General features: G+C 53.7%; 98 protein-coding genes and 1 pseudogene (2 of these 99 only partly in view). 53 read left to right on the top strand and 46 right to left on the bottom strand.

The features are described from left to right. Window positions 1–570, top strand: the end of a protein-coding gene (locus tag FE845_RS12940) for a hypothetical protein (protein WP_227714313.1). Its footprint begins 723 nt before the window's first position; only the last 570 of its 1,293 coding nucleotides appear in the window; the start codon falls outside the window, past its left edge; its stop codon occupies window positions 568–570. Between the two features lie 8 nt (window positions 571–578). Next, window positions 579–1,382: a mechanosensitive ion channel family protein gene (locus FE845_RS12935; RefSeq protein WP_200365273.1), complete on the top strand. Its 804-nt coding sequence runs from the start codon at window positions 579–581 to the stop codon at window positions 1,380–1,382. A gap of 91 nt (window positions 1,383–1,473) precedes the next feature. On the opposite strand, the gene FE845_RS12930 is transcribed toward FE845_RS12935, so the two are convergent. Then, on the bottom strand, window positions 1,474–1,878 hold the full coding sequence (locus FE845_RS12930; RefSeq protein ID WP_227714312.1) for a DUF4168 domain-containing protein: 405 nt from the start codon (window positions 1,876–1,878) through the stop codon (window positions 1,474–1,476). Between the two features lie 201 nt (window positions 1,879–2,079). Here FE845_RS12930 and FE845_RS12925 point away from each other — a divergent pair, with 201 nt between their 5' ends. Genes FE845_RS12925 through FE845_RS12910 form a run of 4 tightly spaced genes read left to right on the top strand, consistent with a single transcriptional unit; the run spans window position 2,080 to window position 6,167 of the window. Then, window positions 2,080–3,552 (top strand): ATP-binding protein, encoded by a 1,473-nt coding sequence (locus FE845_RS12925; RefSeq protein ID WP_200365271.1) that lies wholly within the window; start codon window positions 2,080–2,082, stop codon window positions 3,550–3,552. Then, window positions 3,549–4,991, top strand: a complete 1,443-nt coding sequence (locus FE845_RS12920) for a sigma-54-dependent transcriptional regulator (protein WP_200365269.1) — start codon at window positions 3,549–3,551, stop codon at window positions 4,989–4,991. Before FE845_RS12925 ends, FE845_RS12920 begins: the two co-directional genes overlap by 4 nt. Next, window positions 4,991–5,899, top strand: a complete 909-nt coding sequence (locus FE845_RS12915; protein ID WP_200365267.1) for a DMT family transporter — start codon at window positions 4,991–4,993, stop codon at window positions 5,897–5,899. Before FE845_RS12920 ends, FE845_RS12915 begins: the two co-directional genes overlap by 1 nt. Further along, window positions 5,889–6,167 (top strand): GIY-YIG nuclease family protein, encoded by a 279-nt coding sequence (locus FE845_RS12910; protein ID WP_200365265.1) that lies wholly within the window; start codon window positions 5,889–5,891, stop codon window positions 6,165–6,167. Before FE845_RS12915 ends, FE845_RS12910 begins: the two co-directional genes overlap by 11 nt. Here the strand turns inward: FE845_RS12910 and FE845_RS12905 are convergent. After that, window positions 6,145–7,038 (bottom strand): alpha/beta hydrolase, encoded by an 894-nt coding sequence (locus FE845_RS12905; RefSeq protein ID WP_200365263.1) that lies wholly within the window; start codon window positions 7,036–7,038, stop codon window positions 6,145–6,147. The genes FE845_RS12910 and FE845_RS12905 overlap by 23 nt on opposite strands. 79 nt (window positions 7,039–7,117) lie before the next feature. Here FE845_RS12905 and FE845_RS12900 point away from each other — a divergent pair, with 79 nt between their 5' ends. After that, window positions 7,118–8,134: an alpha/beta hydrolase gene (locus FE845_RS12900; protein WP_200365261.1), complete on the top strand. Its 1,017-nt coding sequence runs from the start codon at window positions 7,118–7,120 to the stop codon at window positions 8,132–8,134. A 78-nt stretch (window positions 8,135–8,212) separates the two neighbouring features. Further along, window positions 8,213–8,869, top strand: coding sequence for an OmpA family protein (locus FE845_RS12895; protein WP_200365259.1), 657 nt, complete (start codon window positions 8,213–8,215; stop codon window positions 8,867–8,869). Window positions 8,870–8,954: 85 nt separating this feature from the next. On the opposite strand, the gene serA is transcribed toward FE845_RS12895, so the two are convergent. Further along, complete coding sequence (gene serA / locus FE845_RS12890; protein WP_200365257.1) at window positions 8,955–10,184, bottom strand: phosphoglycerate dehydrogenase; 1,230 nt, start codon at window positions 10,182–10,184, stop codon at window positions 8,955–8,957. 192 nt (window positions 10,185–10,376) lie between these two features. Between serA and FE845_RS12885 the strand changes: the two genes are divergently transcribed. Both FE845_RS12885 and FE845_RS12880 read left to right on the top strand, forming a co-directional pair. Beyond that, entirely contained in the window at window positions 10,377–11,780 is a 1,404-nt protein-coding gene (locus tag FE845_RS12885) for an FAD-binding oxidoreductase (protein ID WP_200365255.1), read from the top strand. Continuing rightward, a complete protein-coding gene (locus FE845_RS12880; protein ID WP_200365252.1) occupies window positions 11,780–12,463 on the top strand; it encodes an SIR2 family NAD-dependent protein deacylase in 684 nt (227 codons plus the stop codon). Before FE845_RS12885 ends, FE845_RS12880 begins: the two co-directional genes overlap by 1 nt. Window positions 12,464–12,657: 194 nt before the next feature. Here the strand turns inward: FE845_RS12880 and FE845_RS12875 are convergent, their stop codons facing one another. From FE845_RS12875 to FE845_RS12855, 5 genes are all read right to left on the bottom strand, one after another. After that, window positions 12,658–13,968, bottom strand: coding sequence for an ABC1 kinase family protein (locus FE845_RS12875; protein WP_200365250.1), 1,311 nt, complete (start codon window positions 13,966–13,968; stop codon window positions 12,658–12,660). A gap of 47 nt (window positions 13,969–14,015) precedes the next feature. Next, window positions 14,016–14,678, bottom strand: a complete 663-nt coding sequence (locus tag FE845_RS12870) for a fumarylacetoacetate hydrolase family protein (protein WP_200365248.1) — start codon at window positions 14,676–14,678, stop codon at window positions 14,016–14,018. 69 nt (window positions 14,679–14,747) lie between these two features. After that, entirely contained in the window at window positions 14,748–15,290 is a 543-nt protein-coding gene (locus tag FE845_RS12865) for an adenine phosphoribosyltransferase (RefSeq protein ID WP_200365246.1), read from the bottom strand. Between the two features lie 30 nt (window positions 15,291–15,320). Further along, window positions 15,321–16,619, bottom strand: coding sequence for an NCS2 family permease (locus tag FE845_RS12860; RefSeq protein WP_200365244.1), 1,299 nt, complete (start codon window positions 16,617–16,619; stop codon window positions 15,321–15,323). A gap of 173 nt (window positions 16,620–16,792) precedes the next feature. Next, window positions 16,793–17,404: a trimeric intracellular cation channel family protein gene (locus FE845_RS12855; protein ID WP_200365242.1), complete on the bottom strand. Its 612-nt coding sequence runs from the start codon at window positions 17,402–17,404 to the stop codon at window positions 16,793–16,795. Between the two features lie 224 nt (window positions 17,405–17,628). On the opposite strand from FE845_RS12855, the gene FE845_RS12850 reads away from it, so the two are divergent. After that, window positions 17,629–18,609 (top strand): NADPH:quinone oxidoreductase family protein, encoded by a 981-nt coding sequence (locus FE845_RS12850; protein ID WP_200365240.1) that lies wholly within the window; start codon window positions 17,629–17,631, stop codon window positions 18,607–18,609. A 389-nt stretch (window positions 18,610–18,998) separates the two neighbouring features. Here FE845_RS12850 and FE845_RS12845 read toward each other — a convergent pair whose 3' ends face one another. The 8 genes from FE845_RS12845 to FE845_RS12810 all read right to left on the bottom strand — a co-directional run bounded on the left by FE845_RS12845 (window position 18,999) and on the right by FE845_RS12810 (window position 30,472). Continuing rightward, window positions 18,999–20,822, bottom strand: coding sequence for a long-chain-acyl-CoA synthetase (locus FE845_RS12845; RefSeq protein ID WP_200365238.1), 1,824 nt, complete (start codon window positions 20,820–20,822; stop codon window positions 18,999–19,001). Window positions 20,823–20,854: 32 nt separating this feature from the next. Continuing rightward, window positions 20,855–21,682 (bottom strand): SDR family oxidoreductase, encoded by an 828-nt coding sequence (locus FE845_RS12840; RefSeq protein WP_200365236.1) that lies wholly within the window; start codon window positions 21,680–21,682, stop codon window positions 20,855–20,857. After that, window positions 21,679–23,649 carry an acetyl/propionyl/methylcrotonyl-CoA carboxylase subunit alpha gene (locus tag FE845_RS12835; RefSeq protein ID WP_200365234.1) on the bottom strand — a complete coding sequence of 657 codons (1,971 nt, stop codon included), beginning with the start codon at window positions 23,647–23,649 and terminating at the stop codon, window positions 21,679–21,681. Before FE845_RS12835 ends, FE845_RS12840 begins: the two co-directional genes overlap by 4 nt. 154 nt (window positions 23,650–23,803) lie before the next feature. Next, window positions 23,804–24,622, bottom strand: a complete 819-nt coding sequence (locus FE845_RS12830; RefSeq protein WP_200365232.1) for an enoyl-CoA hydratase/isomerase family protein — start codon at window positions 24,620–24,622, stop codon at window positions 23,804–23,806. A 152-nt stretch (window positions 24,623–24,774) separates the two neighbouring features. Beyond that, complete coding sequence (gene atuD / locus FE845_RS12825) at window positions 24,775–25,929, bottom strand: citronellyl-CoA dehydrogenase (RefSeq protein ID WP_200365230.1); 1,155 nt, start codon at window positions 25,927–25,929, stop codon at window positions 24,775–24,777. A gap of 102 nt (window positions 25,930–26,031) precedes the next feature. Next, window positions 26,032–27,648, bottom strand: coding sequence for an acyl-CoA carboxylase subunit beta (locus FE845_RS12820; RefSeq protein ID WP_200365228.1), 1,617 nt, complete (start codon window positions 27,646–27,648; stop codon window positions 26,032–26,034). A gap of 10 nt (window positions 27,649–27,658) precedes the next feature. Continuing rightward, window positions 27,659–28,525, bottom strand: a complete 867-nt coding sequence (locus FE845_RS12815) for an SDR family oxidoreductase (RefSeq protein WP_200365226.1) — start codon at window positions 28,523–28,525, stop codon at window positions 27,659–27,661. 150 nt (window positions 28,526–28,675) lie between these two features. Further along, complete coding sequence (locus tag FE845_RS12810; protein ID WP_200365224.1) at window positions 28,676–30,472, bottom strand: acyclic terpene utilization AtuA family protein; 1,797 nt, start codon at window positions 30,470–30,472, stop codon at window positions 28,676–28,678. A gap of 123 nt (window positions 30,473–30,595) precedes the next feature. On the opposite strand from FE845_RS12810, the gene FE845_RS12805 reads away from it, so the two are divergent. The 10 genes from FE845_RS12805 (at window position 30,596) to FE845_RS12760 (ending at window position 44,578) form a co-directional block, all read left to right on the top strand. Next, window positions 30,596–31,243, top strand: coding sequence for a TetR/AcrR family transcriptional regulator (locus tag FE845_RS12805; protein ID WP_200365222.1), 648 nt, complete (start codon window positions 30,596–30,598; stop codon window positions 31,241–31,243). A 282-nt stretch (window positions 31,244–31,525) separates the two neighbouring features. After that, the gene (locus FE845_RS12800; protein ID WP_200365220.1) at window positions 31,526–32,587 is read left to right on the top strand and encodes a hypothetical protein; all 1,062 of its coding nucleotides are present in this window, start codon (window positions 31,526–31,528) and stop codon (window positions 32,585–32,587) included. Window positions 32,588–32,661: 74 nt separating this feature from the next. Beyond that, entirely contained in the window at window positions 32,662–33,672 is a 1,011-nt protein-coding gene (locus FE845_RS12795) for a putative solute-binding protein (protein ID WP_200365218.1), read from the top strand. A 15-nt stretch (window positions 33,673–33,687) separates the two neighbouring features. Beyond that, window positions 33,688–35,739: a TRAP transporter large permease subunit gene (locus tag FE845_RS12790; RefSeq protein ID WP_200365215.1), complete on the top strand. Its 2,052-nt coding sequence runs from the start codon at window positions 33,688–33,690 to the stop codon at window positions 35,737–35,739. Window positions 35,740–35,896: 157 nt separating this feature from the next. After that, on the top strand, window positions 35,897–38,602 hold the full coding sequence (locus FE845_RS12785) for a S8 family serine peptidase (protein WP_200365213.1): 2,706 nt from the start codon (window positions 35,897–35,899) through the stop codon (window positions 38,600–38,602). A 29-nt stretch (window positions 38,603–38,631) separates the two neighbouring features. Next, window positions 38,632–39,111: a protease complex subunit PrcB family protein gene (locus tag FE845_RS18920; RefSeq protein ID WP_200365211.1), complete on the top strand. Its 480-nt coding sequence runs from the start codon at window positions 38,632–38,634 to the stop codon at window positions 39,109–39,111. A gap of 82 nt (window positions 39,112–39,193) precedes the next feature. Continuing rightward, entirely contained in the window at window positions 39,194–41,089 is a 1,896-nt protein-coding gene (gene parE / locus FE845_RS12775) for a DNA topoisomerase IV subunit B (RefSeq protein ID WP_200365209.1), read from the top strand. A 115-nt stretch (window positions 41,090–41,204) separates the two neighbouring features. Then, entirely contained in the window at window positions 41,205–42,980 is a 1,776-nt protein-coding gene (locus FE845_RS12770) for an SLC13 family permease (protein ID WP_200365207.1), read from the top strand. A gap of 400 nt (window positions 42,981–43,380) precedes the next feature. After that, window positions 43,381–43,941, top strand: a complete 561-nt coding sequence (locus FE845_RS12765; RefSeq protein WP_200365205.1) for a cytochrome b — start codon at window positions 43,381–43,383, stop codon at window positions 43,939–43,941. Window positions 43,942–43,996: 55 nt separating this feature from the next. Further along, window positions 43,997–44,578, top strand: coding sequence for a YceI family protein (locus FE845_RS12760; RefSeq protein WP_200365203.1), 582 nt, complete (start codon window positions 43,997–43,999; stop codon window positions 44,576–44,578). 34 nt (window positions 44,579–44,612) lie between these two features. On the opposite strand, the gene FE845_RS12755 is transcribed toward FE845_RS12760, so the two are convergent. Together FE845_RS12755 and FE845_RS12750 are read right to left on the bottom strand one after the other, a co-directional pair. Further along, window positions 44,613–46,250: a methyl-accepting chemotaxis protein gene (locus tag FE845_RS12755; RefSeq protein ID WP_200365201.1), complete on the bottom strand. Its 1,638-nt coding sequence runs from the start codon at window positions 46,248–46,250 to the stop codon at window positions 44,613–44,615. A 94-nt stretch (window positions 46,251–46,344) separates the two neighbouring features. Beyond that, window positions 46,345–46,608, bottom strand: coding sequence for a hypothetical protein (locus FE845_RS12750; RefSeq protein ID WP_200365199.1), 264 nt, complete (start codon window positions 46,606–46,608; stop codon window positions 46,345–46,347). 288 nt (window positions 46,609–46,896) lie between these two features. Between FE845_RS12750 and parC the strand changes: the two genes are divergently transcribed. Next, complete coding sequence (gene parC, locus FE845_RS12745; RefSeq protein WP_200365197.1) at window positions 46,897–49,206, top strand: DNA topoisomerase IV subunit A; 2,310 nt, start codon at window positions 46,897–46,899, stop codon at window positions 49,204–49,206. Next, window positions 49,199–50,431, top strand: a complete 1,233-nt coding sequence (gene serB / locus FE845_RS12740) for a phosphoserine phosphatase SerB (protein WP_200365194.1) — start codon at window positions 49,199–49,201, stop codon at window positions 50,429–50,431. Before parC ends, serB begins: the two co-directional genes overlap by 8 nt. Before the next feature lie 17 nt (window positions 50,432–50,448). On the opposite strand, the gene FE845_RS12735 is transcribed toward serB, so the two are convergent. From FE845_RS12735 to epmB, 3 genes are all read right to left on the bottom strand, one after another. Then, a complete protein-coding gene (locus FE845_RS12735; protein WP_200365192.1) occupies window positions 50,449–52,533 on the bottom strand; it encodes an EAL domain-containing protein in 2,085 nt (694 codons plus the stop codon). A 191-nt stretch (window positions 52,534–52,724) separates the two neighbouring features. Then, entirely contained in the window at window positions 52,725–54,533 is a 1,809-nt protein-coding gene (locus FE845_RS12730) for a GTPase (protein WP_200365190.1), read from the bottom strand. Window positions 54,534–54,758: 225 nt separating this feature from the next. Next, the gene (gene epmB / locus FE845_RS12725; RefSeq protein ID WP_200365188.1) at window positions 54,759–55,808 is read right to left on the bottom strand and encodes an EF-P beta-lysylation protein EpmB; all 1,050 of its coding nucleotides are present in this window, start codon (window positions 55,806–55,808) and stop codon (window positions 54,759–54,761) included. A gap of 45 nt (window positions 55,809–55,853) precedes the next feature. Between epmB and efp the strand changes: the two genes are divergently transcribed. After that, window positions 55,854–56,426, top strand: a complete 573-nt coding sequence (gene efp / locus FE845_RS12720) for an elongation factor P (protein ID WP_200365186.1) — start codon at window positions 55,854–55,856, stop codon at window positions 56,424–56,426. Between the two features lie 7 nt (window positions 56,427–56,433). After that, entirely contained in the window at window positions 56,434–57,402 is a 969-nt protein-coding gene (epmA, locus tag FE845_RS12715; protein WP_200365184.1) for an EF-P lysine aminoacylase EpmA, read from the top strand. Window positions 57,403–57,580: 178 nt separating this feature from the next. On the opposite strand, the gene asd is transcribed toward epmA, so the two are convergent. Then, window positions 57,581–58,441 (bottom strand): archaetidylserine decarboxylase, encoded by an 861-nt coding sequence (gene asd / locus FE845_RS12710; RefSeq protein ID WP_200365182.1) that lies wholly within the window; start codon window positions 58,439–58,441, stop codon window positions 57,581–57,583. 198 nt (window positions 58,442–58,639) lie between these two features. Here asd and motA point away from each other — a divergent pair, with 198 nt between their 5' ends. Next, window positions 58,640–59,491: a flagellar motor stator protein MotA gene (gene motA, locus FE845_RS12705; RefSeq protein WP_200365180.1), complete on the top strand. Its 852-nt coding sequence runs from the start codon at window positions 58,640–58,642 to the stop codon at window positions 59,489–59,491. Window positions 59,492–59,516: 25 nt separating this feature from the next. Next, entirely contained in the window at window positions 59,517–60,476 is a 960-nt protein-coding gene (gene motB / locus FE845_RS12700) for a flagellar motor protein MotB (protein ID WP_200365178.1), read from the top strand. 16 nt (window positions 60,477–60,492) lie between these two features. Here the strand turns inward: motB and rsgA are convergent, their stop codons facing one another. Next, the gene (gene rsgA / locus FE845_RS12695) at window positions 60,493–61,551 is read right to left on the bottom strand and encodes a small ribosomal subunit biogenesis GTPase RsgA (protein ID WP_200365176.1); all 1,059 of its coding nucleotides are present in this window, start codon (window positions 61,549–61,551) and stop codon (window positions 60,493–60,495) included. 321 nt (window positions 61,552–61,872) lie between these two features. On the opposite strand from rsgA, the gene orn reads away from it, so the two are divergent. After that, the gene (gene orn, locus FE845_RS12690; protein WP_200365174.1) at window positions 61,873–62,415 is read left to right on the top strand and encodes an oligoribonuclease; all 543 of its coding nucleotides are present in this window, start codon (window positions 61,873–61,875) and stop codon (window positions 62,413–62,415) included. 8 nt (window positions 62,416–62,423) lie between these two features. On the opposite strand, the gene queG is transcribed toward orn, so the two are convergent. Further along, window positions 62,424–63,503 (bottom strand): tRNA epoxyqueuosine(34) reductase QueG, encoded by a 1,080-nt coding sequence (queG, locus tag FE845_RS12685; RefSeq protein WP_200365172.1) that lies wholly within the window; start codon window positions 63,501–63,503, stop codon window positions 62,424–62,426. Between the two features lie 147 nt (window positions 63,504–63,650). On the opposite strand from queG, the gene FE845_RS12680 reads away from it, so the two are divergent. From FE845_RS12680 to FE845_RS12630, 11 genes are all read left to right on the top strand, one after another. Further along, window positions 63,651–65,231 (top strand): NAD(P)H-hydrate dehydratase, encoded by a 1,581-nt coding sequence (locus FE845_RS12680; protein ID WP_200365170.1) that lies wholly within the window; start codon window positions 63,651–63,653, stop codon window positions 65,229–65,231. Beyond that, complete coding sequence (gene tsaE, locus FE845_RS12675) at window positions 65,228–65,725, top strand: tRNA (adenosine(37)-N6)-threonylcarbamoyltransferase complex ATPase subunit type 1 TsaE (RefSeq protein ID WP_200365167.1); 498 nt, start codon at window positions 65,228–65,230, stop codon at window positions 65,723–65,725. The genes FE845_RS12680 and tsaE overlap by 4 nt, the downstream gene beginning before the upstream one ends. 52 nt (window positions 65,726–65,777) lie before the next feature. Further along, window positions 65,778–67,118 carry an N-acetylmuramoyl-L-alanine amidase gene (locus tag FE845_RS12670; protein ID WP_265092039.1) on the top strand — a complete coding sequence of 447 codons (1,341 nt, stop codon included), beginning with the start codon at window positions 65,778–65,780 and terminating at the stop codon, window positions 67,116–67,118. Window positions 67,119–67,138: 20 nt separating this feature from the next. After that, complete coding sequence (gene mutL, locus FE845_RS12665; RefSeq protein ID WP_200365163.1) at window positions 67,139–69,055, top strand: DNA mismatch repair endonuclease MutL; 1,917 nt, start codon at window positions 67,139–67,141, stop codon at window positions 69,053–69,055. A gap of 25 nt (window positions 69,056–69,080) precedes the next feature. Continuing rightward, window positions 69,081–70,124: a tRNA (adenosine(37)-N6)-dimethylallyltransferase MiaA gene (gene miaA, locus FE845_RS12660; protein ID WP_200365161.1), complete on the top strand. Its 1,044-nt coding sequence runs from the start codon at window positions 69,081–69,083 to the stop codon at window positions 70,122–70,124. Between the two features lie 36 nt (window positions 70,125–70,160). After that, window positions 70,161–70,412 (top strand): RNA chaperone Hfq, encoded by a 252-nt coding sequence (gene hfq / locus FE845_RS12655; RefSeq protein ID WP_071264098.1) that lies wholly within the window; start codon window positions 70,161–70,163, stop codon window positions 70,410–70,412. 117 nt (window positions 70,413–70,529) lie between these two features. Then, window positions 70,530–71,828 (top strand): ribosome rescue GTPase HflX, encoded by a 1,299-nt coding sequence (gene hflX, locus FE845_RS12650; RefSeq protein ID WP_200365159.1) that lies wholly within the window; start codon window positions 70,530–70,532, stop codon window positions 71,826–71,828. Between the two features lie 79 nt (window positions 71,829–71,907). Beyond that, the gene (gene hflK / locus FE845_RS12645; protein WP_200365157.1) at window positions 71,908–73,095 is read left to right on the top strand and encodes an FtsH protease activity modulator HflK; all 1,188 of its coding nucleotides are present in this window, start codon (window positions 71,908–71,910) and stop codon (window positions 73,093–73,095) included. 2 nt (window positions 73,096–73,097) lie between these two features. Then, window positions 73,098–73,973, top strand: a complete 876-nt coding sequence (gene hflC / locus FE845_RS12640) for a protease modulator HflC (RefSeq protein WP_200365155.1) — start codon at window positions 73,098–73,100, stop codon at window positions 73,971–73,973. A 180-nt stretch (window positions 73,974–74,153) separates the two neighbouring features. Continuing rightward, window positions 74,154–75,335, top strand: coding sequence for an ATP phosphoribosyltransferase regulatory subunit (locus FE845_RS12635; RefSeq protein WP_200365153.1), 1,182 nt, complete (start codon window positions 74,154–74,156; stop codon window positions 75,333–75,335). A gap of 98 nt (window positions 75,336–75,433) precedes the next feature. Then, a complete protein-coding gene (locus tag FE845_RS12630) occupies window positions 75,434–76,729 on the top strand; it encodes an adenylosuccinate synthase (RefSeq protein WP_200365151.1) in 1,296 nt (431 codons plus the stop codon). Between the two features lie 57 nt (window positions 76,730–76,786). Here the strand turns inward: FE845_RS12630 and cmoB are convergent, their stop codons facing one another. From cmoB to FE845_RS12610, 4 genes are read right to left on the bottom strand one after another with little or no spacing between them, the layout of a single operon-like run. Further along, the gene (cmoB, locus tag FE845_RS12625) at window positions 76,787–77,779 is read right to left on the bottom strand and encodes a tRNA 5-methoxyuridine(34)/uridine 5-oxyacetic acid(34) synthase CmoB (RefSeq protein ID WP_200365149.1); all 993 of its coding nucleotides are present in this window, start codon (window positions 77,777–77,779) and stop codon (window positions 76,787–76,789) included. 24 nt (window positions 77,780–77,803) lie between these two features. Further along, window positions 77,804–78,559 carry a carboxy-S-adenosyl-L-methionine synthase CmoA gene (gene cmoA, locus FE845_RS12620; protein WP_200365147.1) on the bottom strand — a complete coding sequence of 252 codons (756 nt, stop codon included), beginning with the start codon at window positions 78,557–78,559 and terminating at the stop codon, window positions 77,804–77,806. Beyond that, window positions 78,552–78,938, bottom strand: coding sequence for a kinase (locus FE845_RS12615; RefSeq protein ID WP_200365145.1), 387 nt, complete (start codon window positions 78,936–78,938; stop codon window positions 78,552–78,554). Before FE845_RS12615 ends, cmoA begins: the two co-directional genes overlap by 8 nt. 30 nt (window positions 78,939–78,968) lie before the next feature. Continuing rightward, window positions 78,969–79,970 (bottom strand): serine/threonine protein kinase, encoded by a 1,002-nt coding sequence (locus FE845_RS12610; RefSeq protein ID WP_200365143.1) that lies wholly within the window; start codon window positions 79,968–79,970, stop codon window positions 78,969–78,971. A 148-nt stretch (window positions 79,971–80,118) separates the two neighbouring features. Here FE845_RS12610 and FE845_RS12605 point away from each other — a divergent pair, with 148 nt between their 5' ends. Next, window positions 80,119–81,228, top strand: a complete 1,110-nt coding sequence (locus FE845_RS12605) for an NAD(P)/FAD-dependent oxidoreductase (RefSeq protein WP_200365141.1) — start codon at window positions 80,119–80,121, stop codon at window positions 81,226–81,228. A 15-nt stretch (window positions 81,229–81,243) separates the two neighbouring features. Here the strand turns inward: FE845_RS12605 and FE845_RS12600 are convergent, their stop codons facing one another. After that, entirely contained in the window at window positions 81,244–81,765 is a 522-nt protein-coding gene (locus FE845_RS12600) for a ComF family protein (protein WP_227714311.1), read from the bottom strand. Window positions 81,766–81,774: 9 nt separating this feature from the next. Then, a pseudogene (locus tag FE845_RS19010) lies at window positions 81,775–81,978 on the bottom strand (ComF family protein); the annotation flags it as partial. A gap of 51 nt (window positions 81,979–82,029) precedes the next feature. Here FE845_RS19010 and bioB point away from each other — a divergent pair. The 9 genes from bioB to FE845_RS12555 all read left to right on the top strand — a co-directional run bounded on the left by bioB (window position 82,030) and on the right by FE845_RS12555 (window position 92,123). Then, window positions 82,030–83,088 (top strand): biotin synthase BioB, encoded by a 1,059-nt coding sequence (gene bioB, locus FE845_RS12595; RefSeq protein ID WP_200365137.1) that lies wholly within the window; start codon window positions 82,030–82,032, stop codon window positions 83,086–83,088. Between the two features lie 283 nt (window positions 83,089–83,371). Beyond that, window positions 83,372–84,547: an 8-amino-7-oxononanoate synthase gene (bioF, locus tag FE845_RS12590; protein WP_200365134.1), complete on the top strand. Its 1,176-nt coding sequence runs from the start codon at window positions 83,372–83,374 to the stop codon at window positions 84,545–84,547. Then, window positions 84,544–85,296: a hypothetical protein gene (locus tag FE845_RS12585; protein WP_227714310.1), complete on the top strand. Its 753-nt coding sequence runs from the start codon at window positions 84,544–84,546 to the stop codon at window positions 85,294–85,296. Before bioF ends, FE845_RS12585 begins: the two co-directional genes overlap by 4 nt. Further along, entirely contained in the window at window positions 85,293–86,132 is an 840-nt protein-coding gene (bioC, locus tag FE845_RS12580; protein WP_200365132.1) for a malonyl-ACP O-methyltransferase BioC, read from the top strand. The genes FE845_RS12585 and bioC overlap by 4 nt, the downstream gene beginning before the upstream one ends. 19 nt (window positions 86,133–86,151) lie before the next feature. Then, complete coding sequence (gene bioD, locus FE845_RS12575; RefSeq protein WP_200365130.1) at window positions 86,152–86,844, top strand: dethiobiotin synthase; 693 nt, start codon at window positions 86,152–86,154, stop codon at window positions 86,842–86,844. Window positions 86,845–86,895: 51 nt separating this feature from the next. Further along, window positions 86,896–87,141, top strand: a complete 246-nt coding sequence (locus FE845_RS12570) for a flagellar biosynthesis protein FlgE (protein WP_200365128.1) — start codon at window positions 86,896–86,898, stop codon at window positions 87,139–87,141. Between the two features lie 12 nt (window positions 87,142–87,153). After that, window positions 87,154–87,975, top strand: coding sequence for a putative metalloprotease CJM1_0395 family protein (locus tag FE845_RS12565; RefSeq protein ID WP_320159692.1), 822 nt, complete (start codon window positions 87,154–87,156; stop codon window positions 87,973–87,975). 317 nt (window positions 87,976–88,292) lie between these two features. Then, on the top strand, window positions 88,293–90,092 hold the full coding sequence (locus FE845_RS12560) for an acyl-CoA dehydrogenase C-terminal domain-containing protein (RefSeq protein ID WP_200365126.1): 1,800 nt from the start codon (window positions 88,293–88,295) through the stop codon (window positions 90,090–90,092). 234 nt (window positions 90,093–90,326) lie between these two features. Next, complete coding sequence (locus FE845_RS12555) at window positions 90,327–92,123, top strand: acyl-CoA dehydrogenase C-terminal domain-containing protein (RefSeq protein ID WP_200365124.1); 1,797 nt, start codon at window positions 90,327–90,329, stop codon at window positions 92,121–92,123. 126 nt (window positions 92,124–92,249) lie between these two features. On the opposite strand, the gene FE845_RS12550 is transcribed toward FE845_RS12555, so the two are convergent. The 5 genes from FE845_RS12550 to leuS all read right to left on the bottom strand — a co-directional run bounded on the left by FE845_RS12550 (window position 92,250) and on the right by leuS (window position 97,640). Further along, window positions 92,250–92,885, bottom strand: a complete 636-nt coding sequence (locus FE845_RS12550) for an endonuclease (RefSeq protein WP_200365122.1) — start codon at window positions 92,883–92,885, stop codon at window positions 92,250–92,252. 199 nt (window positions 92,886–93,084) lie between these two features. Then, on the bottom strand, window positions 93,085–93,348 hold the full coding sequence (locus FE845_RS12545; protein ID WP_200365120.1) for a hypothetical protein: 264 nt from the start codon (window positions 93,346–93,348) through the stop codon (window positions 93,085–93,087). Window positions 93,349–93,458: 110 nt separating this feature from the next. Then, window positions 93,459–94,466: a DNA polymerase III subunit delta gene (holA, locus tag FE845_RS12540; RefSeq protein WP_200365118.1), complete on the bottom strand. Its 1,008-nt coding sequence runs from the start codon at window positions 94,464–94,466 to the stop codon at window positions 93,459–93,461. Next, the gene (lptE, locus tag FE845_RS12535) at window positions 94,463–95,053 is read right to left on the bottom strand and encodes an LPS assembly lipoprotein LptE (RefSeq protein WP_200365116.1); all 591 of its coding nucleotides are present in this window, start codon (window positions 95,051–95,053) and stop codon (window positions 94,463–94,465) included. The genes holA and lptE overlap by 4 nt, the downstream gene beginning before the upstream one ends. A gap of 1 nt (window position 95,054) precedes the next feature. After that, on the bottom strand, window positions 95,055–97,640 hold the full coding sequence (gene leuS / locus FE845_RS12530; protein ID WP_200365453.1) for a leucine--tRNA ligase: 2,586 nt from the start codon (window positions 97,638–97,640) through the stop codon (window positions 95,055–95,057). 261 nt (window positions 97,641–97,901) lie between these two features. Between leuS and FE845_RS12525 the strand changes: the two genes are divergently transcribed. Beyond that, on the top strand, window positions 97,902–98,450 hold the full coding sequence (locus FE845_RS12525) for a zinc ribbon-containing protein (protein WP_200365114.1): 549 nt from the start codon (window positions 97,902–97,904) through the stop codon (window positions 98,448–98,450). 181 nt (window positions 98,451–98,631) lie between these two features. On the opposite strand, the gene lnt is transcribed toward FE845_RS12525, so the two are convergent. The 5 genes from lnt to miaB form a co-directional block, all read right to left on the bottom strand. Beyond that, window positions 98,632–100,182 (bottom strand): apolipoprotein N-acyltransferase, encoded by a 1,551-nt coding sequence (gene lnt / locus FE845_RS12520; protein ID WP_200365112.1) that lies wholly within the window; start codon window positions 100,180–100,182, stop codon window positions 98,632–98,634. Beyond that, window positions 100,172–101,020: an HlyC/CorC family transporter gene (locus tag FE845_RS12515; RefSeq protein WP_200365110.1), complete on the bottom strand. Its 849-nt coding sequence runs from the start codon at window positions 101,018–101,020 to the stop codon at window positions 100,172–100,174. Before FE845_RS12515 ends, lnt begins: the two co-directional genes overlap by 11 nt. Next, window positions 101,017–101,490, bottom strand: a complete 474-nt coding sequence (gene ybeY, locus FE845_RS12510; protein WP_200365108.1) for an rRNA maturation RNase YbeY — start codon at window positions 101,488–101,490, stop codon at window positions 101,017–101,019. Before ybeY ends, FE845_RS12515 begins: the two co-directional genes overlap by 4 nt. Beyond that, on the bottom strand, window positions 101,487–102,482 hold the full coding sequence (locus tag FE845_RS12505; protein ID WP_200365106.1) for a PhoH family protein: 996 nt from the start codon (window positions 102,480–102,482) through the stop codon (window positions 101,487–101,489). Before FE845_RS12505 ends, ybeY begins: the two co-directional genes overlap by 4 nt. A gap of 368 nt (window positions 102,483–102,850) precedes the next feature. Continuing rightward, a complete protein-coding gene (gene miaB, locus FE845_RS12500) occupies window positions 102,851–104,197 on the bottom strand; it encodes a tRNA (N6-isopentenyl adenosine(37)-C2)-methylthiotransferase MiaB (RefSeq protein WP_200365104.1) in 1,347 nt (448 codons plus the stop codon). Window positions 104,198–104,513: 316 nt separating this feature from the next. On the opposite strand from miaB, the gene trmH reads away from it, so the two are divergent. Continuing rightward, window positions 104,514–105,245: a tRNA (guanosine(18)-2'-O)-methyltransferase TrmH gene (gene trmH, locus FE845_RS12495; protein ID WP_200365102.1), complete on the top strand. Its 732-nt coding sequence runs from the start codon at window positions 104,514–104,516 to the stop codon at window positions 105,243–105,245. A 171-nt stretch (window positions 105,246–105,416) separates the two neighbouring features. Here the strand turns inward: trmH and FE845_RS12490 are convergent, their stop codons facing one another. The 4 genes from FE845_RS12490 to FE845_RS12475 form a co-directional block, all read right to left on the bottom strand. After that, a complete protein-coding gene (locus FE845_RS12490; protein ID WP_200365100.1) occupies window positions 105,417–106,433 on the bottom strand; it encodes a nucleoid-associated protein in 1,017 nt (338 codons plus the stop codon). Window positions 106,434–106,687: 254 nt separating this feature from the next. Then, entirely contained in the window at window positions 106,688–108,346 is a 1,659-nt protein-coding gene (gene cysN, locus FE845_RS12485) for a sulfate adenylyltransferase subunit CysN (protein WP_200365098.1), read from the bottom strand. Between the two features lies 1 nt (window position 108,347). After that, the gene (gene cysD / locus FE845_RS12480; protein ID WP_200365096.1) at window positions 108,348–109,256 is read right to left on the bottom strand and encodes a sulfate adenylyltransferase subunit CysD; all 909 of its coding nucleotides are present in this window, start codon (window positions 109,254–109,256) and stop codon (window positions 108,348–108,350) included. A gap of 168 nt (window positions 109,257–109,424) precedes the next feature. Further along, window positions 109,425–109,835 carry a PilZ domain-containing protein gene (locus FE845_RS12475; protein WP_200365094.1) on the bottom strand — a complete coding sequence of 137 codons (411 nt, stop codon included), beginning with the start codon at window positions 109,833–109,835 and terminating at the stop codon, window positions 109,425–109,427. Between the two features lie 330 nt (window positions 109,836–110,165). On the opposite strand from FE845_RS12475, the gene rimO reads away from it, so the two are divergent. Next, window positions 110,166–111,509 carry a 30S ribosomal protein S12 methylthiotransferase RimO gene (rimO, locus tag FE845_RS12470; protein ID WP_200365092.1) on the top strand — a complete coding sequence of 448 codons (1,344 nt, stop codon included), beginning with the start codon at window positions 110,166–110,168 and terminating at the stop codon, window positions 111,507–111,509. Window positions 111,510–111,581: 72 nt separating this feature from the next. Here rimO and oadA read toward each other — a convergent pair whose 3' ends face one another. Beyond that, complete coding sequence (oadA, locus tag FE845_RS12465; RefSeq protein WP_200365090.1) at window positions 111,582–113,387, bottom strand: sodium-extruding oxaloacetate decarboxylase subunit alpha; 1,806 nt, start codon at window positions 113,385–113,387, stop codon at window positions 111,582–111,584. Window positions 113,388–113,406: 19 nt separating this feature from the next. Continuing rightward, window positions 113,407–114,822: an acetyl-CoA carboxylase biotin carboxylase subunit gene (locus FE845_RS12460; protein WP_200365087.1), complete on the bottom strand. Its 1,416-nt coding sequence runs from the start codon at window positions 114,820–114,822 to the stop codon at window positions 113,407–113,409. A 132-nt stretch (window positions 114,823–114,954) separates the two neighbouring features. Between FE845_RS12460 and FE845_RS12455 the strand changes: the two genes are divergently transcribed. Beyond that, window positions 114,955–115,343, top strand: the 5' end (the start) of a protein-coding gene (locus FE845_RS12455) for a LysR family transcriptional regulator (RefSeq protein WP_200365085.1). Its footprint extends 562 nt past the window's final position; 389 of the gene's 951 nt are visible here — the first part of the coding sequence; the start codon lies at window positions 114,955–114,957; its stop codon lies beyond the right edge, outside the window.

Below are 115,343 nucleotides of genomic sequence, written 5' to 3'. Positions count from 1 at the left end.
TTGGCGTCGGGTAATGGCAAATCAATGATCGTGGCGAGAATGACCGGCGATGGTCTGTATGTATTACCTCTGCCCGAGGCAGACGACGCTGAAAACAGCAAAAGCCGTAAAAAACGCAAATACAGCACGTTTTTACGTGATTTAGCAGCTACCTCCCGAGGCAACCCCGGCGTGGCTTTAGCCATCTGGCAGAGGTCCCTGCGAGCCCGGCCAGATGATGACGCCAAACTGGAGGAAACCGACGATAAAACCGACAAGCAGAGCCGAGCAGCGGATTGCTGGGTTGTGCCGTTGGGCCGGTTGAGCCTTCCGAGCATGCCTCAGAGCAAAGAGAGTGTTACCGGCTTTGTGTTGCATGGGTTGTTGCTGCATAACGGCCTTGATATGGCCTCCTTGGAGGCGGTTACCGGCGTTTCCACATACGAGTTGAGTTTGGTTTTGTCACGGTTAAAGCGCGCTGAGTTGGTGACCTGTGATCCGCTCGATCAACGCTGGCAGGTTACACCCATAGGGTATCCCACGGTCCGGCGCCACTTGCAGAGCTGGGGATTTCCACTTGATCAGTTCTAGGAGGTTTTATGTTTGAGGACCTTGGAGTTAAAGACGCCTTCGCCTCTATAACCGGGCAGGCACTGCTGAAAGCGATGCTGGTTGTTGTCATCGCCTCGCTGATCACTGTGGCGGTTCAGAAGGTGCTTCCCCGCGTTGCGGAAAAACTCGGTGGCAAGCCGCGCCTTTATCTGTTGGCATCTGTGCCCCTGCTTCGATTGCTGATTATCTTCGCTACGATTGTGATCGTGGTTCCGATACTGGTGGAGCCATCGTTCGAAAATATGGTGGCCATATTTGGCGCTCTGGCGCTGGCGCTGGGCTTCGCTTTTAAGGATTACGCCAACAGTTTGATTGCAGGCATTGTTACTCTCTATGAGATGCCTTATCGACCGGGGGACTGGATTGAAGTGGACGGGCAATACGGTGAAGTGCGGGCCATAGGTACCCGGGCGGCCGAGATTGTCACCCCCGATGATACGGTTGTGATTATTCCTCACAACAAGCTTTGGAACTCGCTCATTGCCAACGGTAACGACGGCACAGATAACTTGATGTGTGTGGCAGATTTCCATCTTGAGGCCAACCATGATGTTGGCAGGGTGCGAGAGCTACTTAGAGACGTAGCCTTTACCAGCCCGCGAACAAAAACTTGGCAGCCTGTGTTGGTGATTGTTTTCAATAAGCCCTGGGGCATGCATTACCGTTTGAAAGCTTATCCGTTTGATCCCAAGGAGCAGTTTCAGTTTATTTCTGAACTTACAGCCCGCGGCTCAGCGGAGCTGGCCCGTCAAGGCGTAAAGTTTGTCTCCGTACCTGTCTCGGTCGGTTGATTGATGCAAGCCTATTGTCCGCTTTGCAAAACAAGCAGCCCCGCTAGGCGGGGCTAAACTGACGAGTAACTGATCCGGTTTCGACGCTCGATTACATCAGCGCATCAACACGGTTACGTACTTTCGGCTCACTGCTGTAGGCGGTCGCGATGGCATTATAGGTTGGGATGTCCATACCGTTCTCTTCGATGACCGATACCATCTCATCGTTGGCCTTCATCTGCAGTTTCTGAGCTTTTTCCTGAGAATCCGCCGCTTCAATTTTTTCGATGTACTCTTCGCGCACTTCGGTGATGCCCTCCTGTGCAGCGATGAACTTTTTCAGTTCTGCATCGTTAAAGTTGGTCTTTTGTGATCCCGCGGCTGCAGGATTCGCGTAGCCGCTCGAATCGCCGGTGGCTGCGGGGCTCTGCTGGTTTTGCTCTGCCATGGTGGGCGCGGCGGCCAAAAGGGCAATGGATGCAGTAACGGATACGAGTAATTTGTTCATATTCATAATCGACTTCTCCTGTTTCATTTGCGGTCACTAAGTACCTGTCAAGGTACCTATCAAGCGCCGTGCCAGTTTTAGAGGTTTAATAAATGCGTTTCAAAACAACAAGTTAAGTGTTTATGGTGATTAATCTCAAGTAATGAAGGTTGTGGCGAAATGCCACATGTGGCAGAAGTGTGTGGCAATTATGGTTCGGGAGTCCAAATGAAACCTTCTTTCAGACGTGCCGGTCACGTTTTTGGGTCGATACAGTTAACGCTGGTGTTGAGCATTGTTGTGCCCTTGTTGGTGATCAGCGGGCTTGCCATATACCTCGGCTTCGGAGCTGTAGAAAAAGCCCTGAATGATCGCTTGCAGGAAGATCTGGAGCTGGTCGCCCGCGCAGCCAGCGGCCCGCTTTCCAGAGCTATGCAAGAAAAAGACGAGTTGGTGATGGGGGATTCCCTAAAATCGATCTTTCGCATTGGTCGCGTTTCCGGCGCCTCAGTATTCGACAAAGAGGGTGCTCGAATCGCCAGCCTCGGGCTGGCTGACACCGATGTGGGCAACAGCGCCAGTGCCGAACAGGCGATTAGCAGTGGCGAGCTTGGGGGAGCGTTTCGCTGGGTAGATGGGCAGTCGGTGTTCTCGCACTTTACCCCGTTGGTGGCCGACGATGGCCGGATTCAGGGGTTGCTGCAAATCACCCGTAAGCGCAGTGACTTTCATGAGCTGCTGGCGTCCAGTCGCCTTTGGGCTGTATCCATCTGGTCGGCGCTTGCGATAACGATCATCCTAGTGGTCGTATTAGGGCATTACGGCACAGTAGGTCGCCATGTCAGTCGGCTATTGAGCATCATGGGTGAGCTGTCCCCTGGCCACTGGCGGTTTGATGCAGAACCCTCTGGCCCCCGTGAATTGCAGCAGATTTACGGTGGTGTTCGGGAGATGGGTGAGCGCATGGCGAGAGCGGAAGAAGAAATACAGCAGCGAGTGGCAAAGGAACGGCAGCTTGCACAGCGTCTGGAGTATCAGGAGAAGATTGCCATGATAGGGCGTGTGGCTGGCGGTGTGGCCCACGAACTTGGCGCGCCTTTGAACGTTATTCAGGGGCGCGCGAACATCCTCGCCCGCCACGAGCTTACGGAGGAACAACGTCGACAACTGGATGATATCAGCTATCAAGTGGGGCGCATGACCACCATTATCCAACAACTTTTAGACTGTTTTCGCCATGTGCCGGATTCAAGACGGCCAATAAGCCTTAATGCGGTTCTCAAAGGTGTGCTGGATCGTGCGGGTGAAGATGAGAAGTGCAAAGGCAAACGTTTGCGAAGCGAAGGACTTGATACAGAGGCCAAAGTGAAAGCAGAGCCCGTGAGGCTGGAGTTGGCGTGTCTTAATGTGGTGCGTAATGCGTGTCAGGCTGCCAACTTCGAGGTTCTGTTATCGCTGCATCGACATAACGATGAATGGGAAGTTCGGGTTGAGGACGATGGGCCCGGCATAGCCGAAGATAAGCGCAGCGCCGTATTTGAGCCCTTCTACAGTACCCGGCCAGCCGGAGAAGGAACAGGACTGGGGCTGGCTGTGGTAAGCAGCGTTCTTAAAGAACATGGTGGCCGGATTGAAATCGGCAACAGTGAATCAGGAGGGTGCAGAATGAGCCTGTTCTGGCCTGAGGAGGCGTTAACATGAGTGACTGTAAGGCCAAAATCCTGCTACTGGAAGATGATGCGAGCCTCGGCCTGCTGTTGAGCGAAGAGCTTGAGCTGGACGGTTACAGTGTAAGCCGTGCCGGAGCAGTGCAAGAGGCGTGTAGACTGTTGAATGCAGAGACGCCTGACTTGGTTGTGTCAGATCTTCGCTTGCCCGATGGCGATGGGTTGGAGCTTCTCAAGACAGCTCAAGCTGAAGGTCACAGTCTTCCTTTTATCATCATTACCGCATTCGGAACCGTTGATCAGGCTGTGGAGGCTTTGAAAGCGGGGGCAGATGATTTTCTCACCAAGCCTTTGTCTACCGACCACTTGCGTCTAAAAATACGCAGATTGTTAACTCAGGCCGACCTTACCCGGCAACTGCAGCAGTTTCTTGCGCACACTGGCACCGAGGAGACGCTTGGGCTGATTGGTGAGCATGCAAGCATGGTAAAGCTTAGATCCGAGATCCGGCAGATCGCCCGCAGTGAAGCTGCCGTGTTGATCTGTGGCGAAAGTGGCACGGGTAAAGAACTGGTGGCCAGAGCCATTCACCGGGCCAGTGAGCGAAGCTGTGGCTCGTTTGTGGCGGTCAACTGTGCAGGTATACCAGGAGAGCTCATGGAAAGTGAGTTCTTTGGTCACGAAGCCGGCGCTTTTACCGGAGCGCGCCAAGCTCGGAAAGGTCTGTTTGCAGAGGCTCACGGTGGTACCTTGTTGTTGGATGAAATTGGCGAAATGCCTCTGGCCCTGCAAGCAAAGCTTCTGCGGGTGCTGCAGGAAGGCATGGTTAAACCCGTGGGTTCGGATCAGGAAGAACCGGTAGATGTTCGCATTCTGGCAGCCACCCACGTAGACCTGCTTAAAGCTGTGCGCGAGGGAAGCTTTCGAGAAGATCTCTACTATCGGCTGGAAACCCTGAGCTTGCGTATCCCGGCACTGCGCGAGCGGGGCGATGACGTTGATCTGCTCGCCATGCACTTTTTACGGGAGGCTGCGCGGCGGCATCAACGCGGATTCCTGAAGCTCAGCGAGGTGAGCTCCCGCACCCTGATGGATTATCCGTTCCCGGGAAACGTGCGTGAACTGTCCAGCGCCATTGAGCGCGCGGTGACGTTTTGTGACGGCGATACCATACAACCTGACCACCTTCCGGAACGGATTCGTAAGCGCCAAGGTGGCGCAACTACCCCGAAAACCGCGCACTCACCCGATACCATTGCTCAGTGGCCGACACTGGAAAAGTTGCAGCAAGATTACGTGCGCGAAGTGATGCAGGCGGTGAATGGCAACAAACGCCGTGCCGCCCAAATTTTAGGTATTAATCGCCGCACCTTGTACCGCTGGTTAGCGGCAGGAGAGTATGGAGGCGAAACAATCAATGAGGACACTTCCTCGATAACTGCTAATACGAAAGAGCCCCGGGGAGAGGTGTAATGAAAGATCAGAAAACAGCCATGCTTTACGGGCTGGGTACGGTTTTGCTCTGGTCTACGGTTGCCACCGCCTTCAAGCTGGCGTTGGCGGATTTGGCTCCGGTGCAAATGCTGTTGGTTGCATGTACCGCGTCTGTGCTGGTTATGGCGGTTATTCTGATGCTGCAAAAACGTTGGCATTTAGTGTTCTCGCTGAAGAAAAGGCAATACATACAATCGTTTGGCATGGGATTAATAAATCCTTGCCTGTATTATTTCTTTCTTTTTGGTGCCTTTGACCGCTTACCGGCGCAAGAGGCTCAGCCGTTGAACTACACTTGGGCGCTGGTGTTAGCTTACCTATCGGTGCCTTTTTTGGGGCACCGCTTACGCAGGCTCGATATTCTGGCTGGGCTGGTATGCTATGCAGGCGTTGTGGTGATTGCCACGCGGGGTGCTGTGACCACCCTGAGTTTTTCCGATCCTTTGGGGGTTGCTCTAGCCATAGGCAGCACGCTTGTGTGGGCTTCGTATTGGATTATTGCCACCCGTGATACCCGTGACCCTGTGGTGGGGCTATTTCTGAACTTTTTGTTCGGCCTACCGGTAATTGCTTTGATCTGCTGGTGGACTGAAGGCTTGAATTTGCCCGTAACCGGGTCGCTGGTAGCCGCTCTTTATGTAGGCATCTTCGAGATGGGTATTGCCTTTGTGCTTTGGTCTTACGCCATGAAAAAAGCTGAAAACACATCCCGAGTAAGCAACCTGATTTTTGTTTCTCCGTTCCTGTCTTTGGTGTTTATCTATTTTATTTTGGGTGAGCAGATTTTACCCTCCACCTATATAGGTCTGGTGTTGATTATGGCTGGTCTGTGGCTGCAGCAGAAGAAAACGAAAGCGCGTGAACAGGGCCTGGCAGATGGCCAGTGAATGGTTTGTATACATGGTTCGCACCGCCCGTGGTGCGCTATATACGGGCATTACTACCGACGTGCCCCGTCGCTTTGCCGAGCATCAAGCTGGCGCTCCCAAAGGAGCGCGGAGCTTGAGGGGCAAAGGCCCGCTGGAGTTAGTGCTTAGCTTGCCAGCGGGGGATCGCAGCCGGGCTTCAAAGCTGGAGTGGCATATCAAACAATGGCCGAGACAGCGCAAAGAGGCGTTGGTGTTGGGTAAGCTCAACCTGCCAGATGGGCTCTGATGTGCTTGCCCGCCGTTTGTACGGCGGCTGTGGCTCTGTCTAGCTGGCCGCTGTGTACCTGAAACACGTGCCAAAGACTGTTGAACACCTCCAGCTGAGTGCTTACCCCAGCCTGTCTTGCCGCATTCGCAAGACGTTCTGCATCGTTAAGCAGGATTTCCTGACTCCCGACCTGCACCAAAAGTGGCGGCAAGCCTTCAAAGTTTCCGAAAATTGGCGAAATGAGTGGGTGGTTGAGAGGCTCCTGAGCGGCATAGAGCTTTGCAGCTTTCGCTGTCCAGCGTGCTTGCAGAACGGGCTCGCATTCAGGCGAATACAGTTCTTTTTGAGTCAAATCCGCCCAGGGTGAAAAAACCGTAACGGAAGAGGGCAGTGGCTGATTGCGATCACGCAAGCGCATGGCTAGGGCAATGGACAATCCGCCGCCTGCAGAGTCGCCAGCAATGGCGATTTGCTCGGGCGCAAAGCCTTCGTCAATCAACGCAAACCAAGCAGCCTCGGCGTCGTCCAGTGCAGCCGGAAATGGGTGCTCGGGTGCAAGGCGGTAGTCTGGGGTGACCACCATGCAGCCGCTGGCTTTCGCCAAATGGCCGGTGAGCCCTCTATGGGTGGCTGCAGAGCCGATGATATAACCGCCGCCGTGCAGATAGAGCACGGCGCCTTGTGTGGTAGGGCCGAAAGAGCTTCTAATAACCGGCCGACCAGCCAAGGAGCCCGTTTGAAAGCGGCAGCCACGAGGCGGTATGGAGCTCCGATAGGCTTGGCTTATCAATCGGCGTTGAACGGAAACGGGTATTGCCGGGTGAAGGGCTGGCCTAACCAAACGAGTCATGGTTTGGCGCAGCGCAGTTTCAAGAAGATGTTGCAACATCTGTGTTATGCCCCCGCTATGGGTTAGGATTGTGCATCGAAATTCGTATTATCTATTCATGACAGGCGTTTAACTCTACGTGTACTGGAAAACAGATACCATAGAAATACCCGACTGGGACCGTGGCTCCTTGCTTGAAAGGCTTGAGCCTTTTGATCCAGATGGGCGGGAAAAACTCAGCGACGAGATGGTGGCGTATTGCCGTTTCTACGGCCTTGACCTATGGGTGGAACACCCTGAGGTTGCCTACCATCAGGGCTATGTAACGGCGGGCGAACATGAGGTTATGGTGCATTACTTCCGGCTGCCCGAACCGCGAGCCGAAAAAGGCACAGTGTTTATTATGCACGGCTATTTTGACCATGTTGGCCTATATAGCCAGTTGATTGATCGCTGTCTCGCTGCCGGTTTTGATGTGCTGGCGTATGATCAGCCGGGCCATGGGCTTTCCAGTGGCACACCGGCGGCCATTGGCAGTTTTTTGGAGTATCAGGGGGTTTTGTCGCAAGTTCTGGCCCATGTTCGCGATAAAATTCGGGGGCCTTGGTATGCGGTGGGGCAAAGTACGGGAGGAGCCATACTGATCGACTACCTTCTGTCTAACCACCACTCTATGGAAACGTCGGAGTTCCGGAAGGTGGTTTTGCTGGCACCCTTGGTGCGCCCCGCGGGTTGGCTTGGTGCTAAAGTTCTGCACACTTTGGTGAAGCCGTTTATGACCCGATGGCAGCGTGTATTTGCCGCCAATAGTGGCAATACCCGTTTTTTGCGCTTCCTGCGTGAGCATGATCCCTTGCAGGCAAGGGCCGTGCATGTGGATTGGGTGAGTGCGTTACGAATCTGGATACCGCACATTGAATCTGCCCGGCCGGTGGACTTCCCGGTGACGGTTGTTCAGGGCGAAAAAGACCAAACGGTAGACTGGCAACACAATCTGAGAATAATCCGCAACAAGTTCGCAGCGGTAGAGGAAGTGAGGATTGCCGACGGACGGCATCATCTGGTGAACGAAGCCAAGGATCTACAGGCAACCGTGTTCAACACGATTATTGATACTTTTGAACATTCAGCCGTAGGCGCTTCTAAAAACTCCTGAAGCCACAATGAGAAGGCTCTGTAGTTGAAAGCTTCAAGCTGAATAGCGCCTGCAAAAATATCGTCACAGGAGAATTGTGTGAAGAAAACGATGCTTGCATTAGCCGTAACGACCATGGGTCTTGCTGGCTGTATGACCTATGACCCGTATACTGACGAAGAGAAAACATCGAACGCGACCAAGGGCAGTATTATTGGTGCTGTTGGTGGAGCTGCCGTAGGTGCGGCAACCTCGAGTAAAAGCGATCGCGGCAAAGGCGCGCTTATTGGTGCGGCAAGCGGTGCGGCAGTGGGTGGTGGTATTGGCTACTACATGGATCGGCAGGAAGCAGAGCTGAGGCATAAGCTTAAAGGTACGGGTGTTCGGGTTGTTCGCAACGGCGATAAAATTGAGCTGGTAATGCCCGGCAATATCACGTTCGAGTTGGACCAGACCGCTATCCGCTCCGGCTTCACGAGCACCCTTGAATCAGTGGCTCTGGTACTGAAAGAGTTTGACAAAACCATCATTCAGATTGAGGGGCACACAGACAGTTCCGGCGCTGATAACTACAACCAGTTGCTCAGCGAGCGCCGTGCGGGCTCTGTGCGAGACTTTCTGCTCAACCAAGGCATTGAGTCCAAGCGTACCCGTGCTGTTGGTTACGGTGAGCGTTATCCAATCGCGTCTAACGATACCGCTGCAGGGCGCGAGCAGAACCGCCGCGTTGAGCTGACTTTGGTGCCCATGAAGTAACAGGTAAACATTCTGAGCTTGGGCGTTGCTTGAGCATAAAAAAACCGGAGCTGGATGCTCCGGTTTTTTTGTGGCCGAGAATCTTTTAAAACAAGACGCGGCCGCGAATGGTGCCTTTGACCTGAAGCAGTTTCTCCAGCGCAAGTTCACCGTAGGCTTTATCTACGTCTATCACCACGTAACCAATATCTTCCTTGGTTTGCAGGTACTGACCGCAAACGTTGATGCCATTGTCGGAGAACACTTGGTTGATCTCAGACATTACGCCCGGCACGTTCTCATGAATGTGCAGCAAGCGGTGCTGGTTCGGGTGCGAAGGCAGGGCAACTTCCGGGAAGTTAACGGAAGATACCGACGTACCATTATCACTGTACATCGCCAGCTTCTCAGCCACTTCACGGCCGATATTTTCCTGAGCTTCAATGGTTGAGCCGCCAACGTGCGGGGTCAGAATTACGTTGTCGAATTCCCGTAGCGGAGAGACAAACTCCTCATCGTTAGACTTGGGTTCAACCGGGAATACGTCAATCGCAGCACCCAGAAGCTTACCGCTTCTCAGGGAGTCGGCGAGGGCATCGATGTCAACAACTGTGCCTCTTGAGGCGTTCATCAGAATGGCGCCAGGCTTCATCTGGGCCAGTTGCTCAGCCTTGAACATGTACTTGGTAGCCGGTGTTTCCGGAACATGCAGGCTTACAACATCACAGATGTTGAGCAGTTCCTGCATGCTACCAACCTGAGTGGCGTTACCGATAGGCAGCTTGGACACTACGTCGTAGAAGTACACATCCATGCCCAGACCTTCGGCCAGAACACTGAATTGGGTACCAATGTTGCCGTAACCGATGATGCCGAGCTTCTTGCCGCGGATCTCGTAGCTGTCTTTGGCCGACTTCTGCCATTCACCACGATGGGCTTTCGCGCTCTTCTCGGGCACGCCGCGCAGCAGCAGGATAGCTTGAGCTAGAACCAGTTCAGCAACACTGCGGGTGTTGGAAAACGGTGCGTTGAATACGGCAATACCTTTGCGGGTCGCTGCCTGCAGATCCACCTGATTGGTACCGATACAGAAACAGCCCACGGCAACCAGCTTCTTGGCGGCCTCGAATACTTTCGCGGTCAACTGAGTGCGGGATCGAAGACCGACAAAGTGCGCATCGGCAATCTTCTCAATAAGGTCTTCCTCGGCCAGCGAGTGGCTGAGGTACTCAATGTTTGTGTAGCCTGCGGCATTCAGAGTATCCAGAGCGGACTGATGCACGCCTTCCAGCAGTAGAATGCGGATTTTGCTCTTTTCGAGAGACGTCGTTGACATGGGCTTTGCTTCCGAACCTTTCGTCGCATGAAATGACCTGTAGCCAGTGATCCTATGGGCTGGCTCACAGAACAGGGGCGGTATGATACCATAAAAGCAACTTTTCACAGCGTGCCGGTTCGTCTGGATCAACTGAACCGAAAACTATTTTTCCAGAATGGCCGGCCCAACCCCGACGAGACTGACGCATTCATGAACTCTGAACAGATCATTGCTTCCCTAAAAGAGCTGGTAGCCGCTGGCGATGTACCTGGAAAGGTACTGACTGACGCTGCGGATCTTGAAAGCTACGGCAAAGATTGGACGCGCATTTACGCCCCCAACCCAGTAGCCATCGTGCTCCCGAAAACCACCGAGCAGGTGCAGGCGCTGGTGAGATTCGCCAACGAAAACCGTGTGGCACTGGTACCCTCCGGTGGCCGTACCGGCTTGAGCGCTGGTGCTGTTGCTGCCAACGGAGAAGTCGTAATTGCCTTCGACAACATGAATCAGATTCTGGACTTCAGCGCCAGTGACCGACTCGTGCGCTGTCAGGCGGGTGTTGTAACTGAGCAGCTACAGAACTTTGCGGAAGAGAATGGCCTTTACTACCCGGTAGATTTCGCGTCTGCAGGCTCCAGCCAGCTGGGCGGAAACATCTCCACCAACGCGGGCGGCATCAAAGTAATCCGCTACGGCATGAGTCGTGACTGGGTCGCTGGCCTAAAAGTGGTTACCGGCAAAGGCGACATCCTTGACCTGAACAAAGATCTGGAAAAGAACAACACAGGTTACGACCTACGCCATCTATTTATTGGCGCCGAGGGCACGCTGGGCTTTATTACCGAAGCCACAATGAAACTCTCGCGTCAGCCAGACAACCTCACCGTGCTGGTGCTTGGGCTCAATGACCTTGGCAACACCATGGACGTGCTCAAAACCTTTCAGGGCGGTCTCGATCTGACCGCCTACGAATTCTTCTCGCATCAGGCGATGGGGCACGTACTGGCTCATGGTCAAGTACCTGCGCCGTTTGAAACCGAAGCCCCTTACTACGCGCTGCTGGAGTTTGAAGCTACTTCGGATCAAGTCATGGAAGACGCCATGAGCCTGTTCGAGCAGTGCATGGAAAACGGCTGGGTGCTGGATGGCGTTATCAGCCAAAGTGAAACTCAGGCCCAGAACCTGTGGCAACTGCGCGAGCGCATCTCGGAATCCATCGCGCCCCGCACGCCCTACAAGAACGACATCTCCGTTGTGGTTTCCAAAGTTCCCGGATTCTTGCAGGAAATTGACGAACTGGTAGCAGAACAATACCCGGATTTTGAAATCATCTGGTTCGGCCACATCGGCGACGGCAACCTGCATCTCAACATCCTCAAGCCTGAAGACATGGCAAAAGAAGACTTCTTCGAAAAGTGCCAGCAGGTGAACAAATGGGTGTTCGAAATCGTCGAAAAATACCAGGGCAGTGTCTCCGCTGAACACGGCGTAGGCATGACCAAAAAGCCCTACTTGCAATACACCCGCAGCGAAGCGGAAATTGCTTACCTGAGAGGGATCAAACAAGTATTCGACCCCAACGGCATCATCAACCCCGGCAAGATCTTCGACTGATGCAACGGCATATCGTAGTACTCACAGGCGCTGGAATCAGCGCCGAAAGCGGCCTCTCCACCTTCCGCGACAACGGCGGCCTTTGGGAGCAGCACAGCGTATACGACGTAGCCACCCCCGAAGCCTTCGCCCGCAATAGCGAATTGGTACTGCGCTTCTACAACGAACGCCGCCGCCAACTCGCCAAAGTACAACCAAATCGTGCTCACAAACTTCTTGGCGAACTGGAAAAACACCATCGTGTAACCATCGTCACCCAAAACGTAGACGACCTACACGAACGCGGAGGCTCCAGTAACGTCATCCACCTCCACGGCGAGCTCACCAAAGCCCGAAGCTCGGTGAATCCGGAATTGGTCTACGACATAGGCTACCGGGACATAGAACTGGGCGAGACCTGCGAATACGGCGAACAACTCCGCCCCCACATCGTCTGGTTCGGCGAAGAGGTCCCCATGCTAGAGGCAGCAGCCGATATAGTCCGCACTGCAGACGACCTGCTGATCGTCGGCACTTCGCTACAGGTTTATCCCGCTGCCGGACTGGTGCATGAAGTGGAGAGAGATGTGCCGATTACCGTTATAGATCCCGGCGAAACCGCTGGCGTGTCCCGCGCCAGGGTTATCAGAAAAGGTGCAGGAGAAGGCGTTGCCGAATGGGCTGCGAATTTTCTGGCCAGATAAGTATCGGTGGCAAGTAGTGTGCAAAATTGTGAGGAGTTTTGGGGCGGCGAACTCAATTGTACGTAGGCCTTGGCGGGATACAGCTCCCAAAACTGTGCGGAGCCATGGATGGCGGAGCCAAGCGTACACGGACGTATCCACAGCGTGTTTTGGGAGCTGTATCCCGCCAAGGCCGTTAGCTCCAGATTAACCGGCTAGCGAGACTCAGCAAGATACTTACGAAGCTCCTCCCCAAAAGCAGCCTGAACCCCCAGCCGCTTCAGCATCCAATAGTGCCCCGCAATCATCCGATCAATAAAAATACTCTCAACCGGCGGCTTAAACGAATCCAAATATTTGAACACCGTACTCGTCTTCGCCGCCACATGCTTATGAATACTTGACTCACCAAAATCATAAGGCTGCTCAGAATCAAACGGCACCACAAGAATATCCCGCCACATCGCGTAATAGGCCTCATCAATGGCCGGCTGACTCCCAACCCGGGCACCCAAATCAATCAGATAAGAATCCAGCGCCTTATAGTCCTCAGCCAGCGCCGCCGTAACCGCATTACGGTAAGCCTCAACAATCTCCGGCTTCAGCTTCTTAACGCAGCCGAAATCGTACATCACAACACTGCCATCCGGCCGATACGCAAAGTTTCCGGCATGAGGGTCGCCATGAATGCACTGAAAGCGGAATAACTGATCCGCCATAGTAGTAAACATACGGTGGCCAATCAGATTGATCGTAGCCTGATCATAGCGCTCCGGCGTCACCTCGCTCACATGATCGCCTTCCTCAAGCGCAAGCGTCAGCACATGACGGGTCGAATGGCTGGGAATGACAGCAGGAATAATCACCCATGGATCGTTTTTATGAAACTCCCGGAACAAATCGATGTTGCGGGCCTCGTTCTCATAATCCAACTCCTCCCTCAGACGCTCGCGAATCTCCGTGAACAGCTGATCTACCGACTCTTTCGGCATCTTTAGTAGGCCGCCAAGCTTTAAAGCAAGGCGCAACTGCTTCAGATCGGAATCGCAGGATTCATCCACCCCTGGGTACTGCACCTTCACAATGACATCTGTACCGTCGTGCAGCCGGGCGCGGTGCACCTGACCGATGGATGCGGCCGCATAGGGTGTTTCTTGCAGATACTCGAATAGCTCGCCAACCGGTTTTCCCAGTTCCGTCTCTACCTGCTCAAGAATAACCTCGAACGGCATGGGCGGCGCTTCTTTCTGTAGTTTCTGCAGCGCATCAGAGAACTCCCGGGGCAGAAAATCCTGAGTTTGGGAGGCAATCTGGCCCACTTTCATGGCCGCACCTTTCATCTCACCGAGGGTATCGGTAATGCGGTTGGCCATGCGGGCATAGCTTTCGCTGCGGGCGCCGTCGTCATTCTCGCTGCTGAACAGGCTGCGGGCTTTCTGGCCCGCATACTGGCCTGCCACCGAGGCAGTCATGCCAGCAAGCTTAAAGAAACGACCACTGCGTGAGGTAACCGGTTTTTTTGCCATGCCTGACTATACGTACTCTTTAGATAGAAAGATTGTGTCAGTCCAGGTTAAACCACTTTGGTGGAAACAGACAACTGATCCTCCAGTTGCAGCGCCAGAGTTTGACCCGAGTGCAGTGGGCCAACTCCCTTGGGTGTTCCCGTGAGCACTACATCGCCCGGTAACAGTGTGAAATGACTACTGATATGAGCGAGCAGCGGAATAGTCGGGAACAGCATGTCTCTGGTATCACCGCTTTGTTGACGCTGCTCGTCGATATTGAGGCTGAAGAGTATATGGTCATTACGGAAGTGTTCCGCAGCTACAAACGGCGATAAAGGGCAGGCACCATCAAACGCTTTGGCCCGCTCCCAAGGGTGTCCTTTTTCCTTCAGTTGGCTTTGCAAATCCCGCAAAGTTAAATCCAGCGCCAGACCGTAACCGAGAATAGCCGCCTGAGCCTCGCTGGCAGAAGCGTTGGTAAGAGGCTTGCCAATCAGCACAGCCAGTTCGGTTTCAAAGTGTACCTGAGCGTGGTGGGCGGCAAAGCTTAGAGGCCGGGTTACATGGACGGCCGAGGTGGCTGGCTTGATAAACAGCAGAGGTTCGGTCGGCACCGGATTGTCGAGTTCTTTGGCGTGCTCGGCGTAGTTCCGGCCAACGCAGACGATCTTGCCCAAAGGCAGGTGTACCGGTGTGCCATCTTTCCAATGATGCTGATACTGATCCATATCGACCTCCAGATATTCTGGTAGTGTTCTTAGCCGCGCGTTTAATTGCGCGCGGGGAGGACGACGCTGCTATTCGCCCTCAAACGAACACACAGTATAGACCTTCAGCCCCTCTTCCTGCAGCTTGGTCGACCCGCCAAGATCGGGGAGATCGATCATGGCAGCCACTTCCACAATGTCCGCGCCAATGCGGCGGATCAGCCGGGCTGCTGCGAGCATGGTGCCGCCAGTTGCGATCAAGTCGTCCACCAGCACCACCTGATCGCCGGGCTTGAACGCATCTTGGTGCAGCTCCACCGAGGCGGTTCCGTACTCCAGTTCGTAGTCTTCAACAAGTGTGTCGAACGGCAGTTTGCCCTTCTTACGTACCAAAACCAGTGATGCGTTGAGCTCGTAGGCGAGCGCCGAGCCAATGATGAATCCCCGGGCATCCACAGCGGCCACAGCATCAATTTTATGGCCGTGGTAGCGGTGCACGAAGGCATCGATCAGTTTTCGGAAGGCTGTTTTATCCTGCAGAACCGTGGTGATATCCCGGAAAGCAACGCCGGGCTTGGGCCAGTCCGGCACGGTGCGGATGGCTTGTTTGATGCTTTGAGAGAAGTAATCCATAAAAAGTCAGGCTCTTGGTCTGGACGCAGTTTAACCTGCGTCCAAAAACATGAATTTCAGGATGAAAACGATGGCGATCACCACAACACTTGCGTTCAGATCTGACCAGCGCCCGCTTAGAGCTTTGATGACAGCGTAAGTGATAAAGCCCAGTGCTATGCCGTTGGCGATTGAGAATGTAAGGGGCATCATCAGCGCTGTTACTACTGCTGGTGCGGCTTCAGTAATGTCGTCCCAGTCTATCAGTTTCAGCCCGCTGGCCATCAACACAGCAACGTAAAGCAGCGCTGGCGCTGTAGCGTAGGCTGGGATAATGCTGGCAATGGGTGAAAGCAGAAGGCAAGCGAGAAACAGCAAGGCAACAACGACAGAGGTTAGGCCGGTGCGCCCACCGGCGGAAATGCCCGCAGTGGATTCAATGTAGCTGGTGGTGGTTGAGGTGCCGAGAGCAGCGCCAGACATGGTGGCCACAGAGTCAGACATCAGAGCACGGCCAAGGCGTGGCAGCTTGCCGTCTTTGTCCAGCAGGCCGCCGCGCTGCGCGGCACCTATCAGCGTGCCTGAGGTATCAAACAGATCCACAAACAAAAACGCGAACACAACGCTGATCATGCCAACATTCAACGCACCGGCAATGTCCAACTGCATGAACGTGGGTGCCAAGCTTGGTGGGGCGGAGACAAAACCCTTGTACTCTACTAGGCCCAGCATCATGGCAATCACGGTGACTGCAATAATACCAATCATTACCGCGCCGGTTATGCGGCGGAAAGACAGGGCGCAGATCAGAACAAACCCGCCAAAGAACAGCAGGCTCTCTGCGGTTTTCAGTTCACCTAAGCCAACCAGCGTTGCAGGGTGATCTACCACTATACCCGCGTTTTTCAGGGCGATAAGCGCCAAGAAGAAGCCGATACCGGCAGAAATCCCGAAGCGCAAAGACATGGGGATGCTGTTTATAATCCATTCGCGGATCTTGAAAATACTCAACAGGAAGAAGATCAGGCCTGAAAGGAAAACAGCGCCCAGTGCCACCTGCCAGCTATATCCAAGACTGCCCACAACGGTGAAGGAGAAAAAAGCGTTTAGCCCCATCCCCGGTGCCAAAGCGATCGGGTAGTTGGCCCAAAGGCCCATAATCAGGGTGCCTATGGTTGCAGCCAAACAGGTGGCGACAAAGACAGCCCCGAAATCCATACCTGTTGAGGACAGGATGCTGGGGTTGACCACAATAATATAGGCCATGGTCAGGAAGGTGGTGATGCCCGCAACCAGTTCTTTACGAACGTTGGTGCCGTGGGCCTGGAGTTGGAACAGTCGTTCGAGCATGACGGGTGTCTGCCTCTCAGGATGCCAGAGTGTAGGGTTTGGAGTCTGTTAAGAACGGAAAACAGTTGGTAATCGAATAAAGACTGCGTGAAAAAACGGTAATCTTACCGGTTGAGGGTTGTCCCGCCAAGTGATGATTAAGGGCACAAGGTTAGAGTCCCTAGGCATCGGCTTTACGTGGGGTCACGCTGTAAGCGTATATCAAAACGCACCGCTGCCATGCGGACAATAACGATAAAGAGAAGCCCAATGGTTAACGACAAGGCCTCGCTCTCGAGCCCCCACTGGCAAAGGAAATAAAGCCAGCAGCCCGCAAAGGAAATAGATGCGTAGATTTGATCCTTACGAAAAATAAAAGGCACATCGTTACAGAGCGTATCTCGCAGCGCACCGCCAAACGTACCGGTCATCACGCCTAGCAGCGATGCGATAAACCACGAGTGGCCCAGATCGAGCGCCAGCTGCGCTCCGAGAATCGAAAAAATACCAAGCCCTATGGCATCCGGAAACACAATCCATGATGGGCGAATACGCTCCGTGTGCTTCCAATAGCTGAATACCACCGCCATGGCGAGAATTAGAATGGGCTGCTCTTCATGTTTGATCCAGTACACCGGATGGTTATCCATAATTAGATCGCGCAACGTCCCGCCCCCCAGAGCAGTAATAAACCCGATGGTAAATACACCAACCGGGTCCATGTTTTTGGAGCGGGCAACCATCATGCCTGATATGGCGAAGGCGATAATTCCTATCATTTCAAGGGAGTAAATAATATCTGGCATGAGACATCCTGAAAGGAGGGCGGACGGTTTTTGAACAGCTTGGATCAGGAACGCGAAGAATAGCTGAAAACTGCGCCCGATTCATCTGCTGGCCCGTGTCTTTGATGGATGGGGTATAAGCTGTATTTATAGATATGGATAAAGGTTCTTTATTTGCTTCATGGGGAGAGTCTGTTTAGCTTTGCGAGATTCGATAACAATAGAGTTTTATCAAAGGAGTCACCATGAAAGCGATTCTCTGCAAAGAATATGGTCCAGCCGAATCCCTCGTTATTGAGGATGTACCTAGCCCCGAAGCCAAAGGTCGCGGAGTTAAAGTTCGCGTAAAAGCGGCGGGACTGAACTTTCCCGATACTCTGATTATAGAAGGCAAGTACCAGCTCAAGCCGACCATGCCATTCTCCCCCGGTGGTGAGTTGTCTGGTGAAGTCATTGCAGCAGGGGACAAGGTAACCCGATTTAAAATCGGTGACCGTGTGGCTGGGTTGACGGGCTACGGCGCCTTTGCTGAAGAAGTCATCGTACCTGAGCACAACCTTCTGCCAATACCGAAAGGCATGAGTGATGAAAAAGCCGCTGCATTTACCATGGTATACGGCACCTCGTACTACGCCCTCAAACAGCGCGCCAATATTCAGCCGGGCGAGAGCCTTTTGGTGCTGGGTGCCAGTGGTGGGGTGGGCTTGGCCACCGTGGAGCTAGGAAAGGCCATGGGCGCCCGCGTGATCGCTGCTGCCAGCTCCGCCGAGAAGCTGGAGATTGCCAAGGCGGCTGGTGCAGATGAATTGATCAACTATACCGAAGAGCCCCTTAAGGACGCCGTGAAGCGCCTGACGAATAGCAAGGGCGTGGATGTGATTTATGATCCCGTAGGTGGTGATTTCACCGAGCAGGCTTTGCGTGCCATGGCATGGAACGGTCGCCATTTGATCATCGGTTTCGCTGCTGGCGACATTCCGAAAATTCCTGCCAACCTGACTCTGCTGAAGGGCTGTTCGGTTGTTGGCGTTTTCTGGGGCAGTTTCACTCAGCGTGAGCCGGAGGCCAGCGCCCAGAATATGATGGAGCTGATGAAGCTCTATGCTGAAGGCAAAATTGACCCAAACATCAGTGAGGTATACGAATTCGAGGATTACGCCAAGGCTTTGGGTGCGCTCACTGAGCGACGTGCCACTGGCAAGGTGGTGCTGAAGATTGGCTCTTGAGTTTTGACCGTTTGTAGCCTGATGGCTTGGGTGTAGGTGAGAGTGAGCGCCCCCTCCCAAAAAACGCTACGAGCACATCCATGTGGGCTTGACTGCGGCCATCCATGGCCGCAGACATTTTTGGGAGGGGGCGCTCACTCTCACTATCCAGCTTCTTAGTTATCTCCAGTAATGCGCTTTCATAAATAGAAAAGGGTTTCTGTTTTAAGGACTATCGCACGATATCGCAAAAGCCATGTAGGGCGGGTCTTCCCAAAAATGTAGAGGGCCAAGGATGGCCCGAAACAAGCGCACATGGATGTGCTTGTAGCGGTTTTTGGGAAGACCCGCCCTGCATGGCTAACCTCGATCTAAAAGGCTAGGGCCATAATCTGAAGGCAACGATATGCTCAGAAATTAAACTGCCCAGAATCAATATCCGAAACCAAGTCAGGGGTCAGCAGTGTGTAACCCTCAGTTTTTGGCAGCCACGCATAAACCTCCTCATTAGGGCGCTCCAGCGCGTAGCCAGCTTTCTGAATATCCACCTTGCGGTACTTGAAGGTTCCGGTTTTTTCGATGGCTTCAGTCACACGAATAAATACGGGAACCGCATAAGCAGGCAGATTAGTCTGCAAGTAGGTCAGCAGCTTGTTGATATCGAAACTACCCTTGCTCGGTACCAACGTAACCATACCAGCCTTGCCATTGGTTTTCGGAATCTCCACGCCATAAACGATGGCTTCCTCGACCATGCCAGAACAGTCGATAATATTTTCCACCTCGTTAGTTGAAACGTTCTCGCCTTTCCAGCGGAAAGTGTCGCCCATTCGATCCACAAACTGGAGATGCCCACAACCGATTGATTTTAAAACATCACCCGTGTTGAACCAGGCATCGCCTTTTTTGAATGCATCCCGGATGAGGGATTTTTCGGTGGCTTCTTTCTGGGTATAGCCTTCAAAAGCCCATTTCTTCGTGTTCTCGCTAATGAGCAGGCCTGGCTCGCCTTTCTCGGCTTCCTCTAGTACGCCTTTCTCATTGCGAATCGGATCCCGGGTGCCGTCGTGGAATTTGACCAGTTTGTACGGCGCTGTAGACAGGCCGACGGTGTTGTCCATATTGAAGAAGTTACTGAAACCAACGTTACCTTCACTGGACGCATAGAGTTCCGAGACGGTTTCAATACCGAAACGATCTTTGAACTCACTCCAGATAGAGGGCCGTAAACCATTGCCCAGCATTTTGGTCAGGCGATGGTTGCGATCCTGGTCACTTGGCGGCTGATTAAGCAGGTAGCGGCAGAGTTCACCAATGTAACCGAAGGCTGTTGCATCGTAGCGGCGCACGTCGTCCCAGAAGGCGCTAGCGGAGAATTTCCGGCGCAGGGCGAAGGCAGAACCTCCCGCCAGAGCAGTGCTCCAGCACACCACCAGACCGGTACCGTGATACAAGGGCAGGGTGCAGTAGAAGACGTCGTCTGGCGTCATTGAAAGCGCCATCATCCCAAAGCCGCCATAGGCCTTTATGAACTTGGTGTGTGATCCGGGTGCGGCCTTGGGCAGGCCGGTGGTACCGGAGGTAAACAGGAAAATTGCAGTATCGCCGGTTCTGGGCGGGTCGCTCAGCTCCGGATTGTTGCTGTTAAAGGTGCTCACCTGCTGTGCCATGTTGGCGTAGCCCGAAGGCGCATCACCATAGGAGTTCAGGGTGTTGCTGTCAGCAAGGAACAGAAATGGACTGGGATGATCAAGCTGGAGGCTGGCTTTGATGTCATCAAATGAAGACACCAGTTCTTCACCAACCACAATCATTTTTGGGCTTGTCAGGTTAATGCTGTGTTCCAGCACCTTGCCTCTTTGGGAGGAGTTTAGCATGGCGCAGGCAACGCCAATCTTGGCCGCGCCTGCGACCACTGCCAGAATTTCCGGGCGATTCTCAAGTAATACTGCAATTGAGTCGCCCTTTTTCAGACCCTGAGCTTGAAGATAAGCCGCAATGCGATTGGACCAGGCATTGAATTCGCCCCAGGTGATGCTGCGATCCTCAAACAAAATAGCCGTTTTATCCCGGTATTTTTCGGCATTCTTCTCTACGAGAGTTCCGAGGGTGAGGGGTTTGCTCGCATTTTTCACTGAGTAGTAGTAATAGCCTTTGGCAATTGCCGGAAGTCGTTTGAAGACTCCCGGCAGGCTGCGCATTAGATCCATCGCAGTAACGTTATCTTGGCTCATGGTCTTTCCGTCAGGTTTTTTATAAGTTAGGGCTAGTCCAAATAGAGGTCTGGCAACAGCGGCTTGTCATTGGCCTCATAACGGTAGCCTTCAAAATCGGTTACGCCGTCCTGGCGCAACACGTCTTCGTCTATCAAGTTTTGCCCGGTCATTTCTTCAATGGAATGGTTCAGGATGCTTACCGCTGCATCTGCCATGATCTCGGGAGTCCGGCCTTGGGCCATCATTTGCGCTCCGCCCGCTTCATGCTCAATGGCAGCGGTCGAGATAAGCGTTTTCGGCCAAAGCGTGTTAACGGCAATGCCGTAACGTTTAAACTCCTGAGCCATGCCGATGCTGATCATGGTCATGGCGTATTTTGTAGACGTGTATGGTCCGAACTGAGCAAACCATTTTGGATCAAGGTTCAGCGGCGGAGACATGCTCAGAATGTGGGCGCGTTTGGATTTTTTGAGCCAGGGTAGAGCTGCTTGGCTGCATGCAAGCACAGCACGCGCGTTTACTTGATGCAATAAATCGAAGCGGCTGACCTTCAGGTTTTCTACGCCCGTTAGGCGAATGGCGCCGGCGTTGTTGATCAGGGCGTCAATGCCGCCAAAGTGTTCAGCGGCTTCATCAATGCGCTGCTTGATCTGATCTTCATCGCGCACGTCGAGCACCAACGGTAGCGCCTGGCCGCCCGCTGCATGAACTTCTTCAGCTACTGTGTGGATGGTGCCTGGCAGCTTGGGGTGAGGTGTGTCCGACTTTGCTGCGATAATAACGTTCGCGCCCTGACGTGCACAGGCGAGGGCGATGGCGCGGCCGATGCCACGACTGGCGCCGGTGATAAATACAGTTTGGTTTTTCAGTGTGTTCATTTATTGCTCTCCTGTTCGGATGCTTCGCCGGTGGCCACTTCCACCAACAATTGATTACGCTTCACCTGATCACCTTTGCTGGTTAGGATTTGAGCTACGACGCCGTCGCAGTCTGCCTTCACCGGGTGCTCCATTTTCATGGCTTCGAGTATCACGAGGGTGTCGCCTTGGCGCACCGTTTGCCCCGGCTCTGCTAGAACGTCGATGATCGCACCATCCATTGAGGCTTGAATGCGCCCACTTCCTGCGCCGTTTGCTCCAGCAGCCGGTTGATGAGTGACATCAGTCACCGACCACGACTCTCCGAACGCCTGCAAATATAGGGAATCTCCGTCGCGGTGATATTGGCAACGCTGACGAATATCCTTGTCGATAATGCATAACGTGCCATTACTCATGCTGGTAACGGTCAATTCGTGGCGTTCGTCACCCAAGCGGCAGATAAGCTTGTTGCCGCTGTTTTGCACCAGTAGCTCAACCACTTCGTCGCCTGTGCTGAGCTTCATTGGTGTATGTGTAGCCGGTGCATTGCTCCAAGCTTCCTGACCGCTGGTGCCGTGAGCCAGTACACAGGCTGCGAGTGCGAGCTGGCGGATTGTTGGTTTGGTCGGCTGCAGCGATGGGTCTTCGCTAAAGGCCTGTTGCAAGAATGCCGTGGTTGCTTCACCGGCACCAAAGGTGCTGTCTGCAATGATTCGGCCGAGGAAATATCGGTTGGTGGTAACACCGAATACGGTTGTATCTTCTAGCGCGCGGATCAGGCGGCGGCGCGCTTCGTCCCGGTTTTCACCCCAGGCGATGACTTTTGCAAGCATAGGGTCGTAGTGCGGCGTTATTTCATCGCCGGAGCGAACACCTGTGTCATACCGCAGGCCCTCACCTTCTGCGGGTTGGAATACATGCAGAGGTCCGGTCTGTGGTGTAAATCCGTTCGATGGGTCTTCAGCGTATAGCCGAACTTCGATGGCGTGGCCGCTCAGCTCAATGTCATTCTGAACCAGTGGCAGTTTCAGGCCTTCGGCAACGGTAAGCTGCCAAGCCACTAGATCCTGCCCGGTAATCAGTTCTGTAACCGGGTGTTCTACCTGCAGGCGGGTGTTCATTTCCAGGAAGTAGAAGTTGCGGTCTTTATCGACGAGGAATTCAACGGTGCCCGCGCCTTCGTAGTTGCAGGCGAGTGCCGCTTTAACAGCGGCTTCGCCCATGGCGGCGCGAAGTTCGGGGGTCACGAAGGGGGAGGGTGCTTCTTCAACGACCTTCTGGTGACGGCGTTGTACGGAGCAATCCCGTTCGCCCAGATAGACGGCATTGCCGTGTTGGTCGGCGAACACCTGAATTTCTACGTGGCGGGGTTCGATTACTGCTCTTTCGAGGATCAGTTCGTCGTCGCCAAAGGCTTGCTTGGATTCAGAGCGTGCCCGTTTGATGTTGTCGGCCAGTTCGGATTCGCTGTGCACCAGACGCATGCCTCGGCCACCACCACCGGCAGAGGCTTTGATCATTAGTGGGTAGCCAATGTCTGCTGCTGCGGCGATCAGCTCATCGTCGCTGGCGTTGTCGCCTTCGTATCCGGGCACAACCGGTACACCTGCTTTTTGCATGGCGATTTTGGAGCGTCGCTTGCTGCCCATGAGTTCGATGGCGCCCGCTGGCGGGCCTACGAATACGATGCCGGCTTCTTTGCAGGCATTGGAGAAGCTGGAGTTTTCAGAGAGGAAACCATAGCCGGGGTGGATGCAGTCGGCGCCGGTTTTGCGGGCGGCATCGAGTATGGCGTCGGCATTCAAGTAAGATGCAGATACTTGTGCGGGGCCTATGCAAACGGCTTCGTCTGCCAGTTCGGTGTGCATGGCGTTGGCATCTGCCTCGGAGTAGACGGCTACAGTGCGGTACCCGAGGGCTTTGGCGGTGCGAATAACGCGGACTGCGATTTCGCCTCGGTTGGCTATTAGTAACTTTTTCAGCATAGCGCTTGTCTCGTAAATTTGTGCCTGTCCGTGAGGGGCGGCGAGAAAGTGTTCAGGAAATCGCTACGAGCACATCCATGTGCGCTTGACGTCGGCCATCCTTGGCCGCCGACATTTCCTGAACACTTTCTCACCGCCCCTCACTCCCTCTAATTTATTTCGTGTCTGCCCAGGCTGGTGGGCGCTTTTGCATGAACGCCATGGTGCCCTCGTTGCCCTCGCTGCCTTTAACGGCTGCGGCGAACATTTCGGCGGCGCTGTCGAGTAAGCCGCTCATGGATTCGTGTCCAACCCGGTGGAGCAGGGCTTTGGTCTGTGCTGTGGCGGTTGGTGCACAGTTGCGCACGCGCTCAACAGTGTGAGCTAGCATATCTTCCAACTCGACGTCTGATGATGCGACCTGGTGCACAATGCCCAGTGCGCAGGCTTCTTCCGCACCGATTCTCAAGCCAAGCAGTGCAAGTCGGCGGGCTTGGGTCAGGCCAATTCGCTCGACGACAAATGGGGCAATCTGGGCAGGGAGGATGCCGAGGGTCGTTTCCGGCATGCCGAATTTCGCGGTGGGCCCCGCGATAGCAACGTCGGAGACGCAGGCCAATCCAAAACCGCCGCCCATTACCGCACCTTCGGTGATGGCGATGACGACCTTGGAGGATTCGTTCACTTGCTGAATCATCGCCCCAAAGGCGCGATTCAGAACGTAAAAGGGGTCAGCTTCGCCTTCTCCAGCTTTCTGGTTACGCGCACCAGCCATGTCTTTGATGTCGCCGCCTGCACAGAAATGGCCGCCGGAACCACGGATAACCACGGCGCGGATGCTGGTATCAGATTCTACTTCGGTAAAGATTGTGGACAGCTCTGCCACCATTTGCAGGCTCATGGCGTTCCGGGACTCTGGCCGGTTGATGGTGACGTGTAGGGCTGGCCCCTGTTTTTCCAGAAGCAGTGTTTCGCAATGAGGCAAGGTTTCCATAAAACGACTCCACGAACATTATTTTGGGGCCGGTAGCCCGGTTGAACTCTTCAGGACCGTTGAGGGCCAGGGATGGCCCGATCGAGCCCTGCACTCGCGGGCGTGTCCTGAAGAGTTCAACCGGGCTGCCGGTCTGGCACCAAGCTTCAGCCTTAGCGCTTGCCAGGCAAGGTGCCCATAAGCTTGCAAATGATCCCCAACATGATTTCGTCAGCACCACCGCCGATAGACACCAATCGCACATCACGGAAGGCACGGGATGCCGGGTTGTCCCACATGAATCCGTTACCGCCCCAGTACTGCAGGCAGCTGTCGGTCACTTCACGGCCCAGACGGCCAGCTTTCAGTTTGGCCATGGAGGCGAGTTTGGTTACGTCCTTGCCTTCAATGTGCAGCTCACAAGCCTTGTAAGTCAGGGCGCGCAGAGCCTCTACTTCGGTTTGCAGCTCGGCCAGACGGAAGTGAATGACCTGGTTGTCGATCAGTGGCGTGCCGAAGGTCTTGCGCTCACGGCAGTACTCAATGGTCTGGTCGATGCAGTTTTCCAGCGCTTTGATAACGTTCGCAGCACCCCAGAGACGCTCTTCCTGAAATTGCAGCATCTGCATCATGAAGCCAGTCCCTTCGGCGCCAATGCGGTAGCGCTGGGGAACGCGCACATCGTCGAAGAAAATCTGGGCAGTTTCGGAAGAGCGCATGCCCAGTTTGTTCAAATGCGGGCTGAAGGTTATCCCCGGAGTATTCATAGGAACTACGATCAGTGATTTGTTTTTATGTGGCTTGTCGTCACTTGTATTAGCCAGCAGGCAAATGAAGTCTGCCTGAGGACTGTTGGTGATCCACATTTTGGAGCCGTTGATGATGTAATCGTCACCGTCTTTCTTTGCGGTGGTTTTCAAACCAGCCACATCGGAACCGGCACCTACTTCGCTCACGCCTATGCAGCCCACCATGTCACCGGCTATCGCGGGCGCTAGAAAGGTGCGTTTCAGTTCGTCAGAACCGAAGCGGGCGATAGCAGGTGTGCACATGTCTGTCTGAACGCCAATTGCCAAGGGTACGCCGCCGCAGTTGGCCATACCCAGCTCTTCAGCTGCTACAAGGTTGTAGCTGTAGTCCAGCCCCATGCCGCCGTATTCTTCGGGCTTCTGGATGCCCAGTAGGCCAAGGTTGCCCAGTTTTTTGAACAGTTCGTGAATGGGGAACTGGCCAGCTTCTTCCCATTCGTCGCAATGGGGGTTGATTTCTTTCTGCACGAAATCGCGGACGGTTTTTCTCAGGGCTTCGTGTTCGGCTGTGAATTTCACGGTTTTAATCTCCTGCTGTTTTTTGGTTCGTGCTTTCGCTTGTTTGAAGCACGCATTCTGTCTTTTGATTGCCAGTATGTTGGCGGTTTGTATCAGCGCCGATCAGAGCCGCGCTACGCCAAACGTGTTGGGTCGGAGTTGGCGGGCATCGGCTTCCCGGAACATGTCGAGTACCAGTGCCACAACTCTTCGGGTATCCCGTGGATCAATCAGTCCGTCATCCCATAACCGGGCTGTACCAAACAGGGCCGTGGAGCCATCTTCCAGTTTTTTGGCAGTGGCTTGCTCCAGAAAATCGAGGGTTTTTGGATCGGGCTCGACACCGCTGCGGCGCTGCTTGTCTTCCGCCACAATGCGCATAACCTTGCCTGCCTGAGCCGGGCCCATAACGGCGGTTCGGCTGTTGGGCCATGCGAAGATGAAGCGGGGGTCAAGACCGCGACCACACATGGCGTAGTTGCCCGCGCCGTAGGAGCCGCCAATCACAACCGCAACCTTAGGTACGCGGCAGTTGGCAACAGCCTGAATCATTTTCGAGCCGTTTTTGATGATGCCGTTCTGCTCGGAGTGCGTGCCCACCATGAAGCCTGTGGTGTTGTGGAGGAACAATAAGGGTGTGCCTGCCTGATCGCAGAGCTGGATAAACTGGGCTGCCTTAGCGCTACCGGCCGGGGTGATCGGGCCGTTATTGCCGATGATGCCGACGGAGTGTCCTTCTACGCGAATGGTGCCGCATACGGTCTGGCTGTCGAACTCATTCTTGAAATCCATGAACTTCGAGCCGTCACTAATGCGCGCCAGAATCTCGCGCACGTCGTAGGGCTTTTTGGAATCCGAGGGGATAACGCCCAGTAGCTCTTCCGCAGGATAAAGAGGCTCTTCCCATTTTAGCTCGCGCTGTGGTGGTAGCTGTTCATTCCATGGCAGAGCTTCCATGACGTTTCTGGCCTGGCGGATGCCGTCTGCGTCGTCTTCGGCTAAATATTCGACGGTACCGGCAATCTGGGCGTGCATTTCTGCGCCGCCAAGCTCTTCGTCGTCCGCTATTTCACCGGTCGCCGCCTTCAGCAAGGGAGGGCCAGCGAGGAACATCTTGGCTTTGCCGCGGACCGCGATCACGTAATCCGACAAGCCGGGCTGATAGGCGCCGCCAGCGGTGGCGTTGCCGTGTACTACGGTAACCTGCGGTAGCCCGGCGGCAGACATGCGCGCCTGATTGGCAAACCCACGTGCGCCCTGCACGAAAATATCCGTGGCGTAGTTGAGATTGGCGCCGCCACTTTCGGACAGGGAGACGATCGGCAGTTTGTTCTCTTTGGCGATCTGCTGCAGGCGCAAGGTTTTGTCCAGACCCGCAGGCGTAATGGTGCCGCCTTTGATGGCGCTGTTGCTTGCAACTACCAGGCAGCGGATGCCGCTAACGGTTCCTATGCCGGCGATAATACCGCCGCCGGCCATGCTGCCGTCTTTGTCATCGTGCATTTTGTAGCCGGCGAGAGAACAAAGCTCCAGAAACGGTGTACCACGATCCAGCAAACGATTGATGCGATCTCTGGGCAGGAGTTTCCCGCGCTTGGTGAACTTTTCCCGTGCTGCCTCGGCCAGATCAAGAACCTTTTGCTCTACATCCCGAAAGGTCTGGATGTGCGCATTCATCGCCTCGATGTTGCCGCGAAACTCGTCGGACTGGGGATTAATGTTGGTTTCCAGTGTTTGCATAAGAAGTTCCTTAACCCTCGCTAAGCACTTTAGGCGTGACTGCCCGATGAAAACCGTTGTACGGCTCGTTGTTCTTTGCCTTCGGGAACGGCCATACACGACCGCCCTGAGACGCTGCGCCATCAATGCGCAGGCAGTCGCCATTCACAAAAGAGGCTCCGGGGCTCAGTAAAAAACAGATGGCCGAGCTCACTTCCGATTCTGTGCCCATGCGTTTGATGGGCACGTTATCGCCAAGGCTACGAATCCACTGCTTCATGTGCTCGGGGTAGTTATCCATGCCGCTGGAGGCAATCCAGCCCGGCGCAACTGCATTCACGCGAACGCCAGAGGTGCCCCATTCCACAGCGGCTGTCTGGGTGAAATTCACCATGCCAGCTCTTGCGGCACCCGAGTGCCCCATGCCCGGCATACCGCCCCACATATCCGCCACAATATTCACGATGGCGCCGCCGGTTTTCGAAAGTGCCTGCGTATAGGCCTCTCGCGCCATCAAAAATCCACCGGTGAGGTTGGTGCGAACCACAGTCTCCCAGCCTTTCTGGTTGATGCCCGCCAGAGGAGAAGGGAACTGGCCGCCAGCATTGTTGACCACGCCGTTCAGGCCGCCATGCTCTGCGATAATGGCTTTCACCGTGGCTTTTACAGACTCTTCCTCGCGGATATCGCATACGTGAGCCGAAGCAATGCCGCCGTCTTCAACAATTTCTGCTTTTACGGCTCCAACTTTTTCGACTTTGCGGCCTACCAGTGCAACTTTGGCACCAAGCGAGGCCAGTTCGTGCGCGGTGCAGCGTCCGATGCCAGAGCCGCCCCCGGTCACTATAAATACTTGACCCTTGAACAGATCAGGGTGAAAAACGGATTGATAACTCATAATTTAACAACCTTGCTCAATGTATGAGCGCTCTGGCTGGCCGTCCCTCCCGGGACTGTGAGCAGCATGGATGCTGCGGCCAAGCCTACAGGGACGTATTTACGGCGTGTCTCGGGAGGGGCGGCCAGCCAGAGTGCATGCTCCATAGAATCAGGAACGAACCAGCCCCGCAGGCACCGGCACCGGAAATTCCAGCAACTGCTGCGCAAACGCCTTGCCCTGCGGATCAATGCGCAGGCTGGCAACGCCACCTCCGCCCAGGCTGTGCTCCAGCAGAAAGTTGAATGCATGCAGCCCGGGCAGTGTCCAGCGAGTGACCTTGCCGGTTTCCGGATTCAGTGTGTGCTCCATCCAATCGGCCACAGCCTCTGCACTCAATGCAGCTGCAATAAAGGGAACAAACTCGGGTTTGCGAGCAATAACGCCAATGTTGCTATGGTCGCCTTTGTCGCCGCTGCGGGCCCAAGCCAAATCAATCAGGGGCACAGTGGTATCGGTCGCCGAAGCGGCTTCGATTGAGGCTTGATCCTTGATCAGACCGGGCTGGAAGCCACCTGTGGAATCGACAGCAATGGGGGTTACCTGACCGTTCAGATCAACAGAAACCGTCACTTCGCTCTTGGGGACCAGGCAGGAATAGAGGCGAATCTTGGGCCAAACGGCTGGTCGACCACCCACAATGCCCGTCAGGCCGGGTGCCATGCCGGTAGCGGCTTGTGCTATCTCTCGGGAGAAAAGCACCAAGGCTCCCTTCTTTGCGTGGGCGGCACTAATTTTCACAATGATTTCCCGAGTGCCATGGCCGCGGCCCTGCTTACCGTACGTGGTTTCCGTGCCCAGCAGTTCGATACTGGTTTCGGTGTAGTCCGGCAGGCCACGCTCCTGAAACAGGCGTGATGTTTTCGTGAGAATGGCTTCGGCCACTGCCTGCGCCTTCTTCGAGGCATCAATACCCGCAAGCAGGAAGGTTGCGGTGCATTTGAAACCGTCCGGCCAAGTGCCAGACACTTTGTAGCTGTCGGTGGGTGGCAAGCCGCGCGCACCGCTAACCGTTACTCTGTCCGGTCCGCTTTCTACCAGTTCAACGTCGGTAAAATCGCAGGTCACATCAGGCAGAAAATACGCTCGGGGATCGCCAATTTCGTAAACCAGTTGCTCGGCGACCGTGCCTCGGCTTACCAGACCACCCGTGCCTTCCGGTTTGGTAACAACGAACTCGCCACTTGCGCTGACTTCTGCAATCGGGAAGCCCATATCGGCGAAGCCGTCCGCAACGTCTTCCCAATCGGTAAAGTTGCCGCCTGTAGATTGCGCGCCGCACTCCAGCAGGTGGCCAGCAAGGCTGGCTTGGGCCAATTTGTCGTAATCCTTCCAGTCCCAACCGAATTCGTGAACCAGAGGCGCGAGCACCAAAGCGCTGTCGACCACCCGGCCAGTAAGAACAATGTCTGCGCCCTGATCCAAAGCGGCAGCCAAGCCAGAAGCTCCAAGGTAGGCGTTCAGGCTTACCATCATCGCGGGCAGGGGTTCGCCAGTGGCCATTTCGGTGATGCCAGCTTCACTCAAAGCCTGCTTTTTGGGTAGCAGGTCATCCCCAAGCACCAACGCAATTTTCATGTCTACGCCAGCTTTTTCGCACAGCGCTTGCAAGGCATCGCGGCAGGCCACCGGATTCACGCCGCCGGCGTTCGTCAGTACCCGAATACCCTTTGCTTTAATGTCACCCAGTGATGGACCCATAACGGTTTCTACGAAATCTCGAGCGTAGCCTTGGCTGGGGTCTTTCATCTTCTGGCCAGCCATGATTGACATGGTCACTTCAGCCAAATAATCCGAAACCAAATAGTCGATGTCACCTTTGTGCACCAGCTGTGCTGCGGCCGTCTCGGTGTCACCCCAAAACGCGGAGGAACAACCAATGCGGATGGTCTTCGGTGAGCTAGTCATGTTTGTGCATCCTGTTGCTGTGTTGGCCTGAGCGCACAGGTGTGTGTGCTGGCAAACGATTAACCGATGAATGAACCATACCAAGCAAGCGCTTGGTTTGTAAACAGGTAAATCTCAGGTAGAATGTCGGTTCTTTTAAAGCCGCTGGAATTACCTGTGAATCAAGACAACATTCTCCAATCACTCGTTGCTGAAAATCTGGTTTCAGATCCCGAAAGTGCCCGTGGACGACTGCTTCGAGAAGCTGCCCGCCTTTTTCGTGAGAAGGGGTATGAGCGCACTACAGTGAGGGACTTGGCGGCCGCCGTTGGCATTCAGTCCGGAAGCTTGTTTCATCACTTCCGCACCAAAGAAGAAATATTAAAAGCGGTGATGGTAGAAACCATTAGGCTGAACACCGCCTTAATGCAGGCTGCAATGAGTTCGGCTAATTCCAACCGGGAGAAGTTGAGAGCACTGGTAAGTGCTGAGCTGGAATCGATTAATGGCCAAACCGGAGAAGCCATGGCTGTTCTGGTATTTGAATGGCGCAGCCTCTCGGAAGCCTCCCGGGCCGAAGTGCTAAAGCTTCGTGATATTTACGAGGCTTTGTGGCTGGATGTGTTGACCGGCTTGAAAGAGGAAGGCGCCCTCGTTGCCGATCCCTTTATAGTGCGCCGTATGTTGACGGGTGCGCTGAGCTGGACCGTTACTTGGTACCGCCCAGACCGCGGTGGCTTGACCCAGAATGGCCTAACCGATCAGGTAGTGGCTATGTTGGGCTTGAGCTAAAAACGCTGTTCTTGCAGGCCGGTCATTATGAGAGCCAGTCGTCAGTTTGTAACAAAATGTTCGAGTGCGAGTTATTTTTTTGTTTATCTCTATCTTGTTGTTTTAAATAAATATATATCAATAGAAAGCTTCCCATTTCAGGCCATTGGCCTGATAGGCACAAGCGGTTCGGCAAACGAGCCATTTTTGTAACGCCTCTTTGAACGCACTCTTGCCACCAGAATCACAGAACTGACTGTGCTTCATACTGATAAAAATAATGCAGATCAGGGTGACTTAACGATGTCCATACTGGCAACACAGGCCAGCCGTCTGGTGGCGGTGCGTAACAATTTGGTTTTACTGGCAACAGCGGTTTTGTTTACCGGCTGCTCTTTACACCCGATCTACAAAACGACCGGATTTGTATTGGCAAATTACTCTGAGGGTGAAGCCACCCCTTATGTCATGCAGATGTCCGATCCGGAAATGGCCTGCGCTCTTGGGGAAGGGATTGACCCCTTGCTCTATTCTTTCTCGCGGATCAACGACGCACCGGATACCAGTGGTTCGTTGTTGATGCTGCTGGCCGCCAATTGTATGGAGTACGAAGCCTGGGAAGCTGAACTCGCCTATTTGCGGGCAGATTTCGAAGGCGATGTGCCTGTTGCCAAAGATGCCCGCGAGCGTTCCAAACGCTTGTATGCACTCACCGCTAAGCGTCGCCAGTTGGCTTTCCTCCGGGCTATGGCGGCATACGATTTCGACCCTTCCAAAGAACCTCTTGAATGCCCAACTCTGGAAAGTGAGCAGGACGAGATAACCTTTCTGCTTGGTTTGCTCACGGGTTTGCAGGCGGTTGTGAACGATGCCAATTCCGGCGCCCGGGCAGGCATACCACGCAACATCGCGCCGCAAGCCGAGCGCGCCGCAACTTGTATTGATAACGATAAAACCGGTGGGCTGCCCAACGCTGTGCGCGCGATGGTTTGGTTATTGTTACCGGACACCCGCCCAGAACAGTCCCCCGACCCTTGGCAGGTGCTTGAAAACAGTTCGGCCCTGGGTGTGCGCTCGGGTATGCGCGCTTCCATGGCCCTTGAAGCGGTTGCTGCGGAAACCTTTGGTCGCACGGATATTTTAGCTGACGTTATTCACCGCTTTGTAGAGGCGAACGACACCATTGAAGTGTGGGAGAAGTATCGCTTGGCCGACTATGTGGCCGAGAACATCATTCGGTTTTCCTCAGACAAGCACTGGACAGCTGAGTACGGCTACCGCACGCCACAGTCGTTCTTCGGAAAAATGAGCCCGGAACGCAACACCGAAAATATTGAAACCATGAGTCTGGATGGATTGCTCTGATTGGTTAGCGCCGGTGGCAGTAGTCGGCCGTCTAATAAACTCAATACAAACACAAGAATGACTAGGAGGTCGTTATGATCCGCAAATCCCTTACCGCCATGACTCTCGCTGCCATAGCGCCTTTGGCTTCAGCTCAAACCGTAAAAATGTGCGTCTTTGATGTCATTGGCGCAAACGGTGACATGTTCAACATGGTTAAGGACTACGCCCTAGAGATGAAATCTCATGGCGTAGACTTTGATCTGAAGCCTTACACCGATGAAGGTGTTGCGGTAGGCGACTTCAACGCGGGCCAGTGTGATGCCGTTGCTGCGACAGACCTTCGCACCAGACCTTTTAACCGTTTTACGGGAACCGTTAGTGCCGTTGGTGCGCTCCCTACTTACGATGACCTTAAAACGCTTCTTGCGACTTTGGCGCAAGCCAAGGCTGCACCGCTTATGAAGCAGGATGGTTATGAGGTGCTGGGTATTGTGCCAGCTGGCGCCGGGTATTTGTTTGTTAACGACCGCAGCATGGATACTGCGGGCGACTTAGCGGGCAAGCGGATGGCGACTCTGGACTACCAGAAAGACGCCATTCACATGGTGAACTTTGTTAAGGCAACCGTGGTGCCTTCAGACATCACCAACTTTGCTGGCAAGTTTAATAACGGTTCCGTAGATACCGCTTACGCACCGGCATTCGCTTATGAAGCGCTCGAACTCTACAAGGGTATAGGTGATACCGGCGGTATTGTGGACTACCCCTTGGCCCAGCTTACTATTCAGGTCATCGCCCGCGAAGGCGTTCTTGACGACAAAACCGCCCAAGCTTCTCGTCAAGTAGCCTGGGATATGTACCCGCAGGCAATGAACCTGATTAGCAATCAGGAAGCGGCGATTCCGGAAGAAAAGTGGGTTCGCATTCCTGAGAAAGACGTTCAGGGGTATCAGGAAATGTTCCGTCAGAACCGAATTGAAATGCGTGACGGCCTAAACGGAGCACCCGATGTTTACCATCCCAAAATGCTGAGCCTGCTGAGCAAAATTCGCTGTGCCAGTAACCCGTCTGCTTCGGAATGTACCTCGGAAAACCGGGAATAATAGGGCGGACTACCCATGAATTGGCAAGCCATAACCGCACCAGCCGCAAGAGCCCTTTACCCCGTGCATAAAATGCATGGGGCCATTTTGTTGTTGCTGCTGTTTTTTACTCTGCTCCTCGGCATGGGTAACTCGCTTCACTCGCGCTTGCTTTGGATTGGTGAGCAAACATGGCCGAACTATTATCTGCTGAATCCAGATGCCACAGAGCCGTCGTGTCGTTTGGAGATGAATGTGGACGCAGAGGTTCGCAAGCGGGTCGCGGCGTATAAGCCGGACCCGGACGATCTGTTTGACTCCCCACCGAACCCCAACGCTATTCGCACCTCGCTGGAACGAAATCTTGCCCTGTGCGCGGATCAACATGCGGCCTATCAGAATAATCTTGAGCATGCTACGCCTGCGCTGGGCGCTTTCAAGACCGTTGAGCAAGGGTTGGCGGGGTTTCTGCTGGATAACATTGAGCTAACCAAGTACCTGTTTATCGCAATCTTCGCGATGGCGGCGGCGGTGGCAGCTATGGATGCCGACCATATTGCACTGCGGCTGCCCAGAAACCGGTCAGAGTGGCGCTTGAGCCAGGCGGTGCAGTTCGCGGTTAATGGCATGATGGTCTTCTCGATGAACGCCTATTTGGGCCGGTTGGCAAGCTCGCCCGGGGCCGAGTCTACAGTCATACTTCAGTATGCTTGGACAGGCGTGTTCGGCTTGTTCATGGTGGTCAACGCCTTTCGTTTTCTTTACGTGCCCAAGCATATAAAGCCTGGCGGGTTGGCTCTGTCCTCGGGTTTGGTGTTGCCGCTGTATTGCACCATGGGCCTGATAGCCATGGCCTACTTTTTCTTTGTTGATGGCTATGCATCAGGGCTGGCTATTTACTTCGGCATGATGTCCAACCTGTCGTCGATGTTTATCAACATCGGGCTCTATGTTCTGGTGGGCATGGTTCTTAAACAGACCCGCTTGCCAGAGTTACTGCTGAACGTCATCAAGCCCTATAACTTGCCTGCCCCCATGCTGGCCTCTGTGATTATCTTTGCGACAGCTTTTCCCACGGCGTTTACCGGTGCCTCCGGTATTTTCATTCTTGCTGTCGGCGGCGTGGTCTACGATGAGTTGCGCAGGGCAGGGGCTGGGCGGCAGCTGGCGTTGGCAACAACGGCGATGTCCGGGAGTCTCGGTGTTGTTTTGAACCCCTGCTTGTTGATTGTGGTTGTCGCAGCTTTGAACAAGGAAGTCACGACCACTGAAATGTATGGTTGGGGCTTTTGGGTGTTCATTATGTCGGCCACCCTGTTCTCGATCATCGTATGCAAAACGGAAGGCAACTGGCGGCCACGACCGGCTCCGGGCGCTTTCAACGCATCGCTGCAACAACTCAAACCCCTGCTGCCATACGTGGCGGTGGCTGCGGCAGTTATATTCGCTATCTACTTTGTGCTTGGCCTATCTTTCAACGAATACAGTGCTCCCTTGATCCTGCCTTTGGTCATGCTTGCTCTGGTGTTTCTCGATGCCAATAGTAGCAGCCGTGGAGACAACGAAACCCGCACCCAAGCCTTCTGGGGCCGAAGCTGCACTGCAGCCAGCGATTCGGCCGTGCATATTGGCGCTTTGCTGGCATTGATCGGTTTTTCGATTTGTTTAGGGGGTATTCTTGAACGTTCTGAGATTGTTCATACGCTTTTCCCTGAGCATCTAACCAGTCCCTGGCTTGCGATGTTTGTGATCGTGCTCATGTTGACGGTTATCGGTATGGTTATGGATCCGTTTGGCGCGGTCATACTGGTGTCGGCAACCGTGGCACAGCCAGCTATTCAACTGGGCATTGATCCTTTGCATTTCTGGATTGTTTGCTTGGTAGCGTTTGAGCTGGGTTACCTCAGCCCGCCTGTGGCGTTGAACCACCTCCTTACCCGGCAGGTGGTTGGAGAAAACGAAGTGCTGGCGGCTGAACGTGTTGGCTCCTTCTGGCATCGCTACGAGCGGCTCCTGTTACCTATTGCGGTTATGGGGCCAACCTTGCTGCTGGTCGCCTTCGTGCCTATGTTGTTCTACGCGACTTGAGTTTTACCGTGAGATGTAAGAGCCGCCTTCGGAAAGTTTCCTAAGGCGGCTTTTTTATTTATGTAGAATCATGCCAGAGTGATTAAGCAGCTCTCGGCATCTGGGAAGGGCCGTGTAGCGTATACTTGATGGCACATCAAAACAGGGGCTAGTGCGAATGCCTGCTCACGCAATGGCAGCGACGTTTTTAAAGTGTTCAATTCTGGCGGGGCTGATTGTGGCTCTTTGGGGTTGTGACGGAAGTTCCGGAAGCATTGGGCGAACACCGGGCGATGTTGCGCTATCGGGCAGTATCGCTATCGAAGCCGGAACCCGGGTCGATGCCGACGATGGAGAAACGTTGGCACTGGGTGCTTCTCCCGAGTCTGATGCGCAACTTCTGCCTCCGGAATTTGTTCTTGCGGGTTATGTGAGCCCTGCGTTCGGAGTCTATTCCGGCGCGGGCGATGGGCTTGGGAATGTTTACCCCGCAGACCCTGTTGATATTTTTACTCTGCCTTTGCATGCAGAGCAGAGTATTTCCCTTCAGCCGTTTGCTACCAGTCAGGGCCCATCACCGCTGAGATTGTCTCTGTTCACAGGTAATCGTCTTATTGCCACCGCGTCTACGGGTAACCAATCAGACCCGGTCCAGATTTCACTACCGGAGACGGAGCCAGCAGGCTCTTACAGCTTGGCTGTTGAGGCGACCGGTTTCGAGCCCATGCTCTATATTCTATCGACATCCACAGCAGGTAATGCTTTATCGGCTGGGTTTGAGTGGCCAGATCACGACTTTGTCGATTCCGAGGCCATTGTTGAGTTTAAGCAGGGAATGAGCCAGATGTCCCAACACTCGTTTGGGCCACAAGAAAGCATGGAGCCCAAGCGGGAGCTGTCGCCGGGTGTTTGGCTGGTGCAAGCACCGGCTCAGGCGTTGCGCAATAGTGGCTTGCAAACACAAGACTCGACTCTTGAGTGGGTTCGTGCACTGAGCAAGCGTGCGGATGTGGCATCGGCTACACCCAACTACAAAATGAGGGCGATGAACACAACGCCGCTAAATGAGCCGCTATATAACCATCCGTCTGTAGGGCAGCAGTGGCACTATGAGTTGGTAAACGCTCCAACCGCCTGGCAATTAGCCAGTGACGGCGGTGCTGGTGTTACCGTTGCAGTGATGGACACGGGGTTGTACGGCGAGCCGGGTAACTGGCACAGCGAGTTGGATGCAAACGTTGTTGGTGGTGCGGATTTCGTATCCGCAGGGTTTGATAACGACTTTGATCTGCCTTCTGGGCGGGATAATAACCCTTCAGACCCAGGAAACGCTGTTGGCACTAGTGTTTATCATGGTACCCATGTGTCAGGTACCATTGCCGCTGCGGTAAATGGTGCAGGCGGAGCCGGTATTGCATATAACGCCTCGTTGCTTCCTGTTCGGGTGCTGGGTGAAGGGGGCACAGGTTCGTCTGCGGATTTGTTAGCGGCCTTGCGCTGGATTGCTGGCTCTGCTGGTGACAGTCGCCGCGCTGATATTGTTAACCTGAGCTTGGGCGGTCTTCCTTTTCAATCGCAGTTGAATGAGGCCATTGCTGATGGTGTTAGTAAAGGCGTGGTATTTGTCGCGGCGGCGGGAAATTCTGCGTCTACGCTGGCCTCCTATCCAGCGGCCTATGATCAGGTGTTTTCTGTAAGCGCTGTTGATGGGGCAGGTGAGCTGTCGGCCTATTCGAACTCCGGCAGCTGGATCGATTTGGCGGCACCCGGCGGCGATGCCAGCCGCGATGGTAACGCTGACGGCCGCAGTGACTTGATCAGCAGCACCAGTGCCAGTCTGATAAATGGCTCCCTGAAAGAGACCTACATAGGCTTACAGGGAACATCTATGGCGGCCCCGCATGTCTCGGCGGTTTTTGCTTTGATGAAGAGCCTCAATCCGGCTCTGGATCATGGCAGGCTGAGAGCCATGTTAATGGCTGGAGACTTGACCTTTCAGGATTGTGGCCGTGAAATCTGCGCCAAAACTGTGGATCGAGGCTGGGGTCTTCTCGATGCAGGCAAGTCCACTTTGGCGGCCTCTACGGCGGTGGTGCCCAATTTGTTGGCATCGTCCCCCGCCATTGTAAGCTTGTCGTCGGAGGGATCTTCTTCCGCGAGCGTGACCTTGAGCGTTTATGGCAGCGACCCGGGCCTTGTAACTATTGAGTCTGTCTCTGTAAATGCACCCTGGGTGCGTTTGGATTCCGCGCCTGCCAGTGGGGCAACTGGAACGGAGTTTATCCTTTCCCTAACATTGCGCCCGGAAGCGCTTGAAGCTGGGATATCGACACGGGCACCGATTGTTGTGGAATACAAAAGTGATAGGTTGCGCAGGCTTGAAATCCCGGTGATAGGCCAGAGGGTAACGGATCAGCAAGCTCGTGATGCAGGCAGACACTTCGTTTTATTGGTTGATCCCGAGTCGGAAGGTGACTTTTATACGACGGTTGCTCAGACGACAGCGGTGGTTGATAACGGGCAATACCGGTTTTCGTTTGCACCTGATGACGGCGTTGAGCCGCAAACGCTCAATGAGGTTCCGCCCGGTAACTATATTTTGGTGGCCGGATCTGACCTGGATAACGATGGGTTGATTTGCCATGCGGGCGAAGCCTGTGCGGAATACCCGGTAACAGGTCTTAGGCAGGAAATCACTATCAGCCCGGGGCAATCGCTTACAGGTATAGAAATGACAACCAGCTATTCGCGCCCATCCATTTCGGCGGCGACACCCAACGTATTGCCGCGCCCCGGGTTTAGAGGCTATAAGCTTCTGCCAGAGCAAATAGAGAGTGGTTCTGGCCATGAGCCAGCCCACAAACTGATTGGAGCAGAGCGTTGATTTCTGTATGTAGAAGGGTATTTGCAGGCGTGCCATCAGCTTCTTTGGTGGCCGGGCTTGCGTTGTTGGCAGGGTGTGCGTCTTCCCATGTTACCGAGGATAAGCGCGATGCGCCCTTAGCGCGGCAGGTTACTCAGTCAGCCCATTGTGGGCTAACGGGCCCCGGATTGGCCTATGTTCAGACTGCCGAGCGGCTGCAGCAGATGCTTGATCTGCCAACTCAGAATATGGCGGTGCAGCAGTTGCGACAGGTGGATCTCGCCAAAGAACACTTGCTGTTTGTCACGTTAGGGGAACGGCCAACGAGCGGTTACAGCCTTAGCCTGAGTTCTGCGCAGAGCACCACAAGCACATTACAGCTTGCGGTGGCGATGCGTTCGCCGGCGCCCGGAACCATGACCGCTCAGGTTATAACATCGCCCTGCGTAGTGGTGGCGGTTCCTGCTAGTGATTGGTCGGAAATCCGGGTGTCGGGTGTTAGGGATCAGGATTTAGTTTTAAAGCCCTAATAAAAATCAGCCGTTGATCTTTGGCCATGAATCCATAAGCTATGGGATCGAATTTTCCTTCTCGTGGAGTTACGTCCAGCCTATGAGCGAGCAACAATATAACGCCGATGCCATTGAAGTACTGAGCGGTCTGGATCCGGTGCGCAAGCGCCCTGGTATGTATACAGACACTAGCCGCCCGAACCACTTGGCTCAGGAAGTAATCGACAACAGTGTGGATGAGGCTTTGGCAGGCCATGCTCGCCGTATTGATGTGGTGCTTTATGCAGACGGATCGCTGAGCGTTGAAGACGATGGTCGGGGTATGCCTGTCGACCTGCACAAAGAAGAAGGCCTCTCGGGGGTTGAGCTGATTCTGACTCGGCTGCACGCGGGGGGTAAATTTTCTCAGGGTAACTACAACTTTTCGGGCGGCTTGCACGGCGTCGGTGTTTCGGTAGTTAATGCGCTCTCCAAGCATCTTGAAATTAGCGTAAAGCGTAACGGCCAACTCCATCGCATGACGTTTGCCAACGGTGACAAGGCTTCTGAACTGGAAGTTATTGATACAGTTGGTAAGCGCAACACCGGAACCCGCATCAAGTTCACACCGGATGCCGCTTATTTCGATAGTCCCAATTTTTCTGTGAGCCGCCTGCGCCACAACCTGCGCGCCAAAGCAGTGCTTTGCCCAAGCCTGACGGTAACCTTTTTGCAGGAAAAGACCGGCGAAAAAGATGAGTGGTTTTATGAAGAAGGGCTGCGTGATTATCTGCGCACCGCGCTGGTCGATTACGAAGTTGTACCTCTGGAGCCTTTTATAGGCAGTTTTTCCAGTAAAAATGAAGCCGTTGACTGGGCTATTCAATGGCTACCTGAGGGCGGTGAGGGGGTCATGGAAAGCTATGTAAACCTGATCCCTACCGTTCAGGGCGGTACCCATGTGAACGGCTTGCGCACCGGGCTGCTCGAAGCTATGCGGGAGTTTTGTGAGTTCCGTAATTTGCTGCCCCGGGGCGTTAAGTTGTCACCAGAAGATATTTGGGAAAGGGCGGCTTATGTGCTTTCCTTCAAAATGCAGGAACCGCAATTTTCCGGGCAGACCAAGGAGCGCTTGTCGTCACGAGAGGCGGCGGGCTTTATTTCCGGTGTGGTCAAAGATGCCTTTAGCTTGTGGCTGAATCAGCATACCGATGTGGCCGAAGTGCTGGCGGAGCTGTTTATAAGCAATGCCCAGCGCAGACTCAAAGCCAGTAAAAAGGTGGCGCGTAAACGAGTGACTTCTGGGCCAGCGCTGCCGGGCAAGTTGGCGGACTGCTCGGGTGGTGATACCGCTCGCTCCGAGTTGTTCTTGGTTGAGGGAGACTCGGCTGGCGGTTCTGCCAAACAAGCCCGTGATCGTGAATTTCAGGCGGTTATGCCGTTGCGCGGGAAAATTCTGAATACCTGGGAAGTGGATTCCAGTGAAATTCTGGCGTCTCAGGAAATCCATGATATCGCCGTTGCCATAGGCGTAGACCCGAATTCGGACCAGTTGGACGGTTTGCGCTATAACAAGATCTGCATCCTCGCCGACGCAGATTCCGACGGCTTGCACATCGCGACACTCTTATGCGCTCTGTTCCTTAAACACTTCAGGCCGGTTGTCGCTGCAGGCCACGTGTTTGTTGCCATGCCGCCGCTTTATCGAGTTGATCTGGGTAAGGAGACCTTTTACGCCCTTGATGAACATGAAAAGCAGGGTATTCTGGACCGCATCGAAGCTGAAAAGCGTAAGGGCAAAATCTCGGTAACCCGCTTCAAGGGGCTGGGTGAAATGAACCCGCTGCAATTGCGTGAGACCACTATGGCGCCGGATACTCGCCGCTTGGTAATGCTCACTATCGAAGATGGAGATGATACCGATAGCCGCATGGATATGCTTCTGGGTAAGAAGCGCGCATCCGATCGAAGATCTTGGCTGGAGGCCTATGGAAATATGGCGGATGTTGGTACCTGACATTCTTTTATTGTTGGGCTTATCCTTTTTCGGCATATAAAAAGAATGCGTTATTCTTTTTAAGTCTTCCTTAAACTCGTTATCCTGCCGGTTTTCTGATGGGGAAGAGCCGTAAATGGACTGGCAAGGATGGTTTTCGCTAGGTCTGGCGGGCGTCGCGCTTATACTCATGAGCTCAGGGCGTTATGCGCCCCATTTGGTTCTGATGGGTGTGATGGTTGTGCTCAGTGCCAGTGGCATCGTTTCAGCTGACCAAGCCCTGTCGGGTTTTTCGAATACCGGGCTAATTACTGTTGTAGCTTTGTTTGTGGTGGCAGCAGGCATTCACCATTCCGGTGGCGTCGATTTGCTGGTCAGGCACTTGCTGAGAAACCCCAAAACCGTTCGCTCGGCGCAAGCGCGGATTACTCTTCCCGTCGCATTGTTGAGCGGTTTTCTCAATAACACCCCCGTTGTCGCTACCATGATTCCGGCGATCCATGCCTGGTCCCGAAAGATAGGTATTGCCCCCTCAAAGCTGATGATCCCTCTTAGCTACTCCGCCATTCTCGGTGGCACGCTGACCATGATAGGCACCAGTACCAATTTGGTTGTTAATGGCCAGTATGAGCAATTGACCGGAGATGCCGGGCTTTCCATTTTCTCTATTACGGCCGTTGGCCTGCCGGTGGCCATTCTGGGTATCGCCGCAATATTGCTTTTTATGCCCCGAGCACTTCCAAACCGGGAAGACCGGCATAAGTTTGGCTCAATGAGGGAGTTTACTCTGGAGGTTGCCGTTGCGGTTGATGGGCCCTTGGTTGGTAAAACCGTGGGTGAGGCTGGCCTAAGAGAGTTGGAGCGACTTTATCTGGTAGAGATCGAGCGTGAGGGCAGCGTGGTCACGGCTGTGCCTTCCGAAGAGCGCCTGTGCGGCAGCGATCGGCTCGTATTTGCCGGAGATACTCAGGCTATTTCAGATCTTCTGCGAATAAATGGCATTGTGCCATCTGTGCACGCAGATGAGCCGAGCTTGAGTCAGCACCGTGCGGAACGTTGTTTGATGGAGGCTGCGCTGTCTCCCCAGTCTGAGGTCTTGGGGCTGACCATTCGTGATGCTCGGTTCCGGGAACGATACGGAGCCGTTGTTTTGGCTGTTGCCCGTGGCGGTGCCCGAGTATCTGGAAACCTGGGCAATATTCGCCTCAAGCCTGGTGATGTGTTGTTGCTAGAAGCGCGCCCCGCATTCGTAAGCCGTCAACGTTACAACAAAGATTTCCTGCTTATAAATGATCTGGAAACCGAGGCTCCGAGGCACGATCGCGCGTGGCTGTCTTGGGGCATCTTGATTGTTCTGGTGGGGCTGGCGGCTTGTGGTGTGCTCAGCATGCTAAACGCCGCCCTGCTAGGTGCCGCCTTAATGATTCTGAGTGGTTGTTGCTCCGTAGGTCAGGCGCAGAAATCAGTGGATGTGCCAGTGGTCCTCACGATCGCGGCTTCGTTCGCTCTGGGCGCGGCCCTGCAGGAAACGGGGGCGGCCAGTTATGTTGCTGGCGTTATTCTCGGCCTTAGCAAGGGCCATGTTTTACTGGCTCTGTTTCTCGTCTATTTTTCTGTGTCTGTGTTGACAGAGGTGATTACCAACAACGCGGCAGCTGTGTTGGTGATTCCTGTTGTGTTATCGATGACTGGCACCATGGGGGTTGCGGCTGAACCCTTCGTGATAGCGGTAATGATGGCCGCGTCGGCCAGTTTTGCCACGCCGCTGGGGTATCAAACCAACATGATGGTATTTGGCCCGGGAGGCTATCGTTTTTGGGATTTCGTGCGCGTTGGCTTGCCAATGAACGTGTTCGTTGGGCTGGTATCGGTTGCGGTGATTGCGATGGTGTACGGAATTAGCCCGAGCTGAACGCTTTGGCGGTAAGTATTATCGGTTAGTTTGTCTTCTACTTAGCGGAAAATTTCGCAGCTCTCTGTGCGCGAAAAGGGTTACACAGAGAGCTACCACATAATCAGTTGTTGCTTGGGATTACAACGGATTCGTCGAATTCAAGTTCCATGTCCTGTCCTCTCGTTCAATGAGGCCCCCGACGGGGCGCTTTAATCATAGAGAAAGTCTACCGGGTTAATAAAAATCGACAATCCGTACAACCCGAATGAGACCAAAGTCAAGCCGTTTCGAGTGTTACGCTCCCATGGTCAAAAATTTTGACCATGGGAGGCAAAACATTCCGATTTCTTTTAAGCGTGCGGCTTTTTATACTCAATACAGTTCAAATTGCCGACCTGAATATGAGGCCTAAATTTCTATGCAAGTAAACAATACCCCTGCCAGCTATGGCTTGTTGGCGATCCTGCTTCACTGGGTTGTAGCGTTTGCCGTGATAGGCCTGTTTGCCCTTGGCTTTTGGATGGTGGACTTGTCGTACTACGACGATTGGTACCGGCGTGCTCCGGACATTCATCGCAGCATTGGTATTTTGTTGTTCGCTCTAGTGGTGTTTCGACTGCTGTGGCGATTTATTTCACTTTCACCGAAACCAATTGCCACACATAAACGCTGGGAGGTTTTGAGCGCCCGGGTTGCTCATGTGTTGCTATATATCGTGGTTTTTGTGGCTATGGTGAGCGGCTTTTTGATTTCAACCGCCGACGGTTCGTCCATAAGTGTTTTTGGCTGGTTTGAGGTGCCATCGGCCACCGGGCAGATAAAGGGACTTGAGGACACCGCTGGTCTGGTGCACTACTGGAGTACTTGGGCGCTGGTCGCTCTTGTGTCTGTTCACGCCGCAGGTGCGTTGAAGCACCACTTCCTCGACCGTGACGAGACCCTTCGCCGGATGTTGGTTCCTGCGCGGCGGAATGATTGATTTGTACAGCGTTGTAATTAACGAGCGCGTTTCTATTTACCTAAAGGAGAATGTTATGAAGAAATTACTGCTTGCATCTGCCGTTTCTGTGGCGCTGGTAGGAAATGTTCAAGCCGACGAGCATAGTGGAACCTATGCATTCGACAAAGAGGGTGCCCACCAGTTCATCACCTTCAAAATTTCTCACTTGGGCTACAGCTGGCTCTACGGCCGCTTTAACGATTTTGATGGTCAGTTTGTATACGATGCCGAAAACCCGGAAAACAGTTCAGTAACGGTGTCCATTGATACCAGCAGCTTGGATTCCAACCACGCCGAGCGGGATAAGCACCTCCGTGGCAAGGATTTCCTGAACGTGAGCAAGTTTCCCGAAGCGAGCTTCAAAAGTAAGCGCGTAGTGGTTGACGATGAAGGCGAAGCGGACGTGATAGGTGATTTCACACTGCACGGTGTCACCCGCGAGATCACTCTTGATGTGGAAATGCTAGGCCACGGAAAAGATCCTTGGGGCGGCTACCGCATGGGATTCGAGGCTGAGACGGAGTTGCGCCTTGAGGACTTTGGCATTCCTACAAGCCTCGGGAAAGCGTCTGAAACAGTAGAGATCACCATCTCTGTTGAGGGTGTTCGCCAGTAAGTCTCTGTCCAGCCTGACATGGTAGATTCCGGGGTTATACCCGGAATCTACCGGTTTGCTTCTCTAATTCGCGCGCATACTCGTCAAGTGACTGGCTGATGCCGTTTATGTCTTTGGATCGGGTCGCGCTTTCGGTTGCCAAATCGTTAATTTCAGTGATGCTCCGATTGATCTCGTCTACTACTTGAGTTTGCTCTTCGGTTGCGGAGGCTATGCTGGTGTTCATGTCGGTTATCGTCGTCATTGCTTCGAGTATTGCATTTAACTCCTGCTCGGCTTCCGTTGATAGCTTCACGGTTTCCGACGCTTCCTGACTTCCAGTCTCCATTACGGCAACAATATCGGCAACACCGGTTTGCAGTGCTTCAATCATGGCTTGAATATCTTCCGTGGACTGCTGCGTACGTTTTGCCAGAGTACGCACTTCATCCGCAACCACGGCAAATCCACGGCCTTGATCGCCCGCTCTGGCAGCTTCGATGGCTGCATTCAACGCCAGCAAATTCGTCTGTTCTGCAATGCCCCTGATGACATCCAATACCGATGCAATATTATCGGAGTCATTAGAGAGTTTGCGAATAACCTCAACCGCTTTTGTGATTTGACTTGAAAGGCGACGAACTTGCTCCGACGATTTTCGGATAATGTCTGCGCTGTTATTGCCTTTGTTTTCGGCGTCCTTGGTAACGTCTGCCGCCTGAGACGCGTTGCCGGCAACTTCCTCTATCGCGCTCTGCATTTCATTGATAGCGGTTGCAACCATTGAGATAGAGCTGGTTTGTCGATTTACACCTTCGTTATTGTTAGTTGAAGCCTGACGCAGGCTATCAGACCCTTGGCTCAGCTCTATAGTCAGCTGCTGAATTGAGGCGATCATAGATTGAAGGTTGTCGAGAACCTGATTGAAGCTCTTGGCGAGAGCGCCCAGATCGTCATTAACCTCAACTGGAATACGTTGAGTAAGGTCACCGTCTCCTTGGGCAATGTTGTCCAATTGCTCACGAAGAGCTGATATGGATTGAATGATCATCCTGAGGAATAGGAAGAAAATCGCGATGCTACCGATGATGGCGAGCGAGGTGATTACTAAGATTGCAACGGAGCTACTTTGGCCCTTGCTTGAAACACCTAAAGCTCGCTCCCGAGCCTTATCATCTGCATGGGTGCCGACCTTGTCAAAATAGCTCCGTAGGGCTTCAAAGCGGTTTGCTGCTTCAGTTGAGGCGAGTTTTCTAGCCTCTTTGGGTTGACCTTGTTCCGCCAGACTTATGACTTTGCGAGCTGATTGCTGCCAATTTTCAAAGGCGGTGTCGAACCCCTGAGTGACTGAGGCCACGCCGGTGCCACCGAGTTGTTTTACGGTTGTCTCAAAGCGCGCTCGTGCCTGATCTGCATTTTCTTCAAACGCAGAAATGAATTCTGAACCGTCTTCTTTGTTGACACTGGCGTCAACATAAGCCATCTGGGCAACCAAGGCCTGATAAAGGTCTCGGTCTCCATTCAGGATCTGGCTGACGGAAGTTAAATAAGTCTCAGCAATATCTTCGGTGCCTGAAACCAAGTGACGGGTAGTGTTAACGCTGAACAGCCCTACAAAAACAAGGGCAATAGACGTGATCGCAAAAGGAAGTGCTATTTTCGAGCGTAGCCCGAGGCGCTTACTTATTGTCATAGTGGGCCCTAGTGTCTGCTGATGCTTCTCATAGCATAGCAGCCCTGAGCCGGGTGGTAGAAAATTATTGAAATGTGATTACATCACCGATGCTCTAGGCATCTGAGTGAAGGCTTTGGCGGGATGTTGTTGATGTTTTCTCATCCGCTTCGTTGGAACGGTATAGGTGTCGCTGGCGCCAGAACTGGGCACCGAAAATAACCAGTCCTATCAATAAACCAGCCCAAAGATAGGGCGCAGGAACTTGAAAACTTCCGCTGATTGCAAACTCCACAAGAAGCATCAACGCCACGGCTAATGCCGCATTCACCATGGCCGTAACCATGGCTTGCCCGCAGGCTTTGAGATTGGGTTTCATAGTGTTCCGCTTGTTAGAAAGGAAAACGGTCTTCTATTCATCACTGAGCAACGAGCATACGGCGCACCTTACAGTCTCTCCATGCGGGAATTCCGCTATTGGAATCGACGGCTTCGGGTATGGATAGCGTGTTTCCGCCAATATATCCGCAGGTTGTTGGTGTATCAGTCCGGTGCTCCATATAATGTGCTTCTGCCTAGGCGCACCATTCCCGTGATTATTTGAAGTGCGCAGGGTAGCATCACCGACTTCTTCAAAATCAGGCAATACAGGCAAAAAGAGGCATCCATGCCAGAGTTTCAGACGACGGATGAGGGCTTTGAGCGCGTATCACTCAGAGACTACACGGAAAAAGCCTATCTCGATTACTCCATGTACGTCATTCTTGACCGTGCACTCCCTAATGTTGGGGACGGGCTGAAGCCGGTTCAGCGGCGAATTATTTACGCCATGTCAGAGCTGGGCCTTAAGTCCACGTCCAAGTACAAAAAATCTGCCCGCACCGTGGGCGATGTCCTTGGTAAGTTCCACCCGCACGGGGATAGCGCCTGTTATGAGGCCATGGTGCTCATGGCCCAGCCATTTTCCTATCGCTATCCGTTAGTGGACGGTCAAGGCAATTGGGGTGCACCGGATGATCCCAAATCTTTTGCTGCCATGCGGTATACAGAGTCACGGTTGGCAAAATTTTCTGATTTGCTGCTGACAGAACTCGGGCATGGAACCGTAGATTGGGTGCCCAACTTTGATGGCACTATGGATGAGCCCTCGGTGCTGCCTGCGCGGCTGCCTCATGTTCTGCTAAACGGCACCACCGGTATCGCCGTGGGCATGGCAACAGATATTCCGCCCCACAACGTACGGGAAGTTACCGCCGCTTGTATTCGACTGTTAGACGAGCCCAACGCAACCGTTGACCAGCTATGTGAGCACGTAAAAGGCCCGGATTTCCCAACTTACGCGGAAATCATCACGCCCAAAAAAGATCTACGCCAGATGTATGAAACGGGCCGTGGCTCTTTACGGATGCGTGCCCGTTGGGTCCGGGAGACTGGAGAGATTGTGGTTACAGATTTGCCCCATCAGGTTTCCGGGAACCGAGTGCTGGAGCAGATTGCGCATCAGATGCAAACCAAAAAGTTGCCGATGGTGGCGGATCTTCGCGACGAGTCTGATCACGAGAATCCAACTCGGTTGGTGATTGTGCCGCGTTCCAATCGCGTGGATCTCGACGGGCTCATGGCGCATTTGTTCGCCAGCACGGACCTTGAGAAAACCTATCGGGTAAATATCAACGTTATCGGGAATGATGGCCGCCCTGGTGTGAAAGGGTTGCACCAGATGCTCACAGAGTGGTTGGCATTCCGACGTACCACCGTTACCCGCCGCTTGCAGCACCGTCTCGATAAGGTGCTGGCGCGTTTGCACATTCTGGAAGGCCTGTTGATTGCCTACCTGAATATCGATGAAGTTATTCACATTATTCGTACTGAAGATAAACCCAAACCCGTTTTGATGGAGAGGTTTGGATTGTCTGCTGATCAGGCCGAATCCATTCTAGAGCTTAAGTTGCGGCATCTTGCCAAGCTTGAGGAGATGAAAATTCGTGGTGAGCAAGACGAGTTGGCCGCAGAGCGGGATGAACTTCAGTCTATTCTCGGTTCGGAAAAGCGTTTACGCGAGCTGATCAAAAGCGAGTTGCAGGCGGATGCGCAAGAATATGGTGATGACCGCCGTTCTCCTATTGTTGAGCGAGAAGAAGCCAAAGCGTTTAGCGAGAACGATTTGGTTTCCAACGACCCGGTAACCGTTGTGTTGTCGGATAAAGGTTGGGTAAGGGCCGCCAAGGGCCACGATATAGATCCGGACGGACTGAGTTATAAAGCTGGAGACAGCTTCGCGTTGGCAGCACGGGGGCGCAATAACCAGCAAGCGATCTTTTTGGATTCGACCGGTAGAGCATACTCGCTGATGGCCCATAGCCTCCCCTCTGCCCGAGGACAGGGCGAGCCGCTTACCGGCAGGATAAACCCGCCTTCCGGGGCCAGTTTTTCAGGCGTCTTAATGGGTGATCCGGCCCGCAAGGCGCTTCTGGTGACTGATGGTGGATATGGGTTTGTGACGTCGCTGAACGATATGATCAGTAAAAACCGGAACGGCAAGGCCGTTGTGAGTGTGCCTAAGGGGGCGAAGATTATGCCTCCGCTGCTTATTCCCGTTACGGAGAAAGCTTTGTACCTCGGAGCTATATCGAACGAAGGCCGAATGCTGGTTTTCCCACTCAGCGAACTGCCGGAACTGAGTAAAGGCAAGGGCAACAAGATTATTAGCATACCTTCCGCTCGGGTTCAGAGCCGGGAGGAGTATGTTGTAGCCATTGCTGTATTTGCCCAAGATGATCAGTTAGAGGTGCGCGCAGGCAAGCGCAAGATGGGTCTTCAGTTTGCCGATCTTGAACACTATCTTGGAGAGCGTGGCAGGCGAGGGCATAAACTGCCCCGTGGTTTGCAGCGCGTTGATGCGATTGATGTAATCCCCTCTGCCGAGCGTGCGAAGGAAGAGGAGAGTGCGAAGATGGAGAACTCCGACAGTGAGTGAACTAGTACTGATAAACGTGTCCGGACGCGATAAACCCGGCCTCACGTCGGAAATTACCGGCATTATGGGACAGTACGATGTGCGGATTCTGGATATAGGGCAGGCGGTTATTCACGACCATCTCACCTGGGGCATCCTCATTGAGATTCCGGATGAATCAAAATCTTCCCCAGTGATTCGGGATCTTCTGTTCCGTTTGCACGCGCTTGATCTTCAGGTTCGGTTTGCCCCGATCACCGTGGAGGAATACCAAACCTGGGCCGAGGGGCGAAACCGTGCGTGCTACATAGTTACTCTCTTGTCCCGTGACATCAAAGCGGAACAGATTGCCCGCGTCTCTGCGATTACTGCCCGCCATGGCCTGAATATTGACAATATTTCCCGGCTATCGGCGAGGCCGTCACTCAATGCCGCCGGTAACGGCATTGCTTGTGTTGAGTTCTCTGTACGAGGGACACCCTCGGATCTGGAACAGCTGCGAGCCGATTTTCTGCATATCGCAGGCGAAATGAACGTGGATATCGCCTTTCAAGAAGACTCCATTTTCCGTCGAAACCGGCGCTTGGTAGTGTTTGATATGGATTCCACCCTCATTGAAGCCGAAGTGATTGATGAGCTGGCTCTGGAGGCGGGTGTCGGTGAGCAGGTTGCAGACATTACCGAACGCGCTATGCAGGGCGAGTTGGACTTTAGCCAGAGCTTTGCAGAGCGCCTTGCGTTACTAAAAGGTCTGGATGAGTCGGTCCTGGAACGGGTCGCCAGCCGGTTGAAGATGACAGAGGGTGCGGAGCACCTGATCCGAAGCTTGAAAGCGCTCGGTTACCGAACGGCGATCCTTTCTGGTGGCTTTACCTATTTCGCCCGGCACCTTCAGAGCAAATTGGGCATAGACTACATCTATGCGAATGAGTTGGAAGTTCGCGATGGCAAAGTAACCGGTGAGGTTTCCGGCCAGATTGTCGACGGTAAGCGCAAAGCAGAGCTCTTACTGGAAATTGCTAAAAAAGAGCACATTTCCCGAGAGCAGGTTATTGCAGTGGGTGATGGCGCGAATGATCTGCCGATGCTGAGTCAGGCCGGTCTGGGCGTTGCGTTCCGGGCAAAACCCTTGGTTAAAGAATCTGCCCGTCATGCAATTTCAACGCTTGGCTTGGACGCTATCCTCTATCTGATTGGCTTTCGTGAAAGTGAAACCAATCAGGGTCTAAAAAACGCCGGTTTCTGAACCGGCGGTTTTTAGTCTCAGTTATCGCCAAAGTCGTAGTTCATTTCGGGAACCGGTGCTTGTAGGTAGTAGCCCTGTATGTAGTTCACGCCAGCCTGCCAGAGCGTGGCAAGTATGCTGGCATTCTCTACCAGCGGAATAATAGTAAGTTTGCCCGCGCTTTGCAGGCTGGTTACCATTTCCTTTACCTGTTCCTTGGCTTCGTCACTCTTCTGGATTTCCTCCGTAAAGGAACCATCGATTTTCACATAATCCGCATCAATGTGTTTCAGAGTGTTGAACGGATTCAGCGCGCAACCGAACTGGGCAATAGATACCTTGCAGTGAAGCTGGTGTAGGGCCTTTGTAAACTCTTTGGCCTGTTTCATGTAGTTAGTCGCATCGCCTTCGCGAACTTGGAAAATAAGCGCGTCACCGGGTAGGCGAGCCGCTTTCAGCGCCACGCTAAGCCAGGGCGTAAAGGTTTTGTCTTGCAGGGTCTCTGCCGTCACGTTGAGGAACATGTGGGTGTCGTTGCCCCTGGAACGGTGACTAGCCAGCTGCTTTATCGTTTGCAAGATAACCCAGCGATCAATCTTCATGGCGGTATCGCTTGGCCCCATCGGTGGAAGAAAGTCGTAAGGCGAGACTTCTTTGTCATCCTTGTCGAGCATTCTTACAAAGGCTTCGTAATGTTCCTCGCCTTCACCGCGCAGGTTTATGATGGGCTGGAAGAGGAGCTTGAAACGGTTATCATCCAGCGCCTTTAGGATCGCCTCAATGGAGTTACTTTCATCCAGTGTTTCGTAGTCTGCAGGGTTGTAAATGCGGATCCCATTACCCTGAGACTGGCCTTCCTGTTTACGTACTTCCGAAGATGCAACGTGCGCTCGAGCTAGGAGTTCTTCTGCTTTCGGTGAGTTTTCGGTGATGGAGGCAATGCCAATACTGACGGTTAGCGGAACAGTGCGACCATTAATCTCGAATAGGTGCTCGTCAACAGCTTTGCGAATTTGTTCACAGCGGCTGCTTAGGGATTTTTCATCACAGGGAAGACAAAGTAGGCCAAAAGCGTCATCGCTGAGACGTGCGAGCATTAAGTCATCTCCCGCCTCGTTTTTCAGAAGGCTGGCCAAATCTCCCAACAAGAGATCTGCGCCGGAAATGCCCACTTGACCTTTCATGGCCATGAAACTGTCAAGGGCGATATATGCCAGCGCGCCGGTTTCATTGTCTTTACCTGCCTTGGCAATCGCTTGATCAAGTTCTTTCATCAGGTATTGGCGGTTGTAAAGGCCAGTGAGCAGGTCCTGACTGCTGATCTCCCGCAGTTTCTCTTCAAGCTCTGCATCGCTATGCTCAGGCTGGAGAACAATTTGGGTGCAGGCCTCTCCATCATAGGTTGCCGCGGACACGGACATAGTTACGGCTAGCTCATGGTCATCACTGCGTTTTGCTGTGCAGTTAATGGTCATGCCGTCTTCGCCTTTTTCTGCGAAAGCCTTCATGAAGGCTTTGTATTCGTTCTGGCTTTCCGTTGTGAGGGTGTCCAGAACAGGGATGCAGATCAAATCATCGATATCGTCGTAGCCCAGAAACTCCATATAGGACTGGTTGGCATAAATGTGCATGCCGTCATTGATATAGGCGATGGCGTCCTTTGAGCTTTCCAGAAGTAGCTGGCACCGCTGTTCTGCTTCGCGTAGGTGTGATTCCAGCGCCCGCTTGCGCCTGCGGTCTTCAAGCGCGGTCAGCTCACGCTTGACTTTGAGTATCAGAAGGTCGCTGTGTTCGAACTGCACAGTTCCTTGCGCACCAGCCTTCATTACGGCTACGGTTCTCTCGCGGCTTTCCTCCGCCGTTAAAAACAGGCAGGGAATGTCTTTGTCCATGCGCTTTATAGTGGCTAACGCTTCATCTGCAGTGAATTCTTGCTCTACATCTCGGGCAAGTAGCAAATCCCAGTTGCCGTTTTTAAGAGCTTCTTCCATATCTTCTTCGGAAGTAATCCGGTGGGCTCTTGTGGCTTTCCCAGAGTTTCTTAACAAGCTAATCAGAGATTCGGCGTCGTTTTGCGAAGGGTCGAGAATCAGGAGGTGTACGGTCGCGTTCTGTTTCTGCATTCCTAAGGCGTCTCGTCATACAGGTTGGCTGGGCCGGCCACGGCAGAAAAATGCTCTGCCATAGATTCAGAATCTTGTTAGAAGCTGTGGACTCGTGCTGCTAGACCGGACTGTCACTATCGCTGAATGATGCAGGGGTTGAGGCTTAATAACAAGCCTCCGGCGGATATACATATATCAACCGGAGACAATTACAGGGAAGGCCACAATGAATCAAAATCATCTTCACTGGCGCTAGCAGGCGCTGATGTGCTTGCTGGCGCTGCGGCAGTAACATTTTTCTGAAGCTTGAGCTCAAATTGGCTGATGCTACCGGTAGACGATACTTTCGTAGCTAGTTGGCCTTGTTCCTCCCGGCCATCATGCAGCATAGAGATTCGGCTACCAGGCTGGAATGGAAGGCGGGGGGTAATCAGGGTTGCGGCCTGATTAACCACGCTGATCTCCGGAAGTAAAAGCCCGCGCAGGTATTCGCTACTTTGCCCAACCTTTTGGAGAAGGCGTACGCCGCAGGGCGAGGCGCTGGGGGCCAACAGTTCTATACCAATTTGGGTTCCGTGATTTTTCACTTGTCGAATCCAGCGCACGACGGCAAGGCTCCACGGGTGTGAGCGTTGCTCCCGCACTCCCAAAATCTCGCCTGTTTGCATGGAGGGTGGAACACTCGCCTCCCAGGAAACGCAATAACCGCCCGGGCTGGTGTTTACCAGCAGCGTGGAGTGTGATTTGGGTCGATTTTTATCGTTCGCAGGGGTGGGCGTGTTTCCGAAGCTGCCACGGAAGTTGATTGGCGTGTCGGCAGCATGCAAATGCTCGTCGGTTGGTGCCGCGTCGGGAGCACCTCCCCAAGCGTCTTCGCGTTTGCGGGATGAGCGAATGAAGAGGTTCTCCTCACCCTCAGGGCCGTTATCATTGCCTGTTACAAATTCCGTAAACGACTTTTCTCCGGCAATGAAATAATGCGCTGCTGTGAGACCTACACATACTTCAAGGGTGCCGTGGCTGGCAATCCGGTTGAAATTTCTTGTGGCCAAAATACCCAAGGCCTGACTCAAGTGAGTAAGCAGTGTTTCGTTAACATTGCCGCGTATTTTCAGCGTTTCCGGCACGGGTTGCTTACGAAGCCGTGCATCAAGATGCTCGGAAATCATATTGGCCAGCTCTCTGGTGTCGAAACCGAAGCTCTCATCGCCTGGTTTGTGATCCAACAAGCTTCTGTAAACCGGAGAGTTGTCCCGCTCCATGTTTACAACAAAGAGGCTGTCGTCACCGACATCCGGACCGCAGCGTGAATGCTCTGTCCAGGACTCAAACAGTTCGTATGCTTGTAATAGGTCCGACTGCCTGAGCTGGTTTGGTCTGGCGCACCCAAGTAACAACAGGCGTTTATAGCTGTCAGCGATGGTGCTGGATTGCCGTTGTTTTAGAGCTACGTCCTCTACTGCCGAGCCCGAAAGCTTATTGCGATGGGCAAACCGGAACATGCGATGGCACTCAAGCCAGCTTAGGGCGGGGCTGGGACAATAAAGCTGGTGCGAGCGCAATATAGTTGATGCGAGCTCAGATATCGCCCGGTGAATGGCAGTGGCGATCAGCTTTCGGTTCTTGTCCAAACCTCCGTCTTCGAGCGCTTCTAAAATGCACAGTTTATAGCCGCTGGAAAGGTGCAATTGCAGTGCCTGAGAGAGATTGGCAATTTTGCGCTGCTTCTCCGGCAAGGCAACCGCGAGCCCCAAATAATGACGAGAGAGTTCGTTACAAACGAAGTGAATTTTTTCACGAATAAGTTCAAGAAATTGTAGGCGGTGTTGCGGCGCAAGAAACAGGTGGTTGAGCTCGATGATTGCGTGATAGAGCTGACGCGATACTTCGCCGATATTGGCCATGGGAAGCTGTTCCGTCCAGACCTTAAAGGCCTTGGGCGTTGTATCGCAAAACGACAGGCTTGCCGTTTTTTGCTCGGGAACACGGAGATCAGGTTTAAGGATCGTGCCTTCCATGAAAATGCGCCACCGTCAGGACAATGTTGTGTATACGGATTCCCTCGGCTGGCACGGCAATAGCTGCTTGGGTACGCCAGTTTATCGGGAAAATGCCGCAAATACATATTTTTACAAAATAGACGTTACTCGACTTTAAAGTAGCAAACCAGTGCAAGAAAGCGAGAAATTCACATGTTGACAATGTTTGACATGTGAACTGGGGCCAACTTTATAAAGCAATCGTTAAGGGTGGGCCGAAAAAAGGTCTATCGGTGTTTTTGAGGGTTTTCCGGGAACTTCGCGAACCAGTCTTGGAACCAAAAAGCCCGGCAGTCTGGAAAGCAGATCCTGAACCAACAGTCTGGCTTCTTCATCTGAGACATCGAAATGATGCGCGCCAGCGACGGGATCAAATGCGTGGAGGTAATAGGGAAGAACACCTGCCTCAAACAGAGCTTCACTCAGATTTTCAAGCACCTCTGCATCATCGTTGACACCTCTGAGAATGACGCTCTGATTCAATAGGGTTACGCCTGCTGCGCGCAGGTAGCCCAAAGCGCGACGGGTTGCTTGGTCGATTTCTGCCGCATGGTTGATGTGCAGCACCATAACAACCTGCACCGGCGTGCTGCTGATCCACTTTAGCAATGCATCACACACACGTTGCGGTATGACAACAGGCAGGCGAGTGTGCAGGCGGATACGTCGGATATGTGGAATGCTGCTGATGGCTGAAGTCCACTGGGACAGTAGCTGATCGTTGACCGCTAGGGGGTCACCGCCACTGAATATGACTTCGTTGATTTCCGGGCTAGCCATGAGAGTGTCCAGCACACGCTGTCGGTCGGCTGGACTCAGGCGCTGTTCGTCGTAAGGAAAGTGCCGACGAAAACAGTAGCGACAGTTTATGGCGCATTGGCCGGTTACCATAAGAAGAGCGCGACTGCGATACTTCCGGATCAACCCCGTGGTCTGGATGGCGTCGTCTTCCTGAAGCGGATCGAAAACAAACCCCTCTGCCGTGTTTGCTTCGGCGTGAAGGGGCAGCACTTGCCGCAACAATGGATCTGTGGGGTTGCCTTTCTCCATGCGCGCAAGAAACGGTTCGGGAACTCTGATTTGGAACAGTTGGTGCCCCGCCTCAGCTCCAGCAAGCCATTTGCCAGCAGGCAAATCCAGCCGTGCCAGCAATTCTTGCGGCGAGGTTATCGAATCGGAAAGCAGCTGTTGCCAGCTCCGGTTATCATCGCCCGAAAGCCGGGCTTCTATAGAGGCAGGGGTTCGCTGTATCATAGCGGCCTTTAAATTTTAAACAGCATTTTGGCAGGTGGACATTTCATGGCTTCATATTCTACCAACGAATTTCGTGGCGGTCTTAAAGTACTACTGGACGGCGACCCCTGTATTATCCTTGAGAACGAGATTGTAAAGCCGGGCAAAGGCCAAGCTTTCAACCGCGTTCGGCTGCGCAACTTGATGAGCAACCGCGTGTGGGAGCGTACCTTCAAGTCCGGCGAAAGTCTCGAAGCAGCAGACGTTATCGAGCAGGATATGGAATATCTCTACACAGACGGAGAGTTCTGGCACTTCATGCTCACCGACGGCTCCTTCGAGCAATATGCCGCAGACGCAAAAGCCGTTGGCGACACCATCAAATGGCTCAAAGAGCAGGATGTTTACACCGTCACTCTATACAACGGTGCACCTCTGACCATTACGCCACCAAATTTTGTCGAATTGGAAGTAGTTGAAACCGACCCGGGCATGAAAGGAGATACTGCACAGGGCGGCTCCAAGCCTGCAACCTTATCTACCGGTGCCGTTGTAAGCGTACCCTTGTTTATTACCATCGGCGAAGTGCTCAAAGTCGACACACGCTCTGGCGAATACATGAACCGGGTAAAAAACTGACCCCAACATGAAAAATCAGCCTGACTGGCAGCCCACTGCCTCCCGGTCAGCCCTGAAAAGCCGCGCAGAACAGTCAGCCTTTGTGCGCGGCTTTTTTGCGCAAAGGGACGTGTTGGAAGTAGAAACCCCAATGCTGGGGCGCTGCGGCGTAACAGAGCCAAATCTCGATGGTATACATGCGCAACTAGATGCTCAGGGTATCAAAGGGGGTTGGCTGCAAACCTCGCCTGAATACCACATGAAGCGCCTGCTGGCTGCAGGTTCGGGCTCCATCTACCAGATCTCAAAAGTCTTCCGAAACGGCGAACGCGGCAGCCGCCACAACCCCGAATTCTCCATGTTGGAATGGTATCGCACCGGGTTTGACGACGAGACCTTAATGACAGAAGTTGCCGACCTAGTGTGCGGTTGGCTCGAATGCCCCAGACCAAAGGCAATCAGCTACCGGCAGGCGATGATCGACTGGGCTGGTATCGACCCCTTTGTGATAACACAGAGTGACCTGCACCAACGTTGCCGAGAATGGCTTGAACCCGAACAATTACAAAACCTCAGCCGCGACGGCTGCCTCGATTTGCTAATGAGCTTCGCCGTTGAACCCAACCTCGGCACTGAAACCCCGGTATTCATAAACCAATACCCAGCCTCCCAAGCCTCTTTGGCAAAAATCTCCAACGTAGACGGCTTCGACGTAGCCCACCGCTTCGAGCTTTATATTGATGGCATCGAACTGTGTAATGGCTACTGGGAGCTTACCAACGGAGACGAACAACGCACCCGCTTCGAAGCCGACAACCGCCTGCGAAAAGCCGATGGAAAACCGCAAATGGACATAGATGAAGCCTTTCTTGCGGCCATAGAGCACGGATTGCCAGACTGCGCGGGGGTTGCCCTAGGATTGGATCGCTTGTTGATGCTCAAAATCGGCACACGGGATATTTCAGATGTGCTGGCATTCCCGTTAGAGCGAGCGTGAAGGCCATAGGGATGTTTGGGGCACTGGCGGGGAGCTGACTCCGAAACCGTGCGAAGCCATGGATGGCGGAGCCGAGCGTACAGGGATGTATTCACAGCGTGTTTCGGAGTCAGCTCCCCGCCAGTGCTGAACTCGAGAGTAGGCGGTGCCAACAAATGCTGGCACCGAATTGAAAGGGTTATTCGGCAGAGATTTTCCCAAATGCCTCACCCATGCGAACAACCTTCTCGGCTACCTGATTGGCATCCCAGCGAACACGACCCTTGGGCATCACCATCACCACCGTAGAGCCCAGCCGAAAACGCCCCATCTCCTCACCTTTGGCAAACGAAATAGCACTCTCGCCCTCATAGCTGATCGCCTTCACTCCACTGCTGTTGGGCGCCACAACCCCCGCCCAAGGCGTCTCAACACTACCTACAATCATTGCACCCACAAGCACTAATGCCATAGGCCCGGCAGCCGTATCAAAAATACAAACAACCCGCTCATTGCGAGCAAACAGATTAGGCACATTTTCCGCCGTGACCGGATTCACCGAAAACAACTTGCCGGGGACATAAATCATCTCCCGAAGCGTGCCAGCCATAGGCATATGGATACGGTGATAATCCTTTGGTGAAAGATAAATAGTCGAAAACTCGCCGTCCGAAAAAGTGGCCGCTCGCTGGGTGTCACCGCCCAGCAACTCTAACAGGCTGAAAGACTGCCCCTTAGCTTGAAAAATACGACCACCAGCTACCTGACCAATCTGGCTGATAGCGCCATCAACAGGGCTAACAAAAACATCGTCCCCTCCGGCAATAGGGCGAACCCCCGGCTTGAGTGCTCGCGTAAAAAAAGCGTTAAAACTGGGATAAACCGTAGGGTCAGCTTCCGCCGCCTCGCTCATATCCACGCCGTAACGCTTCACAAACCACTTGATAACCCGATTTTTGAGCGCAGGATTGCGGTCATTGTCTGCAAGACGACCAGCGGCGCGGGAAACCGCAAGTTGCGGAGTAACGTACTGGCTCAGAATAAACAGCTTGTCGAACATTTGAATGCGATCCTATGTGCTCAAAGGCGCGAAGTTTAACAAATAGTCTCGCAAGAGTGTTGCGTAGGCGACCGTATGTATAGAAATTGTTGCATGCCTTCGCGGATACTGCGGGGGCTTGCTATTATCAAACCAGAAAAAGCGTCATTGATACCGGCGCTGGGCGACACCTCAAGATAAAAGGCTTACATTCTTCTCATGCTACTTATTATTGGTTCAGTGATTGTTATTGCCAGCGTTCTGGGTGGGTACGTCCTCCATGGAGGCAACCTAATGGTGTTGTGGCAGCCGACAGAACTGCTCATTATTTTTGGCGCAGCCCTCGGCTCTTTTATCATTGCCAACCCGCTGCATACCGTCAAAGAGGTGTTTTCCGGTATTTTACGCCTGCTCACAGGCTCCCCATTCAACAAATCCTATTACATGGATTTGCTCAGTATGCTCTACGAGATCTTTGATAAATCCCGCAAGCAGGGGGTTATGTCCATTGAGGAAGACATAGATAACCCCGAATCCAGCCAGATTTTCAGTCGCTACCCGGCGATTATGAAGTCAAAGGAGTTGCTGGCATTTATCACCGATTATCTGAGAATCATCAGTGCTGGCAACATGGCCTCCCATGAGCTGGAAGGCATGATGGAGAACGAAATTGATAGCCGCCAACACGAACTTGAAGAGCCAGCCCATGCCGTGAACAAAATTGCGGATGCCCTGCCAGGGCTTGGCATTGTTGCGGCAGTATTGGGCATTGTTATCACCATGAACTTCCTAAGCGAAGGGCCGGAGCGCATTGGTTTGAGTGTGGCGGCTGCGCTGGTGGGCACCTTCCTTGGCATCTGGATGGGCTATGGCTTTGTGGGGCCAACTTCCATCGCCATGGAGCACGCTGCAAAATATGAGCTCAAAGCCTACGAGTGTGTTAAATCCGCCATTGTTGCCACGGTATCAGGGCAAGCACCTCAAATGGCTATAGAGTTCGGTCGTAAAGCTTTGCCCACCGACAAACGCCCTGACTTTCAGGAATTGAACGATCACGTGCGTGCGAAATAGCCCAGCCTGAATCCGGAGCAGTCTTGTGGAACAGCAGCCGATAATCATAAAACGCAAAAAAGTCATTGCGGCGGGCCATCACGGTGGCTCGTGGAAGGTTGCGTTTGCTGACTTTGCAACGGCGATGATGGCGTTTTTTTTGGTGCTCTGGTTAACCGCAACTGCATCTCCGGAACAAAAAAAAGCCGTAGAAGGCTACTTTAAAGATCCTGTGGGGTTTACTGAAGGCGGCTCGCCAAACCCAGTCGATCTTGAAGGCAGTGCGTCTGTCGTCAGCGAGGCCAGCACGGATACCGACCCAAACCCTATAGTGATTGCGGATGAGGTGGTTGATACCCTGTCGGACACCCTCGAACAACGCCGGATGGAAGAGCTGTTTCAAGAGCTAAAGCAGCGGATTGAAGAAAACCAAACGCTGCAAGAGTTCAAAGATCAGCTGCTGATTGATATTACCGATGAGGGGCTGAGAATTCAGATCGTTGATCGCTCAAACCGCCCTATGTTCGATAGCGGCCGGGCTGAATTGAAATATTACTCACAGGAGATTCTTTTCGAACTGGCGAAAACGCTGGGATCTGTTGATAACAAACTCAGCCTCACCGGCCATACAGACGCCACCCCTTTCGGCGGTCGACCCGGTTATACCAACTGGGAACTCTCGGCAGACCGAGCCAACACCGCCCGCCGTGCGTTGGTTGCCGGTGGTGTGCGTTCCCAACAAATCGCCCGGGTAGTCGGGCTCAGCGATTCCGTTTTGTTTGATCAAGACGAACCAACGGCACCCGTAAACCGCCGAATCTCCATCATCGTGCTCAACAAAAAGACCATCAGCAGCATTCATAGCAGTGCCAGTGCCAAAGGCGCGCCTCTCATCGACCTCACGGCCCCGTCGGAAGAAGACCAGAAAAAAGCCATGGAAAATCTGGAAAGCGGCGACTGGCTGAAAGAAAAAGAAGAACCGGCGCCGGGCGAACTAAACTGGTAGGCCGCCCGACAATAACCTATCCGTCGACTTTTAAGCCTCGCGACTGCTGCTCGGCCATGTCCTGAAGAATACGATGAAAGCTACGCCGTCTCTCAGGGCTTAGCGTGCCCGCTTCTGCTGCTGCGTCAATGGCGCAACCCGGGTCGCCCATATGCCTGCAATTGCGAAACTTGCAGTAACCGATCACCTCACGAATCTCACGAAACCCGTACTCAATCTCCTGTGGTGTCATGTGCCAGAGACCAAACTCCCGAATACCCGGCGAATCAATCAAATCACCGCCCATCGGCAAGTGAAAAAGCTTCGCAGTGGTAGTGGTATGGACACCCTTGCCAGTACTCTCGGAAACTGCACCCACACGAATTGCCTCACCCGGCATCAACGTTTGAATGATCGACGACTTACCGACCCCCGACTGACCCACAAAAGCACTGGTTTTACCCTTCACCAACGCCTCAACCTCCGGCGAAGGCTTACCATCGAATTGCACCGCAGACGTGCGCACAATCTCATAACCTAAGGCTGCATAACGCGCGAGTAGGGCATCGATGTGCGGTCTATTTTGATCCGTAATCAGGTCCGTCTTGTTCAACAAAATAACAGCCGGAATATCTGTAATCTCGGAAGCCACCAAATACCGGTCAATCAAATTATCATGGGGCTCAGGCTCCGGCGCGATCACCAAAATAATGTGATCAATATTCGCCGCCACCGGCTTCACAGCGCCAAAGTTGTCCGGCCTTTGCAGCAAATTATCGCGTTCACACCGAGCGACAATCACACCGGTTTCATTCTTGCCCGGCCGCCAAACAACCCGATCACCCGTCACTAGACTATCGATATTCGCCCGAACAAAACACCGCACAACATCACCCTTGCGGTCACCCTCCAGCGCTTCCACATCCAGCTGTTGCCCGTAGTGGGCAATAATCAGCCCTTCCTGCTCAGGCCCAAGCTCTCCGGCATCGGCCTGCGCCTGAACTGACTTTTCTTTACGAGCTGCACGGGCCGCGCGTTCCTCCTGAATCTTCTTGATCCGGAATTGCTGTTGCTTGTTCAGTTGCCGTTTTGCCATAAGGTCTCAGTTAACACGGATGAAAGTTGTCACGTTGCTGTGCCATCATACGGGAATAAATTTTGTGCGGCTTTAACCGAGCCGATTAATAGAAACATATCACCGAACCTCCGGGCAGTGCAGTGTCTTATCCAGATAAAGCTGCCCGAACCATATGGGATATATCACCAAAGTTTGAAGTGGAGTGGCCCCTTGCTTTCCGGGAATGCCGGCGGCCATGGATGGCCGACGACAAGCGCTCAGGGAAGAGCTCGTAGCGGTTCCCGGAAAGCAAGGGGCCACTCCACTCTCCACCGATGTTTGATTAGTGAGGAAAGCAGAATGTCAGCAGGGAAACCCCTAGTGTGGATCGATCTGGAAATGACCGGCCTTGATCCAGAAAAAGAACGCATCATAGAAATGGCCACCATCATCACCGACTCCGAGCTAAACCTCATAGCCGAAGGCCCGGTTCTCGCCATTCACCAACCCGACAGCCTGCTCGAAGCCATGGACGAATGGTGCACCCGCACCCACGGCGAAAGCGGCCTAACCAAACGCGTCCGCGAAAGCAAAATCTCAGAAGCCGAAGCCGAGCAGCAAACCATCGCCTTCCTCAAAGAATACATGGAAAAAGGCCAATCCCCCCTGTGCGGCAACAGCATAGGTCAGGATCGCCGGTTCCTCGTAAAATACATGCCCGAACTGGAAGACTTCTTCCACTACCGTAACCTAGACGTATCCACCGTAAAAGAACTCGCACGCCGGTGGCGCCCGGATGTACTAGAAGGCGTAAAAAAACAGGGCAGCCATCTGGCACTGGACGACATCCGCGACTCCATCAACGAACTCCGCCACTACCGCGAGCACTTCTTCAAGCTGTAACCTACAAGCTATAAACCGTGCCGGGCCAGCGCCCATTGAACATGCTCGCGGACCATCTCCGAAGGATAGTCCGCGCGCTGCTTAAGGGCTTCAATCACCGGAATCGTTGAAGGTGCGTTGCCCAGCCCTACCGCCAGATTACGCAGCCAGCCTTCGTATCCCGTGCGGCGGATAGCCGAACCCTCGGTGCGCTTCAGAAACTGCTCCTCCGTCCATAAAAACAGCTCCGCCAACGAACTATTATTGAGGCCATGCCGTGGCTGAAAATCATCTTCCTGAGTCGGCTTTTTGAACTTCTGCCATGGGCACACAAGTTGGCAGTCATCACAGCCAAACACCCGGTTACCCATCAGCGGTCGCAACTCCTCCGGAATACTACCTTTGAGCTCGATGGTGAGATAACTGATGCAACGTCGGGCATCCAATTTGTGTGGCCCAACAAATGCGTCCGTAGGACACATATCCAGACAGGCAGAACAGCTCCCGCAATGATCCTTCTCGAAGGCGGGGTCCACGGGCAAAGGTGCGCTAGTGAATATTTCGCCAAGAAAAAAGAACGATCCAGCCTTAGGATGAATCAACATGTTGTTCTTGCCAATCCAGCCCAAACCCGCCCGTTGCGCCAGCGCCCGCTCTAGAACTGGGGCACTGTCCACAAATGCTCGGTGATCGTATCCGCTGACTGCCTCGTCAATCCTTTTTGCCAGAGTGGCCAGCCGCTTCCGTATCAACTTATGGTAGTCCCGGCCTAGAGCATAACGAGTGATATAAGCGCCTTCCCGGTTAGTAAGCGCTTCTTTAGGGCTGTCTGGTGTGGGCATGTAATCCATGCGTACAGAAATGACTCTGGTTGTTCCAGGCACCAGCGACGTAGGAGTGTAGCGCTTATCCCCGTGGTGACCCATGTACGCCATCTCTCCCTGATAGCCTTGGTCGAGCCAGTCTTGAAGTCGTTGGGCATGTTCGCCGGTATCCGCCGTTGTTATTCCTGCATCAGAAAACCCGAGTTCTCTGGCCCACTGCCGGATAAGTGTAGGCAAATCAGCCAGTTCTGGTGGCAAAGACATGTCTGTTTCAGGTGTGCTCATAAGTACCACTGGTGTACCCGCCATGCCCGAACTGGAGGTACAGATATTTAATTTGATTAAGTTATGACCTTTTCCATGGTTTTGCTATGCTTTACAGATAGCTGGCCAATTTTCTTAAACCGGTTTCTGTAACGGGAGCAAAGGCTCATGCCACAGCAAGCTGGAGGCAGTTTACCAGATGCGCTGTTTTCCGCCGATTCTGTGCGCCGTATCGATCAGTATGTTATCGAACAGCTCGGTGTCGATGGGTTTGATTTGATGCAGTCTGCTGCCCGTGCGGCGTTTCGCAGGCTAGCATTGCGCTGGCCCGGCACTGAAACTTTGCTGGTTCTTTGCGGTGCAGGCAATAACGGTGGCGATGGCTACCTGATAGCGGCCAATGCGCTTCGGCACGGGTTGACTGTGCATTGTGTCGCGGTTGCCCCCACAGAGAAATTGAACGGAGATGCCCGCAAGGCTTGGCAGAAGGCGACTGCTGATGGCGTGAAGGTCCGGGAGCTGGCCGAGTTCAGTGAGGCCGAGCTGGATTCGTTAATTGAAAACGCCGGGCTAATTGTAGATGCCATGCTGGGGACAGGGGCTTCCGGTGCCCCCAGAGAGCCGTTTGCCAGTGTAATAGCACGCTGTAATCGCTCGGGGCTTCCTATGTTGGCAGTTGATGTGCCCTCCGGGCTTAACGCGACGACAGGCGCAGCCAAGGGCGAGGTGGTGCAGGCCAGCATGACCGTTACGTTTATTGGCCGCAAGGCTGGGTTGTATACCGGGCAAGGCGCGGCGGCGTGTGGCGATACAGTGTTTGAATCATTGAGCACTGCCATAAAAACTGGCGATATTGCTGAGAATGGCGAGAACGGCGAAAGCCCGATAGCCATGCTCCAAAGTTGGAAGTCTGTTCAAGGATGGTTGCCCCGGCGCCCTGCAAACGCCCATAAAGGTCGTTTTGGCCATGTTTTGGTGGTTGCGGGAGACCGTGGTTTTGGTGGTGCGGGCTTGCTCGCTGCAGAAGCAGCTGCGCGCTCCGGTGCAGGGTTGGTGTCGCTGGCAACACGCCCTGAGCATGTAACAGCCGCATTGGCACGCTGCCCTTCGGTGATGGTTCATGGGTTGACCCACGGCTCGGAACTGCCCTCGCTGCTGGATGCCGCAACGGTTGTTGTGTGTGGGCCCGGTATGGGACAGGGCGCCTGGGGGCAGCAGATGCTGCAACAGGTAGTGGAGAGCGGCAAGCCTCGCGTGTTGGATGCAGATGCTTTAAACCTGCTTTCATCCCGGGTAGCTGTACCAGCCAACAATCAAATTTTGACACCGCACCCGGGCGAGGCCGCCAGACTGCTAAATTGCCTTGTGCCGGAAGTTGAAGCGGATCGTCTGGCCGCCGCGAATAAGCTGCAGTCCTTATACGGGGGCGCAGTCTTGCTCAAGGGGGCAGGAACGGTTATCTCCGCTGGCGAGGCGGCTGTGGATATTGCCGGGGGCAGCAACCCGGGTATGGCAACAGGAGGCATGGGGGACGTGCTCTCGGGAGTCATTGGCGCAGTCTATGCCCAAATCATTGAGTCACCCGCTCAGGCCGCCACACTGGGCGCGGTTGTGCATCTTGAAGCTGCGAGCAGGGCATCCGTTGAAAAAGGCTATATGGGGCTCATCGCCACTGACGTGATTGATGCATTGCCACAGGTTTTCCGGGAGGCGGAGTCAATCACTGGCCGCCGCGAGGAGGAAGAATGAGCATTTTCGGGAACGAACGCAGGTTGTTTCTGGAAGGTGAAGAAGAGACCGAAAAGCTGGGCAGTGAACTGGCCCGTTTGGCAAAAGAATCGGGTGAAGGTCTGACCATATTCCTCGAGGGCGACCTCGGAATGGGGAAAACCACACTCAGCCGTGGGGTTATTCGGGCCCTTGGGCATGAGGGCGCTGTAAAAAGCCCGACCTATACGTTGGTTGAGCCCTACGAAGACTTGGTCCCGCCGGCCTATCACTTTGATTTATATCGGTTGGGCGACCCAGAAGAATTGGAGTACATGGGCATTCGTGACTATTTCAATGGCCAGAGTATTTGTCTTATCGAGTGGCCGGAACGCGGCGAGGGATTGCTGCCAAGCCCGGATCTCGAAGTACATTTGGAGCATCAGGGCGACGGTCGGTCGGCGGTCATTCGGGCGCGATCGGAGTTCGGTGCGTCACTGTTGAACGAGTTGGAATTGATCGGGCCGGAGCATTGACTGGCCGAAACCGCACAAACAGGCAAGCTGTATGAAAAAACACAAGCTGACGATGACGATAATAGTGGCTCTGGCGTCCGCGTGGTTGCTTTCGGCATCCTTACAGGCGCAAGCAGGTACTCAGGTGGAGGGTATTCGCATCTGGCCAGCCCCGGATCATACCCGTTTGGTGTTGGATACCGCAGGCAAGGTGGATCACAATATGTTTGCGTTGAGCAATCCTTCGCGCTTGGTGATTGACCTCAAAAACACGCGCCTGAAAACCGACCTCGACAAGCTTGATTTGGCTGGCAGTCCGGTTCGCCGTATTCGCAGTGCGCCACGCAACGGCACCGATCTAAGGGTGGTTCTTGATTTAGCCAGCGATATCAAACCTAGAAGTTTTCAGTTAGAGCCCAACCAGCAGTATGGCCATCGTCTGGTTCTGGATCTAATTGATGAAAGTGGCAGTCGTTTGGAAAAGGCGAACAAGCCGACGGTGACTCATAATTCAGCTGGCAAGCGCGACGTTATCGTAGTTATCGATGCCGGCCACGGCGGTGAAGACCCCGGCGCTATTGGCCCAAGGGGTACCCGTGAAAAAGATGTAGTGCTAAAAATGGCTCACATCCTCAAAGACATGATTGATAAGCGGCCGGGTTATACCGCTAAACTTACCCGCACCGGTGATTATTATATCGGCCTGAGAAACCGAACCATTTTGGCCCGAAAATACAGTGCGGATCTGTTTGTGTCTGTGCATGCGGACGCATTCCGCACGCCGCAGCCCAAGGGCGCCTCGGTATTTGCGCTCTCCCAGCGTGGTGCAACCAGTGAAACCGCCCGTTGGTTGGCGCAAAGCGAAAACCGCTCGGATTTGATCGGCGGTACAGGTGGAGTGTCTCTTGATGGCCGCGACGACATGCTCGCTGGTGTGCTGCTTGACCTCTCCATGACCGCCAGTATCAATGCCAGTTTGGGTGTGGGTAGTTCAATTCTTGGTAAGCTCAACGGCGTAGCGCATTTGCACAAACCAGGCGTGGAGCAGGCGGCCTTTGCCGTTCTCAAGTCGCCGGATATTCCTTCTATTCTTGTGGAAGCAGGCTTTATATCCAACCCGCAGGAAGAGAAAAATTTGTCTACCGACTGGTATCGACGCAAGCTCGCTGGCGCCATCATGCAAGGTATCGATGACTACTTTCAGAAGACACCCCCGCCCGGCACCTTGCTGGCGTGGCAGAAGCAGAACCGTCAAGGTGGCGGCCGTATTAGCCGGTATCGGGTTCAAAGTGGCGATACTCTCTCTGAAGTGGCGCGTGAAAACCAAACAACCGTAAGCGAACTGATGCAATTTAACGGCCTAAGGGATGACCGTGTTATGGTAGGGCAAACCATTCGCATTCCCGCATCCTGAACAAGAGGTAGTCCCGAAACATGCCCTCCATCCGATTACTTTCGCCGCGGCTGGCAAACCAGATTGCTGCCGGTGAGGTGGTTGAGCGCCCTGCATCTGTTGTCAAAGAACTCGTTGAAAACGCACTCGATGCAGGCGCTGATCGCGTTGAGATCGAGGTGGAACAGGGCGGTGTAAAACTCATCCGTGTGCGTGATGACGGCAGTGGTATTGCCGAAAGCGACTTGCCGCTGGCGCTCAGCCGCCATGCTACAAGTAAAATCGCTAGCCTCGACGATTTGGAGGCTGTGGCTTCGCTCGGATTCAGAGGCGAAGCTCTAGCCAGTATCAGTTCGGTTTCCCGTTTAACGCTAACCTCCCGCACCGACCAGCAGGAAGCAGCCTCTCGCGTGGAAGTTGAAGGGCGTGACATGGATGCTCGAATATCACCTGCCGCACACCCCGTGGGCACTACGGTGGAAGTGCGAGACCTGTTTTTTAACACTCCTGCCCGGCGCAAGTTTCTGCGCACAGAGAAAACCGAATTCAACCATGTGGAAGAATGCGTGCGACGGCAGGCGCTCAGTCGTTTTGATGCGGGTTTTACCTTGCGTCATAACCAGAAAGTTGTTCAAAATTTACGGTCAGCTGAGTCCATGCTCGATAAGGAGCGCCGCATTGGCGCCTTGTGTGGGCAGAAGTTCATCGATAACGCGGTAGTGATTGACGCAGAAGCCACAGGTTTGCGCTTGTGGGGGTGGGTCGCCTTGCCTACTTTTTCCCGTAGTCAGGCTGATCTTCAGTATTTCTTTGTAAACGGTCGCGTTATCCGCGACCGCTTGGTTGCTCATGCTGTGCGCCAGGCCTATCGCGATGTGTTGTATAACAATCGCCATCCTGCGTTCGTTTTATATCTTGAAGTTGACCCTGCCACGGTTGATGTGAACGTGCATCCAACCAAGCACGAAGTGCGTTTCCGTGATGGCCGTCTGGTGCACGATTTTATTTTTCGCACGCTGCACAAAGCGTTGGCTGATGTACGTCCCGATGACCATTTCCGAGGCGCTGTAGCCCAGTCCTTTGGCCGCGAAACGGCAGAGCAGGGATCGCCGCAGGCTGATGGGGTAGCACCTTCACAAGCTTACCCTCAGAGCGGGCAGTCCACGGCGCCTTGGTTTGGTGGTCAAACGCCTTCACCTGCAGAGGGGTTCAGAGGGCAAGCTGCACCTCAACAAGAGTGGCGAGCCAGTGATCAAATGGCGTTTTATCAATCCCTCGGTGGTGGTGGCGTCAGCACCCGGCAAGAGCCCGCATCGTTTAGTGGTGCAGCAGTAATGCCATCGGATCAGTCTGCTGCGGCCGACAGTAGCGAAGAGCCACCTTTGGGGTATGCCATTGCTCAGTTGCATGGCATTTACGTTCTTGCCCAGAGCAGTGCCGGAATGATTGTGGTCGATATGCATGCGGCCCATGAACGCATCACCTACGAGCGAATGAAGCGCGCGCTGGCAGAGCAGGATCTCAAAAGCCAGCCGCTGCTGGTGCCATTGTCTCTTGCTGTCAGCCAAAAAGAAGCGGCGTTAGCTGAAACCCATAGCGAAGAATTGCAGCATTTAGGGCTGCAAGTTGAACGCATCGGGCCTGAGACTTTGGCAATCAGGCAGGTGCCTGCGTTGTTGCGGGGAGCCGATACCGAGCAGCTTGTTCGGGACGTGTTGTCTGACCTGATTGAACATGGCCAGAGTGACCGGGTTGAAGCAGTTACCCACGAACTGCTGGGCACCATGGCGTGCCATGGTTCAGTGCGGGCAAACCGCCAGTTGACCATCCCGGAGATGAACTCACTACTCAGGGACATGGAAGCGACAGAGCGCAGCGGTCAATGTAATCATGGGCGCCCGACTTGGACGCTGGTCACATTGGCGGAGTTGGACAAGCTCTTTTTGCGGGGGCGCTAGACTGCGTTTGGGAGAGTCAACAACAATGCCATCAAGAACGCCTCAAGCCACTAAACCACCTGCCATCTTCTTGATGGGTCCCACGGCTTCCGGAAAAACCGATCTTGCCATGGCGCTGTGTGAGCAATTGCCCTGCGAGATTATCAGTGTCGACTCGGCAATGATCTATCGCGGCATGGATATAGGCACGGCCAAGCCCACTGCCGCTGAGTTGGCGCGCGCGCCGCACCGGCTGATTGATATTTGCGATCCCGCCGAAACTTATTCCGCCGCTGATTTTCGTAGGGATGCGTTGCTTGAAATGGATCGGATTACCCGTGCTGGGCGTATTCCATTGCTCGTGGGTGGCACTATGATGTATTTCAAAGCCCTGTTGCATGGAATGTCCGGGTTGCCATCGGCCAGCCCGGAGCTTCGAACAGCGCTTGAGGCAGAAGCCAGTCAGCTTGGTTGGCCCGCTCTTCACGATGAACTGCAGGCCGCTGATCCAGTGGCGGCAAAATTGATTCACCCCAATAATCGCCAGCGCCTTCTGCGGGCTTTGGAAGTTATCCGGTTGACGGGTCGGCCCATTTCGGCGTTCTGGGAGGCAGAAACTAGCCAGCCGTCGAACCAAAGCGCGGGTCAACAGGGTATTGAGGATTACACCTACTATACTCAATGGCAGGCAGACGAAACTTCATCGCTTCCGTATACTGTTGTACAGCTTGCCATGGCGCCTCCGGAGAGGCGAGTGCTTCACGATAGGATACACCAGCGCTTTCTGAACATGCTGGAAGCGGGGTTTCTGGACGAAGTTCGGGCCCTGATGGCCAGGGGCGACTTACACCCTGACCTACCGTCCATGCGTTGTGTCGGTTATCGCCAAGCCTGGAACTATCTGGTGGGTGTAGATGATTATGATGCATTTGTAAGCAAGGGAGTTGCGGCCACTCGTCAGCTAGCCAAACGGCAGCTTACATGGCTCCGAAAGTGGACTGATTTACACTGGCTTGACAGCGAAGATAGTTTTATCGCTGATGCAGCCTTGAAAAAAGTCAGACTTCACACCACATTTAGCACTGAATAATGACGATCTGCATTTACTAAAAACAGGAGAACACACATGTCAAAAGGGCACTCGTTACAAGACCCTTACCTCAATGCCTTACGCAAGGAACGCATTCCGGTATCCATCTTTCTGGTTAACGGCATCAAACTGCAAGGGCAGGTAGAGTCTTTTGACCAATTTGTGATTTTGCTGAAAAATACTGTCAGCCAGATGGTCTACAAGCACGCAATCTCCACCGTTGTTCCTGCCCGGAATGTTCGCATTCCTCAGCAGAACCCTGCTGGAGAGGATGAGCCTGAAGACTGATTTGCCCGGGTTTCCGGTTTTGCCACCCGCGTTCCTGACGAGCCTCTGGGTTCTGATGGCCGCGGGTGTTTGTTTTTTATAACGTTAATGAACTGACTGTTGTGGAGTTGATGCCCATTGTTTGAACGCCCTGATGTTGGTGAACGAGCGATACTCGTCCACATCGATTTCTCGTCCCACGACGGCTCTGAAGATCCGGATGAATTCCGGGAGCTGGTGGCCTCTGCTGGAGTTGAAGCAGTTGGAACGGTAACCGGATCTCGCAAGCAGCCAAGCCCCAGACTGTTCGTGGGAGAGGGCAAGCTTGAAGAAATCCGTGATGCTGTAACGCTGCACGAAGCGGATGTTGTTCTTTTCAACCATTCCCTGAGCCCAAGTCAGGAACGAAATATTGAGCGCGAGCTCAAATGTCGTGTTCTGGACCGCACCGGCGTTATTTTGGATATATTTGCCCAGCGTGCTCGCACACACGAGGGTAAGTTGCAGGTAGAGCTGGCCCAGTTGGAGCATATGTCCACACGGTTGGTGCGAGGCTGGACTCACCTTGAGCGGCAGAAAGGTGGTATTGGCCTGCGCGGCCCCGGTGAAACTCAGCTCGAAACAGACCGCAGGCTTCTGCGCGAGCGCATCAAGTCTATTCATAAGCGGCTCGAAAAGGTGCGCAAACAGCGTAATCAGGGCCGCCGAGCACGTAAACGTGCCGATATCCCTACGGTATCTCTGGTTGGCTACACCAACGCGGGTAAGTCGACGCTGTTCAACCGAATTACAACGTCGTCCGTATACGCTGCAGACAAGTTGTTCGCGACGCTGGATCCGACCATCCGACGGCTGGAACTTCCAGACATCGGGCCGGTCGTAATGGCGGATACCGTAGGCTTTATCAGGCATTTGCCCCATAAGCTCGTTGAAGCGTTCCGGGCAACCTTGGAAGAAACCACTGAAGCAACCATTTTGCTGCACATTGTGGACAGCCACGACAGTCGGCGCGATGAAAACATCGAGCAGGTTGAAGAAGTTTTAGCAGAAATCGGTGCCGATGAGATACCGGTGCTGCAGGTGTTCAATAAAATAGACCTGCTAGACAATTTCACGCCACGGGTGGAGCGCAATGAAGACGGCGTGCCCGTGCGAGCTTGGGTCTCTGCAGTGACCGGCGAAGGTCTGGATGGCCTTTACGATGCCATCGTGGAGCGCTTGGCTGAAGACGTTGTCCATCACTTTGTTTTGCTTGGACCTGCTGACGGTAAGCTCCGGGCGCTCTTGCACGAAGCGGGCTCGGTGCTCAGCGAAGAATATCGGGAAACCGGAGACACGGTAGTTGAAGTTCGGTTGCAATACCGGGATTGGCTACAGTTACTGAGTCGTGCAGATATGAGTGAAGAAACGGTGCGCCTGAATAACGGGCAAGCCTGAAACCATAGCAACTATTGCCGGGGCGATGATAAATCCCTAGTATTTGCAGCCATTCGATACGTTAGGAACGGAGAGCACTATGGCCTGGAATGAACCGGGTGGAAACCGCAACGATAATGACCCCTGGGGAAATGGTGGTCGTCGCGGGAATGATCAGGGACCACCAGACCTTGATGAGGCACTGAAAAAGGGTCTCGATAAACTCAATAAAATGTTGGGTGGTAAAGGTAAAAAGTCGGGTGGAGACGGAGGTAGCAGTGGTGGCTCCGGTTCAGCGGGCAACTTTGGCGCCGTGTTGGCGTTAGCCGCTATTCTTGTTGTGGGCTATGTCGTCTTCCAGTCGTTTTACACAGTAAACGAGCAGGAGCGCGCCGTGGTGCTTAGGTTTGGAGAGTACTCCAAAACCGAAAACCCCGGCTTGAGGTTCAAGGTTCCCCTGATTGACGACGTAACCAAGGTGTTGGTGACCAGCGTTAGAACCGCTCAATCCAGTGGTCAGATGCTGACCCAGGATGAGAATCTCGTTACGGTTGATCTGCAGGTTCAGTACCGCGTTGGCGATGCACGCGATTACGTGCTGAACGTTCGGGATTCCAATCAGGCATTGGCGTTTGCAACAGACAGTGCGCTCCGTCACGAAGTGGGTAGTTCTTCCCTTGATGACGTGCTGACCGAAGGCCGTGCGGAATTGGCTGTCCGTGTTGAGCAGCGTTTGCAGGGCTTCCTTCAGGAATACGGAACGGGCCTTGAAATTGTTCGGGTTAACGTTGAGAGCACTCAGCCCCCCGCAGCCGTCCAGGATGCGTTCCGCGAGGTTCAGCGTGCCCGTGAGGACGAACAGCGCGTGAAAGAAGAAGCAGAAACCTACCGCAATAAAGTGGTTCCTGAAGCCCGTGGTCAAGCACAGCGCATGATTGAAGAGGCGAGTGCCTACAAGCAGGAAGTTATCGAGCGTGCCCGTGGTGAAACTGCCCGTTTCCTCGAGCTGCTAGCTGTCTACCAGATGGCACCTACGGTAACCCGTGAGCGCATGTACTTGCAGACACTGGAAACAGTGCTTTCAAACAGCAGCAAGATTCTTGTGGATACTGAAAGCAGCGGCAATATGATGTACCTGCCTTTGGATCGACTTACTCAAGGTGCCTCGTCACGGAGTGGCAGCCAAACTTCAGGTAGTGCGTCGCAAATGGATATTCAGACGGTAACGGATCAAGTGATTCAGGAGCTGCGAACCAGACAGGACACTAATACCCGGAGGAGCAGATAATCATGGGACCTAAAAGTGTAGTGGGTCTTGCAGGCGCTCTTATCGTTGTCCTGCTGGTACTTTCGAGTGTGTTTATTATTCCGGAAACCCATCGCGGCGTGATGCTTAGATTTGGTGAGCTGGTAGAGACCGACATCAAAGCGGGTATTCACTTCAAGGTGCCGGTTATTGATCAGGTTCGGGAGTTTGATATCCGCGTGCTGACCATGGATCTGCCCTCAAGGCAGTATCTGACGGTTGAAAAGAAGCCGCTTGATGTTACCTCCTACATCGCTTGGAAAATTCGCGATGTGGATCAGTTCTACCGGGCGACCGGCGGAGATGAGTTCCGTGCCCAGTCGCTGCTGTTATCTCGAGTAGACAACGGCCTGCGGGACGAGTTTGGTATCCGTACCATGCACGAAGTCGTTTCGGGTCAGCGCGATGAGCTTATGCACAACCTGCGCGACCGGGTTAACGAAACCTCCGTTAAGGAATTCGGTATCGACATAAAAGATATCCGGGTTAAGGCCATTGAGTTCCCGGGGCAGGTCAGTGATAACGTTTATCGCCGCATGGCGACAGAGCGTGAGAAGCTGGCTCAGGAATTCCGCTCGCGCGGTAAGGAACTTGCAGAAGGTATTCGTGCGGATGCTGACCGCCAGAAAACGGTTACCTTGGCAGAGGCGTTTGCATCTTCGGAAACTACGCGCGGTGAAGGCGACGGCGAAGCTGCGCGAATTTACGCGGATGCTTACGGTTCCAACCCAGAGTTCTACAGCTTCTATCGTAGTCTGCAGGCTTACCGGAATACCTTTTCCGGTAAAGATGACCTAATGGTTATTGACGCCCAAAGTGACTTCATGAGATTCCTGAAGGATTCTCAGGGCGGAAATTAAATACCGCCTTGCATAGCGAAAAACCGGAATGCTCAGGTATTCCGGTTTTTTTGTGCCTGCCAACAGTGTAAAATCCCTCAGGTTTTGGTTCGGGTTTTTCTGCCCCGGGCGTCACCCAAAAAACCGGCTTGCTCCGACTATGATAAATAGTAGGGGGCGCTGGATGGACAACGGAATCTCATGACAGTATCTGATCGCTGGTTACTGCCGGACGGGGTGGAGGATATCTTGCCGCCACTGGCCGGGCAGATAGAATCCCTGCGCCGGGATGTAATGGATACCTGCCAGCGTTGGGGCTACCAACTGGTAATTCCACCGCTTATTGAATACCTCGAATCGCTTTTCACCGGAACCGGACACGATCTGGAGTTGCAAACCTTCAAGCTGACCGATCAGCTGACAGGGCGCATGATGGGTGTTCGGGCAGACATGACACCACAAGCCGCACGCATCGATGCCCACACTCTGGGGCAGGAAGGGATCACCCGCTTGTGTTATGCCGGTCATGTACTGCATACCCGCCCCAAACACATGCTTGCCAGCCGCACGCCTATTCAGGCGGGCTGTGAGCTGTTTGGCAGCGCTTCTGAATCTGCAGACCTTGAAGTTATTAGCTTGATGCTTGAGGCACTTCGTGTCGCTGGCTTGCGCCGCGTGCATCTGGATCTGGCCCATGTGGCTATCTATGAAAGCCTGATTGGCGAGGCGGAATTTGATCGCAACACAAGTGCCGCAATCTTCGACGCCATGGCACGCAAGTCGGTTCCTGAACTTGATCGGCTTTTAGGTGACTGTCCGGATGGTTCTGCTGGCGCACGTTTGCGTGAACTCGCTCGTGTTAGCGGGGGTGCCGAAGCACTGGCTGAAGCACGTATAATTTTAAGTGGGGCCTCCGATACCCTGAGTGCGGCACTGGATCAATTGGGCCGTGTGGCGGAAATGCTCGAAAGGGATTTCCCGGAAGTCAGTTTCGGGTTCGATTTCTGCGAGTTGCGTGGCTACAACTACCATACGGGGCTGGTGTTTGCAGCCTATGTACCAGGTCATGGTGATGCCATCGGCAAGGGTGGCCGTTACGATGCCATTGGCAGCGATTTCGGGCGGGCACGTCCGGCCACTGGCTTCAGTCTTGATATACGCGCCCTGGTAACGCTGGGTGAGCGCGAGATCAAAAGCCGTAAGGCCGTGTGGGCACCCGCTCAAAGTGATACGGACTTGGAGCGGGCTATTGCAGAATTGCGGAAGACAGACATCGTCATTCGGGCATTGCCGGAAGATAACGGCGTAAATCCCTCTACTCGAGGGTGCGACCGAAAGCTGGTGAAACAGGGTGGTCAATGGGTAGTCCAGACTCTGGATTAGTGCTGGATTAACGCCAGTGGGCCGCATTGAACTCATAAAGGTACATGTGCCAAATTTGCAAGACGCACCCAAAGCAGTGTGCGCATCGAGAGAGAATCATGGGTAAAAACGTTGTTGTGCTAGGCACCCAATGGGGTGACGAAGGCAAGGGTAAGATCGTTGACCTGTTAACTGAAAAAGTTGCAGCGGTTGTTCGTTTTCAAGGCGGCCATAACGCGGGCCATACCCTTGTTATCGATGGCAAGAAAACGGCTCTGCATCTGATTCCCTCCGGTATTCTCCGGCAGAACGTTCAATGCCTCATTGGTAACGGTGTGGTGGTGTCGCCGGAAGCATTGCTGAAAGAGGTCCGTGGCCTTGAAGCATCGGGCGTAGACGTTCGTGCGCGACTTAGTATCAGCTTGGCATGCCCGATTATCCTGCGCACCCACGTGCGCATTGATCAGGCCCGGGAGCGTGCAAAGGGTAATGACAAAATTGGCACCACTGGGCGGGGTATAGGCCCTGCTTATGAAGATAAGGTGTCTCGTCGCGGTGTGCGCATTGGCGATTTGCACAATCCAGCTGGCTTCGAGGAGAAGCTGCGGGAACTGATGACTTATCATAACTTTGTGCTGACCGAGTACTTCAAGGAAGAAGCCGAGGACATAGACGCGGCTCTGGACGAACTGATGCAGATGGGCAAAGAAATCCTGCCCATGGCGGCAGACGTAACAGATTTGCTGCACGGCTATCGCAAGCGTGGCCAGGACATCATGTTCGAAGGCGCTCAAGGCTCCTTGCTGGATATCGATCTGGGTACCTATCCGTTCGTGACATCTTCCAACACTACTGCAGGTGGCACGGCTACAGGCTCGGGCTTTGGTCCGTTATATCTGGATTACGTGCTGGGCATTACCAAGGCTTATACCACCCGTGTAGGCGCGGGACCTTTCCCGACAGAACTTTTTGATGATATGGGCCAGCATCTAGCGGTCAAAGGTAATGAGGTTGGCACTACAACCGGTCGCTCCCGCCGTTGTGGCTGGTTTGATGCGGTCGCCGTACATCATGCCATAGAAATCAATAGTGTATCCGGTATTTGCTTGACCAAACTGGATGTTCTCGATGGTCTGGAAACCGTCAAAGTGTGCGTGGGTTATAAAACACCTAACGGCGAAATGACCCGCCCGCCGATTGGCTGTGACAGCTATACGGATATTGAGCCGGTTTACGTTGAACTGCCGGGTTGGAGCGAGAGCACGTTCGGGCTAACGAAGCTGGAGCAATTGCCAGAAAATGCCCGAGCCTACATCAAGTTTCTGGAAGAGCAGATTGAGGCGCCCATCGATATTATCTCCACCGGCCCGGATCGGGTCGAAACCATTACCCTGCGTCACCCGTTTGATGCTTAAAGGCTAAATGGTTTAGAAAAACCGCCCTGCCATCATTGGCACGGCGGTTTTTTGTTGTCAGGGCTTCTCGGCAACAATAGTGGCGCGCTTGGGCCCGGGATAGCCTTCGATGGTTTTGCCGGGATCTTCCGGATCGAGAAAGTCCTGAAGAGAGTTGAAACGCATCCAATCGGTGCTGCGTTGCTCCGCAGTAGTGGTTTCGCAGACATCCACAACTCGAGCGTTGCGAAAGCCCGTGCGGTCCAGCCAGCGCAATAGGGTGTCGCAACTCGGCAAAAACCATACGTTGCGCATTTGACCATAACGGTCTTCCGGCATCAGGCTGTAGCCTTCGGGTCCATCCACAACCAGAGTTTCCAGCACCAACTGACCGCCCCGGCGCAGTGTCCCTTTGAGTTCCAGAAGATGGTCGAGAGGCGACCGGCGATGGTAGAGGACCCCCATGGAAAAGGTTGTATCAAAGGTTTCAAGGCCTTCCGGTAAGTTCTCCATGCGTATAGGCAGAAGGTCGATGGGCGCTTCGCCTATATAGCGTTTCACGCTGAGAAACTGGAACATAAACAGTAGCCCGGGATCAATGCCGATCACCCGCTCTGCGCCCTCTCCCAGCATGCGCCAGCAGTGGTAGCCGGAGCCGCAGCCTACGTCCAAAATCCGCCTGCCAGAAAGATCTGCGAGGTAGGGTGATACCCTGTCCCATTTCCAGTCTGAGCGCCACTCAGTATCAATATGGATGCCAAAGAAATCGAAAGGGCCTTTGCGCCAAGGCATAAGCCCTCGGAGCCCAGTCTCAAGCGCTTGTTGCTGGCTGGGCTTCAACTTATTGGGTGAGCTAAGGGCCACTGCAGAAGCGTTGAGTTCAAAAGCCGTCTCGGGAAGCGCTGGAAGGCTATCGAGCGCAGATTGCCATCGGCCCAAATCGCCGTGCGGGTTGTCATCAAAACGCTGGGTCAATTGAGCTTTGATGGTTTCGACCCAGTCACTATGGCCTGAGTTTTCCAGCTCTGCCAGTAGCTGTTCAAAACAGCTGCGCCAGTCAAAATGCGCCATGGTCTGCCCGTTCTCCGGTTGTGATTAGTCGGCCTTGATGGCCAGCATGGATACGAAGTTAAAACACTGATACCACACCAGAACGCGGTCGAAGCCTGAGTCTTTCAAGCGCCGTTTGTGAGCGCCCAGTGTTTCCGGGATTAGAACCTGCTCTATGGCGCTGCGCTTCTGGCTTATCTCCAGATCTGAGTAGCCGTTTGCGCGTTTGAACTCATGGTGAAGGCGGGTCTGAGTATCCTGTTCATCCTCTGATTCAAAACGGATTTTTTCTGACAAAATCAGCACACCGCCGGGTCTGGTTGCCTCGGCGATTCTGCGCAGTAAATCGCTGCGTTCCTCTGGCGGGACAAACTGCAGGGTAAAGTTCAGGGTTGTCACTGATGCATCTGACAGCTCGGTTTGCTGAATATTTTCACAGCGAAGGGTCACGGGCAGAGGGTTGTCGTCTAGCGCAATATAGTGTTCGCAGCGCTCAATCATGGCGGTGGAGTTGTCAATGCCCACCAGCGTGCAATCGCTAAACGGGATGCCGTGGCGCATGGCCAATGTTGAAGCGCCAAGAGAGCAGCCTAAGTCGTAGCAGTTGGAACCGGGCTGAGCGTACTGCTCGGTGAGGACTTCTATCATTGGAATGATGGTGGTGTAGCCGGGTACCGAACGGCGGATCATGTCCGGGAATACACGGGCAACCGCCGCGTCAAAGCGGAAATCCTCCGGTTGGCGTTCGGTGGCAAACAAGCGATCTGTCAGAGGTTCGATCGTTCGGTCGGAGTTACTCATCGCGGACGTCCTGAGCTGGCTCCGAGGTTTGGTCTGGTTCAGGCAGGGCAGACGGGGCTGTCGGTGATGGTCGGTAACAGCGCACTCCACGGTTCTTGTAATCTACAAGTATGCCGCGGAAGGATGGGTCGATATCCGCCGCAATAGCCATGTAGCCATTTTCGCAGACCGCGTGCAGTTCGGAGGATTTTGGCGACATACGGAAGGTTTCACCCGGGGTGACATGAATCGCCTGAAAGTCTCCCACGGGTACATGGTCCTTGTTGTCGGAATGCTTGATGTTGCCGCTCAGCTCCAGCACCAATACGGTACCGACAATAGCGACCAGAGCGGTCACAAACAGGTTGCGGATGGTGTAACGGGCCTCGTTCTGGCTCATGCCTACCTCATTTTGCACGTGAATGAAAGGTCAGTATTGACCGGGAAGGGTTATTGAGGGCGCCTGAAGGGCTGCCAGTTGTTCCCTTAATGAAAGCACCTGATCGGACCAGAATCTAGGCTGGCCAAACCAAGGGAAAAAGCGCGGAAACGCCGGATCGTCCCAGCGTTTTGCAAGCCAGGCGCAGTGGCTGACCTGGCGGTAGCAACGCAGTGGTTCAATCAGGTGCCGCTCGCGACGGTTGAAATCCCGGAAGGTTTCATAGCCTTCCAGTAGCTCGCCGAGTTGTGCGCCGCGTTCGTGGTCATCACCGTTCAGTAGCAGCCACATATCCTGCATTGCGGGGCCGGAGCGGCAATCATCCAGATCCACAAACAGCATCTGCTCGTCCCTGCAGAGTATGTTACCGGCGTGGCAGTCTCCGTGCAGACGCAAGGTTTCAATCTCTCCGGCGTCTTCAATGCGAGCGCGACAATGGGTCAGCAGATCTGGAATCAGGCTGTCCCAGGCTGGTCGAAGATCCTTCGGAATCCAGTTACCTTCGAGTAAAAGGCTATTGCTTGCTTCAATACCATCCATGGGTGATAGGGCGACGCGATGGCGAAATGGCTTTAGGGCCCCGATGTTGTGCATCTGCCCTAGCCATTGCCCAAGCCTGTAGAGAGTGTCGGTAACGCTGGTATCCGGCGCTTGTCCTCCGCGCTGGTTAAATGCGGCAAACATGAAGTCGCCATGCTTGCCAAGAGTGTCTCCGGAAGGCATCACCAGAGGCGCCACAACCGGAATATCCGCGGCCAGCAGTTCCCGGGTAAACTCGTGCTCTTCCCGCACCTGATCTTCTGTCCAGCGGCCAGGCCGATAGAACTTGGCGATCACCGGGGCGCCCTCGTCCAGACCCACTTGATACACTCGGTTTTCATAGCTGTTCAGGGCAAACAGGCGACCACTTACCGCGAAGCCGGCATTTTCCATGGCATCCAGAATAGCGTCTGGTGTGAGGGCATCGTATGGATGGCTTGAAACGTTCATCATAGAGCGAGGCCAGACTGGTAAATGTTGGGCCCAAGTATACCTGCTTGGCAGTGTTCCCGTAATGCGAGTGCAGGATGTTTCCATGGGTTCCGGCTCGTTCGGGATTGGGTTAACGTAATAGTCAGGCAACAGATAGCAGGTTCAGTCGGTGACAAACGAACATCTGGAAGTGGATACCCTTGTAATCGGGGCGGGAGTCGTTGGCCTTGCGGTGGCTCGAACGCTTGCCCGGGCGGGCAGGGAGGTAATCGTATTAGAGGCTGGCGACCGTTTTGGCGAGGGCATCTCATCTCGTAACAGCGAGGTGATTCACGCTGGGATCTATTATCCGGAGAATTCTCTGAAAGCCAGCCTTTGCGTTGAAGGCCGCAGGCAGCTTTATGAGTACTGCAAAAACCATAAAGTCGGGTTTCGTAAATGTGGAAAATGGATTGTTGCCATTGATGAAGCCCAAAACCCTATGCTGGAGCGCATTCACGTTCAGGCTGCAGCCAATGGTGTCAATTTGGACTTGATGGATGGGGGCATTGTTGCCCGGCAGTTGCCACAACTGAATGTCAGTGCAGGCTTGTGGTCGTCTGAAACCGGCATAGTAGACACCCATGGCCTTATGCTTTCGCTTCTAGGCGAGCTGGAGGATGCGGGCGGCTCTCTGGTACTGCGATCGCCGGTTGAGAACATAGAGTCGGTGAGTGGCGCGCATGTTCTACGGGTGGCGGGTGCAATGCCATGCACGCTAAAAGTTCGAAACCTTGTGAATGCTGCGGGCTTAGGTGCGGTGCCGCTGACACGCAATTGGCTTGGGCTCCCCGACGCACAAAAGCCAACTCAATGGTTCGCTCGTGGCGTTTATTTCAGCTACAGCGGTCGCCACCCGTTCAACAATCTGATTTATCCGGTGCCCGAACCTGGCGGTCTGGGTATTCACCTCACTCTTGATCTTGCGGGTCAGGCGCGCTTCGGCCCTGATGTGGAGTGGATTGAGCGGGAGGATTACGGGGTTGACCCTGAACGGGCGCACTCATTTGTTAGGGGTATTCGGCAATGGTGGCCCGGCCTTGATCCGGAGCGCCTTCAGCCAGCTTATGCCGGTATTCGCCCCAAGCTAAAAGATGCGGAGGGCGGATTTTTTGATTTTAGGATAGACGGCCCAAATGAGCATGGTGTTTCGGGGCTGGTAAACCTGTTTGGTATTGAGTCGCCGGGGCTTACATCCTGCTTGGCAATTGCCGAGCTTGTGAAGGAAAAGTTGCGCTAGTGCCCCGTCTGGCAGCTACCCCGGTGTGCGAGCCAGTGCCCAGATTTGGATGTTCTTGGCGCCTGCGCTTCGCAAAGCAGAAGCTATGACCCGCACGGTTGCGCCGGTGGTAACGACATCGTCGACGATAGCAACCCGTTGCGGGACTTCTGAACGCACTTCAAACACATCGCGCAGGTTCGCCAGTCTGGCCTCTCGACTCAGTCCCCGCTGGGCTTTAACTTTTCGTACGCGACGAACAATCCCCGCGTCAACTGGGATATCCAGCACACTCCCTAATTTTTCAGCAATATCCCTAGCTTGGTTGAAACCACGCGCACGTCGGCGAGCGGGGTGCATGGGAGAGGGGATTAACAACAGCGGTTTTTCATGGTTTTGTTCTTGAAATACAAGCTCAAGGTGGCGCGCAAGGTCAGCAACCAATGGCCGAGCGAATTGTTGCTGTCGGCTGTATTTATACCGGCTGATCATGTTGTCGACTGGGTATTGGTAGCGCCAAGGTATGAACGTGCGATCGAAGGGAGGTGGTGATGCCAAGCAGTCGCCACAGAAGTGGATGTTCCCGGAGTACGCCATAGGTAAAGCACAGCAGCGGCAATGCCACCGGTTAACAGGAAGCTCGGCTCGGCAAGAGTGGCACAATCCGTTGATGGCATTGGTGGAAAGGCAGGCAACGCAGCGGCCTTTGACTTTTTCTCCGTTAACCCGTTTCGAATTTAAGGTTGACAGCCAGTTCAGTCCCTTTATCATTTGATTCATCCGTAAACCCAGAGACCGAAAAAAGGTTAACAGGACTTCTGTATGACTGCCACCGCATTACGCCACGATTGGACGCTTCAGGAAGCGCGGGCGCTTTTTGAGTTGCCTTTTAATGATCTGATGTTTCGGGCTCAGTCCGTGCATCGACAGTTTTTTGATCCGAATGAGGTGCAGGTTAGCACTCTGCTTTCTATTAAAACCGGCGCCTGCCCGGAGGATTGCAAATACTGCCCGCAGAGTGGTCATTACAACACGGGATTGGAAAAAGAAAAGCTGCTAGAACTTGAGAGGGTGGTTGCCGAAGCTCGCGCGGCACGGGAGAAGGGCGCTTCGCGCTTCTGTATGGGTGCCGCGTGGCGTAGCCCAACGGCGAAGGATATGCCGTATGTTCTGGATATGGTTCGTCAGGTGAAGTCTCTTGGTTTAGAAACCTGCATGACTTTGGGTATGTTGAAGCCAGAGCAGGCGGAAGAGCTCGCCGAGGCGGGGCTTGATTACTACAACCACAATCTTGATACCTCTGAAAAGTATTACAGCCATATTATTACCACGCGCACTTATCAGGATCGGCTCGATACGCTGGCAAATGTGCGTAACGCAGGCATGAAGGTTTGCTGTGGCGGCATTATGGGCATGGGTGAGGATCAAGACGATCGGGTTGGTATGTTGGTGCAGTTGGCGAATCTTCCTCAGCATCCTGAGAGTGTGCCGGTGAATATGCTGGTTAAGGTGAAGGGGACGCCCATGGAGGATGTGGAGGATCTGGATCCGTTTGAGTTTATTCGAGTTCTTGCGGTGGCTCGTATCATGATGCCTGCGTCGCATGTGCGTTTGTCGGCGGGTCGGGAGACGATGAATGAGCAGATGCAGGCGCTGTGTTTTCTGGCTGGTGCGAATTCGATTTTTTATGGCGAGAAGCTGCTGACGACTTCGAACCCGGAGGCGGATGCGGATATGGCGTTGTTCCGCCGGTTGGGTATTCGGCCGGAGAAGCGGGAGCAGTGTGCTTCTGAGGAGCAGGAGGAAGAGGCGATTGTTGGGGCTTTGGAGTATGAGGCTAATCGGCATTTGTTTTATGACGCTTCTCTGGAGTCCGCTTAGCATCATTGGATTGAAGCGCCGTGCGGGCGGTGTGCTCCGGGATACGCTACAAGCACCCCTTGCGGGGTCCGGCCAGCAATCACAGATTGCTGTCGTTCGGCTGCACATGAAGCTGCGCTTCATAAGCGTTTGCCTCACCCATGTGCGCTTGTTTCGGGCCGTCCTTGGCCCTCTACAATCCCGGAGCACACCGCCCGCACGGCACCTGTAGCTTTCGGAAGCCCTCGAACACACCTCAATATCAGTAAGCATGAATGCTTGTCATTTCACTGGATGCTCACTCGTGCGTGATTTCACAGCTGAACTGGAACAACGAAAACAGGCAGGTTTGTACCGAACACGCCGGCATATTTCCGGGCCTCAGCAGCCGGTCTTGACCGCTGATGGTAAGCGGTTGCTGTCGTTTTGCAGCAACGATTACCTTGGCCTGGCCAATCATCCATCCAATATTGAAGCTCTCAGGAACGCCCTCCCGGAAACAGGGCTGGGTGGTGCGGCTTCTCATCTTGTTTGTGGGCATCACGAGGCGCATCACTTGCTTGAGGAGCGTCTTGCAGCATTTACCGGGCGTAGTTCCGCCTTGTTTTTCTCTACCGGTTATATGGCCAATCTGGGGGTGATTTCTGCGCTGGCAGGGCGTGGGGATACGGTTTTTTCGGATCGGTTGAACCATGCTTCCATTATTGACGGCTGTATTCTGAGTCGGGCCAAGGTGCGGCGCTATGGCCATGGGGATGCAGGGTCGCTTGCGGCTATGCTGGCGGAGACTTCCGGCCATAAGGTGGTGGTAACCGACGGTGTGTTCAGTATGGATGGTGATGTGGCTCCTCTACGGCAATTGGCGGAGGTCTGTCGCGAGCATGATGCCTTGTTGGTGGTGGATGACGCTCATGGTTTTGGGGTGCTTGGGCCGCGTGGCCAGGGGAGTGTGGCGGAGTTTGGTTTGTCTGAGGAGGATGTGCCGGTTCTGATAGGCACTCTGGGTAAGGCTGCTGGAACCAGCGGGGCGTTTGTGGCGGGGCCTGCCGTGCTGATGGAGTATTTGGTGCAGAAGGCTCGTACTTATATCTACACAACGGCTATGCCTCCGGCGCTTGCGTTTGCTACTTGCGCCAGTATTGATTTGATAGAGGGTGGCGACGGGCTGCGGAGTCATTTGCAGAGCCTGATCGATCGTTTTCGGCGGGAAGCTACGACTTTAGGCTATTCGCTTACGCCCTCTCGTACGCCTATTCAGCCGATTATGGTTGGTGAGAACTGGGTGGCTCTGGCGCTAAGTCGGGCTCTTGAAGCGTGTGGGGTGTTGGTAACCGCGATTCGGCCCCCGACTGTGCCGGTGGGTGAGGCGCGGCTGCGGGTTACGTTCAGTTCGGCCCACTCCCATGACGATTTGAATTGTTTGTTGGATGCTTTGTCTGGCTGTCGGCATTTGCTGGATGAGCAAGGGATTGCGTCATGAACGCTCAGCGAGAGCCTATGCGTCGCCTTGTTGTGGTTGGCGGTTGGGGCGTTCGCGTTGAAATGCTCGAAGAGCTATACCGGTTCTGGCCGGGGCCTATTGAGTTGGTATCTTTGGGTGACGATCTTATCGGGCGTTGCGAGTCAGTTGGACAGGTGGCCGATGAGCTTCTGTCGCGATATGCGGAGCCTTCCGTCTGGATGGGCTGGTCGCTAGGTGCTCAGGTTGTTATGGAAGCTGCTAACCGGGGTGCGGGAGCGGTTTCCGCGGTTATTACCCTCGCAGGCTTTCCGAAGTTTATTGCAGATGAACGCTGGCTTAATGGCATGTCTGTAGAGGAATTTGGTGTGTTTAGCCGCGGTTTGAGCCGTGAGGCTGATCGGTATTGGGTGCACTTTTTGCTTCTAATGATAAACGGTTCGGCAAGCGTTTTGTCTGAGCGCCAGCGTCTCAAGAAATGGCTCGGCAAAGGATCCCCGGTCTCGAAGGTCAATCTGGTAAAAAGTCTGGGGTGGTTGGAGCAAACCGACCAACGGCTGCTGTGGTCACAAGTTGATATTCCTGTTCTTCACATTACCGGTGCTTGTGATCAGGTCGTGGCGACTTGGGCTGGTGCTCTGGAAACCCGGTCATCGTCGGTGGAGGTTAATGTGCCTGGTATGGCCCATTGGCCAGGCGGTGTATTTGCGGAAGACTGTTGCGTTGTTATCGAAAAGTTTCTTCAATCACTGGAAGGGGTGAACGCATGAGTGTCCTTAGTGCGGTTGTCTCTTGCCCTGCCAGTAAGGCCGATATATCACGCGAGTTCGGCAAGGCGCGGGTTACCTATGAAGGTGCGTCCCGTTTGCAGCGGCTTATGGGCAATACCATGCTGGAGAGGCTTGGGCGCCAAACTCCTCTTAAGGGCGGCCAAATTCTGGATCTTGGCTGCGGAACCGGTTGGTTTAGCCGCGAGTTGGCCAATCTCGAGGCATCTGAGTGTGTGACAGGCATGGATCTTTCGCTCGGCATGATAGAGCATGCAGAAGCGCATTCCCCCCCTGATATCGCATGGGTTGTTGCCGATGCTGAGGCAATTCCCCTCCCTGACCAGAGTTGCGATTTGGTATTCAGTAACCTGATGATCCAATGGTGCGCGACGCCGTCTCAGGTTCTGCGAGAATGCCGGAGGGTGCTCAGGCCTGGCGGCAAGTTGATGGTCTCAACGCTTCTTGACGGCACCTTGAGAGAGCTGGCCCAAGCATGGCAACGAGCAGATCCCGGGCAAAGGCACATAAACCGGTTTGAGTCAGAAGCAACACTCAGGCGCTCGGCTTCCCAAGAACTGCCGGACGCTGACATTGAAACAAGAACCCTGAGGCTGCCCTACGAATCGCCTCTCACTCTCGCATCGGAGCTGAAGCAACTGGGCGCAGGCTATAAAAGTGCCGACAGGCGCTCAACCGTAACTTCACCGGGCCGCTTTCGCGCCATGTGCCAGTATTATCCCGCGGGCCCGGAGGAAGGTGTTTTCGCAAGTTACGAGGCAGCATGGGTTTACTGGACATGCCCTGATGCCAACGACGATACACTGATTGATAAATAGAGTGGGTTAACCTGCTGGTATGGCTAAAAAAACGTTTTTTGTGACAGGTACAGATACGGGCGTTGGCAAGACCATGGTGTCTGCTGCAATTTTGGAAGCTGCTAAGTCCGCTGGCAAGCGCACTCTGGGTATGAAGCCCATCGCCTCCGGCTGCGAAAGCACGCCAGCGGGGTTGCGCAATGACGATGCGCTAATACTCAAACATGCCGCTACGGAATCCCTCACCTACGAGCTTGTAAACCCTGTTGCGCTAGAACCCGCGATTGCACCCCATGTCGCTGCCGCACAAGCAGGGCGGGTTGTGTCTGTGGATCGTCTGGTTGGTTTCTGTCGTGGCATGCAGATGCGACCTGCAGACCTTTTGCTGATTGAAGGTGCCGGCGGCTGGCGGGTGCCGTTGAATGATCGGGAAACTTACGCAGCCGTGCCCCGGGCTCTGGATGTGCCAGTGATAATGGTGGTTGCTCTCAAGCTTGGATGTATTAACCATGCATTACTAACCGCAGAAGCAATCCGCAATGATGGATTAACTTTGGCTGGCTGGGTGGCAAATCGAGCCGAAGCAGATGCAATGAGTTGTGAGCAGGAAACCCTGAACTACTTGATGGAGCAACTTCCGGCGCGCTGTTTAGGCGTTCTGCCTTGGATTGAAGGCGTTGGGCCAGAAACCCTGAGCAACCATCTCGACATCGATTTGTTGTTTGAAAATTGAACAATGATGTGGCCTAATGGGGCTAATTAATGGTCACGGGAAGCAGCAGTCATGATCAATAATACGCTTGCAATGGGTGTCCAAGGTATCCAAGACGGCATGTACGGCATGGAAAATGCCGCACGAAAAATTGCACGTGCGGGCATTGACGGCCCTCAGGGCAGTGCCGAGACAGGGAGCAGCCTGATTGAGCCGATCATCGACCTCAAGCTCTATGAACGCAGTGTTGAGGCGTCGGCACAAGTAGTGAAAGTCGCTGATGAAACGCTTGGTACGCTTCTAGATATCGTGGTCTGAGAGCTTTCATTTGTGAGCCCGCTTTCGCCACTCCCCCCTGCGTTGAATTACTCTGCCAGAGGCGCTTCTGGCAGTTTGTCAGATAGCCAGCAATCCAGCTCCCTATCGAATTCAGATTACAACCCTTCAACTCCTGCTGTTCCCGAGTCCCGTAATACGGGCAATGCAACGGGAGAGGCACCTTCCGAGTCAGGCCCTAAAGCGGTTCGTGCCGCAGATGAGAACGAAGGTGCGGGCTCAAGCCGAAGAGCGCTGGAAGCCGATGCTTCTGATAAAAAAGTGGGTGGTTTGGATCAGGCGGAGCTGAAAGAGCTTACCGAACTCAAAGCCCGTGACCGGGAAGTTCGAGCTCATGAGGCGGCGCATCAGGCCGCGGGTGGCCAGTATGCGGGAGCCATGTCGTTCTCCTACCAGCGTGGCCCCGATGGCGCGCAGTACGCAGTTGGTGGCGAAGTGTCGATTGATATTTCTCCTGTCAACGGCAACCCTCAGGCAACGATCGAAAAAATGCGAGTTGTGCGGTCAGCCGCCATGGCTCCAGCCGAACCCTCTGGTCAGGATCGTGCTGTTGCTGCTCAGGCAATGCAAATTATGTTGCAGGCTCAGTCGGAACTTGCATCGGAGGGTGAATCTTCAAGCCCTTCAAGCAAAGACTCCGCCAATGATACTAACGAGGCATCAGGGGTCTCTCCGGCAACTGACGATGCTCAGGAAAGTGTATCTGCGCAATCTCCCAGATCTGTTGAGCAGGCCAGAACGGCCTATCAAAGTGTTGCAGGCTTTGGGTCAGGGTTGGACTCACCGGGGGACGGCTTCCTTCCCATATCGGTCTGATTTCCTCTCTCTTTTAGTCTGCTACTACCTTGGCGTCTAACGTTCTCCTTCCTTTTCAAGAAAAACCAACTCAAACCCTTCACAGGCATAGGGCTGCAGTTACCTGTAAGTTTTGCCCAGGCCCTGATAAACCGTTTTGGTGACCAATTGCTACACAAATTATGCGTCCGGCTATTGACAATTCTGTGCCTCTAAACGTATGTTTCAAACAAGTGTTTAATTAATGCTGCAGCACACCTTGTTGCAGTGTCTGAGCAAACCCAAGGCCGCGAGCTGTTATTACTTTTCAGCCAAGACCGATAACCGAGGTGGTTTACATGCCTGAGTACAAAGCGCCCCTGCGTGATATCAAATTCGTAATGAACGAGCTGCTGGACAGCGAAGCCCACTACGCCAATCTGGAAGGCGCTGAAGACGCAACTCCGGATATGGTTGATGCCATTATCCAGGAAGGTGCAAAGTTTGCTGAGCAGGTACTGTCCCCGCTGAATGCGGTTGGTGACAAAGAAGGCTGCGTCTGGAGCGAAGACGGTGTAAAAACACCCACTGGTTTCAAGGATGCTTACGACAAGTATGTAGAGGGCGGCTGGCCTTCGTTGGCAGCTGACCCGAACTACGGTGGTCAGGGTCTGCCAGATTCACTCGGCATCGTAATGAGCGAGCTGAATGGCACGGCCAACTGGTCCTGGGGTATGTACCCTGGCCTGAGTCACGGCGCTATCAACACTGTGCAAGCACACGGTACCGAAGAGCAGAAGCAGACTTATCTCACCAAAATGATCAGTGGCGAGTGGACAGGCACCATGTGCCTGACGGAAGCACACTGTGGTTCAGACCTCGGCACCCTGCGTACCAAGGCCGAGCCTAACGCAGATGGCTCCTACAGCATTACCGGCACCAAGATTTTCATCTCTGCCGGTGAGCACGACATGACCGACAACATTGTTCATATCGTTCTGGCTCGCCTGCCGGGCGCTCCTGAGGGTACCAAGGGTATTTCCCTGTTCATCGTACCCAAGTGCCTGCCTGCCGAAGACGGCTCTGCGGGTGAGCGCAATGCCGTATCCTGCGGCTCTATCGAGCACAAGATGGGTATCCACGGTAACGCTACCTGTGTGATGAACTTCGACGGCGCCAAAGGCTGGCTGATCGGACCCGAGAACCGGGGCCTGAACTGCATGTTCACCTTCATGAACGTGGCTCGTATCGGTACTGCCATTCAAGGTCTGGGTGCTGCAGAGCTGGGCTTCCAAGGTTCATTGGCCTATGCCAAGGATCGTCTGGCCATGCGCTCACTGAGTGGCGCCAAGAATCCGGAAGGCTATGCCGACCCGATTATTGTGCACCCCGACGTTCGTCGCATGTTGCTGACACAAAAAGCGGTAGCCGAAGGCGCTCGTGCGTTGATTTATCTGACTGCGCAGAATGCAGATCTGGTTGAGCGTGCCAAGACCGAAGAAGAGCGTAAAGAAGCAGATGAATTGCTTGGCTTCCTGACGCCGATTGCTAAAGCCTTCCTGACCGAGATCGGTTACGAGGCAGCTAATCTGGGTATGCAGGTATTCGGTGGCCACGGCTTTATCTCCGAGTGGGGCATGGAGCAGAACGTGCGTGATGCGCGCATCGGCATGATCTACGAGGGCACCACCGGTATTCAGGCGCTGGATCTACTGGGTCGCAAGGTTCTGATGACTCAGGGCGAGTCTCTCAAGCGGTTCACCAAGCAGGTTCATAGCTTCTGCAAAGAGAACGCTGACAATGAGCAAATGAAGCCGTTTATCGAGCCTCTGGCTGCTATCAACAAGGAGTGGGGCGACCTGACCATGAAAGTGGGCATGACCGCCATGAAGAACCGCGAAGAAGTTGGTGCCGCATCTGTGGATTACCTGATGTACTCCGGTTATGCAGTATTCGCATACCTGTGGGCGCGTATGGCCAAGGTTGCACAGGACAAACTTGCTGACGGTTCCAGTGAAGAGCTGTTCTACAATGCTAAGTTGCAGACAGCGCGTTTCTACTTTACTCGCATGTTGCCGCGTACCAAGGCGCACGCTGCAACCATGCTGGCAGGGGCTGATACTCTGCTGGATATGCCGGAAGAAGCCTTCGCGCTCTGATAATTAGAGTGTGGAAGTTTAACTGGTAACAAAAGCCCGTGCTCCCTCAGGAGCCGGGCTTTTTTCATGAGTTGAGACCAACTTTGCGTTAGAATAACGTCCATAAAATATAACTAGCCCGGACACACGGCCCGAGTAGGTGAGCTGGCTTTGCATCCATAAGCTACCTGCACAGACAAGTTTTGAACTTGGACTTTTCGAAATTGAACGGTTTTTTGATATTGGAGAGAGTTGATGGCTGATTATCAGGCACCCTTGCGTGACATGCGTTTTGTTCTAAACGAAGTTTTTGATGCTCCTGCGCTCTGGGCATCATTACCCAAAGTGGCGGAGAATGTTGATCCGGACACCGCTGACGCGATTCTTGAAGAAGCCGGTAAAATCACAAGCGGTGTTCTCGCCCCGCTAAACCGCGAAGCGGATGAACAAGGCTGTAAGTGGAAGGAGGGCGAGGTAACTTCGCCAGATGGTTTTAAAGAAGCTTATCAGACGATTGTAGAGGGCGGTTGGAACGGTCTTGGCGGCAACCCTGAATTTGGCGGAATGGGCATGCCTAAAACGTTGGTGGCCCAATTTGAAGAGATGATGCAGGGCGCCAATATGGCTTTTGGCCTGGCTCCGATGCTGACAGCCGGTGCTTGCCTTGCACTCGACGCACACGGCAGTCAGGAGTTGAAAGAAAAGTACCTTCCTAACATGTACTCCGGTGTTTGGGCTGGTGCTATGGACTTGACTGAGCCCCATGCCGGCACGGATCTGGGTATTATCCGCACCAAAGCTGAGCCAAACGACGACGGATCGTTCAATGTAACTGGCACCAAGATTTTTATCACTTGGGGCGAACACGACATGGCGGAGAATATTATCCACCTTGTGTTGGCCAAGCTGCCGGGAGCCCCGAAGGGTCCCAAGGGAATCTCTTTGCTGCTGGTTCCCAAGTTTCTGGTGAACGATGATGGATCCTTGGGCGAGCGTAATAGTTTCAGCTGTGGCTCCATCGAGAAGAAAATGGGCATCAAAGGTTCCGCAACCTGCGTGATGAACTTTGATGGTGCCAAAGGCTGGCTGGTAGGCGAGGAAAACAAAGGCCTGAACGCTATGTTCACCATGATGAACTACGAGCGCCTAGGCGTTGGTATTCAGGGTGTAGGCGCCGCAGAAGCTTCCCTGCAAAGTGCACGGGAATACGCCATGGAGCGCATCCAAAGCCGTGCGCCAACTGGTGCGCAACAGCCGGAAAAGGCGGCAGATCCGATCTTGGTTCATCCGGATGTGCGCCGCATGCTGCTGACTATGAAGGGCTATGTGGAAGGCGGTCGCGCTTTCTCGACCTACGTGGCGCAATGGCTGGACATTTCCAAGTACGCAGATGCGGCTGATGAAGATCGTCGCAAGCACGCCGAGGGCATGGTTGCGTTGCTGACGCCAGTCGCAAAAGCATTCCTAACGGACCGTGGTCTTGACGCCTGCATTATGGGCCAGCAAGTGTTTGGTGGTCACGGGTTTATCCGTGAGTGGGGCCAAGAGCAGTTGGTACGTGACTGCCGTATTACCCAGATCTACGAGGGTACCAACGGTATTCAGGCACTGGATTTGATGGGGCGTAAGGTTGTTGGCAGTCAGGGCAAGCTGTATGAGCTGTTCGCTGAAGATGTCGCCAGCTTCATTGAAGAAAACAGCAGTGAAGAAAGCCTGCGTCCATATATCGAGCCACTCGCAGCTGCATTCGAGCGTTTGTCTGACGTGACTGAGCATGTTATCAAGCAAGCCTCCGACAACCCCAACGCCATTGGTGCCGCTTCAGTGGATTATCTGGACCTGTTTGGGCTAACAGCATTGGGCTACATGTGGGCTCGAATTGTTAAAGCGGCCGCACCAAAGGCGGGTGATGATACGTCTGGCTTCTACAGTGGAAAACTGAAGACTGCACGCTTCTACTATGACCGTCTACTGCCGAAAACCGTCTCTCTTGCAGAGGGTATTCGCAGTGGTAGTGATTCTATGATGGCGCATACTGCCGAGGAATTTTAACGGCTCTGTATGGGGGCTCTAAGTAGTTGAGTCCCCTATCGACCATAAAAAAGCAGGCTCTTTGGCCTGCTTTTTTTATGGTATTCAGTTTTGCCATTAGACAGTTAGTTGGTCTGGGGCACTAAACTAAAGGCGCTCCATGCGAGTCGGATCAGTAATAAAGGGATTCTCATTTCCCTGAATCTCCGCTATGCGCTTATGCCGCGACAGCTCTCTGTCATCTGGCGGGTCGGCCCGATTCCAGCCTTGGAATACCTGAGCTGGCCCAAGCCAGGGGAGACCGTAGGTGCCAACCATATAGCCCATGCTGCGGGCGATATCACCTTTTACTCTGGTGGGAGGCTCGAAGAAAATGCCGCTTTCTCGGATGCCACAATCGTTCTCTTCAATTGACGCCTCAATATTGTCATAGCGGGTGTTTCTACGCCGAAGCTCGGTGCGGTTTCCCACCGGGATCATATTGTGAAGGTCAGAAGCGATTTGGCGATAACGGTTGTCTTGCTCGCACTGACGTGTGGTGCCACATGAAAGAGCATTGCGTATATCGGCGAGAGGATAAATATATCCCTCTGTCAGCGAGAAGCCTTTCTTAGAGAATTCTTTGTCGCAGAAGAAGGATTGACCACCTTCGGAGTAGAGGTTCCCCCAGAATTCCTCCTTGATGACCGTGTCCGGGTCGCTGAAGCGCGTATTTTGTGCGACAACAACTGCCGTTGCTAAAAACAGAGTAAGAGCTGTAATGAGGGTAAGAGAGTTTTTCATGAGCCAATGTTACCTCTTAGCGTCTGACAGCGCCTTGGCGAACCGGGCCTTAATCATCGCTGTCATTGGCGAAATAAGGCGGGTTTGCCGGAAAAATAATGACGTGCAGTTCACTTATGGGAGGATTATGGCATAAGGGCTCTTGATACAAGAGCCCTTAGGTTAAAATTTACAGCGTAGTGTTAACGGCTTAACGTTTTTACTTCATTTTGTCGCGAATATTCTGGTAGCTCGACTTCAAATCTTCGCCCAGCTTTTTTGCCGTTTGCCGTGCTTCCTGAGATGCTTCGCTCGCCTCATCCATTACTTGATCAAACCGGACTCGGAATTTATCCCATTCTTGCTCGAGGTCATCAAACTCATCTTTTACTTCCTGGCGCGCCAAATGCAGCTGAACGCGTGCTTCGTCGCGATATTGTTTGATTTTATCCGAGAGCGATTTAAGTTCTTCTTGAATACCCATATCAAGCACCTCTGTTTAATGAGTGGTTCTCCACCATGCGCCGGGGTATGAAAAACAGTCAAGTGACAGTGAAGCAAGAAAGGTTATATATAGGTTGCGTTTGATCTATGTCAGGATCTTGAAGCCAGAAGCGCAGACATATCGCGTAGGTAGTGCCAGGGGGACAGAGTATCAAAGCCTTTTGTGGCTCGATCAACTTGGCTGCACAGTTTCAAGGCTTCGTGCAGTTGCACAGGGGTTAGGCGCCGGGCCGCTTGCTCCAGCGCCCGCGCTCGTTGTGGCTGGAAGACGCCGCGCTTTTTGAAGAATGCGGAGGGGGTTTCAGCTCTGTTCTCACCCGTTTTCAATTCTAGAAGCAAGTTGATGTCACGGGTTAGTACCGCCAGAAGTCCGAGGGGGTTTTCACCTTCTTGCTGCAGTACGCCAATCATCTTACCTGCGTGAGGCGCTCGGCCGCTGAGTAGCTCGGTTACCAGTTCATACCCGTTAAAGCGCGAACTGTCCTGAACGGCTTGCTCTATTGTTTCTTCATCTATCGTATTGCCATTGCTCAGCAGTGACAGTCTGTCGAGCTCCTGACTGGCGGCCAGCAGGTTCCCCTCAAGCCGTTCTGCCAACATTGCGAGTGCTCCGCGGGTCAGGCTAAGGCCTTGGTTTTTAGCCCGCTGTTGAAGCCAACCAGAAAATTTGTCTGCATCCACCGGCCATACCGGTACATGCACACCTTTGGATTGGAGTTCTTTGTACCACTTTCGGCGAGTTTCTGCCGCGTCCAGACGTGTGCTGATCAGAAGGAGGATAATGTCTTCCGGCGGTTGTGCGAGAACCCTTTCTAGAACGGTGCGGCCGTCTCCCAACTTACCTGTCGGCAAACGGATTTCGATTCGGCGCCGGTCGGAGAACAAGGACATGGCGCTGAATTCGTCGGCCACAGTGTTCCAATCGAGTTGTTGATCCGCTTGAAACGTTAAACGGTCGTGAAAACCTGCATCTTTGGCAGCGCTCCGGATTTGATCGCAACATTCCTGCACCAGTAACGGCTCGTCTCCGGAAATAAGGTAGACCGGTGCAAGGCCTTTTCGGAGCAGCTGTGTCAGTTGGCCCGGATTGGTTTTCATGGTGTGGCGTTTTGCGATTTTGCCGGAGAGTTGGACTTCTGGTGCTGGTCTCGAATTTCTCGCAGCCGTTCTCTGGTAATCGGAGCAAGCCGGAATATGATCTGTTGAGCTAAACGATCGCTTAATTGCTGCTGCAGGTTGTCTTCCTCGCGCTGTTTGGCGAGTACATTGGTCTCGTCGTACCTGTAGCTCTCGGTGGTGGTGAGGCGGGTGTTGGCAATAACAGGAACGCCATCAGTGCTTATCAGCTCAAGGCTCACCGAGTGTCTAAGTGTGTACTCTGCGGCTGCAGCTTGGACAGTAATAGCCGAGGCGCGACGGTCCTGCTCAAAGCCGCGAATGCTGAGCTGATAGTTTGAGCCTGCCTCTTCCGTTGCCAGCTCAACGCCTCCAAGTTCAAGTTGCTGACGCACGGCTAGGCAAAGGGAAGTAGGAACGGGAGGTTGACAGTCCAGCATAAGCGGTTCCAAAGCCGAGGAAACCGGCGGTGCGCTCCGCAACTGGAAGCCGCAGGCACCTAGGTTGGCCGCCAGTAACCCTGCGATAAACCATTTGGCGGTGCCTGCATGCACAGTGCGGAGCTGCATATCAGTTAGCTACCACGTTAACCAGTTTGCCGGGTACGACAATAACTTTGCGAACGGTGGCGCCCTCAACAAAGCGTATGACGTTCTCATTCTCCAACGCCAAAGCCTCAAGATCTGCTTTGCTGGTATCCGCAGGAACGTCGACTTTAGCCCGCACTTTGCCGTTCACCTGAAGAACCACCTGTATCTGGCTGCGAACCATAGCGGATTCATCGGCTACAGGCCAGGATGCGTCAACTACGGGATCGCTGTGGCCCAAAGACTGCCAAAGGGTGTGGCAGATATGCGGCACAATCGGTGCCAGCATCACGACAGCGGCCTCGAGAGCCTCTTGGCGAACAGCGCGCGTCTGCGGCTCGTCGTTGTTCAAGCGGCTGACTTCGTTCAGCAGCTCCATTACGGCAGCAATAGCGGTATTGAATGTGAGACGGCGGCTGATATCGTCGCTCACCTTGGCAATGGTTTCATGGGTTTTGCGCCGCAAGTCTTTTTGGGCGTCATTCAGAGCGTTGGCATCAAGGGCCGGGGCGGCGCCGCCTGCGACCTGTTCGTTCACCAAGCGCCATAGACGCTTGAGGAAGCGGTGAGCGCCCTCTACGGCACTGTCTGACCATTCAAGAGACTGTTCGGGGGGGGCAGCGAACATCATGAACAGGCGAACAGTATCAGCGCCGTGAGCGTCAATGATGGACTGCGGATCTATGCCGTTGTTCTTGGATTTGGACATCTTGGTGACGCCACCGGCGATTACAGGTTGTCCGTCTTCCTTGTGCACCGCACCAATGGCGTGGCCTTTTTCGTCCCGCTCTACAACGACGTCTGCGGGTGAAATCCAGACCTTGCCGCCCTTGTCGTCTTCACGATAGTAGGTGTCTGCCAACACCATGCCTTGGGTCAGTAGCTGCTTGAAAGGCTCGGAGCTGTTAACCAGACCAACATCACGTAGAAGCTTGTGGAAGAAGCGTGCGTAAAGCAGATGCAAGATGGCGTGTTCGATGCCACCGATATACTGGTCCACAGGCAGCCAGTAGTTTGCAGCCGCTGGGTCCAGCATGCCTTTGTCGTAATTCGGGCTGCAGAAACGTGCGTAATACCAAGATGACTCCATAAATGTGTCGAAGGTATCGGTTTCCAGTGTTGCTGGCTGGCCGTTGAATGACGTCTTTGCCCACTCTGGGTCGGCTTTAATGGGAGACTGGACGCCGTCCATTTCAACGTCTTCCGGCAAACGCACAGGGAGTTGGTCATCCGGAACCGGGCGCTGGGTGCCATCTTCCATCGTCATCATGGGAATGGGCGCGCCCCAGTAACGCTGGCGTGACACGCCCCAGTCACGCAGGCGGTAGTTGACCGTGCGCTTACCAATACCATTGTCTTCAAGGTGTTCGGCTATGGCGTCAAAGGCTTCATCGCTGGTAAGGCCGCTGTATTTTCCAGAGGAAACCAGCACACCTTTTTCTGTAAAGGCCTTTTCTTGAACGTCGATTTCGCGGCCATCATTGGCAGCGATAACTTGTTTTACGGGCAAGCGATATTTGAGTGCGAATTCGTGGTCGCGATCATCATGGCCGGGAACCGCCATCAGAGCGCCGGTGCCGTAATCTGTAAGCACAAAATTGGCGATCCAAACCGGAATCTCTTCCTGAGTCAGCGGGTGTATGGCCTTGAATCCGGTATCAACACCTTTCTTTTCCATGGTGGCCATTTCGGCCTCTGCAACCTTGCTGTTGCGACACTCCTCTACAAAATTAGCCACATCTGTGTGCCGTTCGGCAGCCGCTTTGGCCAGCGGATGCTCTGCGGCTACGGCCATGTAGCTCACGCCCATTAAAGTGTCGGGGCGGGTAGTGTAAACCGTGAGGCCGTCTTCGCTGTCTTTTAGCGGGAAGGTGAGCTCCGTGCCCACAGATTTACCGATCCAGTTGCGTTGCATGGTCTTGACCTGCTCAGGCCAGCCATCGAGATCGTCCATGTCGTTCAGTAGTTCTTCGGCGTAATCGGTTATACGAATGAACCACTGGGGTATCTTTTTCTGTTCAACCAGAGCGCCTGAACGCCAGCCGCGGCCGTCAACCACTTGCTCGTTGGCAAGAACGGTTTGATCTACTGGGTCCCAGTTCACGGTGGACATTTTCTTGTACACCAAGCCTTTCTCATAAAGGCGAGCGAAGAACCATTGCTCCCAGCGATAGTAATCTGGCTTGCAAGTGGCCAGTTCGCGGCTCCAGTCGTAGCCAAAACCCAGTTGTTTGAGCTGGTTTTTCATGTATTCGATGTTGGCGTAAGTCCACTTGGCCGGTGCCGTTTTGTTGGCGATGGCTGCGTTCTCTGCAGGGAGGCCGAATGCGTCCCAGCCCATGGGCTGCATGACGTTTTTGCCTTGCATGCGCTGATAACGGGAGATTACGTCGCCAATGGTGTAGTTGCGTACGTGGCCCATGTGCAGCTTGCCGCTGGGGTAGGGGAACATAGACAGGCAGTAGTATTTCGGCTTACCCGGTTCTTCCCTGACTTCAAAGGTTTTGTTCTCGTCCCAGAAGGTGCGCGCATTGTGTTCAACGTCACGGGGATTGTAGTGCTCGTCCATACCTGCCATTACTAAAGTTACCCTGTATCAAAATGATGTGCGGAGCGGCCGAACATTCTAACGCACAGAAGGCGTAACAGGTAGCCTGCCAAAAGCCTGATACTGTGCCATGATGATAAATAAGGTGAAGGTTGCCAGCCGGTGGGTCTCCCCGGAACACGCCGTGAATACATCCATGTAGGCTTGTCGGCAGCATCCCTGCTGCCGACAGTTCCGGGGAGACCCACCGGCTGACGCCCCGTAAATTATGAGGAGTCCTCCATGACAGAGCCAGAAAGAAGTCACTTATCCGGAAAAGCCCTCGAAGTATATGACCGTATGCTCGAGCGAGTGCAGAGTCGCCTAAGAGCAATACAGGAAACTTCTTTGGACACTTTGGAAGAAGAAGTTGATAAAGCGATTGAGGCAGAGCAAGAGCTGGAGGAGATGACCAGAGATGAAATCAGCCTCCTCGGGACCTACCTTCAGCGAGATCTTGAGCACCTTATCCACTTTGTGGACGAAACCGGAGAAGGGCTGGCAGAATGGTTGCAGCTTGATTTGGCGTTGCTAGAACAGCGGCTTACCGAGCGCTTGCTGTCGGTTGCCGACCAAACCTTGGTCGACACTCTGGCACTGCGACAAAAACTCGAAAGCCATGACGCCGGGCAATACATCGCCGGGGAAGTGGCCACCGCTGGTATGTTCCAGTGTCTGAGCTGCGAGCACATGCTGTGCCTCACATCGACTAGCCATTTAGAACCATGCGAAGCCTGCGGCTCGCAATACTACAAGCGGGTTACCAGTATTTGGCCGCGCAAGGAAAGCTGATAAATACATTATAGGGTAAGCGCGTTCATTGGTGGGCTTTCGCTGGCTCAGAGGTAGCCAAGGCCGTGTAGGTTTTCAAAACTGTGCGGAGCCATGGATGGCGGAGCCAAGCGTACACGGACGTATTCACAGCGTGTTTTGAAAACCTACACGGCCTTGGCTGTATGCTCCTAGGCTCGAATCAGTTTTTAGGAATAACCCGCTCACGAACAAACACAATCAAAATCAACGCTAAGGTAAGAACCGGCCAAGAAGCCGTCATCATATACGGCGTGCTACCACTAGCCTTAAATACTTCACCAGTTAGCACCGCACGCTCAAACTGCGGAATACGTGCCGTAATCTGCCCCTTGTTATCAATGATCGCCGTCACCCCATTATTGGTACCGCGAATCATATAACGTCCGGTTTCCAAAGCTCGCATACGCGCAATCTGTAAATGCTGCAACGGTCCCACAGAATCACCGAACCAGCCATCGTTACTGATCGTTAGCAGCAAATCCGAATTAACCGCATTGCGGGCAAGAAAGTCCGGGTAAGCCACCTCGTAGCAAATAAACGGCATCACCTTGGTACCGTTAGCAACCAAAGGCGACTGGTTTTCAGGGCCTCGAGTAAAGCTCGACATGGGTAAGTCAAAAAAACCGATCAGCCCGCGTAAAATACCCTCAAGCGGAACATACTCCCCAAAAGGCACCAACTTCTGCTTGTGATAAATTCCTTCGCCGTTCCCAATGGCCGTAATACTATTGTGGAAGGTAAAACCGCTAGCTCGCTCGCTGAAACCGTACCACGGAATACCGGTTATCAGCGTGCTCTCGTCACCCAGCTTCTCCGCAATGTGATCAATGATCTTACCTGCCTGATCCTGAGGGATGGGAATAGCTGTTTCTGGCCAAAGGATTAGATCAGTGTTCCAGTAAGGTTCCGTCATGCCCAGATAAGCCACGATCTGGTCCTTCAGAAACTCCGGGTCCCACTTGACCTGCTGCGGAATGTTGCCCTGCATAGCGGCCACAGACGTGGGTTCGGTACTGATATCTGTCCAGTCAACCCGGTTGAGCGCCGGGGCGGCAAGCCAAGGAGTGAGTGCCGCAACTGCGACGATTCCAGCGCTGATTAGGCGCTGTTGCGCGATAAACCAGCCTGCAGCGATAATGGCAGCACCGCTTGCCGCGATCACGAAGGTGAGGCCGTGAACGCCGACCACGGGCGCCATCCCTGCCAATGGCCCGTCGGTATGGGCAGTGCCAAGATAGAGCCAGGGAAAACCTGTTAATAACCAGCCACGGAGCCAGTCGCCGAGAATCCAAATGGCTGGGAATAGAATCAGCCGCCGTACAGCGCTGTGTTTAGCCAGCTTGCCCCAGAACCAGAAGGCGAGGGCCGGGAATAGAGCTAGTACCGCCACAAAGGCCGCTGTGAGCAAAACTGAAACGGGAATGGAGGTGTTGCCGAATTCACTGATACTAATGTAGACCCAAGTGGCACCCGAGCCAAATAGGCCCAAGCCAACTAGCAAACCCGAAAGAAAAAGTTTGTTTGCTGGTATGGGAATAGTCACCAGCAAAATAAGCACCGCAGACACAGGCCCAAGCCACCAGAAGTGGAAGGGCGAGAAGGTCAGGGTTTGCAGGGCGCCGGCAACCAAAAGGGTTGCCGCGCTTAACCAGCGGTTGGAGAAAAACGAATAAGCTGGGGTATTAGAAGGTGATGCTTGATCAGGGCTCACTACGGGTTACCTGTAACAGACGGATGACACGGTTATCAGCGTTGGCAATGGTAAAGCGCAAGCCGCCAAATTCAACCGTTTCGCCACGTCTGGGCAGGTGACCAAATTCCTTGAGTACTACGCCGCCAATGGTGTCGAATTCTTCTTCATCAAATCCGGTATTAAAAAACTCGTTGAAATCATCAACCGGGGTGACCGCCTTTACGGCGTGGGAGCCATCGCCTCGGGCCTTGATGTGTGTTTCTTCGTCGAAATCGTGTTCATCTTCGATTTCTCCGACGATTTGCTCCAACACATCTTCAATGGTTACCAGACCCGCCGTGCCGCCGTATTCGTCCACGACTATGGCCATGTGATTGCGGTTTTCCTTGAACTGCTTGAGCAACTGGTTCAGGCGTTTGCTTTCAGGAACAAAGGTGGGGGGGCGCAGAAGTTCGCGCACGTGCGACCAGTCCATATCGTCATCAAGCGCCAGAGGCAGAAGATCTTTTGCAAGAAGCACGCCGATAACATCATCCTGACTATCGCCAATAACCGGGAAGCGGCTATGGGCAGACCGGATAATTTCACCTAGGTATTCTTTGGGATCCTGAGACGCACGTACAGTGACCATTTGGGAGCGGGGGATCATAATTTCATCCACTCGCATGTCCACCACCTGCATGGCACCTTCGATAATGCTCATGGCATCGGCGTCGATGATGCCCTCAGTTTCCGCGCTTCTTAGAACCTCCAGCACGTCTTCGATAGATTCCGGCCCGCTGGAGAAGGCGTGTGATATACGCTCCAGCCAGGACTTGTTGGAGCCCTGACTGCGACTCGACTGATCGTCGCTCATGAGTCTTTTACCGTTTCCTCTGCTTCGTAGGGATTGCTGAAACCAAACTTTGCCAGCAATTGAATTTCCAAGGCTTCCATGGCCTCTGCATCTTCGTCATTTATATGATCGTATCCCTGAAGATGCAACATACCGTGAATAACCATATGTGCCCAATGGGCCGATGGTTCTTTGTGTTGTAATTTTGCCTCATTTTCCACAACTGGGGCACAAATAACGAGATCCCCTGCTAATGGCACCGTTATACCGGCTGGCGCTTCAAATGGAAAGGACAACACATTGGTGGGTTTGTCCTTGCCTCGGTATTGGTGATTCAATGACTGGCTCTCTTCAATATCGACGATACGAATCGTCACTTCCGATGGATCCGCACCCAGCCAGGCCGCCTGAGCCCAAGTTTGAAGCTGTGGCCCAGCGGGCACGCCAGACCCATCGAATGCATTCTGGAAGTCAACCGTCAGCTCATTCACTGTTTGCGGTCGCTCCCTTTGTTGCTTCCTTCGTCGATTGAATCATAGGCTTCTACAATTCGCTGGACCAGTGGGTGCCGAACCACGTCTTTGGCCTCAAAACGCGTAAAACCGATGCCGGTCACATTTTTTAAAACGGTTGCCGCGTGGATCAACCCCGAGTTTTGACCGCGCGGAAGGTCTACCTGAGTAGTGTCGCCGGTAATCACTGCAGTGGACCCAAAGCCGATGCGGGTTAGGAACATTTTCATCTGCTCGCGGGTGGTGTTCTGGCTTTCGTCGAGAATAATAAAGGAGTTGTTCAGGGTGCGACCACGCATGAAGGCCAGAGGCGCAATCTCGATCACACTTTTCTCAATCAAGCGTGTGACGTTATCAAAGCCAAGCATTTCATAGAGGGCGTCATATAGCGGTCTCAGATAAGGATCGACCTTCTGCGCTAGATCCCCGGGCAGGAAGCCAAGCTTCTCACCCGCCTCGACGGCTGGGCGTACCAAAAGAATTCGTTTCACTTGCTCGTCTTTCAGTGCTTCCACAGCGCAGGCTACCGCTAACCAGGTCTTGCCTGTACCGGCGGGGCCAATGCCAAAGTTAATGTCGTGGGAGCGAATGCTGTGAACATACTTTTGCTGATTCGCGCCACGGGGCTTGGCGGTGAGTTTGGGGGTTTTGATGATGGTGACGGCGCCATCAAAGGGTATGTCTTCGGGCAGCCTTTCAAACCCCGTTTCCCGGATGTACAGGTGCACGGTGTCTGGGGATATGTCGTCTGTGGCTTCGGTTTCCCGATACAGGTGGCGAATCACTTCTACCGCTGCGGCAACGTGTTCGGTTTCACCCTCCACCCGGAAGTGGTGGCCTCGTCGGTTAATAGAGACTTGCAGGCGTCGTTCGATGTGTTTCAAATTCTCATCAAACTGTCCACACAGGGTGGTAAGCCTGCGTTGGTCTGCCGGGTGTAAATCAAATTGTCTGGAATCGTTGGTGTTCAAATTTTCTCCGTTTTACTCCCTTCTTTTGGGAGTATGTATACCTGACTTTGGTGCTTACGGGTCTGAGCGAGGCCCTCCTCCCAAAAAGCGCCCGTGAATACGTCCATGTAGGGCTCGGTCGGGCCATCCTTGGCCCTCCACGTTTTTGGGAGGAGGGCCTCGCTCAGACCCTTTTTAGACTATGTGCTGGCCCAAAAGTTAAAAACAAGTAGCTGGGTGCTATTTGGTGATTTACTGCCATGCCGATGACATCACGTTAAGAAGTTTATAAAAGCGTTTGGCATGCCAGAGCAGAGCTGGCAGAGAGTGGTGGGACGGCCTTCCCGCCGCTCTCATACTCAACACCACAAGCACATAGGAGCCAATGCCTAATGCAGCTCCGAATCCACAGGCACGCCCCTCAAAGAGTTAGCGTAAGCCTCAACAATCTCAACATCGATGAAGTGGCCAACCACCTCCGGATTCTCATGCCGGAAGTTTACAATCCGGTTGTTCTCCGTGCGACCTGAATACTCGCCTGGATCCTTTTTCGACAAACCGGTAACGAGAATGCGCTGAGTCGAGCCCACCATCTTGCGGCTGATATCCATCACCGTTTGGTTGATCCGATCCTGCAGGATTTTAAGGCGCTGCTTCTTAACTTCCATCGGCGTTTCATCAGGTAGATCCGATGCCGGCGTGCCCGGACGGGCGCTGTAAACAAAGCTGAAGGACATATCGAAACCGATATCGTTGATCAACTTCATGGTGTCTTCAAAGTCTTTCTCGGTTTCACCCGGGAAACCAATAATGAAGTCTGAAGAAAAGCTGATGTCAGGCCGAATCTTGCGCAGGCGACGTAGTTTTGATTTGTATTCCAGTGCAGTATGGCCGCGCTTCATGGCGGCCAGAATGCGATCGGAGCCGCTTTGTACCGGCAGGTGCAAGTGGCTGACGAGTTCGGGTACCTGCTCGTAGACTTCAATCATTGCATCGGTGAATTCAACCGGATGCGAGGTGGTGTAGCGAATGCGGTCAATGCCGTCGATGGTGGCGATTAGGGTGATCAGTTCCGCCAGATCCATTACATCGCCATCGTGAGTATCCCCGCGGTAAGCGTTAACGTTTTGGCCTAGTAGGTTTACTTCCCTAACGCCTTGGCTGGCTAAATGGGCAACTTCTGCGATTACGTCGTCGGCCGGTCGGCTGACTTCTTCGCCGCGAGTGTAGGGCACCACGCAGAAGGTGCAGTATTTGCTGCAGCCTTCCATGATAGAGACGAATGCAGACGGGCCGTCGGCGCCTGGTTCTGGCAGGTTGTCGAACTTTTCGATTTCCGGAAAGCTCACATCCACCACGCCTACGCCGTTACCTTTCATGCGCACTTCGGTAATCATATCCGGCAAGCGGTGGAGGGTTTGCGGGCCGAAGACCATGTCGACATAGGGTGCGCGATCAAGAATGGCCTGACCTTCTTGGCTGGCGACGCAGCCGCCCACGCCGATAATCAGTTCCGGCTTGTTTGCTTTGAGCTTTTTCCAGCGACCCAGTTGATGGAAAACCTTTTCCTGTGCCTTTTCACGGATGGAGCAGGTGTTTAGCAACAGGATGTCGGCGTCATCTGGCGATTCGGTCATTTCCACCGCTTCGCCGGTTTTAAGTAGGTCGGCCATGCGGGATGAGTCGTATTCGTTCATCTGGCAACCGTGGGTTTTGATGTACAGCTTTTTGGCCATGGGTCTCAACACAACTGGATGTATTTGGCGCCCGGAATTATGAAATGTCCGGAATGAGCGCTCTGAAAAGGAGAACTGCGTATTATAACGGGGTGATCATTCTGCAACCAGCGTTGTCTCGGTAATCTGCCAGTTTTGCTGTGGTATTATGCGCGGTTTCTGACAATCCGAGCATGAAGCAGTTGACGAGGTTCTTCCCAAAACACGCTACAAGCACATCCATGTGCGCTTGTTTCGGGCCGTCCATGGCCCTCAACAGTTTTGGGAAGAACCTCGCCAACTGCTTCCCGAACTTTCGAGATAACTCAAAAAGCCCATGACCCCCGAACGACTTGCCCGTATTAAACAGGTACTAAACACCCGCCAGCCGGACCTGAGTGTTTTGACCGATCAGGTCCACAAACCACGAAACCTCTCCGCGATACTCCGCTCCTGTGATGCCTTCGGGCTAGCGAATATGCACGTGGTCTGGCCAAAAGAGGGTTTTCGGGCTTTTCGGAAAACTGCCGGTGGCAGCTTTAAATGGGTGACGCCGCATACCCATCGCACCATGGACGAGGCCATAGAGAGCCTGAAGGCACAGGGCCACAAACTCTATGCTGCGCAGCTATCAGACCGGGCTATTGATTACCGCTCCGCAGACTTCACTGTTCCCTGTACCGTAATCATGGGTAATGAAGTTGATGGCGTAAGCGCCGGGGCAGCGGAGCAGGCAGACGAACACATCGTTATTCCTATGATGGGCATGGTGGAATCCCTCAACGTCTCCGCCGCCTGCGCCATTATCCTTTCCGAAGCCCAAAGGCAGCGAAAAGAGGCTGGCTTGTTCGATAATCGGCGTATTCCAGATGAAGACTATAATCGCCTACTCTTCAGTTGGTGTCAGCCCGTCGTCAAGCGCTACTGTGATGACCGAAACCTGTCATACCCACCCATCGATCACGAAACTGGTGAGCTGGTCGACGGAGTAGGCTGGATGCAGAAAGTAAGGGTGCAGCGGGCAAGCCGCATCCGTTGGAGCGAAAGCACCACCATAGAGACCGAGTAGTCAGATATATCTCTCCACTCAGATCGGCCCGTGGTGTGGTAAGGCTTTTCTGCCGGAAAAAGATGTCTGAGCGCAGCGAGTTGTTTTTCCAGAAGAAAAGCCTTACCACGCCGCGGAGCCAGCCGCCCAAGTGGCAGGTAAATCAAGCGGGGCCAAGGCCAATCGAAAGAATCACTCCTCGCGATTCTCCAAATACCGCTCCAACTGCTCCCGCAAAGCCTTAGGCAGGCGAGTAATCGTCAGCGCATCCTTGTCGCGATCATAGTAAATTGCCTGATTCACCAAATCTGAAGAAAAAGAAACACTCATACCGCCGCCAGAACCAGCAATACGCACCAGCTTCTTCACCTTCCGATGATCCGGATGCAGTACACCACTTTCCGGTAACTCCGCCGTTTTGCTGGCAAACTCCTTGAAACGCCCCGGCTCATCCTCATCCAAGTAACCAGAGAGCGCCTCAATCGCAACCGGCTCGCCCAAAGCATGCTGCTCCTTGCAGAACTCATAAGCCCGAGTGCGAACTTCGCCAGCCTTCTCAGGCTCTGAAGACTTTGCAAACGCCTCCACGGCATCCAGAAACGTCAGAGTTTCCTTCTCAACATCAATCTGATTGGTGAAGCCACACAGCCGGATAAACAGCTCTCCCGGCTCGCCAGTTCCACGTGCATGAACCAGTGTAAGGTAGTTCTCTGCGGCGTTATCGCCAAGCCAGTCATCCAATTCAACCCGCATAGCAAGATTCAGGCGGGACGTGCTCAGCACATCCGTTGTATCCAGAGCCTGATTGCCGTCGAAGCGCAGAGCGCCGTCAGTCTCCAGAACCATGACGTAAACAACGTCTGAATCTGCAAGAGCCTCGTGAACAACCACAAGTTGCCCCACGAACTCCTCCTGACAACTCGTAAGCAACTCCTGCCACTGCCCAAACACTCGATTCGTGAACGAAGCAAAACTCTGCTTGTCCTCCAGATAGTCCTTCAGCCAACTACTGAACGGACTCTCCCCAATATCCTCCGAGAATCGCCCGTACTTCTTGCCCGGCTTGCTGTTAAACAGCCGCTTCATCTGCTTATGCAGGCCCTCATAATCGCCACCCGGCTCCTGCAGCGCCTCGCCACTCTGAAGGCGGGCAGGTTGCCCCGGCTGATACTGACTGGAAAACGCGGTGCGCAGGTGCTTGATAGCCATAAACAGAGAATTCCCGAATTAAAGAAACAAAAAAGCCCCGAAGGAAACCTTCAGGGCCACAGATTCTGCCACGTACACCAAATACATTCACGACTAAAAAAAGAGAATGGCAGGAAAGCCTGATAGCCGTGGGGCGGGGTGTCTTTTCTGGCAGGAAAAAGATGTTTGAGCGAAGCGAGTTGTTTTTCCAGAAGAAAAGACACCCCGCCCCGCGGCAAACACCCACCTAACCAGTCCTGCCAATAAGGTCCCGATTAAACCCGCTTGTTGAGCACCAGTTCCTGCACCAGCGTTGCAGCAACACCTGTCACTTCGTCCGTGCTATCCGCTGTTATGGAAACGTTGGCTATGTCAGTGCCCAGATCAACGGCAATTGCTACAAGCCCGTAAGCGGTCAGCAATTGCGCAGTGCGGCGGCGGTCGTCGGCATCACCGGCATTATCTTCGCTCAAAATCACCGACGTTTTGCCTTGATCAAACAGCGCCCGTTCAACCGCCAAGGCAAGGGCATGAGCCTGTTTGCCCGAGCAGCCAATAATCATCGGCTTCTGTGCCAATCTGCGCTCACGTTCCTCAGGGCTTACGGGCTCCAGAGTTCCTGCTGTATCTGCCAAGCTATCAATCATGCCCGCACCAACAGTCACGTTTGTAAGCCTGTCGATCACAATAAAGCTGCCAGTGGCATGGTTACGCTGGTAGGCGTCAAAGGCGATGGGCTGGCTCAGGGTCAGATCACACAGGCCAATTTCATTCACCTGCAACAGGGCAGGATTGGCATGCTGCTCCAGCGTGTTTACGTCAGTCTGATAGTGAATCTTGCGAACCGTGCCCGATGTGAATGTGGGTCCCAGCTTGATGTCGTAAAGGCGGCCGGTATGCAAAGGCGCATCTGCCATCCACACGATGTTGGCCTTAAAACGGTTGCCCACTTCCGGCTCGTCTTCCGGTTTAACCAGCATGTCGCCACGACTGATATCAATCTCATCTTCCAGCGTCAGTGTAACGGCTTGGTCAATATAAGCTTCGTCTAGATTGCCATCAAACGTTACAACTTCCTTGATGGTACTGGTACGCCGTGAGGGCAGGGCCATTACCTTGTCGCCAGGGCGGATGACGCCAGAGGCGATGGTGCCGCAGAAGCCGCGAAAGTTCAGGTTGGGGCGGGTGACGTATTGCACGGGGAACCGGAAGTGTTCCAGGTTCTTGTCGCGGTTTACTTCCACCGTTTCCAGAATGTCCATTAGTGGCTGGCCGTTAAACCAAGGGGTGTTCTCACTGCGGTTGACTACGTTGTCGCCTTCCAGTGCCGAGATGGGTACAAAGCGGATGTCTTTCAGACCGAGTTTGGCGGCAAACGAGAGGTATTCTTCTCTGATCTCATTGAAGCGATCTTCGCTGAAATCCACCAGATCCATCTTGTTCACCGCCACAACGATGTGCCGGATGCCCAGCAGTGAGGCAATGTAGGAGTGGCGGCGGGTTTGCGTTAATACACCGCGGCGGGCGTCAATCATCAGAATCGCAACCTGAGCCGTAGATGCGCCGGTAGCCATGTTGCGGGTGTACTGCTCATGTCCCGGCGTATCGGCAATGATGAACTTGCGCTTGTCGGTGGAGAAGTAGCGGTAGGCAACATCAATAGTAATGCCTTGCTCGCGCTCGGCCTGCAAGCCATCAACCAGCAGAGCAAGATCCAGCTTTTCACCAGTGGTGCCCATCTTGGCGCTGTCGGTTTTCAGGCTGGCCATGTGATCTTCGTAGATCATTTTGGTGTCGTGCAGCAGGCGACCGATAAGGGTGCTTTTGCCGTCGTCGACGCTGCCGCAGGTGAGCAGGCGCAGCAGTTCCTTGTTTTCGTGTTGTTTCAGGTAGGCCTGAATGTCGTCGGCAATAAGATCAGATTGATGTGACATATCAGAAGTACCCTTCGCGTTTTTTCTGTTCCATGGAGCCAGCCGAATCGTGATCAATCACGCGGCCCTGACGTTCTGAGCTGGTGGCCAGCAGCATTTCCTGAATGATTTCCGGCAATGTATCTGCCTCGGATTCAATGGCGCCGGTCAGCGGGTAGCAGCCCAAAGTGCGGAAGCGGATGGATTTCATCATCGGCTTTTCACCCTCTTTCAGGGGCATACGGTCGTCGTCCACCATGATCAGCGACCCATCGCGCTCAACCACCGGGCGAACTGCCGAGTAGTACAAGGGAACAATCTCGATGTTTTCCAGATAGATGTATTGCCAAATATCCAATTCTGTCCAGTTAGACAGTGGGAATACGCGAATGCTTTCGCCCTTGTTCACTTTGCCGTTATACGTGTTCCAGAGTTCAGGGCGCTGATTTTTGGGGTCCCAGCGGTGGTATTCGTCGCGGAAGGAATATACGCGCTCTTTGGCCCGGGACTTTTCTTCGTCCCTGCGGGCACCACCGAAAGCGGCATCAAAGCCGTACTTGTCCAGCGCCTGTTTAAGGGCTTGGGTTTTCATCACGTCTGTATGCTTTGCGCTGCCATGGGTAAAGGGGCCAATGCCTTGATCCACACCATCCTGATTCGTGTGAACAATCAGGTCCAGCCCATATTCCTTTACCTTACGTTCCCGGAAATCGATCATGTCCCGAAACTTCCAGGTGGTGTCTACGTGCATCAAGGGGAAAGGCATTTTTCCGGGGTAAAAAGCTTTGCGGGCAAGGTGCAGCATAACCGCTGAATCTTTGCCAATGGAGTAGAGCATCACCGGGTTATCAAACTCGGCAGCCACTTCCCGGATGATGTGGATGCTTTCCGCTTCCAGTTGTTTTAGATGCGTAAGGTTGTATGTGGTCATGATAATCCGTTGCCGCAGCGGGCCTTGAGGGCGTGCAAATTAGTTTATTGATTGTATCAGAGCCGATATGGCTATAAGAAGCGTTGCAGTTAGAGTTTTAAGTTATAGAAATATAGCGCTCCCGTTAGCGCGGCAACTAACGGGGTTGGATGATCTGGTTTCGCGGGGTTAGGCTGGTTTGCGCATGTCGGATAGAAGTTTGCGTACATACCGGTCTACGTAATCAAAGCCATTGCCTTCAAAATCTTCAAACTGAATACCGAGCTGAAACTCGTCCCGTGCCATGCGCCTGAGGTGAACAATGTGCCCAGTGGCGAAAATAGATACAGGTTGAGTCGCAACGACTGGCACAGAAAAATGGGCTTTTACATCAATCCAGTTTCCCGGAGTAGGGGCTTGCAGGCGAGGTATAAGTTGGTCTGCCGTTTTTTGGTTGCAGCAAACCATAACGCCGGTACGCGACAGGTTGGATATCTTGCAGGTGAGTTGGCACCCATCCGGTTTTTCGATAACGATGTCACTCACAATATCCACACGTTGCTGGTTGCGCAGGTTTGGCTTAACTGTGGCTGCTTTCATGTGGACTCTTGTTGGCTAAGTTAGTTGGCAACGTTTGGGCGTTCTTAGATTTAAATACTGTTTCAGAACAAGGTGTAACCGATCAAAAGTGTAGTTGTTTGTTTTCTGATCAGCAACTTTCGTGTCGCAGCTTGTGGCAGGTTTTTATAGCTTTCCTGAACATTGGTTCATAATTTTGACTCAGATCACGCATCGTTCGCTTCAAAAGCCGTTCCGCTTTTGCTGCAGAAGAGGGTGTTACTGGTGTAAAATTGCGGGTTCTATTCATTAGCACGTTCCCGCCGGTCATTCGCGTGTTTCCGCCGGGCGTCAGGAATCCTGAAACGTTTTATGACAGAAAAAACCGAAAACACAGTATCCGGTAACGGCAAAGTTGGCTTTATCAGCCTAGGTTGCCCCAAAGCTTTGGTAGATTCCGAACGCATACTCACTCAGTTGCGACTGGATGGTTACGATGTGGTGCCCACATATAACGATGCGGACATTGTTGTCGTGAACACCTGCGGATTTATCGATGCGGCAAAGCAGGAATCTCTGGATGCTATTGGTGAGGCAATCAGCGAGAACGGCAAGGTGATTGTTACCGGTTGTATGGGTGTGGAGGCGGACAAAATCCGCGAAACCCATCCGGGTGTGTTGGCGGTTTCAGGCCCCCATGCCTATGAAGAAGTGGTGGGTGCCGTGCATCAGTTTGTTCCGCAAACCCGCGAGCATGATCCATTCACCGATCTGGTTCCGCCTCAAGGTATCAAGCTGACGCCAAGGCACTATGCTTACCTCAAAATTTCCGAAGGCTGCAACCATCGCTGCACCTTCTGCATCATTCCATCCATGCGCGGTGATCTGGTTAGCCGACCAATTGGCGATGTGATGGACGAGGCCCAGCGGCTGGTTGACGCAGGTGTGAAAGAGTTGCTGGTAATCTCACAAGACACCTCGGCCTACGGTGTGGACACCAAGTATCGCACCGGGTTCTGGCAGGGCCGCCCGCTGAAAACCAAAATGCAGTCGTTGTGCGAAGCCTTGGGCGAGATGGGGGTTTGGGTTCGCCTGCATTATGTGTACCCCTATCCGCACGTAGACGACATTATTCCGCTGATGGCCGAAGGCAAAATCCTGCCGTATCTGGATATTCCATTTCAGCATGCTAGCCCGAAAGTATTGAAGGCGATGAAGCGCCCGGCCCACGACAGTAAAACTCTGGACCGCATCCGTAAATGGCGTGAAATATGCCCCGAACTGACGATTCGCTCCACCTTTATTGTGGGCTTTCCGGGCGAGACGGAAGAAGATTTCCAGTATCTGTTGGATTGGCTTGATGAAGCACAGCTGGACCGCGTGGGTGCGTTTACTTACAGCGCGGTAGAGGGTGCCAAGGCCAATGAGATTGAAGGTGCTGTGCCTGAACACGTCAAAGAAGAGCGCTTGGCGCGCTTCATGACAAAACAGGCCGAAATCTCAGCTGCCCGTTTACAGGCGAAAATTGGCACGACCATTGACGTGTTGATTGATGAGGTAGACGAAGAAGGTGCCATCGGTCGCTCGAAAGCCGATGCGCCAGAAATTGATGGTATGGTTTACCTCAACGATGCCACAGACCTGCAGCCCGGCCAGATTGTTCGCGCGGTGGTTGAACACGCAGACGAACACGATCTTTGGGCTGTTCTGGCTTGATCTGTTGTTGAAACTAGTAGACCGCCCCTAAAATGGAGGCGGTCTACTAGTGTTTAGCGTTGCTTTAGCTGATCATACAATCTCGATCAGCACTTCGCCAGGCGTTACCCGGTCACCCTTCGTTACGTATATGGCGTCTACTTTTCCGTCGATATTGGCGTGTACCTCAGTTTCCATCTTCATGGCTTCGGTAATCAGTACGGCCTGACCAGCACTGACGGTGTCTCCCTCGTTAACCAGAACCTCAACCACGTTACCCGGCATGGCCGTGCTTACGTGGCCAGGCGTAGACGCTTTTTTGCGGCCACTTCCGCCCTCGGCCACATAATCGTTAAGGGGTTCGAATACCACTTCTTCCGGCATGCCATCAAGTGAGAGATAAAGCTTTCGCCTTCCCGCACCTGAATCGCCAGAGCCGGTAACCGCCACTTCGTAACTTTCGCCGTGAACTTCAATGCGGAATTCCGTGGCTACGCCAGTGTTCAGGCGTTCCCGAGACGTGTCTTCCGGTGGCAACAGTGGCTCTGGTACAAGGGTGCCGTCTTTACGTTGTTGCAGGAATTCCCGGCCCAGATCGGGGAACATGGCATAGGTGAGGACATCTTCTGCGCTTAGGGCCAGCTCACCTATGTCTTCGCGCAGTTTGTTCATCTCTGGGTTGAGCTGGTCGGCGGGACGGCCCTCATCAACCGGTTCGTTGCCAATCGCTTTGTTGCGCACATCGGAATTGACCGGAGCAGGTGGCTGACCATAGCCCCCTTGTAGATAGCGTTTCACTTCGTTAGTGATGGTTTTGTAGCGTTGGCCAGCCAGCACGTTGTATACCGCTTGAGTGCCAACAATCTGTGAGGTTGGTGTAACCAGTGGTGGGAAGCCCAAATCTTCCCGCACCCGAGGAATTTCTTCAAAAACTTCGCGGATTCGGTCCAATGCATTCTGCTCTTTTAGCTGGTTCGCCAGATTGGACATCATGCCGCCAGGCACCTGATTGATCTGTACCGACACGTCCTCGCGGGTGAACTCGCTTTCGAACTGGCGGTACTTCTTGCGCACTTCGCGGAAGTAATCGGCAATTTCGCTCAACAGCGTCAAGTCTAGCCCTGTGTCGTATTCGGTGCCCTTGAGTGCGGCCACCTGAGATTCTGTTGCGGGGTGGCTGGTTCCGGAAGAGAACGAAGAAATCGCGGTGTCGATTCGGTCGACGCCTGCCTCTATGGCCTTCAGCTGGCAAAGTGGGGCCAAACCAGAGGTTGAGTGGCTGTGGATAACCAGAGGCAGATCTACTTCCGTCTTGATGGCTTTAACCAGATCGTAAGTTGCGTAAGGCGTTAGCAGCCCTGCCATATCCTTTATGGCAATAGAATCGGCGCCCATAGCCTGCATTTCTTTCGCTTGCTGCACGAACAATTCAGGAGTGTGCACCGGGCTGGTGGTGTAGCAAATAGTACCCTGCGCATGCTTGCCGGCTTTCTTGACCGCTTTCATGGCGGTTTCAATGTTGCGCAGATCGTTCAGCGCATCAAACACCCGAAAGACATCTATACCGTTATCGGCCGCTTTTTGCACGAAGGCTTCAACAACATCGTCAGCGTAGTGGCGATAGCCAAGCAGGTTTTGGCCCCGTAGCAACATTTGCAGGCGTGTATTAGGCAGGGCTTCGCGCAGTTTGCGCAAACGCTCCCAAGGGTCTTCCTTCAGAAAGCGAACGCAGGCATCGAAGGTGGCTCCGCCCCAAACTTCCAGCGACCAGTAACCCGCTTGGTCCAGTTTGTTGCATATAGGTAGCATATCTTCGGTGCGCATGCGGGTAGCGATAAGCGACTGGTGCGCATCGCGCAGAACAAGGTCGGTGACTTCAATTTTCTTTGTATGGGTCATAATGTGTTACTCCTGCGGATTACCAGCCTGCGTGCGCAGCAATGGTGGCGGCGAGGGCAAGCGCAATTTCACTGGGGTGGCGCTTGGTGGAATAGTTCAGCAATTCTGGGTGATCGGGCACAAAGCTGGTGTTGAAATCCCCTTTGCGGAAATCCGGGTGATCCAGAATTTGCTGGTAGTAGTTGGCGGTCGTTTTGATTCCGTGCAGCCGCATATCATCCAGCGCCCGCTTGCCCCGGGCGATCACCTCATCCCAAGTCAGTGCCCAGACTACAAGCTTTAGGCACATGGAATCGTAATAGGGCGGGATTTCGTATCCGGTATAAATGGCCGTATCAACTCGAACGCCGGGGCCGCCGGGGGCGTAATAATGGGTAATGCGCCCAAAACTGGGCAGGAAGTCGTTTTTCGGATCTTCCGCATTAATGCGAAACTGCAACGCGTAGCCCCGATACTGAATGTCTTCCTGCCGATAGCTTAAGGGCAGGCCTGCGGCAATACGCAGTTGCTCGCGTACAATGTCTACGCCCGTGATGGCTTCGGTAATGGTGTGTTCCACCTGTACCCGGGTGTTCATTTCCATGAAATACACTTCGTTGCCTGACAACAAAAATTCCACTGTGCCGGCGTTCTCATAGCCAACTGCCTTGGCCGCCCGCACCGCCAAATCACCGATGTATTGGCGCTGTTCTGGTGTCAGTTGCGGGCTGGGGGCAATCTCGATCAGCTTTTGATTGCGACGCTGGATGGAGCAGTCGCGCTCAAACAGGTGGATTGCATTGCCCTGGTTGTCTGCCAGAATCTGCACCTCAATGTGGCGCGGGTTCACAATGCACTTTTCCATAAACACTTCGGCGGACCCAAAAGCCTTCGTGGCCTCGGAAATCACCCGAGGGTACTGAACCCTTAGCTCTTGCGGCGTGTCGCAACGGCGAATGCCACGCCCGCCCCCGCCGGAAGTCGCTTTCAGCATCACCGGATAGCCGATATCGTTCGCTAGCTCCAATGCGTCTTCAAGGCTATCTAGATTGCCTTCCGAGCCCGGAGTAATAGGAATGCCAGCCGCACGCATACTGTCTCTGGCTTGAGTTTTGTCACCCATGCCGTGAATAACACTGGATTTCGGTCCGATAAACGCCACACCCTTCTGTTCGCACAAGCGGGCAAAATTAGCGTTCTCCGACAAAAAGCCGTAGCCGGGGTGAATGGCATCGCAGCCGGTTTCTACCGCCAGATTTACGATGCGGGCGGGGTCGAGATACCCCGCAAGCGGATCCTCACCCAGAGAGTAGGACTCGTCGGCTCGTTTCACGTGCAAACCGTAGCGATCCGGTTCGGTGTAAATGGCCACCGAACGAATCCCCATCTCTGCACAGGCCCGCACGATGCGGACAGCAATCTCGCCGCGATTAGCGATTAACACTTTCTTCAGCATGGGAAATTCCTCATTGCTTCGTCCCGAATGAAGGTGGAAAAAGCATAACGAGCAGTGCTGATCAGTAAAAATTGATATTATTTCGTTTGTGTATAACTGATTGCTTATGGGTGAAATCGTGGAGGAGAGTCCGTGCCGCTCAGTATTCAGAAGTTGGCGAATAGACTGACGTTTCGTCAGTTGCAGGTATTCAAGGCCGTCTATGATCTAAAAAGCTACAGCAAGGCCGGGGAATTGTTGGGCTTAACCCAACCCGCCGTCAGTAGCCAAGTACGCCATCTGGAACAGGCACTGGACATGCCGATGTTCGAATACATAGGGCGAAAGCTCTATTGCACAGCGGCAGGAGAAGAAATGGCCGCATGTGTGCGAGCGGTGTTTGGCGAGCTTGCTAACATGCAAAACCGCTTAGCGGCGCTAGAAGGGCGAGTAGCCGGGGATTTGCGATTGGTTGCAGTGAGCACAGCGCAATACGTAGTGCCCTATCTGCTAGGCCCGTTTCTTCAACTCAACCCACAAGT

This window comes from Marinobacter sp. 1-4A (assembly GCF_016597725.1).
Lineage (GTDB): Bacteria > Pseudomonadota > Gammaproteobacteria > Pseudomonadales > Oleiphilaceae > Marinobacter.
Note: the sequence above shows the minus strand (reverse complement) of the source record. Positions and strands in the feature narration are given on the sequence as shown.

What these genes read in the sequence shown, in the direction of transcription:
- FE845_RS12935 (WP_200365273.1), top strand. Translation starts at nt 579, where the DNA reads ATGTTTGAGGACCTTGGAGTTAAAGACGCCTTCGCCTCTATAACCGGG.
- FE845_RS12930 (WP_227714312.1), bottom strand. Translation starts at nt 1,878, where the DNA reads ATGAATATGAACAAATTACTCGTATCCGTTACTGCATCCATTGCCCTT.
- FE845_RS12925 (WP_200365271.1), top strand. Translation starts at nt 2,080, where the DNA reads ATGAAACCTTCTTTCAGACGTGCCGGTCACGTTTTTGGGTCGATACAG.
- FE845_RS12920 (WP_200365269.1), top strand. Translation starts at nt 3,549, where the DNA reads ATGAGTGACTGTAAGGCCAAAATCCTGCTACTGGAAGATGATGCGAGC.
- FE845_RS12915 (WP_200365267.1), top strand. Translation starts at nt 4,991, where the DNA reads ATGAAAGATCAGAAAACAGCCATGCTTTACGGGCTGGGTACGGTTTTG.
- FE845_RS12910 (WP_200365265.1), top strand. Translation starts at nt 5,889, where the DNA reads ATGGCCAGTGAATGGTTTGTATACATGGTTCGCACCGCCCGTGGTGCG.
- FE845_RS12905 (WP_200365263.1), bottom strand. Translation starts at nt 7,038, where the DNA reads ATGTTGCAACATCTTCTTGAAACTGCGCTGCGCCAAACCATGACTCGT.
- serA (WP_200365257.1), bottom strand. Translation starts at nt 10,184, where the DNA reads ATGTCAACGACGTCTCTCGAAAAGAGCAAAATCCGCATTCTACTGCTG.
- FE845_RS12885 (WP_200365255.1), top strand. Translation starts at nt 10,377, where the DNA reads ATGAACTCTGAACAGATCATTGCTTCCCTAAAAGAGCTGGTAGCCGCT.
- FE845_RS12880 (WP_200365252.1), top strand. Translation starts at nt 11,780, where the DNA reads ATGCAACGGCATATCGTAGTACTCACAGGCGCTGGAATCAGCGCCGAA.
- FE845_RS12875 (WP_200365250.1), bottom strand. Translation starts at nt 13,968, where the DNA reads ATGGCAAAAAAACCGGTTACCTCACGCAGTGGTCGTTTCTTTAAGCTT.
- FE845_RS12870 (WP_200365248.1), bottom strand. Translation starts at nt 14,678, where the DNA reads ATGGATCAGTATCAGCATCATTGGAAAGATGGCACACCGGTACACCTG.
- FE845_RS12865 (WP_200365246.1), bottom strand. Translation starts at nt 15,290, where the DNA reads ATGGATTACTTCTCTCAAAGCATCAAACAAGCCATCCGCACCGTGCCG.
- FE845_RS12860 (WP_200365244.1), bottom strand. Translation starts at nt 16,619, where the DNA reads ATGCTCGAACGACTGTTCCAACTCCAGGCCCACGGCACCAACGTTCGT.
- FE845_RS12855 (WP_200365242.1), bottom strand. Translation starts at nt 17,404, where the DNA reads ATGCCAGATATTATTTACTCCCTTGAAATGATAGGAATTATCGCCTTC.
- FE845_RS12850 (WP_200365240.1), top strand. Translation starts at nt 17,629, where the DNA reads ATGAAAGCGATTCTCTGCAAAGAATATGGTCCAGCCGAATCCCTCGTT.
- FE845_RS12845 (WP_200365238.1), bottom strand. Translation starts at nt 20,822, where the DNA reads ATGAGCCAAGATAACGTTACTGCGATGGATCTAATGCGCAGCCTGCCG.
- FE845_RS12840 (WP_200365236.1), bottom strand. Translation starts at nt 21,682, where the DNA reads ATGAACACACTGAAAAACCAAACTGTATTTATCACCGGCGCCAGTCGT.
- FE845_RS12835 (WP_200365234.1), bottom strand. Translation starts at nt 23,649, where the DNA reads ATGCTGAAAAAGTTACTAATAGCCAACCGAGGCGAAATCGCAGTCCGC.
- FE845_RS12830 (WP_200365232.1), bottom strand. Translation starts at nt 24,622, where the DNA reads ATGGAAACCTTGCCTCATTGCGAAACACTGCTTCTGGAAAAACAGGGG.
- FE845_RS12820 (WP_200365228.1), bottom strand. Translation starts at nt 27,648, where the DNA reads ATGCAAACACTGGAAACCAACATTAATCCCCAGTCCGACGAGTTTCGC.
- FE845_RS12815 (WP_200365226.1), bottom strand. Translation starts at nt 28,525, where the DNA reads ATGAGTTATCAATCCGTTTTTCACCCTGATCTGTTCAAGGGTCAAGTA.
- FE845_RS12810 (WP_200365224.1), bottom strand. Translation starts at nt 30,472, where the DNA reads ATGACTAGCTCACCGAAGACCATCCGCATTGGTTGTTCCTCCGCGTTT.
- FE845_RS12805 (WP_200365222.1), top strand. Translation starts at nt 30,596, where the DNA reads ATGTCGGTTCTTTTAAAGCCGCTGGAATTACCTGTGAATCAAGACAAC.
- FE845_RS12800 (WP_200365220.1), top strand. Translation starts at nt 31,526, where the DNA reads ATGTCCATACTGGCAACACAGGCCAGCCGTCTGGTGGCGGTGCGTAAC.
- FE845_RS12795 (WP_200365218.1), top strand. Translation starts at nt 32,662, where the DNA reads ATGATCCGCAAATCCCTTACCGCCATGACTCTCGCTGCCATAGCGCCT.
- FE845_RS12790 (WP_200365215.1), top strand. Translation starts at nt 33,688, where the DNA reads ATGAATTGGCAAGCCATAACCGCACCAGCCGCAAGAGCCCTTTACCCC.
- FE845_RS12785 (WP_200365213.1), top strand. Translation starts at nt 35,897, where the DNA reads ATGCCTGCTCACGCAATGGCAGCGACGTTTTTAAAGTGTTCAATTCTG.
- parE (WP_200365209.1), top strand. Translation starts at nt 39,194, where the DNA reads ATGAGCGAGCAACAATATAACGCCGATGCCATTGAAGTACTGAGCGGT.
- FE845_RS12770 (WP_200365207.1), top strand. Translation starts at nt 41,205, where the DNA reads ATGGACTGGCAAGGATGGTTTTCGCTAGGTCTGGCGGGCGTCGCGCTT.
- FE845_RS12765 (WP_200365205.1), top strand. Translation starts at nt 43,381, where the DNA reads ATGCAAGTAAACAATACCCCTGCCAGCTATGGCTTGTTGGCGATCCTG.
- FE845_RS12760 (WP_200365203.1), top strand. Translation starts at nt 43,997, where the DNA reads ATGAAGAAATTACTGCTTGCATCTGCCGTTTCTGTGGCGCTGGTAGGA.
- FE845_RS12755 (WP_200365201.1), bottom strand. Translation starts at nt 46,250, where the DNA reads ATGACAATAAGTAAGCGCCTCGGGCTACGCTCGAAAATAGCACTTCCT.
- FE845_RS12750 (WP_200365199.1), bottom strand. Translation starts at nt 46,608, where the DNA reads ATGAAACCCAATCTCAAAGCCTGCGGGCAAGCCATGGTTACGGCCATG.
- parC (WP_200365197.1), top strand. Translation starts at nt 46,897, where the DNA reads ATGCCAGAGTTTCAGACGACGGATGAGGGCTTTGAGCGCGTATCACTC.
- FE845_RS12735 (WP_200365192.1), bottom strand. Translation starts at nt 52,533, where the DNA reads ATGCAGAAACAGAACGCGACCGTACACCTCCTGATTCTCGACCCTTCG.
- FE845_RS12730 (WP_200365190.1), bottom strand. Translation starts at nt 54,533, where the DNA reads ATGGAAGGCACGATCCTTAAACCTGATCTCCGTGTTCCCGAGCAAAAA.
- epmB (WP_200365188.1), bottom strand. Translation starts at nt 55,808, where the DNA reads ATGATACAGCGAACCCCTGCCTCTATAGAAGCCCGGCTTTCGGGCGAT.
- efp (WP_200365186.1), top strand. Translation starts at nt 55,854, where the DNA reads ATGGCTTCATATTCTACCAACGAATTTCGTGGCGGTCTTAAAGTACTA.
- epmA (WP_200365184.1), top strand. Translation starts at nt 56,434, where the DNA reads ATGAAAAATCAGCCTGACTGGCAGCCCACTGCCTCCCGGTCAGCCCTG.
- asd (WP_200365182.1), bottom strand. Translation starts at nt 58,441, where the DNA reads ATGTTCGACAAGCTGTTTATTCTGAGCCAGTACGTTACTCCGCAACTT.
- motA (WP_200365180.1), top strand. Translation starts at nt 58,640, where the DNA reads ATGCTACTTATTATTGGTTCAGTGATTGTTATTGCCAGCGTTCTGGGT.
- rsgA (WP_200365176.1), bottom strand. Translation starts at nt 61,551, where the DNA reads ATGGCAAAACGGCAACTGAACAAGCAACAGCAATTCCGGATCAAGAAG.
- orn (WP_200365174.1), top strand. Translation starts at nt 61,873, where the DNA reads ATGTCAGCAGGGAAACCCCTAGTGTGGATCGATCTGGAAATGACCGGC.
- queG (WP_200365172.1), bottom strand. Translation starts at nt 63,503, where the DNA reads ATGAGCACACCTGAAACAGACATGTCTTTGCCACCAGAACTGGCTGAT.
- FE845_RS12680 (WP_200365170.1), top strand. Translation starts at nt 63,651, where the DNA reads ATGCCACAGCAAGCTGGAGGCAGTTTACCAGATGCGCTGTTTTCCGCC.
- tsaE (WP_200365167.1), top strand. Translation starts at nt 65,228, where the DNA reads ATGAGCATTTTCGGGAACGAACGCAGGTTGTTTCTGGAAGGTGAAGAA.
- FE845_RS12670 (WP_265092039.1), top strand. Translation starts at nt 65,778, where the DNA reads ATGACGATAATAGTGGCTCTGGCGTCCGCGTGGTTGCTTTCGGCATCC.
- mutL (WP_200365163.1), top strand. Translation starts at nt 67,139, where the DNA reads ATGCCCTCCATCCGATTACTTTCGCCGCGGCTGGCAAACCAGATTGCT.
- miaA (WP_200365161.1), top strand. Translation starts at nt 69,081, where the DNA reads ATGCCATCAAGAACGCCTCAAGCCACTAAACCACCTGCCATCTTCTTG.
- hfq (WP_071264098.1), top strand. Translation starts at nt 70,161, where the DNA reads ATGTCAAAAGGGCACTCGTTACAAGACCCTTACCTCAATGCCTTACGC.
- hflK (WP_200365157.1), top strand. Translation starts at nt 71,908, where the DNA reads ATGGCCTGGAATGAACCGGGTGGAAACCGCAACGATAATGACCCCTGG.
- hflC (WP_200365155.1), top strand. Translation starts at nt 73,098, where the DNA reads ATGGGACCTAAAAGTGTAGTGGGTCTTGCAGGCGCTCTTATCGTTGTC.
- FE845_RS12635 (WP_200365153.1), top strand. Translation starts at nt 74,154, where the DNA reads ATGACAGTATCTGATCGCTGGTTACTGCCGGACGGGGTGGAGGATATC.
- FE845_RS12630 (WP_200365151.1), top strand. Translation starts at nt 75,434, where the DNA reads ATGGGTAAAAACGTTGTTGTGCTAGGCACCCAATGGGGTGACGAAGGC.
- cmoB (WP_200365149.1), bottom strand. Translation starts at nt 77,779, where the DNA reads ATGGCGCATTTTGACTGGCGCAGCTGTTTTGAACAGCTACTGGCAGAG.
- cmoA (WP_200365147.1), bottom strand. Translation starts at nt 78,559, where the DNA reads ATGAGTAACTCCGACCGAACGATCGAACCTCTGACAGATCGCTTGTTT.
- FE845_RS12615 (WP_200365145.1), bottom strand. Translation starts at nt 78,938, where the DNA reads ATGAGCCAGAACGAGGCCCGTTACACCATCCGCAACCTGTTTGTGACC.
- FE845_RS12610 (WP_200365143.1), bottom strand. Translation starts at nt 79,970, where the DNA reads ATGATGAACGTTTCAAGCCATCCATACGATGCCCTCACACCAGACGCT.
- bioB (WP_200365137.1), top strand. Translation starts at nt 82,030, where the DNA reads ATGACTGCCACCGCATTACGCCACGATTGGACGCTTCAGGAAGCGCGG.
- FE845_RS12585 (WP_227714310.1), top strand. Translation starts at nt 84,544, where the DNA reads ATGAACGCTCAGCGAGAGCCTATGCGTCGCCTTGTTGTGGTTGGCGGT.
- bioC (WP_200365132.1), top strand. Translation starts at nt 85,293, where the DNA reads ATGAGTGTCCTTAGTGCGGTTGTCTCTTGCCCTGCCAGTAAGGCCGAT.
- bioD (WP_200365130.1), top strand. Translation starts at nt 86,152, where the DNA reads ATGGCTAAAAAAACGTTTTTTGTGACAGGTACAGATACGGGCGTTGGC.
- FE845_RS12570 (WP_200365128.1), top strand. Translation starts at nt 86,896, where the DNA reads ATGATCAATAATACGCTTGCAATGGGTGTCCAAGGTATCCAAGACGGC.
- FE845_RS12560 (WP_200365126.1), top strand. Translation starts at nt 88,293, where the DNA reads ATGCCTGAGTACAAAGCGCCCCTGCGTGATATCAAATTCGTAATGAAC.
- FE845_RS12555 (WP_200365124.1), top strand. Translation starts at nt 90,327, where the DNA reads ATGGCTGATTATCAGGCACCCTTGCGTGACATGCGTTTTGTTCTAAAC.
- FE845_RS12550 (WP_200365122.1), bottom strand. Translation starts at nt 92,885, where the DNA reads ATGAAAAACTCTCTTACCCTCATTACAGCTCTTACTCTGTTTTTAGCA.
- FE845_RS12545 (WP_200365120.1), bottom strand. Translation starts at nt 93,348, where the DNA reads ATGGGTATTCAAGAAGAACTTAAATCGCTCTCGGATAAAATCAAACAA.
- holA (WP_200365118.1), bottom strand. Translation starts at nt 94,466, where the DNA reads ATGAAAACCAATCCGGGCCAACTGACACAGCTGCTCCGAAAAGGCCTT.
- lptE (WP_200365116.1), bottom strand. Translation starts at nt 95,053, where the DNA reads ATGCAGCTCCGCACTGTGCATGCAGGCACCGCCAAATGGTTTATCGCA.
- leuS (WP_200365453.1), bottom strand. Translation starts at nt 97,640, where the DNA reads ATGGACGAGCACTACAATCCCCGTGACGTTGAACACAATGCGCGCACC.
- FE845_RS12525 (WP_200365114.1), top strand. Translation starts at nt 97,902, where the DNA reads ATGACAGAGCCAGAAAGAAGTCACTTATCCGGAAAAGCCCTCGAAGTA.
- FE845_RS12515 (WP_200365110.1), bottom strand. Translation starts at nt 101,020, where the DNA reads ATGAGCGACGATCAGTCGAGTCGCAGTCAGGGCTCCAACAAGTCCTGG.
- miaB (WP_200365104.1), bottom strand. Translation starts at nt 104,197, where the DNA reads ATGGCCAAAAAGCTGTACATCAAAACCCACGGTTGCCAGATGAACGAA.
- trmH (WP_200365102.1), top strand. Translation starts at nt 104,514, where the DNA reads ATGACCCCCGAACGACTTGCCCGTATTAAACAGGTACTAAACACCCGC.
- FE845_RS12490 (WP_200365100.1), bottom strand. Translation starts at nt 106,433, where the DNA reads ATGGCTATCAAGCACCTGCGCACCGCGTTTTCCAGTCAGTATCAGCCG.
- cysN (WP_200365098.1), bottom strand. Translation starts at nt 108,346, where the DNA reads ATGTCACATCAATCTGATCTTATTGCCGACGACATTCAGGCCTACCTG.
- cysD (WP_200365096.1), bottom strand. Translation starts at nt 109,256, where the DNA reads ATGACCACATACAACCTTACGCATCTAAAACAACTGGAAGCGGAAAGC.
- FE845_RS12475 (WP_200365094.1), bottom strand. Translation starts at nt 109,835, where the DNA reads ATGAAAGCAGCCACAGTTAAGCCAAACCTGCGCAACCAGCAACGTGTG.
- rimO (WP_200365092.1), top strand. Translation starts at nt 110,166, where the DNA reads ATGACAGAAAAAACCGAAAACACAGTATCCGGTAACGGCAAAGTTGGC.
- oadA (WP_200365090.1), bottom strand. Translation starts at nt 113,387, where the DNA reads ATGACCCATACAAAGAAAATTGAAGTCACCGACCTTGTTCTGCGCGAT.
- FE845_RS12460 (WP_200365087.1), bottom strand. Translation starts at nt 114,822, where the DNA reads ATGCTGAAGAAAGTGTTAATCGCTAATCGCGGCGAGATTGCTGTCCGC.